84 protein-coding genes, 4 tRNA genes and 1 pseudogene (1 of these 89 running past the window's edge) are annotated in these 115,343 nt (G+C 60.3%); 42 read left to right on the forward strand and 47 right to left on the reverse strand.

Annotated features, from left to right (window positions below; translation table 11 throughout):
• Positions 1-260: 260 nt before the first annotated feature.
• From GRAN_RS21590 to GRAN_RS21605, 4 genes are all read right to left on the reverse strand, one after another.
• On the reverse strand, positions 261-737 hold the full coding sequence (locus GRAN_RS21590; protein WP_128915156.1) for a lytic transglycosylase domain-containing protein: 477 nt from the start codon (positions 735-737) through the stop codon (positions 261-263).
• On the reverse strand, positions 734-1,735 hold the full coding sequence (locus GRAN_RS21595; protein WP_128915157.1) for an AAA family ATPase: 1,002 nt from the start codon (positions 1,733-1,735) through the stop codon (positions 734-736). The genes GRAN_RS21590 and GRAN_RS21595 overlap by 4 nt, the downstream gene beginning before the upstream one ends.
• A 272-nt stretch (positions 1,736-2,007) precedes the next feature.
• A complete protein-coding gene (locus GRAN_RS21600) occupies positions 2,008-2,244 on the reverse strand; it encodes a helix-turn-helix domain-containing protein (protein WP_161571096.1) in 237 nt (78 codons plus the stop codon).
• A gap of 172 nt (positions 2,245-2,416) precedes the next feature.
• Positions 2,417-3,703, reverse strand: a complete 1,287-nt coding sequence (locus tag GRAN_RS21605; RefSeq protein WP_128915159.1) for a tyrosine-type recombinase/integrase — start codon at positions 3,701-3,703, stop codon at positions 2,417-2,419.
• Positions 3,704-3,969: 266 nt separating this feature from the next.
• Here GRAN_RS21605 and GRAN_RS21610 point away from each other — a divergent pair, with 266 nt between their 5' ends.
• From GRAN_RS21610 to GRAN_RS21635, 6 genes are all read left to right on the forward strand, one after another.
• Positions 3,970-4,515 (forward strand): CDP-alcohol phosphatidyltransferase family protein, encoded by a 546-nt coding sequence (locus GRAN_RS21610; RefSeq protein ID WP_241655071.1) that lies wholly within the window; start codon positions 3,970-3,972, stop codon positions 4,513-4,515.
• 164 nt (positions 4,516-4,679) lie between these two features.
• The gene (locus tag GRAN_RS21615) at positions 4,680-5,147 is read left to right on the forward strand and encodes an RrF2 family transcriptional regulator (RefSeq protein ID WP_128915161.1); all 468 of its coding nucleotides are present in this window, start codon (positions 4,680-4,682) and stop codon (positions 5,145-5,147) included.
• Between the two features lie 157 nt (positions 5,148-5,304).
• Positions 5,305-6,582 carry an IscS subfamily cysteine desulfurase gene (locus GRAN_RS21620; protein WP_277751247.1) on the forward strand — a complete coding sequence of 426 codons (1,278 nt, stop codon included), beginning with the start codon at positions 5,305-5,307 and terminating at the stop codon, positions 6,580-6,582.
• A gap of 34 nt (positions 6,583-6,616) precedes the next feature.
• A complete protein-coding gene (locus GRAN_RS21625; RefSeq protein WP_128915163.1) occupies positions 6,617-6,853 on the forward strand; it encodes a hypothetical protein in 237 nt (78 codons plus the stop codon).
• Between the two features lie 71 nt (positions 6,854-6,924).
• A complete protein-coding gene (gene iscU, locus GRAN_RS21630; RefSeq protein ID WP_128915164.1) occupies positions 6,925-7,350 on the forward strand; it encodes a Fe-S cluster assembly scaffold IscU in 426 nt (141 codons plus the stop codon).
• Positions 7,351-7,420: 70 nt separating this feature from the next.
• Positions 7,421-7,915, forward strand: a complete 495-nt coding sequence (locus GRAN_RS21635) for a HesB/IscA family protein (RefSeq protein WP_128915165.1) — start codon at positions 7,421-7,423, stop codon at positions 7,913-7,915.
• Here the strand turns inward: GRAN_RS21635 and GRAN_RS21640 are convergent.
• Positions 7,912-8,706, reverse strand: a complete 795-nt coding sequence (locus GRAN_RS21640; protein ID WP_128915166.1) for a DUF72 domain-containing protein — start codon at positions 8,704-8,706, stop codon at positions 7,912-7,914. The genes GRAN_RS21635 and GRAN_RS21640 overlap by 4 nt on opposite strands.
• Before the next feature lie 38 nt (positions 8,707-8,744).
• Here GRAN_RS21640 and hscB point away from each other — a divergent pair, with 38 nt between their 5' ends.
• From hscB to argH, 3 genes are all read left to right on the forward strand, one after another.
• Positions 8,745-9,356, forward strand: a complete 612-nt coding sequence (gene hscB, locus GRAN_RS21645) for a Fe-S protein assembly co-chaperone HscB (RefSeq protein ID WP_128915167.1) — start codon at positions 8,745-8,747, stop codon at positions 9,354-9,356.
• A 466-nt stretch (positions 9,357-9,822) separates the two neighbouring features.
• Entirely contained in the window at positions 9,823-12,780 is a 2,958-nt protein-coding gene (locus GRAN_RS21650; protein WP_161571097.1) for a TonB-dependent receptor, read from the forward strand.
• Between the two features lies 1 nt (position 12,781).
• The gene (argH, locus tag GRAN_RS21655) at positions 12,782-14,284 is read left to right on the forward strand and encodes an argininosuccinate lyase (protein WP_128915169.1); all 1,503 of its coding nucleotides are present in this window, start codon (positions 12,782-12,784) and stop codon (positions 14,282-14,284) included.
• 218 nt (positions 14,285-14,502) lie between these two features.
• Here the strand turns inward: argH and GRAN_RS21660 are convergent, their stop codons facing one another.
• Positions 14,503-14,991 (reverse strand): DinB family protein, encoded by a 489-nt coding sequence (locus GRAN_RS21660; protein ID WP_128915170.1) that lies wholly within the window; start codon positions 14,989-14,991, stop codon positions 14,503-14,505.
• Positions 14,992-15,119: 128 nt separating this feature from the next.
• A complete protein-coding gene (locus tag GRAN_RS21665) occupies positions 15,120-15,536 on the reverse strand; it encodes a VOC family protein (protein ID WP_128915171.1) in 417 nt (138 codons plus the stop codon).
• Positions 15,537-15,673: 137 nt separating this feature from the next.
• Here GRAN_RS21665 and hscA point away from each other — a divergent pair, with 137 nt between their 5' ends.
• The 4 genes from hscA to iscX all read left to right on the forward strand — a co-directional run bounded on the left by hscA (position 15,674) and on the right by iscX (position 18,986).
• Positions 15,674-17,644, forward strand: a complete 1,971-nt coding sequence (gene hscA / locus GRAN_RS21670) for a Fe-S protein assembly chaperone HscA (RefSeq protein WP_128915172.1) — start codon at positions 15,674-15,676, stop codon at positions 17,642-17,644.
• A gap of 26 nt (positions 17,645-17,670) precedes the next feature.
• Positions 17,671-18,102 (forward strand): 2Fe-2S iron-sulfur cluster-binding protein, encoded by a 432-nt coding sequence (locus GRAN_RS21675; RefSeq protein WP_128915173.1) that lies wholly within the window; start codon positions 17,671-17,673, stop codon positions 18,100-18,102.
• 70 nt (positions 18,103-18,172) lie between these two features.
• Complete coding sequence (locus GRAN_RS21680) at positions 18,173-18,673, forward strand: DUF4142 domain-containing protein (RefSeq protein ID WP_128915174.1); 501 nt, start codon at positions 18,173-18,175, stop codon at positions 18,671-18,673.
• 91 nt (positions 18,674-18,764) lie between these two features.
• Entirely contained in the window at positions 18,765-18,986 is a 222-nt protein-coding gene (gene iscX / locus GRAN_RS21685; protein ID WP_128915175.1) for a Fe-S cluster assembly protein IscX, read from the forward strand.
• 70 nt (positions 18,987-19,056) lie between these two features.
• On the opposite strand, the gene glgP is transcribed toward iscX, so the two are convergent.
• The 3 genes from glgP to GRAN_RS21700 all read right to left on the reverse strand — a co-directional run bounded on the left by glgP (position 19,057) and on the right by GRAN_RS21700 (position 23,185).
• Complete coding sequence (glgP, locus tag GRAN_RS21690; RefSeq protein ID WP_128915176.1) at positions 19,057-20,901, reverse strand: alpha-glucan family phosphorylase; 1,845 nt, start codon at positions 20,899-20,901, stop codon at positions 19,057-19,059.
• A 274-nt stretch (positions 20,902-21,175) separates the two neighbouring features.
• Positions 21,176-21,475: a hypothetical protein gene (locus tag GRAN_RS21695; protein WP_128915177.1), complete on the reverse strand. Its 300-nt coding sequence runs from the start codon at positions 21,473-21,475 to the stop codon at positions 21,176-21,178.
• Positions 21,476-21,514: 39 nt separating this feature from the next.
• Positions 21,515-23,185: an adenosine deaminase family protein gene (locus tag GRAN_RS21700; RefSeq protein ID WP_241655072.1), complete on the reverse strand. Its 1,671-nt coding sequence runs from the start codon at positions 23,183-23,185 to the stop codon at positions 21,515-21,517.
• Between the two features lie 123 nt (positions 23,186-23,308).
• Between GRAN_RS21700 and GRAN_RS21705 the strand changes: the two genes are divergently transcribed.
• Entirely contained in the window at positions 23,309-24,901 is a 1,593-nt protein-coding gene (locus GRAN_RS21705; protein WP_128915178.1) for a lipid II flippase MurJ, read from the forward strand.
• Positions 24,902-24,907: 6 nt separating this feature from the next.
• Here the strand turns inward: GRAN_RS21705 and GRAN_RS21710 are convergent, their stop codons facing one another.
• Positions 24,908-26,233 carry an ABC transporter permease gene (locus tag GRAN_RS21710; RefSeq protein WP_128915179.1) on the reverse strand — a complete coding sequence of 442 codons (1,326 nt, stop codon included), beginning with the start codon at positions 26,231-26,233 and terminating at the stop codon, positions 24,908-24,910.
• Between the two features lie 170 nt (positions 26,234-26,403).
• Between GRAN_RS21710 and GRAN_RS21715 the strand changes: the two genes are divergently transcribed.
• Positions 26,404-27,765 carry an APC family permease gene (locus GRAN_RS21715; protein WP_128915180.1) on the forward strand — a complete coding sequence of 454 codons (1,362 nt, stop codon included), beginning with the start codon at positions 26,404-26,406 and terminating at the stop codon, positions 27,763-27,765.
• Between the two features lies 1 nt (position 27,766).
• On the opposite strand, the gene GRAN_RS21720 is transcribed toward GRAN_RS21715, so the two are convergent.
• From GRAN_RS21720 to GRAN_RS21730, 3 genes are all read right to left on the reverse strand, one after another.
• The gene (locus GRAN_RS21720; protein ID WP_128915181.1) at positions 27,767-28,705 is read right to left on the reverse strand and encodes a GGDEF domain-containing response regulator; all 939 of its coding nucleotides are present in this window, start codon (positions 28,703-28,705) and stop codon (positions 27,767-27,769) included.
• Positions 28,702-31,854, reverse strand: a complete 3,153-nt coding sequence (locus GRAN_RS21725) for a response regulator (protein ID WP_128915182.1) — start codon at positions 31,852-31,854, stop codon at positions 28,702-28,704. Before GRAN_RS21725 ends, GRAN_RS21720 begins: the two co-directional genes overlap by 4 nt.
• Positions 31,855-32,194: 340 nt before the next feature.
• Positions 32,195-32,923: a hypothetical protein gene (locus GRAN_RS21730; protein WP_128915183.1), complete on the reverse strand. Its 729-nt coding sequence runs from the start codon at positions 32,921-32,923 to the stop codon at positions 32,195-32,197.
• Between the two features lie 212 nt (positions 32,924-33,135).
• Here GRAN_RS21730 and GRAN_RS21735 point away from each other — a divergent pair, with 212 nt between their 5' ends.
• Together GRAN_RS21735 and GRAN_RS21740 are read left to right on the forward strand one after the other, a co-directional pair.
• Complete coding sequence (locus GRAN_RS21735) at positions 33,136-34,449, forward strand: alkaline phosphatase family protein (protein ID WP_241655073.1); 1,314 nt, start codon at positions 33,136-33,138, stop codon at positions 34,447-34,449.
• A gap of 323 nt (positions 34,450-34,772) precedes the next feature.
• Positions 34,773-38,366 (forward strand): outer membrane beta-barrel protein, encoded by a 3,594-nt coding sequence (locus tag GRAN_RS21740; protein WP_128915185.1) that lies wholly within the window; start codon positions 34,773-34,775, stop codon positions 38,364-38,366.
• A gap of 171 nt (positions 38,367-38,537) precedes the next feature.
• Here GRAN_RS21740 and GRAN_RS21745 read toward each other — a convergent pair whose 3' ends face one another.
• Positions 38,538-39,818, reverse strand: coding sequence for a glycoside hydrolase family 27 protein (locus tag GRAN_RS21745; protein ID WP_241655074.1), 1,281 nt, complete (start codon positions 39,816-39,818; stop codon positions 38,538-38,540).
• A 622-nt stretch (positions 39,819-40,440) separates the two neighbouring features.
• Between GRAN_RS21745 and GRAN_RS21750 the strand changes: the two genes are divergently transcribed.
• The 5 genes from GRAN_RS21750 (at position 40,441) to GRAN_RS21770 (ending at position 47,292) form a co-directional block, all read left to right on the forward strand.
• The gene (locus GRAN_RS21750) at positions 40,441-41,367 is read left to right on the forward strand and encodes a tetratricopeptide repeat protein (RefSeq protein WP_128915186.1); all 927 of its coding nucleotides are present in this window, start codon (positions 40,441-40,443) and stop codon (positions 41,365-41,367) included.
• Between the two features lie 137 nt (positions 41,368-41,504).
• The gene (locus GRAN_RS21755; RefSeq protein WP_128915187.1) at positions 41,505-42,665 is read left to right on the forward strand and encodes an acyl-CoA dehydrogenase; all 1,161 of its coding nucleotides are present in this window, start codon (positions 41,505-41,507) and stop codon (positions 42,663-42,665) included.
• A 94-nt stretch (positions 42,666-42,759) separates the two neighbouring features.
• On the forward strand, positions 42,760-44,016 hold the full coding sequence (locus GRAN_RS21760) for an MFS transporter (RefSeq protein WP_128915188.1): 1,257 nt from the start codon (positions 42,760-42,762) through the stop codon (positions 44,014-44,016).
• A 225-nt stretch (positions 44,017-44,241) separates the two neighbouring features.
• On the forward strand, positions 44,242-45,096 hold the full coding sequence (locus tag GRAN_RS21765; RefSeq protein WP_128915189.1) for a hypothetical protein: 855 nt from the start codon (positions 44,242-44,244) through the stop codon (positions 45,094-45,096).
• A 747-nt stretch (positions 45,097-45,843) separates the two neighbouring features.
• Complete coding sequence (locus tag GRAN_RS21770; protein WP_338323465.1) at positions 45,844-47,292, forward strand: FG-GAP repeat domain-containing protein; 1,449 nt, start codon at positions 45,844-45,846, stop codon at positions 47,290-47,292.
• A 198-nt stretch (positions 47,293-47,490) separates the two neighbouring features.
• On the opposite strand, the gene GRAN_RS25935 is transcribed toward GRAN_RS21770, so the two are convergent.
• The 6 genes from GRAN_RS25935 to GRAN_RS21800 form a co-directional block, all read right to left on the reverse strand.
• Positions 47,491-48,540 carry a YXWGXW repeat-containing protein gene (locus GRAN_RS25935; protein WP_241655076.1) on the reverse strand — a complete coding sequence of 350 codons (1,050 nt, stop codon included), beginning with the start codon at positions 48,538-48,540 and terminating at the stop codon, positions 47,491-47,493.
• A gap of 618 nt (positions 48,541-49,158) precedes the next feature.
• Positions 49,159-49,235: transfer RNA gene (locus tag GRAN_RS21780), tRNA-Arg, on the reverse strand.
• A 57-nt stretch (positions 49,236-49,292) separates the two neighbouring features.
• Complete coding sequence (locus GRAN_RS21785; RefSeq protein ID WP_128915191.1) at positions 49,293-49,892, reverse strand: hypothetical protein; 600 nt, start codon at positions 49,890-49,892, stop codon at positions 49,293-49,295.
• Between the two features lie 41 nt (positions 49,893-49,933).
• The gene (locus tag GRAN_RS21790) at positions 49,934-50,995 is read right to left on the reverse strand and encodes a YheT family hydrolase (RefSeq protein ID WP_128915192.1); all 1,062 of its coding nucleotides are present in this window, start codon (positions 50,993-50,995) and stop codon (positions 49,934-49,936) included.
• Complete coding sequence (locus tag GRAN_RS21795) at positions 50,995-51,786, reverse strand: DUF72 domain-containing protein (protein ID WP_128915193.1); 792 nt, start codon at positions 51,784-51,786, stop codon at positions 50,995-50,997. Before GRAN_RS21795 ends, GRAN_RS21790 begins: the two co-directional genes overlap by 1 nt.
• Positions 51,787-51,822: 36 nt before the next feature.
• Positions 51,823-51,897 (reverse strand) — tRNA-His (locus tag GRAN_RS21800).
• A 77-nt stretch (positions 51,898-51,974) separates the two neighbouring features.
• On the opposite strand from GRAN_RS21800, the gene GRAN_RS21805 reads away from it, so the two are divergent.
• Together GRAN_RS21805 and GRAN_RS21810 are read left to right on the forward strand one after the other, a co-directional pair.
• Complete coding sequence (locus tag GRAN_RS21805) at positions 51,975-52,514, forward strand: DUF4112 domain-containing protein (protein ID WP_128915194.1); 540 nt, start codon at positions 51,975-51,977, stop codon at positions 52,512-52,514.
• Positions 52,515-52,552: 38 nt separating this feature from the next.
• Positions 52,553-52,629: transfer RNA gene (locus tag GRAN_RS21810), tRNA-Pro, on the forward strand.
• A 90-nt stretch (positions 52,630-52,719) separates the two neighbouring features.
• Here the strand turns inward: GRAN_RS21810 and GRAN_RS21815 are convergent.
• The 6 genes from GRAN_RS21815 to GRAN_RS21840 all read right to left on the reverse strand — a co-directional run bounded on the left by GRAN_RS21815 (position 52,720) and on the right by GRAN_RS21840 (position 61,949).
• A tRNA-Thr gene (locus GRAN_RS21815) sits at positions 52,720-52,795 on the reverse strand.
• Positions 52,796-52,848: 53 nt separating this feature from the next.
• Positions 52,849-53,991, reverse strand: a complete 1,143-nt coding sequence (locus tag GRAN_RS21820; RefSeq protein WP_128915195.1) for a DUF6599 family protein — start codon at positions 53,989-53,991, stop codon at positions 52,849-52,851.
• A gap of 41 nt (positions 53,992-54,032) precedes the next feature.
• Entirely contained in the window at positions 54,033-56,270 is a 2,238-nt protein-coding gene (locus tag GRAN_RS21825) for an N-acetylmuramoyl-L-alanine amidase (protein ID WP_128915196.1), read from the reverse strand.
• 317 nt (positions 56,271-56,587) lie between these two features.
• The gene (gene alaS / locus GRAN_RS21830) at positions 56,588-59,557 is read right to left on the reverse strand and encodes an alanine--tRNA ligase (RefSeq protein WP_128915197.1); all 2,970 of its coding nucleotides are present in this window, start codon (positions 59,555-59,557) and stop codon (positions 56,588-56,590) included.
• Between the two features lie 120 nt (positions 59,558-59,677).
• Positions 59,678-60,691 (reverse strand): phosphogluconate dehydrogenase (NAD(+)-dependent, decarboxylating), encoded by a 1,014-nt coding sequence (gnd, locus tag GRAN_RS21835; protein ID WP_128915198.1) that lies wholly within the window; start codon positions 60,689-60,691, stop codon positions 59,678-59,680.
• A gap of 205 nt (positions 60,692-60,896) precedes the next feature.
• The gene (locus GRAN_RS21840; RefSeq protein WP_128915199.1) at positions 60,897-61,949 is read right to left on the reverse strand and encodes a type III polyketide synthase; all 1,053 of its coding nucleotides are present in this window, start codon (positions 61,947-61,949) and stop codon (positions 60,897-60,899) included.
• 195 nt (positions 61,950-62,144) lie between these two features.
• On the opposite strand from GRAN_RS21840, the gene GRAN_RS21845 reads away from it, so the two are divergent.
• The 3 genes from GRAN_RS21845 to GRAN_RS21855 are packed head-to-tail and all read left to right on the forward strand — an operon-like array spanning position 62,145 to position 69,381.
• Positions 62,145-65,366, forward strand: a complete 3,222-nt coding sequence (locus GRAN_RS21845; RefSeq protein WP_128915200.1) for an efflux RND transporter permease subunit — start codon at positions 62,145-62,147, stop codon at positions 65,364-65,366.
• Positions 65,366-67,174 (forward strand): efflux RND transporter periplasmic adaptor subunit, encoded by a 1,809-nt coding sequence (locus tag GRAN_RS21850; protein ID WP_128915201.1) that lies wholly within the window; start codon positions 65,366-65,368, stop codon positions 67,172-67,174. The genes GRAN_RS21845 and GRAN_RS21850 overlap by 1 nt, the downstream gene beginning before the upstream one ends.
• The gene (locus GRAN_RS21855; protein WP_241655077.1) at positions 67,171-69,381 is read left to right on the forward strand and encodes a TolC family protein; all 2,211 of its coding nucleotides are present in this window, start codon (positions 67,171-67,173) and stop codon (positions 69,379-69,381) included. The genes GRAN_RS21850 and GRAN_RS21855 overlap by 4 nt, the downstream gene beginning before the upstream one ends.
• Before the next feature lie 21 nt (positions 69,382-69,402).
• Here GRAN_RS21855 and GRAN_RS21860 read toward each other — a convergent pair whose 3' ends face one another.
• Positions 69,403-70,128 (reverse strand): sensor histidine kinase, encoded by a 726-nt coding sequence (locus GRAN_RS21860; RefSeq protein ID WP_128915202.1) that lies wholly within the window; start codon positions 70,126-70,128, stop codon positions 69,403-69,405.
• A gap of 165 nt (positions 70,129-70,293) precedes the next feature.
• Entirely contained in the window at positions 70,294-70,656 is a 363-nt protein-coding gene (locus tag GRAN_RS21865) for a response regulator (protein WP_128915203.1), read from the reverse strand.
• 223 nt (positions 70,657-70,879) lie between these two features.
• Here GRAN_RS21865 and GRAN_RS21870 point away from each other — a divergent pair, with 223 nt between their 5' ends.
• Positions 70,880-73,009: a prolyl oligopeptidase family serine peptidase gene (locus GRAN_RS21870; protein WP_241655078.1), complete on the forward strand. Its 2,130-nt coding sequence runs from the start codon at positions 70,880-70,882 to the stop codon at positions 73,007-73,009.
• Positions 73,010-73,063: 54 nt separating this feature from the next.
• A complete protein-coding gene (locus tag GRAN_RS21875) occupies positions 73,064-75,202 on the forward strand; it encodes a mechanosensitive ion channel family protein (RefSeq protein ID WP_128915204.1) in 2,139 nt (712 codons plus the stop codon).
• On the opposite strand, the gene GRAN_RS21880 is transcribed toward GRAN_RS21875, so the two are convergent.
• Positions 75,199-76,044, reverse strand: a complete 846-nt coding sequence (locus GRAN_RS21880; protein ID WP_161571098.1) for a S1/P1 nuclease — start codon at positions 76,042-76,044, stop codon at positions 75,199-75,201. The genes GRAN_RS21875 and GRAN_RS21880 overlap by 4 nt on opposite strands.
• A gap of 214 nt (positions 76,045-76,258) precedes the next feature.
• On the opposite strand from GRAN_RS21880, the pseudogene GRAN_RS21885 reads away from it, so the two are divergent.
• Both GRAN_RS21885 and GRAN_RS21890 read left to right on the forward strand, forming a co-directional pair.
• Positions 76,259-76,767: pseudogene (locus tag GRAN_RS21885) on the forward strand (histidine phosphatase family protein).
• 13 nt (positions 76,768-76,780) lie between these two features.
• Positions 76,781-77,851, forward strand: a complete 1,071-nt coding sequence (locus tag GRAN_RS21890; RefSeq protein ID WP_128915206.1) for an oxidoreductase — start codon at positions 76,781-76,783, stop codon at positions 77,849-77,851.
• Between the two features lie 12 nt (positions 77,852-77,863).
• Here the strand turns inward: GRAN_RS21890 and GRAN_RS21895 are convergent, their stop codons facing one another.
• From GRAN_RS21895 to zwf, 3 genes are all read right to left on the reverse strand, one after another.
• Positions 77,864-78,667, reverse strand: coding sequence for a HugZ family pyridoxamine 5'-phosphate oxidase (locus GRAN_RS21895; protein WP_128915207.1), 804 nt, complete (start codon positions 78,665-78,667; stop codon positions 77,864-77,866).
• Between the two features lie 49 nt (positions 78,668-78,716).
• Positions 78,717-81,029 carry a beta-glucosidase BglX gene (gene bglX, locus GRAN_RS21900; RefSeq protein WP_128915208.1) on the reverse strand — a complete coding sequence of 771 codons (2,313 nt, stop codon included), beginning with the start codon at positions 81,027-81,029 and terminating at the stop codon, positions 78,717-78,719.
• A 164-nt stretch (positions 81,030-81,193) separates the two neighbouring features.
• Entirely contained in the window at positions 81,194-82,582 is a 1,389-nt protein-coding gene (gene zwf / locus GRAN_RS21905) for a glucose-6-phosphate dehydrogenase (RefSeq protein ID WP_128915209.1), read from the reverse strand.
• A 173-nt stretch (positions 82,583-82,755) separates the two neighbouring features.
• Between zwf and GRAN_RS21910 the strand changes: the two genes are divergently transcribed.
• Positions 82,756-83,247, forward strand: coding sequence for an SET domain-containing protein (locus GRAN_RS21910; protein ID WP_206662828.1), 492 nt, complete (start codon positions 82,756-82,758; stop codon positions 83,245-83,247).
• Between the two features lie 30 nt (positions 83,248-83,277).
• On the opposite strand, the gene GRAN_RS21915 is transcribed toward GRAN_RS21910, so the two are convergent.
• Positions 83,278-83,451 (reverse strand): bacteriocin, encoded by a 174-nt coding sequence (locus GRAN_RS21915; protein WP_161571099.1) that lies wholly within the window; start codon positions 83,449-83,451, stop codon positions 83,278-83,280.
• Positions 83,452-83,942: 491 nt separating this feature from the next.
• Here GRAN_RS21915 and GRAN_RS21920 point away from each other — a divergent pair, with 491 nt between their 5' ends.
• From GRAN_RS21920 to GRAN_RS21935, 5 genes are all read left to right on the forward strand, one after another.
• A complete protein-coding gene (locus GRAN_RS21920; protein WP_128915211.1) occupies positions 83,943-84,071 on the forward strand; it encodes a bacteriocin in 129 nt (42 codons plus the stop codon).
• 107 nt (positions 84,072-84,178) lie between these two features.
• Positions 84,179-84,316: a bacteriocin gene (locus GRAN_RS21925; protein WP_128915212.1), complete on the forward strand. Its 138-nt coding sequence runs from the start codon at positions 84,179-84,181 to the stop codon at positions 84,314-84,316.
• A 106-nt stretch (positions 84,317-84,422) separates the two neighbouring features.
• On the forward strand, positions 84,423-84,584 hold the full coding sequence (locus GRAN_RS25625; RefSeq protein WP_161571100.1) for a hypothetical protein: 162 nt from the start codon (positions 84,423-84,425) through the stop codon (positions 84,582-84,584).
• Between the two features lie 128 nt (positions 84,585-84,712).
• Entirely contained in the window at positions 84,713-85,315 is a 603-nt protein-coding gene (locus GRAN_RS21930) for a redoxin family protein (RefSeq protein WP_128915213.1), read from the forward strand.
• Positions 85,312-87,516, forward strand: coding sequence for a tetratricopeptide repeat protein (locus tag GRAN_RS21935; protein WP_128915214.1), 2,205 nt, complete (start codon positions 85,312-85,314; stop codon positions 87,514-87,516). Before GRAN_RS21930 ends, GRAN_RS21935 begins: the two co-directional genes overlap by 4 nt.
• Here the strand turns inward: GRAN_RS21935 and GRAN_RS21940 are convergent.
• The 6 genes from GRAN_RS21940 to GRAN_RS21965 form a co-directional block, all read right to left on the reverse strand.
• A complete protein-coding gene (locus GRAN_RS21940) occupies positions 87,513-88,655 on the reverse strand; it encodes a GntR family transcriptional regulator (RefSeq protein ID WP_128915215.1) in 1,143 nt (380 codons plus the stop codon). The two genes, GRAN_RS21935 and GRAN_RS21940, sit on opposite strands and share 4 nt — an antisense overlap.
• Positions 88,656-88,789: 134 nt before the next feature.
• Positions 88,790-90,505, reverse strand: a complete 1,716-nt coding sequence (locus GRAN_RS21945; RefSeq protein ID WP_241655079.1) for a CRTAC1 family protein — start codon at positions 90,503-90,505, stop codon at positions 88,790-88,792.
• Positions 90,502-92,382 carry a CRTAC1 family protein gene (locus tag GRAN_RS21950; RefSeq protein ID WP_128915216.1) on the reverse strand — a complete coding sequence of 627 codons (1,881 nt, stop codon included), beginning with the start codon at positions 92,380-92,382 and terminating at the stop codon, positions 90,502-90,504. The genes GRAN_RS21945 and GRAN_RS21950 overlap by 4 nt, the downstream gene beginning before the upstream one ends.
• An 80-nt stretch (positions 92,383-92,462) precedes the next feature.
• The gene (locus GRAN_RS21955; RefSeq protein ID WP_128915217.1) at positions 92,463-94,706 is read right to left on the reverse strand and encodes a CRTAC1 family protein; all 2,244 of its coding nucleotides are present in this window, start codon (positions 94,704-94,706) and stop codon (positions 92,463-92,465) included.
• A complete protein-coding gene (locus tag GRAN_RS21960) occupies positions 94,696-95,745 on the reverse strand; it encodes a tetratricopeptide repeat protein (protein ID WP_241655080.1) in 1,050 nt (349 codons plus the stop codon). Before GRAN_RS21960 ends, GRAN_RS21955 begins: the two co-directional genes overlap by 11 nt.
• A gap of 127 nt (positions 95,746-95,872) precedes the next feature.
• A complete protein-coding gene (locus GRAN_RS21965) occupies positions 95,873-99,493 on the reverse strand; it encodes a TonB-dependent receptor (RefSeq protein ID WP_128915219.1) in 3,621 nt (1,206 codons plus the stop codon).
• 412 nt (positions 99,494-99,905) lie between these two features.
• Between GRAN_RS21965 and GRAN_RS21970 the strand changes: the two genes are divergently transcribed.
• Together GRAN_RS21970 and GRAN_RS21975 are read left to right on the forward strand one after the other, a co-directional pair.
• A complete protein-coding gene (locus tag GRAN_RS21970) occupies positions 99,906-101,726 on the forward strand; it encodes a glycoside hydrolase family 13 protein (RefSeq protein ID WP_128915220.1) in 1,821 nt (606 codons plus the stop codon).
• A 173-nt stretch (positions 101,727-101,899) separates the two neighbouring features.
• Positions 101,900-102,724, forward strand: coding sequence for a class I SAM-dependent methyltransferase (locus tag GRAN_RS21975; RefSeq protein ID WP_128915221.1), 825 nt, complete (start codon positions 101,900-101,902; stop codon positions 102,722-102,724).
• A gap of 5 nt (positions 102,725-102,729) precedes the next feature.
• Here GRAN_RS21975 and GRAN_RS21980 read toward each other — a convergent pair whose 3' ends face one another.
• Positions 102,730-103,452 carry a DUF4197 domain-containing protein gene (locus GRAN_RS21980; RefSeq protein ID WP_128915222.1) on the reverse strand — a complete coding sequence of 241 codons (723 nt, stop codon included), beginning with the start codon at positions 103,450-103,452 and terminating at the stop codon, positions 102,730-102,732.
• Between the two features lie 135 nt (positions 103,453-103,587).
• Between GRAN_RS21980 and GRAN_RS21985 the strand changes: the two genes are divergently transcribed.
• A complete protein-coding gene (locus GRAN_RS21985; protein WP_128915223.1) occupies positions 103,588-104,109 on the forward strand; it encodes a hypothetical protein in 522 nt (173 codons plus the stop codon).
• Between the two features lie 28 nt (positions 104,110-104,137).
• Here the strand turns inward: GRAN_RS21985 and GRAN_RS21990 are convergent, their stop codons facing one another.
• The 4 genes from GRAN_RS21990 to GRAN_RS22005 all read right to left on the reverse strand — a co-directional run bounded on the left by GRAN_RS21990 (position 104,138) and on the right by GRAN_RS22005 (position 111,882).
• Positions 104,138-105,838, reverse strand: a complete 1,701-nt coding sequence (locus GRAN_RS21990; RefSeq protein WP_128915224.1) for a CRTAC1 family protein — start codon at positions 105,836-105,838, stop codon at positions 104,138-104,140.
• A complete protein-coding gene (locus tag GRAN_RS21995) occupies positions 105,813-106,979 on the reverse strand; it encodes a tetratricopeptide repeat protein (RefSeq protein ID WP_161571101.1) in 1,167 nt (388 codons plus the stop codon). The genes GRAN_RS21990 and GRAN_RS21995 overlap by 26 nt, the downstream gene beginning before the upstream one ends.
• Positions 106,980-107,233: 254 nt before the next feature.
• Positions 107,234-110,545: a TonB-dependent receptor gene (locus GRAN_RS22000; protein ID WP_128915226.1), complete on the reverse strand. Its 3,312-nt coding sequence runs from the start codon at positions 110,543-110,545 to the stop codon at positions 107,234-107,236.
• Between the two features lie 209 nt (positions 110,546-110,754).
• The gene (locus GRAN_RS22005; protein WP_241655081.1) at positions 110,755-111,882 is read right to left on the reverse strand and encodes a LacI family DNA-binding transcriptional regulator; all 1,128 of its coding nucleotides are present in this window, start codon (positions 111,880-111,882) and stop codon (positions 110,755-110,757) included.
• 817 nt (positions 111,883-112,699) lie between these two features.
• Between GRAN_RS22005 and GRAN_RS22010 the strand changes: the two genes are divergently transcribed.
• Together GRAN_RS22010 and GRAN_RS25630 are read left to right on the forward strand one after the other, a co-directional pair.
• On the forward strand, positions 112,700-113,011 hold the full coding sequence (locus tag GRAN_RS22010; protein ID WP_128915227.1) for a hypothetical protein: 312 nt from the start codon (positions 112,700-112,702) through the stop codon (positions 113,009-113,011).
• A 187-nt stretch (positions 113,012-113,198) separates the two neighbouring features.
• Positions 113,199-113,348 (forward strand): hypothetical protein, encoded by a 150-nt coding sequence (locus tag GRAN_RS25630; RefSeq protein ID WP_161571102.1) that lies wholly within the window; start codon positions 113,199-113,201, stop codon positions 113,346-113,348.
• A gap of 333 nt (positions 113,349-113,681) precedes the next feature.
• On the opposite strand, the gene GRAN_RS22015 is transcribed toward GRAN_RS25630, so the two are convergent.
• Together GRAN_RS22015 and GRAN_RS22020 are read right to left on the reverse strand one after the other, a co-directional pair.
• On the reverse strand, positions 113,682-113,993 hold the full coding sequence (locus tag GRAN_RS22015) for a hypothetical protein (protein ID WP_128915228.1): 312 nt from the start codon (positions 113,991-113,993) through the stop codon (positions 113,682-113,684).
• 183 nt (positions 113,994-114,176) lie between these two features.
• On the reverse strand, positions 114,177-115,343 hold the 3' portion of the coding sequence (locus tag GRAN_RS22020; RefSeq protein ID WP_128915229.1) for an EAL and HDOD domain-containing protein. The gene runs 108 nt beyond the window's last position; 1,167 of the gene's 1,275 nt are visible here — the last part of the coding sequence; its start codon lies off the right edge, out of view — the gene reads right to left on this strand; it ends in the stop codon at positions 114,177-114,179.

Consider the following 115,343-nt stretch of genomic DNA (forward strand, 5'->3'; position numbering starts at 1 on the left):
CTTGAATGCCGCTGTGTGGTTCCGACGGGGACGTCTGCTCATTCCATCTCCTCTTTCAGGCCATCTTAGGCCACTTCAGACGAGATCCTCCACCTAAGCCCTTGTTCAGTTTCCCCGAGCCACCTCTGATGGAGCGTTGTGATCGATCCCTGTTGAAGGGTGAGCGTGACGACACGACCGGACGGATCCGCATCAGCGGCTGTGGCTCGGAGCGGTAGAAAAAATGCCAGTGGAATAAGCCAAGGAAGCTTCATATTTCGTTATCTCCTTTGAAGTTGATCGGTCAGGTGCTTTCGCCTTTCATATTGCCGTCGCACTGCCTCGACGTAAGCGACGACATCTGGATTGCGATACTCGAGGAGGCGCTTTCCAACCCATCTATCTCCGGCGTAATAGGCAGCGGCGACCAAACGCATCTCTCCGTGGAACTCCCACATCAGCGTTGTAACGTATCGCGTGCCAGCCGCAATGTTTTGCTCCGGATCGAAGGGCTGAGAAGCGCCAAAACGTCGTGCCGTGGCCGGCATCAATTGCATGACTCCCACCGCGCCTTTATTCGATACCGCACGGGGATTCCAGTTTGATTCCACGTCGATGAACGCTCCAATAAGCTCTGGTGGCACACGGTACTGGCGCGCGTAACGACCAACGCATGCTTCCTCGAAGCTCTTTGGGCTTTGTGAGAACGCAACGCTCGGCATGATAAGAAGAACTGCGAGGAGGGCGATATGCTTCACTTCGACACCTTTTGCTGCGTAGCCATCTTCTGAGCAAAGCGGGCACCGTCGTCGAGCAGGCTCTTGAACCCCTCCCGCAACATCAGGTGCCGTCTATCTTTTTCCGTCTTTGCAAGAAACGGCATCAATACATCACGGAGGTCTTCCGTAACTCGGTCGGTTCCGAGGAGTTCCAGTGCGCGAGCGAAGTCGATCATCTCGGAGACGGACGGCGGCTTCTCCAACGAGTAGTTGCGGAAAGACAGAGCGATCCCGGCGATCTCACGATGGAATGAATCGTCAGCCTCAGGCGTACGGCTCGCTATAATCTCGGCCTCTCGCTCCGGCGTCGGGTGTTCTACTCGGACATAGAGACTGCGTCTGCGGATCGGATCGCCAAGTCTTCGCTCCTCGTTGCTGGTGAGAACAACGAATGGGACACTGCGGGCGCGGACGGTTCCAAACTCTGGAATAGAGAGCTCCCAAACGGATAGGATTTCAAGCAACATTGCTTCAAAACCTTCATCTACTTTGTCCAATTCGTCGATCAACAAGACACAAGGGCGTTCACACTCGAGCGCACGCATCAGGGGTCCAGGCCGAAAGAAATTTCGGCCTATGAGGCTTGACTGGACAGACTTCCAATCTTCATGATGCCCTTTAGAAAACTCCATATAGATTCGCTGGAGGCCTGCATCGAAGCTGCCGATCGCCTGAGCTTCCGTGACTCCTCGATAGCATTGCAGCCGCTCTACGTGGGTGCCAGCAGCTGCTGCGACTGATAGGGCAAGTTGCGTTTTGCCCGATCCGGCCGGCCCTTCGAGCAAAAGCGGCTTCTGTAGCTTGCCCGCGAGGAAGACGACCTGAGTCATCACCGGGTCGATAAAGTAGCCGGTGGCGGTGAGTTTTGTTGAGAGATCTGCGAGGGAGTTAAACATCGGCACCCTCCAATTTGTTGTTTCCAAGACTGCCTGCCCGGCCCACTTCATTGATCTCGGTAGGCAGCAGGGGGTGACCATAGCCCTTAAACGATCTGGACCAGATGTCGGCTAGCGTAAACATGCCTGTACCCGCAAGAAGGAATAGAACGAACCTCATCGACGAAACCGGTCCGAAAACGCGCCACAGGATGGGGCCGGAGTGCATGACCACCCCTAAATCGAGAGTGGTCACCACCACCGCGATGGTGAAACTTTTTGGTCGTTGTCCCATAGCAGCCCCCTCAAGGTCGGCCTAGAATGCAATCGCTCAGGGACTCGGTCAAATCCAGAGCGTGGAATGAGGAACCGGTTCAAGCGGGTCGGGAGGAATGATTGAGGTGGACTGCGCCACGTAGCGGATACTGCTTTCGGAGCCATTCCGCGAAATCCTCAGGGTCGAATCGTATTGAGCTCGCAATCCTGAAGGAAGGTATCTGACCATTGGCGGCCATCTTATAAACCTGCTGAATGGAAACCCCGAGGATTGGCGCGACATCGCGCACGCGCAGGGCCTCGTTCTTGCTTTCGACCAGTTGAACCAGCTTCATGACAAGTCCTAGCCTTTCCCGGCAGTACATCTACCGGAAGTCGGTTGATCATGGGACGAGTTCGAAACTCGGTCAAATTGCCGATCGGCGCGCCCGTGGAGTGCTGCAAGAGCAAAAAGAGCGCCGAAGAATTCTTCGGCGCTCTCCAACTGAGCGGAACCAGGTCATGGGTTCAGGCAACGAATGCTGCCAACGCTCCTGCATTCACTTTGGCCAACGCGTCTCGCGACTGGATGCCTTTCAGATACACCATGGTGGACTTGATGCTGCGGTGTCCCATCCAGTTCTGTAGAGTACGAATGTCAATGCCGTCGCGCAGGTGTTGGGTCGCGAAGGTGTGCCGGAATTTGTGCAGGAAGATCCGCTCGCAGTATGGTCCCTGAGCACACTTGAATCCGCGCTCCGAGACGCACTGCCCGCAGTTCAGTTTGGCTCTCCGTGCCACCTTCTTGATGATTTCGAGATGGAGTGTATCTGGCTTCCCGACAGTGTTTGGGAACACCAGATCGGCCGCGCCCGCGCCACGCTCCTCCTTGAGCTGCTGCAGTTGTTCGATCATTGCAGTCGGTAGAGGCACTGCTCTCTCCTCATAGTTCTTCGGATTGAACTTCCAGATTGGCTTGGACGTGACCCGCGCTAGACTGTTTCGGAAGTCGAGATCGTACCAGGATAGGAACCGCGTCTCACGATTCCGGAACCCGGAGGTGAGAAAGAATTTGATCAGGAGCGCCTCGATGGGTGTGGCGACCCGGAGCATGGAGTGGATCTCTTCGGGTTCGTAAACGGGCCGGATGGTCTCGACGTAGTCGGGCCAGTCGCTGGATTCGATCAGCTTCTTGTGTCCGTGGCGCTTGAGAAGGGTGAGCACGGTCACCACCTTGTCGTACACCGAGCGGGCTGCGAGGCCATGGTCGAAACAGTAGCCGATGTATCGGAGGATATCATCCCGGTCGACCTCGTCCACATACGTCTTGGTGAACGAGTTCAGGAAGTAGTTCTGAAGAGCCGGCCGGTAGGTCCGAAAGGTCCGGAGGCTGCGCTGCTTCTTGCAGAACTCAAGATATCGATCGATAGCGACGACCATCGTCAGCCGACCGGGGTCCGGTTGTTCAGCGGCTACCAAACCTGGAGCTGGCGCCGGAGGCGCCGGTCGAATCTGTAGCTTCGGGAGCTCGACCAGGATGCCGGCCTTTCGGGCCTGGAGCTCAATGAACTTGGCGCGAGCGGCAGGAACAGCTTCCTCAAACTTCTCGATTGGCTGTCGGCGTTTCTTGCCGTCCTCGTACCACTCCAGATAGTAGCGGCCTTCCGGATGATGTTCGTCTTTGCCGTTGACTAGGACGTGATCCCGGACGATTTTGCCGTTACGCTCGATGACAGGGGCAAAGGGCCACTTGCCGTCGATCTTGATCATCTTGATGACGTTGACGCGGTCTGCATAGGTTCTTGTTCGAGCCATTATTTGTTCCTCCTTGGGGAGGACAAGTAACGCGAGATGCAGACTCGATCAAATATGGGTTCAGGACATCCAGTAAGTCATCCAGTAAGGCAGATAAACTGTTGAAAACAAAGGATCACTGGGATAGGGTAGCGCTCTAACCAACTGAGCTACGCGCCTGTGCGTTGTCTTAGTCTAAAGCATGGGGCGGGGTAGAGCAAACGTGCGATACCATGGTGAATTGAACCGTGGCCTTTCTCCGACAATTCCGTGCAGCCCCTAACCTCTTGACTCTGCTCAGGTTATTCATCATTCCATACCTGGTCATCGAGATTCTGGCGGGTCAATACCGGTTTGCGTTTGCACTCTTTTTGCTGGCTGGCGTGAGCGACGGGATGGATGGGTTGCTGGCGCGGTGGCTGGAGCAGAGGACGACCCTGGGGCTTTACCTGGATCCAATCGCCGATAAGCTGCTTTTGAGCACGCTTTTCCTGGTTTTGACGCATGTCGGGCTGATTCCTCAGTACGTGACGGTGCTTGTGTTCAGCCGGGATTTTGGAATTCTGCTCATTGCCACGCTGCTGTTTGCGACGGGAACGCTGCGAGATTTCCGGCCGAGTCTGCTGGGAAAGGCCAATACTCTAGTTCAGATTGTGGGATTGACGGTGATTCTGGCGGAAAAAGTCTTCAGGACGGGGTCTCCGGAGCTGGAGATGGTGAGTGTGGGGCTGCTGAAGGGGATCGCGATGCTGGCCCCGGTTTCGGCGGCGCAATATGCATGGATTGTGATTCGGCGTATCAGCGGGCCAGCGCAGGAGAGTGTTGCAGGTTGAAATTGTGTTGAAAACGGTGGACAGGATACGGGCCATTGCGTGGTAAAGCTGGTTGCGTGTGGGTCGGGATCGCCGTACACTATGGAGGCTGGCCGGATAATAACTTTTCTCATCCGGTGCCACTTCAGGATCGTTCTTCCCCTTTGCCTGAGACAGGAGCCGCGATGCTTCGCCTGACGAAAAAAGCCGATTATGGTCTGATGGCGCTCAAGTATCTGGCTGAGCAGTCGGCCAACGGGGCGCAGAGCGCCAAGGACATTGCCGAGGCGTACCACATTCCCCCGCAGTTGCTGGCGAAGATTCTTCAGACGCTCGCGAAGGGTGGGCTGCTGGTTTCGCATGCGGGAACGAACGGCGGTTATTCGCTTTCGCGCCCGGCGACCGAGATCACGGCGTTTGAGGTGATCCGGGCGATCGATGGCCCTCTCTTCATTACAAGCTGCATCACGATTCACGGAACGTGCGACCTGACGAGCCATTGCACCATCAAAGAACCGTTGCGCAAGGTGAACGACTCGATCAAAGACCTGCTGAGCGGGATCAAGATCGACGATTTGATTGAGACGGAGCCGGTTGGACAGATTGGGGCAGGTGCTCCGATGGGCGGCGGTCTTGTTTCGATCGCGCTTTAGGACGGAATTGGCACCGTTCGGGACAAGTTTTAGACCTTTGGATTGACAGGCGTTGCGCTGGCTCTGCCGGTGCTTAGGATCGGGTTTCAGAGACATTAGCTTCAGGGAGTTTTGGATGAGCGAAAAAGAGAACTGCGAGATCAGCAACAACGGCGAGATGAACGAGATGAGCAACACCGGCGTGATCATCACCCAGTCGGCGACGCCGCTACCCGAGGGTGTGTCGCTTCCGCTCTACATGGACAACCATGCGACGACGCAGATGGACCATCGCGTGTTGAATGCCATGCTTCCTTACTTCAGCGTGAAGTTCGGAAACGCGGCGAGCCGCAACCATGCGTTCGGCTGGGAAGCGGAAGAGGCGGTCGAGAAGTCGCGGCAGCAGATTGCGAAGCTGATCGGCGCGACGGCGAAGGAGATCATCTTCACCTCGGGCGCGACGGAGTCGAACAACCTTGCGATCAAGGGCATTGCCGAGATGTACAAGGAGCGCGGCAACCACATCATCACGCAGGCGACCGAGCACAAGGCAGTTCTGGATACGTGCAAGCGGCTGGAGAAGTACGGCTATCGCGTGACGTACCTGCCGGTGCAGGCGGATGGGTTGATCGACATCGAAGACCTGAAGCGGGCGATGGACGACAAGACGATCCTGGTCTCGATCATGTTCGCGAATAACGAGATCGGCGTGGTTCAGCCGATTGCCGAGATCGGCAAACTCTGCCACGAGAAGGGTGTGATCTTCCATACGGACGCCGTGCAGGCAGTCGGCAAGATCCCGGTCGACGTCCAGGCGATGAACATTGACGTGCTTTCGCTGACGGCGCACAAGATCTATGGACCGAAGGGTGTGGGCGCGCTGTATGTTCGCCGCCGTAACCCGCGCGTGCAGATTTCGGCACAGATCGATGGTGGCGGACACGAGCGTGGCATGCGTTCGGGCACGCTGAACGTTCCGGGCATCGTTGGACTGGGCGCGGCGTGCGAGATCTCCGGGCAGGAGATGGAAGCCGAGGCGGCACGTCTGACCGAGCTTCGCGACTACATGCAGGCGAAGTTCGAGAAGGCGCTGGACTATGTTCACGTGAACGGCAACATGGAGCATCACCTTCCCGGCAACCTGAACATGAGCTTTGTGTATGTCGAGGGCGAGAGCCTTCTCATGGGCATCAACGACATCGCGGTTTCGTCGGGGTCGGCCTGCACGTCGGCAACGCTCGAACCGAGCTACGTGCTCAAGGCGCTCGGACTCGGCGATGATGTGGCGCACAGCTCGATCCGGTTTGGGCTTGGCCGCTTCAATACGAAGGCGGAAGTGGACTATGTTTCGGATAAGCTGATCGACGTCGTGCTGAAGCTGCGTGAGCTTAGCCCGCTGTACGAGATGGTGAAAGAAGGGATTGACCTTACCAAGATCGAGTGGGCTGCGCACTAGGAATGATTGAGTTGTGATCGGAAGGGAGTAGAGCATGCATGACCTAGTAGTTGTCGGGGTCCCCCTTACTGTGATTCTTGCCGGGATTCTATTCGGCCGAATGGATATCAGAGAGGTTCGCGGCGAGATTTCTAATTTGCGCGGCGATATGAATCGGCAACATGCCGAGGTGATGGTTCGCTTTGGTCAAATCGATGGTGATCTTCGGCAGTTTTATCACCTGACCGGCAAGCTCGAGGCGCGGATAGATGCGCTCGAAAAGAGAGACTGACCCGGGACACTTTCAACGCGGCGACCGATTCGCCGCTGCGGCATCTAAACTGAAGCATCAGGAGAAACACCATGGCGTATAGCGATAAGGTAGTCGATCATTACGAGAATCCCCGGAACGTGGGTTCTATGGACAAGGGTTCGGACGCAGTGGGCACCGGCCTCGTCGGCGCTCCGGAGTGCGGCGACGTGATGCGTCTGCAGATCCGGGTCAATCCGGAGACGCAGGTGATCGAAGATGCGAAGTTCAAGACCTTCGGCTGCGGTTCGGCCATAGCCTCCTCCTCGCTTGCGACGGAGTGGGTGAAGGGCAAGACGATCGCGGAGGCTCTCACGATTTCGAACACGGACATCGTGAAGGAGCTTGCACTTCCCCCGGTCAAGATTCACTGCTCGGTGCTGGCGGAAGACGCGATCCGTGCGGCAATCGGCGACTGGAAGAAGAAGAACAACGTGGCCGAGACGGCGGATGCCTCGGTTGCGGTTGCAGCGCACTAAAGATTGAAGGCGGGCGTCCGGTTGGTCCCTTGAGGACCACCGGACGCCTTTTGTGTTGGAGGGCGATGAGATGGCGATGGTGAGTTTGCAAACGGCGGCGGAACGCGACGCGGAGCATGCGGCTGCGGCGGCTGGCGAAAAGAAGGATCCGCTTGCGGGGATGACCGTATTAACCGCAGAAGGACAGACGCCGGGGCAGAAGGGCATCCAGGTCACGCTGAAGGCGTTGAAGCGGATTCGGAATGCGATGGCGAAGGAGAACGTGTCGCCGGAGATGGGTGGATTGCGGGTTGGGATTACGGGCGGGGGATGCTCGGGGCTGAGCTACAACATCCGCTTCGACTCCCAGCCGCGCGAGCGGGATCGTGTGTATAGCTTCGATCAGGCTCCGCTTGGCATTGACGACGGCTCGCCGAACATTCGCATCTTCGTCGATCCGAAGAGCTTCATCTATCTGCATGGGATGGTGCTGGATTTCGAAGAGACCATCATGCGGCAGGGGTTCAACTTTATCAATCCGAACTCGACGAAGAGCTGTGGGTGTGGGTCTAGCTTTTCTTCTTAGTTTCGGCTCGGGGAAGTGGTTTGAAAGGGCGTGGCTTCGGCTGCGCCCTTTCTCTTTTTTGGCGTCAGGAGACGTTGCAGGTCGAGAGCGTTTGTGAAGGCATGGCCGAGAGCGGTGTTATCGAAGATGACCCAGACTTCGGTATCAGAAGAAAGCTCGGCGATGCGTTTGGCGAGGGTCGCGAGGTACGCCGGCTCGTAGTTTGAGTAGTAGGTGCGGGGTGAGCCGTGGAGGCGGAAGTAAGCCAGGCCAGACCAGCCTCCTGGGGTTGGTGGTTCTGCGGGATTGGCGTTGGGCTGGCGGGGTGGGTCGGCGGCTACGCGGGCGATGCGATGGTGGGTGAGGAGTTCGTCTGCATCGCGGGTGAACCAGGTGGCGTGGCGCGGTTCGAAGGCTATTTGGCCAAGAAAGCGGTCGCGGAGAGCCTCGAAGAACTCGGCTGCGGGGCAATCTTCGAAGCGGAGACTTGGCGGGAGTTGGACGAGGACGGGGCCGAGTTTTTCGCCAAGGGCGGCTGCCTCCAGGGCGAATGCGTCGAGGGCTCCTGGTGGGACGGTGAGCTTCGCTGTGTGGGTGATGGCTTTCGGGAATTTGACGGAGAAGCGGAAGGTGCCTGGCGTGGAGGCGGCCCAGCGTTGCCACGTCGTGAGGCGGTGGGGCTTGTAGAAGCTGGAATTGATTTCGACACAGTTGAGGACGTGCGCGTAGCGTTCGAGATGCGTGCCGGGAGCCGGGGCACCAGCTGCGTGGTCGCGGGGGATGGTCCAGCCGGCGGTTCCAATGCGGGGCATAGAAGTTCGATGCGGCTGGCGGGACTTAGAATGACGATATGGATTACTTCGAGTTTTTTTCGTTGCCGCGGAAGTTAGTCATCGATGTTCCGGCTCTGGAGAAGCAGTTCTATGTGATGAGCAGGCGCCTGCATCCGGACCGGTTCGCGGCGAAGCCGGTGGAGGAGCAGGAGGCGGCGCTGGCGCAGGCTTCGCTGTTGAACGATGCTTATCGCGCGTTGAAGGATCCGATCGCACGGACGGAGTACCTGCTGAAGCTTGAAGGGGTGGAGCTTGAGGAGCAGTCGCAACGGGCGACGGATGCGGCGAGGGCTTCAGGGACCGCGAAGAAGCAGTTGATTCCTCCGGAGCTGTTGGAGGAGGTCTTCGAGCTGAATATGCAACTGCAGGAGATGCGTATGGCGAAGGAGATGGGAGACGACGAAGATCCCCAGCTTCGCAAGGATCTGCTTGCGGCTCAGATGAACTTCGAAGGGATGCTTGCGGGAATCTCGGATGAACTTGAAGGTTTGTGGAGAGAGTGGGACAGGGCCGTCGACGCGGGAGATCGTTCGGTACTGGATGCGGCGAAGGCGGCGATGGTGGTTCTGCTGAACCGGCGGAGTTATGTGAGGAACTTAGTGCGGGATGTGGGAGAAGCGCTCGGCTAGAAGGCGCTGTGCCTGCTGCCTAAGTGTGTAGCCGGAAAAGCTGGGGTATACTGCAGCCATGCTTCCCGACGCGATTGCAGCTATCAGCCTTCCCTCAAATGCAGGGATTGGTGTGCGCGCAGGCGGCGTGGGTGGGCGTTCAGGGCTGTGTCGAGTAACCGGGAAGCTCCTCGGACGGCGTGAGCTGGCGCAGCTTTTGCCCCGATCGAGTGCCCTCGGGATCCAGGAAAGAAGTTGGCGCAATTTCTCCTAGCCTGTCGGCTGTTGTGGAACGACTGATCTTCTGATCCGTGGCTTCGCTGCTCGTCTGATGCGTGCTGAAGGAAAGCCCAGCTAGAAACTTTAGATATCTTCGATCGTCTTCAGCTCACTTTGCAGGTATTTTCTCGAGGCTTTTCGCAAGCCCCTCCGACGTATCGGTGAAGTATTGCAGATGCTCCCCTATTTCTCTCCTGGAGGCAACACTGTGCACACTTTGATTCGCCGGTTTACATTTTCCGCGACGTTGCTTGGGACGTTCATTCTTTTTGCTGGTGGCAGCACGCCTGGGTTTTCTCAGTCGCAATCGATCAACGGCACGATTCGCGGGATTGTGACAGACGCCTCGGGTGGGTTGATTGCAAATGCAACGATTACGATTACGAATCTCGACACGGGATATCACGTGACGGTGCAGAGCTCGGATGCCGGGGTTTATATCGCGGCCTCGCTGCCGATCGGGACCTATTCGGTGAAGGCGGAGGCGCAGGGGTTCGCGGCGGTGACGCAGAGTGGGATTCACCTGGACGCGGGTACGAGTGCGACGGTGGATGAGAAGCTGAATGCTGGCTCGGTTGCCACCGTTGTCGAGGTGACGAGTGATGCGCCGATCATTGAGCCGGCGCGGTTCGACATGGGGCGGACGATCTCAGTGGAGGAGACGCAGAACCTGCCGTTGACCTCGAGGAATCCTTATAACTTCATCTTGTTTCAGCCTGGGGTGAGTGGGCATCCGAATCCGGAGAACGGGATTCCTCGGACGGTGAACACGAACGGGTTGGTGGATCGAGTGAACTACCAGCTTGACGGGATGGTGGACACTGAAACTGACCGCTATGGGCTACGGCTGTTCGCTATCTCGGACTCGTATGTGCGGGAGGTGCAGACGATCTCTAACTCGGCGGCTCCGGAGTTTGGGAATACGGCTGGGATCGTCTACAACGTCATTTCGAATTCCGGTACGAACAAAGTGCATGGGCAGGCGCAATATATCTGGCGGCCCAAGGCGGCGAGCTCGTGCCCGCTGCTGCAGAACTGCGATCTTACGGCTGTGGGTGGGAAGGTGAAGCCGGACCTGCATGTGGATGATTTTGTCGGCAACCTCGGCGGGCCGGTGGTGAAGGATCGGTTCTTTCTGTTTGGGGCTTATGAGCATTTGAAGAGGGCGAATCCTACTGCGAACACGATCAATGTGGCGACGCAACAGGCTTTGATCGCTACTGGTGTGAGCGCTTCGGATTTCAACACGGCTCCGCAGGTGCAGAGGACGCAGTGGGTGGATGTGCGTGGGGATTTCATCATCAACAAGAAGAACTCGGCGTTTATTCGGTATAACTACTTCCGGAATAACTATCCGTTCAATACAAATGTGGGCGGGACGTTCGCGATCAGTTCGGCTTCGGATTTTCAGGACCGGGCGCATATCATCGGGGCGCAGGTAATTACAACGTTCACCGCCAACCTGCTGAATGAGTTTCGTGGGTCGATCCCTTACCGGAATGAGCACCATGTGCCGGATGCTCTGACAGGGCCAGGGCCGGCGATTTCGATTGCCGCTTCGGGGAGCTTTACGGCGGCTACGTTCGGAGGGCCAGCGGTGAATGGTTCGGGGGATAAGTACCAGGAGAAGATTCCGTCGTTCAACGACAACGTCACGCTGATCCATGGAGCGCATACCTATAAGGTGGGGTTTGGCTTTCAGAAGAACAACGATACGCAACTCGCGGATATCTTTACGCAGTTCAACTTCGCTTCTGTTGCGCAGTACATCAGCGCGAAGAGTGGCGCAACTCCGACGGCGTACTCGAGTGTGCAGGCTTCGATCGGACAGCCGGGTGCGGCGTATCACTCGGTGTTCTTCGACCTGTTCGCGCAGGATACTTGGCAGTTGCGGCGCGACCTGCTGGTGAGCTATGGGCTGCGGTATGACCAGTATCGGGCGCCTACGCCGCCGGCGGGTGAGCCGTTCAGCTACACGCAGAGCTTCCGGACCCCTGAGGCTAACTTCGCTCCTCGACTTGGGATTGCTTACTCGCCGATTCCTACGACCGTGATTCGGTTGAACGCGGGAATCTTCTACGAGTCGACTCCGACGAACACCTGGTATAACCCGCTCTATAACAATGGTGCCGCGGGGACGGGGTCGTTTATTGCTACGGTTTCGGGTGGTGGCGCTTGCTCGCCGAGCTTCCCCAATACACCGCAGACGGTGGCGGCGAATTGCCTTCCGACGCAGAGTATCTATGCGCTGACGCCGCAGTTCAAGAATGAATATGTCTGGAATGCGAACCTGCAGGTGGCTCAGCAGCTCACATCGAATGATCAGTTGACGCTTGGCTACACGATGACGAATGGGCGAAACTTTCAGTTTCTTCGGAATCTCAACCTGATCAATCCGACAAGTTTTCTTGCGGATGGGCGCCCGGTGTTCTCGACCACGGTTTCGGCGGCCACGCGGCTCGATCCGCGGTTCAATAACATCACGCTGATCGATACAGGATCGAATACGAGTTACAACGCGCTGACTGCGACCTATGAGCACAGGCTTTCGGCTGGGCTTACGACGAGTGCCTCTTATACGTGGTCACACTCGATCTCCGATACCCCGGAGGCGAACTCGTATGAGTTCTCGAATGCGATCGAAGACCCGACGAACCGGAAGCGGGATCGGGGGCCGAGCAGCGTGAATCGTCCGAACTCGATGACGATCAGCGCGGTGTATACGCCGAAGACGAAATTTGAAAACAAGTATGTCAACGGGATCTTTACGAATAACAACTTTGCGTTTCTCGGAAACTTTACTTCCGGCGATGAGCAGAATATTACCGTCAGCCCGCATTTGAACAACGACAGCCTTTCGAGCAGTCGTCCTTTGTTTGTCGGACGGAACTCGGTGCGGGCTCCTAAGATCGCGCAGGCCGATCTGCGGTATACGCGGACGTTCGCGACGATCAAGGAACGGTTTTCGCCGAAGCTTCTGATCGAGGGAAATAACATTCTGAATCATACAAATGTGACCTCGATCAATACGACGGCTACTGTTGTCACTGCGGCGAATAGTCCTTTGGGGCCGATTGGCACGGTGACGGCGCAGCCTTCGTTTGCGCCTACGAGCAGTGTGCTTGAGGCGAGGATTCTGCAGTTTGGGTTGAAGATAGACTTCTAGCATGGCTGAAGAAACGAAGGGGTTGAGCGGGTCGAAGACAAAGTCGGTGTTTCCGGCTCCGACGTATCGAACTGCGGTGTTGGCGCGCGTGTTCAAGGATGCGCAGAAGCACTTTGTCGATCCGCTTCTGGCGATCCAGTATGCGCATACGCTGATGCTCGGGCGGCAGGGGATCATGCGGGCTCCGGACGTGGCGGCTTGTCTGCGGGCGCTCGATGCACTCGATCTGGAGGAGATACGCACGGCGAAGTACGACGGTAGCTTTGAGGATTTGTTCTTCTTCATGGAGAGCAGGCTCGCGGCATTGTGTGGCCCCGACAATGCGGGGCGGATGCATACGGCGCGGAGCCGGAACGATATCGACCTGACGATGTACCGGATGGTGCTGCGGGATCTTCTAGCCAGGGTTGTCGGGGAGGTGATTGCGTTGAGGCGGGTATTGGTTGATCTGGCGTGGGAGCATAGGGCGAGCCTGATGCCGGCCTATACGCATAATCAGCCGGCACAGCCTACGACGCTTGGGCACTACCTGATGGCGATGATCGAGTGCCTGGAGCGGGATACGGCTCGGCTGAAGTCGGCCTATGGGCGGGTGAACCAGTGTCCACTGGGAGCGTGTGCGATTACGACGACGGGGTTTCCGATCGATCGAAAGCTTACGGCGGATTTGCTTGGGTTCGACGCGCTGCAGGTGAATTCGTATGGGGCGATCGCGGCTGTCGATTACCTGACGGAGAGTTGTTCGGTTGTGGCTGTCTGCATGCTGAACCTGGGACGGTTTGCGCAGGACCTGCTGCTTTGGAGTACGGCCGAGTTCAACTATCTGAGGTTGAGCGATGGGTACGTGCAGATTTCGAGCATCATGCCGCAGAAGAGGAATCCGGTGCCGCTCGAGCATGTGCGGGTGCTGGCGAGCCGGGCTATGACGCAGGCGCAGGCGGTGCTTGGGAGCCTGCACAATACGCCGTTCGCGGATATGAACGACGCGGAGGATGATCTGCAGCCACTGGTGTATACGGCGTTTGAGGACGCACTGCGAAGTCTCGAACTGCTCAGTGGAGTGCTGGGTGAGGTGGACTGGAATACGGATCGAATGGCCGCCGCGGCTCAGGGTAGTTTCCTGACGGTGACGGAACTGGCGGATACGCTGGTTCGGGAGACTGGGATGAGCTTCCGGGCAGCGCATGAGATTGTGTCGGAGGCGGTGAAGGAGCTGGCTTCAGGGTATGATCCGACGCGGATGGCGGCTGCGGTTGAGAGGCTTTTGCCTGCCGATGCGAACGTGGACGTGGGGGTGTTGCTGAAGGCTCTGGATGCTGGGAATTTTGTGAAGGTGAGGATAGTTCCGGGTGGGCCGGGGATGGAGGCACTGGAGCCGGAGATTTTGCGGGCGAAGAACGCGGTTGCGGGGGATGTGGAGTGGTTAGGCGAGGCTGGGGGGAGATTGGTGAGTGCGCGGGCGAGGATGCGGGCTGGGGTGGATGGGGTGGTGGGTCTGGGTTGAGCCGTGGACTATCCCTGGGAATGAGAGCTTGGTCACAAAGACGAAGCGGTTGGGCCTCTTACGTTCCCACCTCAGCCGACGGTGAGGCTGTCGGCGAAGATGGGGCACCCTCCTTGTCGTGGGCTCGGATAGCAAGGAGCACTAAAACTGCAGACGCAGATTCCCTTCGGAAGGACAACTAGAGGGCAACGGCAAATGCAAGATGAGCCGGGTTGGAGCTATGGCCTGATGAGGGCTTCGAGTTGCTGGAGGTGGTTGATGTCGTGGCCTGCGATGGTTTCGAGGACGTTCTGGAAGGTGATGTCGCCGCGTTCGGGATGGTGGGCGGGACGGGTGCGGTCTTCCGGGGTGATCGTTGTGAGGAGATTGAGATTCCAGGCACGGGCCGCGGTGAAGAGGGCCAGGGCGCTCGGGGTGTCGTAGGCGGCGTAGCGGGTGGACCAGGCGGTTTGGTCGAAGGGCTGGATTGTGTTTGGGGTTTCGGTTGGGGCGGCGAGGATCTGGCGGAGGCGGAAGGAGAAGGCTAGTTCGCAGTCGGCGAGGTGGGCGAGGATTTCGCGGGGGCTCCACTTGCCGGGTGCGTGGGGGGCTTCGAGCTGCTCGGGGGTGAGGGAGCAGGCGAGGGTGTTGAGGCGAGCGGCGGTGGTGGCGAGGATGGGGTCGGGGGACTGGCCGGCGAGCTGGGCAGAGTAGGGGTTCTTTTCCATGGGGCCACGGTATCACGATGGGTGTGACTTCATGGGGAGACGGGGAGGTATGGGTCTCCCACCTTAGCCGAGGGTGAGACTGTCGGCGAAGATGGGGAACCCGCGACCCGGGTCGTGAACAAGAGCAGCTAGGAGGCTGCGGGCCAGGGGTCGTATTCGCCTATTGCCCAGAGGTGGCCCTCGGGATCGCGGATGGTGAAGGCGGCTCCGCCGTAGGACATCTGCTCGAGGGGCTTGACGATGGTGGCTCCGGCGGCTACGGCCTGGGCGAAGAGGGCGGCGGCGTCTTTGACGAGGACGTAGGGGGCCTGGGTTTCGGCGAGGTCGATTTCGTCGGGCTGCTTGACGAGGTGGGCGAACTCGCCCTGACCGCTGTAGGAGCCGATCATGATCATGCCGTCGCCTAGGGTGAGTTCGGCGTGGGCTACGGTGTTGTTCGGGCCTTCGTAGACGGCTTTCTTCTTGAAGCCGAGGGCTGCTTCGAGGAAGGCGATGGCGGCGTGCGCGTCGCGATAGCGGAGGGACGGGATGATGGTGCTTGGCATGGGGCTCCTTTGAGCGAGTCCGCGCTGGCTAACCTGCATCCCATTAGAGCGGCCCGGTTCAGGGGGATTGTAGGACAATAGAAGAGATGATCCAAGGCTGATTTTGTTGGGCCGTGGGCGACGGAAGGTTTCTGATTATGGCGGATGTGCGTGTGGTTGGTATCGACCTGGGGACGACGAACTCCCTGGTTGCGTTTATGCAGGGAGATACGCCGGTGGTGATTCCTGGCGAGGATGGGGAGAGGCTTGTGCCCTCCGTTGTGGCGTGGACGGAGGATGGGGTTGTTGTGGGGAACGCGGCGCGGGGGACGCTGCTGAGCGATGCTTCGAATGCGGTGTACTCGGCGAAGCGGCTGATGGGGCGCGATGTCGAGGACGTGCAGGAGGAGCTGAAGCTGTTTCCTTTCCGGCTGGCGGAGGGGTTGAAGAAGGAAGAGGTGCTGCGGGTGAGCGTCGGGGGACTGATGATGACGCCTCCGGAGATCTCGGCTTATGTGCTGCAGCAGTTGAAGAAGAATGCAGAGCGATTTTTCGGCGGGGTCGTGACGAAGGCGGTGATTACTGTTCCCGCCTACTTTAACGATGCGCAGAGGCAGGCTACGAAGGATGCGGGGCGGATTGCCGGGCTCGAGGTGCTGCGGCTGGTGAATGAGCCTACGGCGGCAGCGCTGGCGTATGGGTTGGATAAGAAAAAGGACGGCGTGATTGCGGTTTACGACTTTGGGGGCGGGACGTTCGATGTCTCGATTCTGAAGCTGCATGAGGGGATCTTCGAGGTGATCGCTACGGGTGGGGATACGCACCTGGGTGGGGATGACATCGACAACCTGTTGATCGCGATTGCTCTGGACGATATTGCCGGGGATCTTGGCGTCGATGTGCGAGGCAACGGGGAAGTGGTGCAGGCGGTTCGCAAGTCCGTGATCGAGGCGAAGATTCTGCTTTCTTCGGAGGAGACGGCGCGGCTGGATATTGCGCTGCCTGAGGGGAAGAGGTATCTGCGGGAGATTACGCGGGGACAGTTCGAGGAGCTTTCGGCAGGGGTGATTGGACGGACGGCGGGTCCGGCGAAGCAGGCTCTGAAGGACGCGGGGTTGTCGGTCGAGCAGATCGATGAGGTGGTGCTGGTTGGGGGATCGACGCGGATTCCGGCGGTACGGAAGCTCGTCGATGAGGTGTTTGGGCTGAGTGCGCGAGGGAAGAAGCCGCATACGGAGCTGAATCCGGATGAGGTGGTGGCGCTGGGAGCGGCGGTGCAGGCGCAGATTCTTGCGGGTGGTTCGAAGGCTACCGAGGATTTGCTTCTGCTGGATGTGACTCCGCTTTCGCTGGGTATCGAGGCGCTTGGTGGGGTGGTTGCGAAGATTATTCAGCGGAACTCCACGATACCGGCGAGCGCTGTCGAGCACTTCACGACCGGTGTTGACGGGCAGACGAATGTCGCGATCCACGTGGTGCAGGGCGAGCGTGAGATGGCGAAGGACTGCCGGTCGCTGGCGCGGTTCGACCTGAAGGGGATTCCGCCGATGGTGGCGGGTCTGCCGCGGATCGAGGTGAAGTTCCTGATCGATGCGAACGGGATTTTGCATGTGTCGGCGCGGGAGCAGAGGAGCGGGCAGGCGGCTGAGGTTGAAGTCAAGCCGACGTATGGGCTGACGGACGAGCAGGTGGAGACGATGATTCTCGACTCGTTCGACTTCGCGGAGCAGGATCTGGAAGAGCGGCAGGTGATCGAGGCGAAGAACGAGGCGGATACGATCCTGACTGCTGTCGAGAAGGGCAAGAAACACGAGGCGTGGCAGATGCTTTCGGCGGACGAGATTGAGAAGATCGAGCAGAAGGCGAAGGAACTGCAGGCGTCGCTGACGGGTGGGGACTTCCGGGTGATCCGGAGGGCTATCGAGGGATTGGATAAGTCGACGACGCGGTTTGCGGAGTTGATGATGGATTCGGCGGTAGGTGGCGCGCTGCAGGGGAAGACGATGGGCGCGGCAGGTGAGAGCATGGGAGCAGGGCCGAGTGCGCCGCATCCGTTTGCGAAGGCTGATTTTGAAGAGACGCCGAAGCCGGTCGATCCTGCTGAAGGCGATGACAAGACGGATAAGTAAGGCAAGTCAGGTTCAGGAGAAGAGCGATGAGTAGTGTTGTGACGGAGAGTGTTGTGGATACATCGAAGCCGGTAGCTGATGGGTTCGTGCGAGTGACGTTTCTGCCTGAGGGCAAGACGGTTGAGTTCAAGTACGACACGATGCCGTATGACGGGCATGGGCTGCCGATGTCGTTTCTTGATGTGGCGGAGAACTATGGGATCTTTCTCGATCATGCTTGTGGCGGGGTGTGTGCTTGCACGACGTGCCATATCCATGTGAAGGAAGGCGCGAAAGGCATCAGTGAAGCGGAGGACCTGGAGCTTGACCGGATGGAGACGGCGGCGGATATCCAGTTGAACTCGCGGCTTGGATGCCAGGCGGTGATCGAGAAGCCGGGGACCTATGTTGTCGAGATTCCGAAGTGGAATCGGAATTATGTGCAGGAAGGCAAGCCTTCCCATGGGCCGGGGGCTTAGCAGGCTTGGTCGTGCATCTTACGGATGGTCTGGGTTGTTCTAGGCCTCGGACCTTAAGGAGTACGACTTGATGAAAGCTTCGTTCGGTGTGGTTTTGGCTGCGGCCCTGGTTTCCGCTTCCGTTGCGTATGCCCAGGGCAGCGCTTCGGATGCGGATAAGGCATTCGTTGGGAAGGTCTCGCAGGGCGGGCGGTACGAGGTCGAGGCGAGCAAGGTTGCGCTGATGAAGGCGCGGGCGCAGGACGTCAAGGATCTCGCCAACTCCGAGGTGCATGACCACGAGCTCGTGAACAAGAAGCTCAAGATGATTTCGGCGACAGAGCACGTGGCGATTGCGCCGGCTTTGAACGCGGAGTTTTCCGGGAAGCTGGAGCATCTGCGTGGGCTCTCAGGGGCTGACTTCGATGCGGCCTATCTGAGCGATATGGCCGAGATCCACGACAAGGACGAGAAGCTGTTCGCGCAGGAAGCGGTGAACGGCGGCGCGGCGGATTACAAGGATTTTGCGGCCGAGACGGATCCGATTGTGAAGAGGCATATCGGGGCGCTGCACGGGACCGATTCCAAGTAGCTCGTCAATTTGCGAAGTGGCCGCGCTGGAGGCTCCGGTGCGGTCGTTTTGTTTTGTGGGTCGGGTAAACTTGAGGTCTGGAGGTAGTTCGATGGCGCGTGAGATCGACTGGACGGACACGGAAGAGATTGGAATTCAGTTGCAGGAGAAGTTTCCGGAGGTTGAGCCGTATTCGGTGCGGTTTACGGATCTGCACAAGTTTGTGACGGGGCTGGATGGGTTTGTGGGGGATCCGGGGAAGTCGAATGAGGGGCTTTTGGAGGCGATTCAGACGGCTTGGAACGAGGAGTATGAGGACGCCAAAGGTCTTTAAGCACACCGGCCCCGGATTCCACCTCTGAAGTCAGGTGAGTAACCCAGGGCCGGTTCGGACAGGTCTGATCTTACGCGGGGGTGAGCACCGACGTCTCGTTTGAGATCGCTTCCCCGAGACCCAACTCCACGTCCGGCAGCGGAGACTGCGGGAAGTAGGCGTTCATGAAGTACTGGCCGAGCATGCGGTGGGTGTTGAAGAAGGTTCCATTCATGGCGATGCAGGACTGCTGCATCCGCGCCCATGCCATTGGCCTCTGGTACAGGGGAGCAATGGAGTTCTCGAGCTTGTCGTAGAGGCTCTGGGCTTCTGCAGCCTCGGTATCGCCATCATCGATCGCCCAGCCGGTGACGTCTTCGGCGCAGCCTTCGATCCACCATCCATCGAGAATGCTGAGGCTTGGTACGCCGTTGAGCGCGGCCTTCATGCCGGATGTGCCTGAGGCTTCGTAGGGGCGGCGGGGAGTGTTTACCCAGACGTCCACGCCCTGCGTGAGCTGTGCGCCAAGCTCCCAGTCGTAGTTCTCGAGATAGATGATCCGGAGAGCGCTTGAGTTGAGCTTCTGGGCTGTCTCGAAGACATCCTTGATGAGACCCTTGCCTGCCGTGTCTGCCGGATGCGCCTTGCCTGCGTAGAGAATTTGCAGGCCGCCGATCTTACGTGCGATCTTGAGGAGCCGCTTTGGGTCCTGCAGGAGAAGGCTGGCGCGCTTGTAGGTGGCGACGCGGCGGGCGAAGCCCAGGGTGAGGACCTTCGGATCGAACTGCTGTCCGGTCCGCTCGGCGACGAGCTTGAATAGCCTCTGCTTGCCGAGGTGGTGACAGTTCGAGATGCGTGCAGGCTCGATTCCGTAGACCGACCGGAAGTACTGGTTGTCGTGACGCCAGGCCGGAATCTCTTTGTCGAGGAGATCCTGCAGGGCCTGCGAGGTCCACGTTGCGGCGTGCACGCCGTTGGTGATCGAGTGGATCGTGTAATCCGGGAACATCTCCTGCGAGACCTTGCCGTGCTGCATCGCGACGCCATTGACGAAGCGCGAGAACTTCAGCGCCAGGTAGGTCATGTTGAGCAGGCCGTTATGCAGGCAGCCGAACCGCTCGATGGTCGCCGAGCGTTCGAGGCCAAGCACCGTTTTCGCCTGGTCCATGCCGAACTGGTCATGGCCCGCCGGAACCGGCGTATGCGTGGTGAAGACGCACTGCTGACGAACTACGTCGGCATCCGCGTCCGTTGCCTCACTCAGCGATTTCTCGCCGATCTGCTCCTGCAGCAGGGCCAGCGTCAAAAAGGCCGCGTGGCCTTCGTTCATGTGGTAGACCATCGGCTTGCAGCCAAGGTCATGGAGAAGCGCCGTGCCGGCGAGCCCGAGCACGGCCTCCTGGCACAGGCGGTAGTAGGTGTCTCCGCCATAGAGATGATCGGTCAACCGGCGATCCCACAGGTCGTTTCCTTCGACATCCGTATCGAGCAGGAAGACCGGGATGACGTGCCCTACGGCTCCGACGACGTCGAAGCGCCATGCCGTCACCTTGATGGGCCGGTTCTGGATCGTCACCGTGACGGTCTTGGCGGCGCTGGGCAGGGTCGTCTCGGGGGTCCAGGCCACGTCGGTCTCGGTCTGCTGGCCGCTGGCATCGAGCATCTGGCGGAAGTAGCCCTTGCGATGCACGAGCGATACCGCGACCATGGGGGCGGCTGTATCTGCGGCTGAGCGCAGCGTGTCTCCGGCGAGCATGCCGAGGCCGCCTGAGTACGTCGGCAAGGCGGGCGAAAGCGCGATCTCCATCGAGTAGTACGCGATTGTCCTGGTCGTCAGATCAGGGCAGGCGGCGTTCTTGTCGATCAGGGGCGTAAACGCCGCCGGGGGTTCTGGAACGGTCGTCGTGGAGGACTGAGGAGTTTTCGCAAGAGTCATAGGGTATTCGCTGATCCTTTACGTGCCAGTTGCCTACGTGCCAGTTGCCGCGCCGTGCTCTGATTGCGAAAGGAGACAACAAAACGGCTCCCGGAGCTTCGCCTGCCCGCACACAGCAGGTCGTCGTCGAATTTCCGAAAAGCCGTCAATGCAACAGATCAAATCGCGGACACGGTCAGTCTACCAACTCCCGCCGCGAAGTCATCCGACCAATTCGGGGAATTTACGTCACTTTGACCACGTGATAAGCCGTGGAAATCCACAAACAGGCCACTTAGCGGTCTGTCGAGATGAATCCAAACTTCATCGCGAACCCCAAGACTCCGGCCAAAACCACTGCGATCGTCGACCACAGACCCGCCGCTTTGATCTGCCTCATCACTACCTCTATCAGGAGAACGAGCGCGTAGAGAAGAAGCATCAGGAGGAGCCCATCCCACAGAAAGCTGCGGGTATGGGTGGCGTCGGAGGCAAGTACCGTCACGACGTTGAACGGATGCAACAGGAAGCTGCCCAGAGCAAACGTCACCAGGAAGAGGAAGAACTGGAGGAACACGGAGAGAAACCTGCGCATCGTCTTGAAGCCCTCCTGATGGAATGTACCGCAGCGCCGTTACGGCAGGTTCGCTTCAAAGACCGCGAACCGGTGCTCCAACTCCCACTCCTGCGCGGCTTTCGGGCTTCCCCTGAGGAAGGCCGTACATGCCGTTGAAAGCTGTTCGGACCCCGGCGATTTCGCTCCCGCGCAGGCCCCATTCACCTTGGTGAAGACATCCGGAGATGCCCACAGGTCTTCTCCCGGGAGGAAGGTGTGCGCGATTCCTGTTCGCGCCATGTTCTTCAGGTCAATATACGAGAGCTTGTAATCGAGCGCCGCGCGCGTGTACTCGTGCGTCAGGTCGATGCGCGAGACGCCCTCGTCGTCAGTCGAAAGCGACACCGGGACGCCGGCCGCACGGTAGGCGGGGAGGGAGTGATAGTTCGAGGTCACGCCGAGGATCACGTCGTTCGAGGTGAGGTTGATCTCGACCATCACGTGCCGGGCGGCCATCTCCTTCAGTAACTCCTCTGGGCGTTCCTCGTACATGACGTCCACACCGTGGCCGATGCGCTCGGCGTGGCCGAGGTCGACGGCCTCGCGGATATGGAAACGGAGGCCCTCGGGAGGGACCATGCCGGGAGCCAGTTCCCCGGCGTGCAGGCTGATATGCACCTTTGGGTAGACGCCGTGCAGGTAGTCCATCCAGACCATCTGGCGGTGGTACTCGCTCATGGCCATGTAGGCGTCCTCGGGCTGCACGTAGTTGATGCCGACGACACGGGGTTCCGCTGACGCGACTTCGAAGCCAAGGACCGTCTGGGCGAAGACCTGCTCGGGCGCAAACGCGCGGAGGACCTGGTAGATCACGCGGATGGTCACGCTGCATCCGGGAGCGGCGTCCGGCTGCCCGCAGTGCTCGCGGCGATCCCGCTCGGCGAACGCCTTCGCGATCTCCTCGCGGTCGGTGGCGATTTCGTCGCGGAGGCCGCCGGCAAGGAGCTTCTCACGCAGTCCGGAAAGTTCCGCCGCACCTGCGGCCCTCTTATCCAGGCTCGGATCGCCCGTGTCCATGTGCGCAGAGTCCCCGCCTGACGTCGAGCCGTCTATCGGGCCCTTCGGCCAGCCGAGCTGGTAGCCGAGCTTGGCCGACTTCGAGAAGGACGGCGTCATCATCACTTCGAGATATTGCTCGTTCTGTGCCGCCGCACGGGTGGCGACTTCGTCGAGCCACTCGCCGTCGTGTCCCTTGCCCATGCCGCCGAAGCGCCCAAAAGTAGCGAAGAATTGATCGTGCCCGGTTATGCCGGGTGTTGGGACATAGCCGCGCATGGAGAAGGAATCCACCAGTGAGTCATACAGTGCCTGGTTCTTGAGCACACTGGACGCGGGCACCCCGGGAGCCGCGCAAACCGCCTGCGAGGGCATGTCGCGTGTGGTGCCGATGTTTGGCACAAAGGCGAGCGTCGTGGGGTTTACGCAGAGCTTGTCGGCTGCGCCGTCTCGCAGGAAGGTTTCGGCGTAGATCGCTCCCGAGAGGTGCATATGCAGGTCGGCGCCCTTTGGCATGCGCTCAAGGAAGGCGTGCATCGTGAGCGCCGTCTGATGGGCTATGTCGAAGGCTTTGGATGCCTTGAACTCACCGGCGGTCTCGGCGCTTTTAGCATGCACCGGACCAGCCGCCCATCCGGACGTTCCCGGCGCCATCACGCCAGCCAACAACACCAAACGAACAACACGAGCCATGACAACCATTCGATCGCCTCAGAATTTAAGAGTCAGAATCTCCAGCATACCCCGGTCTGCGCTGCCGTCGCCGTCGCTGCTCAAGGGACCGCACCCCACGATCTAGAATGAGATCAGCCCCTCATGCCTCCCACCGAAGAACGCAACCCGCCTCAACAAGCTTTGCTCGCACGTCTCGGGGTTCGCACCGCAGGCAAAGGGGTCAGCGCGTATGCGGCGACGCTCCTGCTGATGTCTTCCTCGCTGCTCTCCGGCTTTTTGGGATTGATTCGCACGAGCTATATCAACTCGACGTTTGCGAACCGCACCACAACCGACGCCTATAACGCTGCGTTCCAGTTACCGGACATGATCAGCTACTTCCTGATCGGTGGAGTGGCCAGCATCTCACTCATCACCATCCTCAATCGCTACCGGGCTACCGGCGACGAGGATGGAGCCGACCAGGCTCTGTCGGTTGTGCTCAATGCGATGTTTGCTGTTCTCGCGACGGCTATTGTCATCGCCGAAATCTTCGCACCGCTCTACACCCGCGCATGGTTCCCCGGCTTCGATGCAGCAACCGCCGCCCTCTGCACCCATCTCACCCGCATCATCCTCCCGGGCCAGCTTTTCTTCTTCGCCGGGGGCGTTCTTGGCTCGCGCCTTCTGGTCCGCAAGATCTTTGTCTATCAAGCGCTCACCCCCATCGTTTACAACCTCGGCATTATTGCCGGCGGCGTTCTTCTCTCAAGCCGCCTCGGCATCGACTCGGTTGCGTGGGGTGTGCTCGGGGGCTCGCTTGTTGGTCCCGGCATCCTGAACGCGCTTGGGGCGTTTCGCGGGGGATTCCGCTTTCACCCTGTCCTCGACCTCTTCCACCCTGCATTTCGCGAGTGGCTCAAGATGTCCCTGCCGTTGATGATCGGCGTTTCCGTTGCCATGGCGGACAAGTGGATTCTGGCTCACTACTCCGCCAGCAACCCGGGCGGCATCACGCGCCTCAGCACGGCGAAGATGCTCTTCAACGCGCCGCTCTCGGTGATCGGTATCGCCGCCGGAGCCGCGAGCCAGCCTTTCTTCTCTTCGCTCTTCGCGCAGGGCCGTCTTTATGACTTCAATGGAGCCGTGACGCGCGCAGTCTCCAGGCTGCTTGCCGCGTCTTTTCTTCTCTCTGCGTGGATGATTGCGCTCGCTGATCCAATCGTGGACCTGCTGCGCCGCCGCGCCTTTACCCAAGAGGACGCGCGCTCCACGGCTCACTTCTTCGGCCTATTCGCCATCACACTCTGCTTCTGGGCGTCCCAGGGGATCTACTCCCGCGCGTTCTACGCGGCCGGTAATACTCTCACTCCGGCCATCTCCGGAACCCTTGTCACGATCATCTCTGTGCCTGTTTACGCGCTGTTGTACACGTACTTTGGGCTCGACGGCCTCGCTATCGCCAGCGACATCGCCATCTTCGCCATGACGCTTACTCTTGCGATTCAGCTCCATCGCAAGCGGGTGGTCTCGATCGCGTCGTTAGAGAACGGCGAACTGCTGCGTGCTGCCTTCGCCGCCGTCGTCGCCTATTTTGGAATCACCACCGCGCTACGCTATCTGCCGCACCCCACCACCCATGCCGGGGATATGGGCACAATCCTCGCTGCGACCATCGTGTGGCTGGTCCTGACGCTGGGCGTACTCCTGGCAACTGGCTCCCGTCTGCCGAAGCAGCTCATTACCCGGCGATAAGGCCGATTATTCGTACTTCAGGGTTTCTACGGGGTCGAGGCGGGCGGCACGATTGGCGGGAAGGGTGCCGAAGACGATGCCGACGATGACCGAGGTTCCGAGGGCGATGAGCGCCGACCATAGCTTAACGGGGATCTGAAAGGGCGTGAAGAGCCGGACCGAGATTGGGATTGCAAGGCCGATGAGGGTGCCGACGACGCCTCCGCTGAGCGAGAGGAAGACGGCTTCGGTCAGGAACTGGAGGCGAATTTCCTTGCTGGTCGCGCCGAGCGCCTTGCGAATGCCGATCTCTCGGATGCGGGACTGGACGTTGGCGAGCATGGAGTTCATGATGCCGACGCCGGAGACGATCAGGGTGAGGGCTGCGGCGAGGAGAAGGACGACGGTGAGCATGTCGGCGATCTTGGCCATGCTGGCGAGGAGTTCGGTGAGGGTGACGGCGTTATAGACCGACGTGGCGCGATGGCGGGACCGGATGATCTCGAGGATGCGCTTTGAGGCCGGTACCACCATGGTCGCGTCCTTCATGGTGAAGAAGATCTCCTTGACCGTATCGGTGCCGGTGAAGTAGCGGGCGACGGGGTAGGGGATGAGCAGGGTCTGCTCGCTGATCTCGGATTGGCCGTAGGTGTCGAAACTCTCTTTGAAGACGCCGATGATGGTGAAGGGGATGCCCTGGATACTGATGGTCCTGCCGACGGCGAGGTTGTCGGAGCCGAAGATGGTTTTGGCGAGGGGTTCGACCATGACGCAGACCTTCTGGTGCAGGAGCGTGTCTTGATCGTCGAAGAAACGGCCTGATAAGACGCGAAGGTTTCGGACGATGCGGTACTCGGGGGAGACGCCGAGGATCATCGTGTCCTTGGTGGTGCCTCCGCCGACCGAGATGCTGTGGTGATCCTCGAGCATTGGTGAGGAGGCGATGATGCCGGGAACCTGATCGAGGACGGCGTTCAGGTCTTCACGGGTCATGAAGTCGGGGGTGCTGGTGTTGTCGGGTCCGATGGTGCTGCCGCCACTGTACTGAAGCTCGATCTTGTTGGGACCGATGCTGGTGAGCTGGTCGAGGGCGTACTGCTTGCCGGTAAGGCCAAGGGTGGCGACGAGGATGATCGCGGCCGACCCAATGATCATGCCGAGCATCGTGAGCAGGAAGCGGACCTTGCTGGCCTTGAAGCTGTCGATGGCGAGGCGGAAGACCTCGGAGAACATCATGGTGGAGCGCGCCGAAGCGAGCGTCCGGTCGAAGCTGCTTGGCTGCCGGGAGACTACCTCCGTCGGGGAGGGAGGAGCCGGAATTCTCGCGGGTTGGGCTGGGGTCGTGGTTGCCATGCGCTCTGTGGAAACGGCGTTGCCTTGGGGCTAGCGGTTGTCTAACGGCTATTAGACGCTCTCCGGCACCGGGGCGATGCGGGGATTACACATGTCGTTATCGGGAGTTTATCCCTTTCGCCAAGGGAGGAGAAGCGCCGCGTGGCGCCTGTGCTACCCTCCATGAAACCATGGCTGAACAGGAACGGGAGTTGCCGCGTGTGCTGAACGCGGCGCATGCGACTTCGATCGTCGTCGGGATCATTATCGGCAGCGGGATCTTCCTTGTGCCGCGAGAGATGATGGCCGCGGTCGGCGGTTCGGGCATGGTGTATGCGGTCTGGATCGTGGGTGGGCTGCTGTCGCTGTTTGGGGCGATGACGTATGCGGAGATCGCGGCGGCGAAGCCGATGTATGGCGGCGAGTATGCGTTCCTGCGTGAGGCGTATGGGGACGTGGTGGCGTTTCTCTACATGTGGACCTGGATCACGATCGCAAAACCTGCCTCGATTGCGACCATTGCCGCGGGACTGATGCGGGTGCTCGGCACGTTCGCGATGTTCAGCTTTCTGGGAATGCCGGCGTTTGGTCCGCTGATGTGGAGCCAGGTGTTCGCGATCGGTGCGACGTGGCTGATTACCGGATTGAACATCATTGGGACGAGGAAATCGGGAAACGTGCAGCTTCTGCTGACCTGGCTCAAAGGGTTGCTGATCGTCGTCATTGCAGGGTTCTGTTTCCTGACGGCGGGTGGGCATGGAAGCTGGAGCAACTTCGGGACGACCTTCGCTGGGGCGCGGGGCGGGTTTTCGGGGTTTATGGTGGCGTTGATTGCTGCGCTTTGGGCTTACGACGGGTGGAGCGATGTGACGCAGATGGCCGGGGAGGTGCAGAGGCCGCAGCGGAGTCTGCCAGTGGCGCTGATCGGCGGGGTTGGGATCGTGGGCGGGCTGTACATGCTGACGAATGCCGCGATTCAGTATGTGCTGCCGGCGGCTGCGATTGCGGGGGCGGAGCGCCCGGCGGCGGATGCGATGAGGCTGGTGGCGGGTGGGGCAGGGGCGGCGCTGGTTTCAATCGGGATGGCGGTGAGCATCGGGGCGACGTTCGTGGGGTCCTCGCTGTCGGGGGCGCGGGTGCCATTTGCGGCGGCGCGAGATGGGTTGTTCTTTGAGGGGCTGGCGCATGTGTCGCCGAGGTTCCGGACGCCTTCGAGTGCGCTGATCCTGCAGGCAGTGTTGAGTTCTCTGCTACTGCTGGCGATCGGGAGATTCCAGGCGCTGTTCTCGCTTGCAATTTTCGCAGAGTGGATGTTCTATGCGCTGACGGCCAGCACGATTTTTGTCTTCAGGCGCAGGGATGCGGCGGGAGCGCGGCCCTTTAGCGTGTGGGGATATCCCGTGGTGCCGGTTTTGTTTATCGCCGCGGCGGGGGTGTTGTTGGTGTTCTCGATCATGGACCAGCCGCGGAATTCGCTGTTTGGGATGGCGGTAATCCTGCTTGGGATCCCGGTGCATGCGCTCTATCAGCGGGGGCGGCGGGCAGCCGGGTAGGTTAGCTCGCGACGAGAAGCGTCGGTCCGAAGCCTGTGGCAACGAAGCGGTCGCGTCCCTCTTCCTTGGCACGGTAAAGAGCGGCATCTACCTTCTGGAGGATGTTCTCGACCGTATGAGGTGCGCCTTGCTGGCCGACGTGAAGGGCACCGGCACTGATGGTGACTTGAATGAGACCGACGCTGGTATGAAATGGCTTCGAGCTGACGGCCCTGCAGATGCGGTCGGCGCCGGCCGAGAGTGAGCCCGCACCGCAGCCGTCGAGAAGGAGAAGGAACTCTTCCCCACCGTACCGTCCCACGACATCCGCCTCGCGAACGGCAATCTTCAGGCGGCGGCCGACTTCGCGAAGGATCTCGTCGCCGACCGGGTGACCGTAGGTGTCGTTGATCTTCTTGAAGTGATCGACATCGCAGAGGATGGTGGAGAACTCTTTTTCTGGGCTAGTCAGCTTTGCAACCTCGGCGGCAAGCTGGGCCATGATTGCTCCGCGATCGAAGAGTTCTGTGAGCGAATCGTGGGTAGCCTTGAAGCGCATTTCTTCACGGGCCTCAATAAGGTGGTCTTCGAGGTTGAGGATGCGCTCGCCGGTGGTGAGGCGCGCCTTGAGTTCGAGAGGATTGCAGGGCTTAGTGAGGTAGTCGTCGGCGCCGGCGCCAAGCCCGGTAAGGAGATCTTCCTTGGTGTCCTTGGAGGTGAGCAACACAGTGTAGATATAGGCCCGGCGCGCACAGGCTCGCACGGCGCGGCAGACGGATGGGCCATCGAGTCCGGGCATCATCCAGTCAAGCAGCGCGAGGCGCGGGCCGTCTTCCTGCGTGAGAATCCGGGCGGCCTCGTCGCCGTCGGATGCTGTCAAGACCTCGTAACCACTCTGCATGAGCATGCGGCGCATCATGGTGCGAGACACGGCGTCGTCGTCGGCGATGAGGATTTTCATGAGACGACCTGCTCTCTGCAGACTTCGTCGAGTGCAGTGAGAACGCGCGGCAGTTCCTCGTTCAGCCTGTCGACATCTTCCTGCGCCTGATCCAGGTTGCCGGAGTCTCCGATCTGTTCGAGATCTGCCGCAATCGAAGAGGCATGAATGGCGGATAGATTGGCTAGGGCTCCCTTCAAGGTGTGAGCAGCCCGCTTGAGACCTTCCGCGTCGCCGGCACGGATGCAGGCGCTTACGGCCTGTAGTTGCCGAGGATAGTCGTTGCGAAAGATGTCGGAGAGTTCGGCTATGAATTCAATGTCACCGTCGATGCGTTCGAGGAGTTCGGTGACGTTGACGGACTCATGGCTCGGAGCGCTCTTGGCTTCGGCTGAAGCTGCTTCGGTCTCGGTTGGGGAGGTCTTTCGTGCCATGTATCCGTCGAGCACCTCGTCGAGTTCGACGGGCCGGATCGGCTTGGAGAGATAGCCGTCCATCCTGGCCGCGATGCAGCGTTCGCGGTCTCCTTTCATGACGAGCGCGGTCATGGCGACGATGGGCTGATGTCCCCCCGTGGTCTGCTCGTGCAGGCGGATCTTCATTGTGGCGGTGATGCCGTCCATCTCAGGCATCTGGACGTCCATGAGGACGAGATCGAAGGGTCCACGGACAACGGAGTTGAACGCCTCGCGGCCATTGTCGACGACGGTGACGGTGTGTCCCCGCTTTTCGAGGAGGCGAACCGCCAGCTTCTGGTTGACGGGATTGTCCTCGGCTAGAAGGATATTCAAGGACTTACTCACGGCTTGCTCCGCTCGCATGGATTTCTGCGTGATCATCGCGGAGTGACCGCGTGCCGTGTTACCGCCGAGCGCTCGCACGATGGCCTGGCGTAGCTCCACCTGACGGACAGGTTTTAGGAGGTAGGCGGCAATGCCGAGTTCCTGGCAGCGGGCGGCATCGCCGCGATGACCACCGGAGGAAAGCATCATGACGGTCGTGTTGGCAAGCGAATGCTCGGGACTCTTGATGATCTCCTGAACGACGGTGAACCCGTCCATCTTGGGCATGTGCATGTCGGTGAGAATGAGCCGGTAGTGCTCGCCGGAAGCACAGGCTTTGGCAACAAGGTCGAGAGCCGCAGGGCCATCGGCAGCCGATGTGGGTTCCAGCCCCCAGGTGCGCATGAGGCCTTCGAGAATGCGGCGGTTGGTCTTGTTGTCATCGATGATGAGGACACGAATGCCGGTGAGGATCTCGGAGGTCGCCGTGTCCTCGGGGCTGCGCTCGAACGGCTCTGCCTTGCGGAGGGGGACGGTGAAGTGGAAGTGAGAGCCTTTGCCGAGCTCGCTCTCGATCCAGATGCGTCCTCCCATGATGTCGATGAGGCGGCGGGAGATCGTGAGTCCGAGGCCTGTGCCGCCGTAGACGCGCGTGGTGGAGGTATCCGCCTGGCTAAAGGACTCGAAGATGGTCTCGAGCTTGTGTGGAGCGATGCCGATGCCGGTGTCAGAGACGGTGAAGTGGAGCTGTTCCCCGAGGCCGCTAGTTGTCTCCGTTACGAGGTGGAGGGAGACTTCGCCTTCCGATGTGAACTTGAGGGCGTTTCCGATGAGGTTGGTGGTGATCTGGCGAAGGCGTCCGGGGTCGCCGAAGACCGCTTCGGGAACGTCGGGGTTGATATCGCAGAGGAGCTCGAGGTTCTTCTCGTCGGCGCGGAGGGCGAGGGTCTTGAGGGTTGATTCGAGGCACTCGCGGATGTCGAAGCGGATATCTTCGAGGTCGACCTTGCCGGCTTCGATCTTGGAGAAGTCGAGGATGTCGTTGATGACGGAGAGGAGCGAGTCGGCCGAGAGCTTCACGGTTTCGAGGTACTCGCGCTGCTCGCGGGTGAGTTCGGTTTCGAGCGCGAGGTCGGTCATGCCGATGACGCCGTTGAGCGGAGTGCGGATCTCGTGGCTCATGTTGGCGAGGAACTCGCTCTTGGCGCGGCTTGCGGCCTCGGCGGCCTGGCGGGCCTCTTCCATCTGGCGCTCGGCGGCCTTGCGCTCGGTCACGTCATGGATGAAGGCCGCGAAGAGGTTGTTCTCGCCCATCCGGATGACAGAGAGGGCCATTTCGGCAGGGAAACGGATGCCGGACTTATGACGGGCAATGATTTCGACACGGCCCTGAAGCGGCGCGTCGGCCTTAGCGGCGAGGAGGCTTAGGAGGCTTTCGTTCCCGCTGTTGCCGACCTCGATCATCTCTGTCGCGGCGCGTCCCATGGCTTCTTCTACGGTCCAGCCGAAGGTGGCGCATGCCTGCGCGTTCCAGTCGGTGAGGATGCCGGCGGGACTGATGCCGAGGAAGGCATCGAAGGTGGAGTCGATGATCATGCGATAACGCTCTTCGCTGCCCTCGAGTTCCTTCTCCTGATGGGAGAACTGGCGATCGACAATAGCGGACAGGAAGACGAGGCAGAGGAGCACCACCGTCACGAGGGCGATGCTAACCGCCCCGAGATCGGAGATGTTGATGGCGTGACGGAGGTCGGCCTGGTTGAGCGGCGCAGGAACGAACCTTGCGGCAGCCATGCCGAGGTAGTGCATTACCGGAATAGCAAAGCCCATCAGGAGGGCGCTAAGGCCCTTGCGCCAAGTGAAGAGAAGGGAGACGTGGCGCGACGCGAAGGTAAGACGGAGGGCTACAAACGCAATGACGACAGCCAATACGATGGACGCCCCGACGAGAGGCATGGAGTAGACGCGGGTGGCGGGCATCCGCATGGCGGCCATGCCGATGTAGTGCATGGCAGCGACGCCGCCGCCCATGCTCAGGCTGCCGATGAATGTGGTGGCCAGGCTGAGGGTCTTGCGGCTGACGGAGTAGAGGGCTATCCCGGATGCGGCGATCGCGGCAGTCAGCGAGAGCAGAACGGTCGGCCAGTCATAAAGGACGGGCATCTGCATGCGGAAGGCGAGCATGCCAATGTAGTGCATGGACCAGATGCCGATGCCCATGGCGACGGCACCGCCACCAAGCCAGGCGAGACGGGCGGCACGGGTGCGGCTCAGTGTGACGCGGCCAGCAAGGTCGAGCGCAGCATACGCAGACAGGACAGCAATAAAGACAGAGAGTGCAACAAAGGCCGGGTCGTAAAAGCCCAGCATCGCGGAACCTTCGCTCATAGGAGCCTCAATCGATCAACATGTGCGGTGGTACGCCATGAGATGACCTGAGCGTTTCATGGGCCGCTGGCACGCAGGAATACCACCTTCGTGCGGGAAAGTACCGCGAAAGTCGGCTGCTCCTTAGGGCGAGTAGCGCTCCGAAGGTTCGGGAAGGTCTCGATTGGTTCTGCACTCGGTACTTGGGAACGCTATTTCCGCCAAAATGCGTCTTCCAGGCCACCTGCTGGGGTGCCAGGACAGGCTTCGATTGCCAATTGCCGGCCAGAGCGTTCCCGAAACGACACTACGGTATTTTGTAGGTGCTCATAATGACCGGGTCGCCAGAACGGCGTTGACGCTACTGTCCAGCGGCCGCGGGCAGAAGGATGCGCAGGAGGTGGGCGGGGCTTGCCGGATCGGGAACGATGGTGGCGCCCTGCGCGGGGTTGAGCCAGAAGATCGCCCCAGCCTCGAGCTTTTCCTTCTTCTCGGGGTCGCCAGTGGCCAGGGAAAGCGGCGTGAGGGCAACGAGGAGTGAAGGCGTGGCGGGTACTTTGATCGGGCATGCGGTGTGCCCGGTGCAGATAATGCGCTCGATCTGTAGATCGATGTCGGTGAACTCCAGGGAATCCTGGTTCTCTCCGAGGCTTTGCGGAGCCTTGCCGCGGAATGGTTCCTTCATTGCGAGCGCAGACTGCTTCAGCTCTACTCGCAGGAAGTCCGAGCTTGTGTCTCCCAGGTTTTCGATGCTGTGGCGTTCGGTTTGCGCAGGACTAACCCGAAAGGCCCCCTTGGTGGTGGGGGGACGTGTGACGGAGGCCGCGTTTTCGCCGGCATGATCGATGCGCAGCGGACCTGAGTCGTTCAGGTAGACGAAGACGGTCGCAAAGCTTGTGTGGTCGTGAACGGGGATCTTTTCGTGAGGTCCGTAGTGCACTCGCATGACCTCGATGGACGGGGTGTCGAGGGCGACGGTGTAATTCTTTGGCAGGGTGGCGACAGGATCCTGGGCGTGGACCGTCGCGGATGCGAGGTTGGCAGCAAGGACCACGAGGAAGAGTCTGCTCCCAAAGTGGAAGCCAGGCATGGGTTTTTTGGGGGAGGATAGGGATTGCAGCATATCGGGACCTACCCACGATCATCCGGCATGCCGTTCGTTCGCGCAACCGGAGAATCGCATTTCATCCGCTACTCATTTGGGTTCCGGCCGGTAACGGTATTCTTAGCTTGCGGCCCCTGGGGCTCTTCATTCCTTTCTGGACAGTGTTCTCTATGCGCTTCAATCCTTGTGCCTTATTGATGTTTGCTGCCGCGACGCCTTTGCTTGCAGGTGCCCAGAACGTTCCGGCGCGCGGTCCGATGGTCGTTGTGATCAGCCTCGACGCCTTTGCTGCAGAAAGCCTGCAGGACCCGACGGAGCCTGCGCCGACCCTGCACGCGCTCATGCGTTCGGGCGCTTACGCGCGCTCCATGCAGCCGATCAACCCGACGGTGACCTGGCCGAACCACACGGCGATGATTACCGGCGTCAACGCGTCGCGCCATCATGTGATCGTGAACGGGCTGATCGAGGGGCAACGTGGTGAGGGAGCGCCCAGGGTGAACGCGGATGCGCCGAAGTCGGAGCTCGTCGCGGTCCCGACGGTCTACGATGCGGCGCACGCGGCGGGGATGACGGCGGCCGAAGTGGATTGGGTGGCGATCCATCAGCCCGGAACGATCGACTGGAGCTTCGCCGAGAAGCCGTCGGCTGACAGCCCTATCGTCCAGGACCTTATCCAGGATGGATCGATGACGCGGGCTGATCTCGGGACGTTCTTCAAGCCATCGCAGGCCTGGCGGGACCGTCTGTATACGCTCGCGGCAATTGACATTCTGCGGCGTCATCATCCGAACTTGACCCTGGTCCATCTGCTTGCGCTCGATGGGATCGAGCACAAGACGGGGTACGGAAATGATGCCGGGCACAATACGATTGCGTTTCTCGACGACCGCGTGAAGGACATTGTGGATGCGGTGCGGGACGCGGGCGATCTGGATCGCACGACCTTTCTGATCGTCTCGGACCACGGACAGCAGAGCGTGCATCATTTGCTGCATCCAAACGCTCTCCTTGTCGAACATGGGTTGCAGGGGGGAAATGCGGCAGCGAGCGCGGGTGGCGCGACGATGTGCATGGCGGATGGCGGGTTCGCGCTTATCTACCAGCAGCACGCCACCCCGGATTCGATTGCTGCGTTGAAGGCTCTCTTCGCTGGGCAGCCAGGGGTGCGGTCGGCCCTTACCCCGCAGGAGGCCGCGGCGGATGGCTGGCCGGTTCCGTCGCAGACGACGCAGGCGCCGGATCTTCTGCTTTACGCAGCGAATGATTTTGCCTTCGCAGGCGGTACTACTGGCGCATTCGTCACGGAGACCAAGGAGACTGGGCAGCATGGGTACCCGAACTCCGAACCCTTGATGCAGGCCATCTTTATCGCGTCGGGACGTGGGATTAAACCCGTCGGACAGATCCCGCCATTCCCCAACGTCGACGTCGCTTCGACGATTGCGCGGCTGCTTGGGGTTCATCTTGGTGGAGTGGATGGGCATCCGCTCGATGCCATTTTGAAATAGGGCAGGTCGCCCCCTGCTGGCGACTCGCTTTACAAAAAACTCTGGAGCTGCGGGAAGCTGCGTTCCAAGTCTTGAAGGTCATTCGGTAGTTCCCATTGAGATTTCGCCACAGCTTTCAGCTCGCTATGGAATTTCATAGTGCAGTAACGCGTCCGTAATGTTTTCTAGGATCGGTCCGAAATCCGGTAGTTTGGACCTGATTGATTCGAAAGGCCTAGTTTTCGGGGTGTGGGTGGCCTCTGGATTGCAAGACGGCGGGACAGGTCCGTCCTCTTGAGCCAGATTTCTTCTGGCTCCTGATTTCCTTTCTTCTAGGAGTTCGAATGAACCTTCGCAGGTTATGTCTTGGTCTGTGTCTTCTCCCAACCTTTATGGTGGGACCGGCTCTTCTCGAAGGAACTGCATGGGCCCAGGAGACGACAGGTTCGCTCCAAGGCACCGTGAAAGATGCAACCGGGGCCGTCGTTTCCCACGCCTCCGTGATTGCAAGCACCCCGACGCTGGTCGGCGTAAAGAGTACGCAAACAGATGGAAGAGGGTACTTTCACTTTTCGAACCTGCCTCCCGGCTCCTACCTGGTAACGGTCGAGGCGAAGGGTTTTGCTACTCTCAAGCAGTCGAACCTCCTGATCGAGGTCGGCCACTCTCCTTCGCTGGATCTGACTCTCTCGATCGGTTCGGATCTGACGATTGTGGATGTGTCGTCGGATAACAGCCCACAGATCGATGTCACGAGCGTGACGACCCAGACAAATTTGACCGCGGATGTACTGAACTACGTGCCACGCGGCAACTCGTATCAGTCGGTGATCCAGTTTGCGCCGTCGGCCCGCAACGAACCCTTGATGGGAAACAACACGACGAACGGCAGCGGAAGTGTTTCGCCGGGCAACGGAAGCAACGGCAATACCTACGGCTATTCGATCGGCGGTGGATCGGATTCCGAAAACTCGTACCTGGTGGAAGGGCAAGAGACCGCGAACCTGATCGGTGGTTACTCGCATACCAACGTGCCGTTCGACTTTATCGATCAGGTGCAGGTCAAGACGTCAGGAGTCGCGGCTGAGTATGGTGGCGCGCTTGGTGGCGTAGTGAACGTCGTGATGAAGAAGGGTACCGAGCATTATCACGGCTCTGTCTTCACCTACTTCAATGCCTCTGGTCTTAATGCGGGGCCGAATGCCCAGCCGCGATATGATCCGGTGGGCACGCTGCCTGATGCCCTCGCGAGCGGCGCTCAACTGGATCAGCCATACCAGAGCTTCCAGCCTGTGAAACCAAAGACGAGCGAGGTTTACCCAGGCTTTACGCTTGGCGGCCCTCTGCTTCCGTTCTCCGCACGCTTCAAGGACAAGATCTTCGGGTTTGTCGCCTTCAACCCGGACCTGGTTCGGACGGAGATCAAGGTCAACTACGGCTCGACAAATGGGGGAATCGTTCCGTTCAGCACGAACCAGAACACGTACTACACAACGGCGCGCGTCGATGCACAGGCGACCAAGAAGATCCGCGTCTTCGGTTCGTGGCTCTACCAACTACAGCGCGAGAATGGCCAGAACCTGCCGAACCAGGATTCAACCCAAGGCTACTTCAATGCATCGACGGGATGCTTCGGCGCGGCAACATCCGCTTCGAATCCCTGCCAGTCTTCCGGCGTACCCCAGTTCTCGTACGCCCATACTCTTGGTTACACGGCACCGAACATCACCGTCAATACCGGCGCCGACATCACGGTGACACAGAATATCGTGGCGACAACGCACTTCGGCTATTACTTCGAGAATTACCATGATTTCGGCTTCCCGACGACCGGCAATCTACAGTACTTCGAGACGAACGGCACCTCGGCAACCGACACGAACGGAAACGCCATCGCGCCAGGATCGCAGCTTTACCAGTCGACCGGCTATATCAACGCCCCGACTGACCAGAACTTCACACAATACAACGCAAGCAAAGCGATCCAACTGGATCAGGATGTTGCCTGGTACAAAACCGGATGGGCGGGGACGCATAACTTCAAGTTTGGGTACCAGCTCACAAGAAACTCGAACATCCTGGACCAGCACTACAACGCACCCGAAGTGAACGTTTATGTCGGCTCTGGCGGCCCGGCGACGTATCAGCCTTCGAGTCCCACCGGAAATGCGACCTGTCAGGATCCAACTAAGAACTTAGTCATGATCGGTACTGGTTGCCAAGGCCAGTATGGATACGTCTCAATCGAGGATTTTGGCACGAGTGGCCACGCCATCAGCTATGACCATGGATTGTATGCCCAGGACTCCTGGCAGGTCGGACATGGCATAACGCTTGACTTTGGTGTCCGGTTCGACAAGGAGTATCTGCCGGGCGAAGCCTTGAATGCCACGTCTATCACGGGTGCCAACCTTTCCAAGCCGATCGACTTCGGATGGACGGATAAGTTCGCACCGCGACTCGGCGCGGCGTGGGATGTGTTCCGTGACGGCAAGCTGAAGGTATTCGGCGGATACGGCAAGTTCTACGACACGATGAAGCTGAACCTCGCGATCAGCTCGTTCGGCGGCCAGTACTGGCAGAACTGCTACTTCGGGCTCAACACGCAGGATCTAAGCAGCATCACACCCACCTTTAACAGCAATGCCCGCTACTGCAGCGGCCAGGCTCCAAACAGCACAACAAATTTCTCGGGCGGTAACTCGCCGGCCGGATTGACGTTCATCGAAAGCCAGGACTTCCGTTCCTTCCCGACCACCTGCTCCACCTGCAGCGCGGTACAGGAAGGTGTTGCTCCTGGGCTGAAGCCGTACCAGCAGCATGAGTCGGTTTTCGGCACCGAGTACCAGTTAGCCAAGACGCTTGCGTTGAATGTGACGTACAGCCGACGGCGGCTTGATCGCGTGATTGAGGATGCCTCGCTGGCATCTTCGGTAACGGGTAGCGAGACGTTCGTGGTAGTGAACCCCGGGTATGGTTCGAATGCGACCTATAACGGATTCTGCCAGTTCCTGTACGGGGCTGGGGCTCAGGACTGCACCTCGACTTCGGGCGTGAATCCTCCGAACCAGACCATTCCGGCGGCGCGCAGCTACGACGGAGTCGAGTTCCGGCTGAGCAAGGCGCTTTCGAATCATTGGGCTGGACTCTTCTCTTACACGTATAGCCACTTCCGCGGCAACTACACGGGGTTGACCAGCTCGGATATCGCTGACGGCGGAAACGGTGGACGCAACGCTCCGAACAACAGCCGCTCGTTCGACGAGCCCTACTTCCAGTACAACGCAAATGGCGGATCTTCGAGCGGGGCGCTCCCGACGGATCGTCCGAACACCCTGAAGGGCTATGCGTATTACCAGTTGAAGTATCTTCACAAGCTCAGCTCTGATTTCGGCATCTTCCAGACTCTCTACGAAGGCTCTCCGAACACGAGCTACCTGGACGTGGGCTATAGCGAAAACGCGTTCCCGGTGGACATCTTCAACCGCGGAAAGTGGGCCGATATCGCCCAGGATCCCAATACCGGTGTGATCACGGTTGGAAACACTCGAACCTACCGCAATCCCTGGTACAACCAGACGGACTTCAACTTCACCGAAGGGTATGAGGTGCGGGAGGGTAAGGCGCTGACATTCGCGGCGACATTCACCAACCTCTTGAACGAGCACTCCGTGACCGCTGTCAACGAGCAGATCGATTCGGGCTACTTCGGGAACCAGTACGTGACACCCGGCGGCTATGCGTTTTATAACGGCGCGGCCTTCTACGCTGCGGCGGAGCGGCCGTACAACGTGGCTCAATCCTTGAATGGTGCAACGATCTCGGGGCAACCATCGAATAGCAATGGTTATCCTCTAACAATCAGCAGCGAGTATGGCAAACCGCTTTACTATCAGCACCCTCGGACTATTCGTCTAGCGCTGAGCTTCAGCTTCTAAACCTGAGGGCTACTTAACAAGGCCGGTGTGGGGGACAGTAAACTGCCCGCCACACCGGCCTTCTCACGTTTGGCACCTGACTGCGATTCTGGAGCGGGAGGCGAGCGTTCTGTTCGGAGGCTCGGCAGAGGGCCTGGGGTTGAAATTTGTCAACCGGCACAACAACAAGAGCTACGGCTTCAATTCGAGAAGAGCGCAGCCGTGGGGTGGGAGCGTGACGGTGAACTGTTCGGATCTGCCGGTTGTCCTCTCTGTCCAGAGTTCGCGGCTGCTGTAGCTGCTTCCTGGCAGGTTGTAGAAGGCGTAGGCATGCTTGATCGTCTTCTCCTGATCGCCAAGGTTGAAGAGGGCGAGGTAGCGGACGTTGCCTTTGCCGCTGGAGGTCCAGGCAAGGGCATCGCCTTCTACTGCGGCTTGTCTCTGGTCGTGGCCGAACTGGTTGACGTCAAGGATGTCGCGGTTGGTGAGGAGCTTGGTCGTCCACTCGTCAAGCTTGGTGAGGTTAGCTCCGAGGATCAGGGGAGAGCGAGCCATCGACCAGAGCGTGAGCAAGGTGCGCTGCTCGTCATGGGTGAGTCGCGAGTCGCGGGCTTCGCCCTCGCCGGGGATGGGGCCGAGGTAGCCAAGCGGGAGCATATCCGCGTCGGGCCACGTTTCCGGCTTGGCGTAGGCGGACCAGGCGGCCGCGAGCTCAAACTGTCCGTGTAGGCTGCGGGGGAAGGTCTTGGGATTCTTCCAGTAGTCCCAGAAATCGTCAGAGATCCGCCACATCTGGGCGTAGGGGATGAGTTCCTTGGCGATGCCGGGCGAGGTTGGCCCGGGGGAGAGGCTGAGGATGATGGGGCGGCCGGTCTTCACGATCGCGCGGTGAAGCATGCGGATCTCGGTGGGCTTATAAGGGTGGTCAGAGATGCAGTCGACCTTGAGGTAATCGATGCCCCAGCTTGCATATTGCTGAAGCAGCGAGTCGTACCAGGCCTGGCCGGCTGGAGTGTCGCGAACGCCCCAGTTGGTTGGATCCCAGGGGCAGGCGTCGGCGGTATCGGCTACGTCTTTGGCGGTGAAATGGCTTCCGGCTACGGGAAGGTTGCGATCTACCGACTCGCGTGGAATGCCGCGAACGATGTGGATGCCGAACTTTAGACCTTGCGCATGCACGAAGGCTCCGAGGGCTACGAAGCCAGTGTTCTCGTCGTGGTCGATGGCTGACGGAAAGCGCGACGGCACCGGGATGTAGCGGCCGTTGGCGTCGAGTTCAAACTGGAGCTTTTCGGGGGTGGGCCGGTCCTGCGGGTTCTTGAGGAACCAGCCCTCGTCGATGACGGCGTAGTTCCACCCGAAAGGCTTGAGGGTCTTGGCAAGCACGGCGACGTTTTCGCGGAACTGAGGCTCGGTTATCGTGAGACCGTAGGAGTCCCAGCTATTCCAGCCCATTGGTGGGCGGGCTGCCAAGCTGGAGGAGGAAGTCTGCGCGCTGCAGGGCTGCAGCATAGATGCGACGGTGAGCAAGCAGAGCAGGCGTAGAACGGGAAGGGAATGAACGCCATTTGAATTGCGCAAAGTTAAATCTCCTGTCGTTAGGGCCCAGCATACAAGTCTTCAGGGCAGGGAGAGACGGCAATAAGGCGGAAAGCCTTAGGAACGAGAGGCCACCGGTCTATGCACCAATCGTTCGAGTCCATTGCCCTTAAGGGGAATGGAAAGGACCAACGGTAGGAGAGAACCTTACTTATCACCGGGCCGTTAGAGCTCCGGAATAGAAAGAGGTATGCCATGCATAACCTTCTCATTGTGATTGCTTTCCTTGGAATGCTTTTGGCTCCCTGCATCGTCACTGCGTTCAATGGAGTGGAAAACGAAGAATAAACCCTTCGTGACCCGCTCCTGACGGGTCGCCCCTTTTCGCGGCCCTACGCCAAACCAGGCAGGGCCGCGTCCCATACCTCCCTGAACCATGGTTGGTACACGTTATCCACTGGTTTGTAAGAGACTTGGGCCTTTTCGTCTTGATCCGGACGGCGCTCCCCCGCATACTCCTTCTAGTGTGTGCGTACGCGGTGCCACCCAGACTAACGTGACCCGATACAGTCGCCAAGACGTCCTGAGAATTCTGCACTTGCCGACCCGCCAGCTTCAGGCATGGGAGCGAGTAGGTCTCATCCTTCCCAGACCACTCGATGAACAGTACACCTTCGAGGATCTCTCGCAGATGAGAACTCTGCGCGATCTCCAGGCTGCCACCCGCATTACCGTTAAAAGCATCCGCGCCTCGGTGGAGGCGATGCAGCAAGTGTCCGGAATGACCAACCCTCTGCTCGAAACGAGCATGGTTCACAGCGGGTCCCGGCTCGCCTTTCGCTACGCGGGCGCACTTGTCGATCCGATGACCCGGCAGCTCTCCTTCGACTTTGATTACGAGCCTGATCGCAAATTGCGGGTCGTTCGCACCCGAGGCCAGGCTTCGGCACCCCCGGGGGGATCCGCTGCGTTGCAGGACATGTTCCTGCGCGCGGTGCGGCTTGAAGAAGACATCGCCACGCGGGGTATGGCGATGCAGCTCTACCAGGACATTCTTGCGATCGACCCGCGCCATGCTCCCGCATGCATCAACCTGGGAACGATCTTTTACACGCTTCGCGATTTCGCGATGGCCGAAACGATGTACCGGCGCGCGACGCTTTCGGATCCTGATTACGCGTTGGCATTCTTCGACCTCGGCAACGTGCTCGATGAGTTGCAGCGGCTGCCCGAGGCCATCGATGCGTACCGGCGCGCCGTGATGCTCGTTCCGACATACGCCGATGCTCATTACAACTTGGCGTTGGCCTATGAACGCAGCGGAGAGCGCCGCCGGGCGCTGAGTCATTGGATGATCTATGCTCGCCTCGATCCGTCCGGTCCATGGGCGACGCACGCGAAGGGGCAGGCGAAGAAGATCCTCAGCATGGAACGGCTGTCCATCATTACCCGACACGGGACTCTCGTAGAAGAAACGGCATAGGACAACGACCACGCCTACCGGCCCACACATCGGGGTGCGGTGTGTGGTTTTGCTTGAGTGGACGGGGCGTGCCAGGTAATCGGAGAAGATGCTAGACTCGCGGGCTGAATGAGTATTCATTTTTGAGGACGGCCCGCATGGCAGAGTCGCTAAAAGCCCTCACGCAATTGAGTGAGGAGGAACTTTTCTTCCAGGATACGATTCGCCGCTTTGCTGTCGAAAAGATTGGTCCACTCGTCCGAGGGATGGACGAGGCTCAGAAGCTGGAGCCGGCTTTGATCCAGGAACTCTTCGATCTGGGCCTGATGGCGATCGAGGTGCCCGAGCGATACGGCGGTTCCGGTGGCAGCTTCTTCGATTGCATCCTTGCGATCGAGGCCCTCTCAACGACCGATCCTTCGGTTGCGGTCCTCGTGGATGTGCAGAACACGCTCTGCCTCAACGCTCTCTTGCGCTGGTGCAACGACTTGCAGAAGGCACAGTTTCTCCCTCGACTGGCGAAAGACGCTGTCGGTTCCTACGCGTTGAGCGAGGCGTCCTCTGGGTCGGACGCGTTTGCGCTCCAGACGCGGGCTACCCGGAGTGGAGACAACTACGTGCTCAATGGCCAGAAGCTATGGATCACGAATGCCCTGGAGTCGAGCGTGTTTCTCGTCTTTGCCACGCTCGACGCCTCCCTTGGCTACAAGGGCATTACGGCCTTCCTGGTGGAGAAGGGAGCCTCCGGCTTTACGCTCGGCAGGAAGGAAGAGAAGCTGGGGATTCGCGCGTCCAGCACAGCCGCCTTGCAGTTTGATGAATGCGTCATTCCTGCGGCGAACCTGGTGGGGGAGCCAGGCAAGGGCTACAAGATAGCCATCGAGACCTTGAATGAAGGCCGTATTGGGATTGCGGCGCAGATGGTTGGTCTCGCCCAGGGCGCATGGATGCACGCGGCTAAGTGGGCGAAGGAGCGACGGCAGTTCGGCAAGCCGATCGCCGAGTTCCAGGCGATTCAGTTCCAGCTGGCCGAGATGGCGACGGAGATCGAGGCCGCCAGGCTGCTGGTCTATAACGCCGCCCGTTTGAAGGATGCGGGAGCGGACTTTGCCAAGGAAGCCGCGATGGCGAAGTACTTCTGCTCGCAGGTAGCCGAACGCGTTTCGAGCCAGGCGGTCGAGATCTTTGGAGGATCGGGCTTTGTCCGCGACTACCCGGTCGAAAAACTCTACCGGGATGCCAAGATCGGAAAGATCTACGAAGGGACCTCGTTCATGCAGCTTGCAACGATCGCCAAGCTCACTCTCGGGAAGTTCTAGCCACGCCGCGCTTCCTTGAAGGTATGAAACACAGCGAAATCCGCGAATCTTCCGTCGTGGGAGCCGTTACACTGTTGGCAGGACCTCCTGCCGCATGACGCAGCCAACCACTTCTGCCACAGACTCTCCCGTGCGTCCCGCTCCACTGCCCTTTCTTGGGCTGGCCTGCGCGGTCGGGGTTTCGACGATCTACTATAACCAGCCTCTCCTGATAGAGATGCGGGAGAGCTATCACGCATCGGCTGGCCAAATTGGTTTTGTCACCGTGGCGACCCAGATCGGCTATGCGGTCGGACTTCTTTGCTTCGTCCCGCTAGGTGACGTGCTCGAACGTCGCGCGCTCATGATGAGGATGTATGGAGCGGTTGCGGTGGCGCTGTTGCTCGTCGCGGTAGCTCCGACCGTGATGTGGCTCCTGGTGGCCAGCGTTGTTGCGGGCATGCTGGCTTCGGTCACGCACATTGTTCTTCCGATTGCACCAGATCTCGTCGACCATAGTCAGCGGGGACGGGCTATCGGGATCGTTATGACCGGTCTTCTTCTAGGCATCCTGCTGGCCAGGACGTTCGCAGGTTGGGTGAGCCACGTTACCGGCTGGCGATACGTCTTTGTGATCGCCGCAGTGCTCAATCTCGCCTTCGTGCCGCTGCTCTATCGCTTCATGCCCAGTCTGCCGCCGCGACAGCCACTTCGCTACAGCGAAGCGATGCGGTCGCTCTGGACACTCGTACGCACCCAACCGCTTCTGCGGGAGTCGTGCGTCATCGGAGCCCTGGTCTTCGCGTCCTTTAGCTGCTTCTGGACGACGCTCGTCCTTCTGCTGGACAGCCACTACAGCCTCGGGGCGGGCGTTGCCGGGAGCTTCGGCGTCGTGGGAGCCGCTGGGGCGCTGGTCGCTCCGATCGCAGGGCGTCTCAGCGACAAGCGTGGAACACGTTGGGTCGTGACTGCCGGGATGAGCGTTCTTGCACTCTCCTACGTCTTCCTGTGGGTGGAAGAGAAGATCACTATGTCGACCGCGCTGCACGTTGCTGCCCTCGCCGTGGGAGTCATCGTGCTGGATATGGGGGCGCAAATGACCCAGGTGGCCAATCAGACCAGGATCTTCGGGCTCGTGCCTTCGGCACGGAGCCGCCTGAACACGGTCTACATGACCGTGTATTTCTCGGGTGCGGCGGCAGGGTCGGCACTTTCGACCATCGCGTGGGTCCACTTCAAGTGGAACGGCGTCTGCGCCCAGGCGCTTATCCTGATTGCCGTCGCCGGACTGTTCCACGCCTACGGGAGCCGGACCAAGCACCCCCGCCGGCCTCTCACGAGCGAGACGAGCGACGAGCCCCTGCATGCGTGACGTTGGATAGTAAGGCGATTCGGCGCGGCGATCCGGCTTCGCGATGACAAGCAGTGCGCCGTGCCTGTAGCAGAGTCAGGGAGAGAGCGGCTAGGTGAGCTCGATTTGCACTGTATTTTCATTTGCGAACCTGCATGGAGCGTGCCAGACTATGCCTGCATTTCGACCGACGGTTGAGGTGCTGAAGAGTCCCAAGTCTTATCAGAGCATTCCTGGGAGTTAAACATGTACATACGGGTTCTCGTTGCTGTGGCAGTTATCTTCGCGTGTCTGATGCCGGCTCGTGCCGAAACGACCTACAACCTTATCTTCACTGGTAGCTCGGGAAGCGAGATAGGTTCCGGAACGCTTGTTCTGAACGAGACGCCACCATCCGGGAACTCGACGTTCTATGAAGCAACTGACCCTGAACACGCCGGGTACACCATCACGAGTTTTAGCGCGACCGTAGATAGCTATACTTTCGATCTATCAAATGAATCCGCGCTCACATCGGCTACGTTCAGCAATGGTGCGTTGAAGGACCTCGAATATCAGAGTTTTCCGGGCCCTTCTGTCGGCTCAGGTTTTGAAGTCTTCTTCAGTACTTATGGAAACAACTTCAGCATCGGGAACACTCTTGCGCCGTATCCGAATGACAGCGGTACGTTCACGGCTACCCCCGCTGCCGTACCATTCTGCAAACTGAGCGCCGCCCTTGAGGCGATCGTAGATACTCATAGAACCGACAGCCTCATCCTCGAAGCGACGTTCTCCCCGGGTCCCGGTGGCATCATCGATCCGTCCACCCAGCGGGTCTCGATCGCAGCTGGCACATTCCATGTAACCATTCCGGCCGGGTCCTTTCAAGCGAGCCGCGTTGGCTATCTTTACAAGGGATCGATTGACGGAGTGAGTATTGAATTCGTCCTTCGGGAACTTAGTCCCCCGAGTGCGAATACCTGCTCGACTGACACCTATACCCTCATCGGCACCGCACGCGGAGCCGACCTTAGCCCCCTGACTAATCCGATCACTGTTGCAATCAGCATCGGCGAGAACACAGGAACGGAAAAGGTTGAGGCGCTTCTTCAACCCTGACCCACCAAAAGCTAAAATTTGGCTTTGGTAGAAGAAGAGATGCGCGGAGTTCGCGAGTCCTCCGCGGCCCCTCTGCGGCTGTAAGCTGCGTCTATTAAGGGGGCGACCTCTCTCTTTGCTGCAGATGGCATCTATGAAGAGATGCGGCTAACGAACCAGGGAGAGACGGGTAAATGCTTGAAGGGACCCGACTCGGCGCATTAAGAGCAACAAGTATCGCGTCTGCGAATGCGTTGGTCGCATTCGATCAGGTCTGTTTACAACCTGTACGCCAAGCTGTAGGATGGCAGCCGCCTATGCGATGGGTGCATGCAAGCATCACCCTCGTCTGCACAGGAGGAGCTTCGCTCTGCACTCGCTGCGGGCGTCGCGATTAGCTGAGGTTATCCGATCAACCGAACACGCTCGCAACGAAGCGCGCCGAGGAGTTTCGCCATGTTCGATAGGAAAGGTCCTTCAGAGTTTCTAAGGCTTGGAGTAACAATCGGCGTCTGCATGGTTGTTCCTTTTCCAAGGGCAATGGCTTCAGCCCCTCTTCCGACCAGTACGCTCCTCCTCGTGGAAGCAAACGGAGCCGACGTGACCCGGGTTCCCCGCAAAACAGCAGTCCAGTTAGTGGCTCAGGTCCAGAGTCCTACTGCGGCTCTTACCACCGGGCGGGTGCGCTTTTGCGATGCGTCGCTATCTGTGTGCAACGATCTTCATCAACTAGGAGTTGCCCAACTGACAAGCTCCGGAGCGGCTACTTTGACCATCGTTCCGGGGATTGGGGTGCGATCTTACCGGGCGGAGTTCCTCGGAATAGCAAAGGAGTATCAATCGAGCCTTTCCTCCGCGCAGACTTTGACGGTAACTGGGAAGTTTCCTACGACAACGACGCTTGCCGCGACCGGAAATCCGGGTGACTACACGCTGAATGCAACGGTCGTTGGCAGCGGCTCAACGGCGTCTCTGAGCGGCACCGTAACCTTTACCGACCTCGGTGCGAACAATGAAAGCCTTGGAAGCAGCGCAATCGGCAGCAGCACGCCCGGTCTATCGCTGGCAGTCGCTTCTGGCAGCACAAACCTTCCAGCTCCATCCGCGCTTGGAGATTTCAACGGTGATGGAATTCCTGACCTTGCAGGTGCGGAATCGACGGACAGTATAGCGATCCTACTGGGTGATGGTGCCGGCGGTTTCCTGGCAACCAGAACCAGCATCCCGGTCGGCTACAACGTCGGTCAGTTCGCTGTGGGAGATTTCAACGGCGATGGCTTCCAGGATATTGCAGCGGTCAGTTACACCGACGCAAAGTTAGTTATTGTTCTAGGGAAGGGCGATGGGACCTTTCAATCACCCATGGTATTGCCCGGTGCGCTCTATGCAAACACGATTGTCGTCGGCGACTTCAACCGAGACGGTATTGCAGACCTGGCAACGACGAACAACGGTGTCAGCGCGGTGACGCTTTATATCGGTCGTGGTGACGGAACTTTTAACAAGAAGTCCACGCCCCTTGCTGGCGCCTCTGTGAACATGGCGCTCGCTGACTTTAATGGTGATGGTATCGAGGATATTGCGGCGATCGAGGCCAGTTCAGTCGAGGTTCTGTTGGGTAATGCGAATGGGACGTTTACCAGTGCCTCAAACACCGCAGTCGGCGCCGATCCATTTCAGGTGATTGCAGGCGACTTCAACAACGACGGAGTGCCCGATCTCGCAACAGTCAGTCCAACTGAATACTCCGTGTCTATTCTTCTTGGACAGGGGAGCGGTGCATTTACAGCATCTCCCGACATTGCATTCGACTCCAGTACGCAGCCATATGCCATCGCCTTGACGGACTTGAATCAGGACGAAATTGAAGATATTGCTGTCGCGACGGCATCCAGCGTCGAAGGTCAAGCCTATGCGAGCGTCTTGTTCGGAACCGGGCAAGGGACATTCGTTTCGACAGACCTTCCGATTCCCGGCCGCATCTTTGAGGGCGCGTCTGAGTACTTCATTTTGAGCGCCGATATGAATGGCGACGGTAACCCAGATCTGATTCTTGGACCGGGCGTGCTGCTCGATAAGGTAACAGAGACGGCACAAGCATCGCTGAGCGGGGTTTCTATTAGCGGCTCAGGAACGCACTCTGTTCAAGCGGCAAGCGCATTGTCGTCCCCGTATAACTCAAGCACCTCGGGAACCCTTGGACTACAGGCGCAATAGTGCTGAGGAGCCATGCTCCCTGCGGGCTACATGACATTGTGTTTGAGTCTAGGCGAACCGGTTCGCATTCCAATCGTCACGAGGCGTGATAGCCGGGTGATGCGGAACCTAGTCTTCTGAAGGTTTTAGAAATCTGATTTGGACTGGCCGGGATCAAATGTTCTCAGCCAGTCCGCATCATTTTGGAGCGCGAGGCATCTACGCCTCTGGTTTGCGTTCTGGTGGGGTCTCCTTCGGAGGGGCGGGATGCGGAGCCGTCTTAGGGGCTGGCGGCCTAGGTGCAGCTTTTGGAGCGGGCTTTGATACTGGAGCAGTTTGGGGCCGTGGAGCCGGTTCAGTTCCTGGGCGTGGGGACTGCTCTGCAGGTCTTGCTCCTGGGAGTGGCTTTACAGGTGTTGCTTGGCCTGGCCGGGTAGCAGGAGCTTGGGCCGGTTTAGCCTCTGGGGCCGGGTGAACTGCAGCGGGAGGGTTGGAGGTCTTGGCCGCAGGCTGGGGCGAGCCGGTCTTTGGTCCCGCAGTCGCTGGACGGGACGGCGCGGCTACGTACGGTTTCACGCCCGGCGCGGCTTTGGCTGCAACCGCACTGTGCTGTAACTCCGCCACGCTCGCGACGGGCTTGGCAACGGCTGCGTGAGCAGGAACTCCGTGATTTGCGGAGGCGAAGTTCGACTTATCTTGCTTGGCCACCTGCTCATGCTGCTGCTGGGAGGCGGTGGGTTGGATGTGCGGCAGCGAAGCAAAGGCTTGCTGCTGCTGGGTTGGCCTCGCGGTCACTCCATTTGGTCCGCCGTTGAAGCTCGTGTGATTGTTGTTGACGATGGTGGTGTTGTTGATCACGGTTGTGTTGACATAGGTGTTGCGAATGACAGTGGTGTTTACGCTGACTGCGGCTGTGTTGTACGCAAAGTTTCCACCTCGCCATTCGCCTCCGGCGAAGCCTCCTCCGCCATAGCCGAAGCCATAGTTGACACCCCCATAGAAGCCGACCTGGGTTCCCCAATAACCATTGTGAAAGGCGTAATTCCCGTCGTCGCCATAGCCCCAGTAGCCTGGGGTCCAAAGGTACCCGGGTTGCGGTGCCTGCACCCAGGTTCCGGGAACCCAATAGTAGTCCCCGATACCATCCCAGGCCCAGTAGCCGGGCGTCCACATGTAGTTTGGTTGAGGACAAGGAGGTTGGACGTAGACAGGCAACGCGGGCGGACCGATGTTGATGCTGATACCGATGGAAAATTGTGCGAAAGACATCGCAGGCGTTGCGGCAAGGGATCCCCCCAGGAGGGCTAATCTGAATAGCTGTTTGCGTAGAGTTTTCATATAAAGCTTCCTATCTTCCACATTGTTTGGGTATCTTTTGGATCCGGCTCCTGCAATCTGGCTGACCAGACAAAATCAAATATTATCCGCGCCCCGGATAGCGGCACGGCGAGTCTACCGGGAGAGACTGGAGGTCTTTTTCGAATGAAACTAGCCGCATCGAGGTGACCAGTCAGCTTGTCTCCGCTTATTGGTTGAGTCCAAGAATCTCCATGCCCGCAAGCCAAGCAACCTTTTCGTTCAACAGAGAATCTAGACGAAAAGCACCACAGGTTTGAGACTCACCGCACGGATAGTGGTGGGTCTCTTTTTTTCCCGCTTGCTCTTCGTCTTTAGATAGAACCCGTTACCGCTGAAGAGTTGCTGCGGCTCGTGCGAGGTCTTTCGTATTTCTTTTGCAGTCTGGAAGGGGCATGGGGCGATGCTTTCGAGTCGACTGAGCTGCCCGGGTTCATCTGCTGTCGCCAATGACTCGAGCTGCTCAACCCATTTCTTATGGAGGCCGTCAGGATGTCCCCGTACTGACCGGGACGTCAAGGGACCATAAAATGGTAGGCGAGGCAGGGATCGAACCTGCAACCCCCAGCTTAGAAGGCTGGTGCTCTATCCGATTGAGCTACTCGCCCGTACAGGCTTGCACTCGTGATTGTAGCGGCTCCGGACCGGCCGGAACAGCGTTCTTGCTATCCGGCGGTTAGATCGCGGCTCCGCAGAAGCGACACGATCGCTTCGAGGGCCGCCGCCCAGTGTTCTGTCGCTGTGTCCAGATCGGGCCCGAGTGCGCGGACGTAGATGCTTACCGAAAACCCTTCCTGCGGCCCGGATAGATCCACGAAGGCTGGACGCACAATGCAATCGAGTGCGGCATAGGGATGATCGAGGGGAGCCGCGAGTCGCGTGAGACGGTGCAGTTGCTGACCCTGCTGATGAAACGATGCGAAGATTGTCCGCTCGCGCCATAACAGGTCGATGTAACTTCCAAACCCGGCGCGTGTCTCGACGGCATCGAGGGCGGGAAGATCGAGGTTTAGTTGCAGGTGTTCAAGTTCCTCGGCTTCTAAAGCCCACACATCGGATTTTGCCGAGAAGACGGGCGAGCGCGGCGCGTTGAGCGCACGCAGTGCCTGCATCAGCGCGGGGTACTGCTCCGCTTCGGGAAGATGGTCAAAGTCATAGGGATTTTGTCGCAGATCCACAAAGGCCGCGCTCCCGTCCGGATCCTGCCAGGGCACTACAAGGACAGGGTCGTCGGCGGTACATTCAGCGGACCATTCGGCAAGCATCTCTCGATTATCGCAGGATGTGTCCGTCCGCGGACATAGCGCTAGCGCACGATGCTGTGCAGGAATCGAAGCAGCGTGGTCTCGGCCCAGTATCCGTCGTCGCCCGCAGAGGGATCGGGCTCAGCCAGAAATGCGCAATGGCCGCCATGCTGCGGCTCGACCATGAGGATGTGCGGGTTTGCGGTGATCTTCCGTCGCGTCTCGGGCGTGATGTGGACGAAGGGATCGTCGTCCGCGTGCAGGATGAGTGTGGGAATGGCAATACGGTCGACGACGCGAGCTGCTGCCGCACGGAAATAATAATCATTTGCCCCGGAGAAACCTGAGTAGAAGGCTGTCACCTTATCGTCGAATTCCCTAAGCGACGATAGACCTTCAGCCTTCGCGGGATCGAACGCCTTGGGAAACAAGACGGCCTTCTTCCGAAACCGCCGCGTCAGAGCTTTCAGGAAGCGTCTCTCGTACAACCGGTTTGTTGGGCGATGGAGCATGTCGGCCGACGGCCCGAGGTCGACAGCCGGGGACACTCCCACAGAGGCTCGCAACTGCTTTGGACCCTCTGATCCAAGCTCTCCTACGAGCTTGAGCACCAGGTTTCCACCCATGGAATAACCGACGAGCGCGATATGCTCGAGCCTCTCCCGGCTAAGAAAAAAGTGCATCACAGCCCGCACATCGCCTGAGAGTCCAGAGTGGTAGAGCGTGGGCGACAGATGCTCGGTTCCTCCGCAGTTCCGCATGTTCATGCGAATTACGTTCATCCCCGCAGCCCAGAGCTTGTTGGCGTTTCCGACGACATATTGCGAGTTCGAAGAGCCCTCAAGACCATGAAGCAGGATGACCGTCAGGCGATCCGCTCGCACCTCCGAAGGCTGCCAGTGGCAGTGACAGAGGACCTGGGTCGCAATTTGCGAGGCGCTTCCAGGCGCGACCTCTACGAGCTGTGCTTCAGGCGCAGGTAGCCGGTCTTCGCGCGGCAGGAAATTTCCGACAATCGTTTGCAGGTGACCGTTGCTCAAGAATCGGCGAGGCGCGAACGGCCGGACGGAGAAGGGTGCGGAATCTTCGACGGAACGTGTTGCGGTACTGTCGCTCGCCTGCATCAGTGAGTCGTATCCATCTCTGCCGCCGCCTTGAGAAAAGTAGTGGCGTTCCACGCGCCGGACGGGTCATCCTCGTGTTTGAAATAGGCGTAGACTTCGCGTGTCTTTGCGAGGTCGCTGAGCTTTTGGGCGAACGCTTCGACCTCAGCCTCCGAGTAGCCACCGGTTCGTCTCAGACGGAAGCATGCGAGGCCGTCGGCGGGATGCACTTCGGGCGAGGCGAGATCGTCGCTCTCCGCGACGCACAGGGCCGCTTTGCTTGCGTGCAGCCGTTCGTAGACGGAATCGACGAACCACGATTCGTGCCGAAACTCGAACGCAATCGATGGCCTGCCTGCAGCCTGCAGGATCGGGATGTTCAGGAAGGCTTCCAGACGATCGAGGTCCATCTTGAGGTTGGGAGGGAGTTGGAAGAGTAGGAGTCCAAGCTTTCCAGCTTGTCTGACTGGCTCGAGCACGCGGATGAACTGTTCCACTGCCGCATCACACTTTTGCAGTCGGCTGAAGTGCGTGATCTGCTGGGGCGCCTTGAAGCTGAAGCGGAAGTTCGCGGGCGTCGCGGCAAGCCAGCCCTCGAGCATGGTCGCCGTCGGGAACGCACGGAAGGTGTAATTCACTTCAACGGAGTTCAACCGCGAGGCGTAGAAGGGAAGGAACCGCTTGGCCGCGAGACCGGCTGGATAGAATCCCGGCTTCCACGTGGGATAAGCCCAGCCCGAGGTTCCGGCGAAGACATTGGTTGGAGAGGGAGCCAGCGGAAGCGGCTCGTCTATCTTGGTCTTCGGGGCCATGGCTCGATCTATTCAGTTGATGGAGGAAGGAATTTTTGGGGCGGCTAGTGGGTTTCGAACCCACGACATCCGCTGCCACAGAGCGGCGTTCTGCCACTGAACTATAGCCGCCACAATAGTCAAATTATAGCATTCCGCCTCCGCGAAGCGCATCGTATGGGTAGATGCAGGCGATAAAGAGGCTGTCAATGGACACAACCGTCAAACCTGAAATCCTGTCTCCGCGTAGCCGGCGTGGCGGGAGTATCGCCAGCGATGAACACCTCGACCTGCTTTCGCACCTTCTCGACGACTATTTTCGGGTTCCGGGTACGAGCATCCGGTTCGGCCTGGATGGCATTGTCGGCTTCATCCCCGGCATTGGCGATATCCTGGGCGGCCTTGCATCGTGCATTATCATCATCGCCGCATGGCTCCGTGGCGTCTCTTACGTCACGATCACGCGGATGGTGATGAATGTCGGTATCGAGTCGCTGGTAGGAGCCGTGCCGGTGCTTGGGAATCTCTTCGACATCGGCTGGAAGGCGAATCGGCGAAATTATGCGCTACTGACAGGCAGCCTCCAGAGCCCCCGAGCGCAGAGGCAGAAGAGTTGGCTCTTCCTCGCCGCGCTTTGCCTCACATTGGCGCTTCTCCTATCCATTCCGACCGTATTTCTAGGCTGGCTTCTCGTCCATCTTTTCAGCGCGTTTGGAAGGGATCTGCATCAGTTCACGCCAAGTCGCTGAGCCACATTGCGAGCTGGTGAGCTAAAATGAATCTGAGTCGGGGCGTAGCGCAGCCTGGTAGCGCATCTGCTTTGGGAGCAGAGGGTCGGGAGTTCGAATCTCTCCGCCCCGACCATTTCATCTACCGACATTTGAGATCAACGAAAAGGGGGACTGCCTGAAGCGCAGTCCCCCCTTTTCTTGTTCTAGAAACGACCCGATCTCGTGGAGCCGATGAGCGGAGTTGAACCGCTGACCTACTGATTACGAATCAGTTGCTCTACCAACTGAGCTACATCGGCCTGCCTTATGCATTCTATCGGCTATCCGGGCTTCGCGCAAAGAATGCTGGCGACTAGTGGGGTGTTTCGCCGCTCTGCAGGCTCGCGTTCGGCTTGCCACTGAGATCGATGCGGAGGAACTCCGGTTCGCTCGCCGCGGGCTTGCCCATGAGGACCCGAATGCCTGCACGCCCGAATCCGAGGAAGAATCCAAGGAGGATCGCCGCGAGGGCCCCGACTCCGCAGAAGACCAGGATGCTGGTGAGGAGGCTCGCGGTCTTGGTGACCTCGGCGTGGAACTCGGCAGGCTTCTCCTTGTTCCAGGTGAGTTCGTTGCGGAGGTGGATGTTGTCGACGAGCGCCTGGGCCTCCGTCGGGGTAAAGCCGCCCGTGGCGAGCATGAGCATCGGCCCTTCGCGGCGGATGGTCGCTACGCCGGTAGAGACGGGATTCGCCTTGAAGTATGCCTCGATGGCTCGGCCCTCGTCGCCTGCGATGGTCGGGGTGGGGTAGAGGAGGATGGTTAGAATCCCTTTGGCGTGGATGCGGGTCTGGTACTCGGCGGTGACCGACTCGCCTGCCTTGTCGAAGGCCAGAATATTCGCCGGGAGGACGCCGCCCATCGCGGTATAGGCGGCAGGACCAAGCGCGTAGCGGGGCGTGCCTGTTATCAGGCCCTTCTCGGGAAGGTAGGTCGGGAGCAGAGGTGGCTGCGCTGCTGGGCCTGCGACCTTCGGCAGGTGAGCGATGAGTTCGTTGAGGAGGTCGGCGGTTTTCGCGGGGGGAGTGGTGAACTTGGCGACAACGAGGTTGACGCCGCTCTGGAAGACGATGCCTTCGGGAGTCGTGAGGGCGTCGTCGCCGATGTGTTTGGTAGGCGTAGCGCCCTGGCGACGGTTGTACGAGAGGGCAGCGGTGGCGCCGCTGTTGTCGATGAACTGATAGGCGGTGATGGTGCCTTTGCCGCTTCCGGAGCTGTAGTCGGAGTGCTCGTAGCGCTTGATGCCGTCTTCCTTCAGTACGGCAGCATCCGGGAGCGTCGGGAGCGCTCCAAGGCCGTCACCTACCTCAGCCGGCGTGGTCTTGGTGAAGTCGCCAAGCGTGCTAGGGAGAAGAGGAGCGGGCGGCTCAACCAATTTGGACTGCGTGATGGCCGGGATGGACATGGCGAGCAGCAGAATTGTGGGGAAAAAGCGGGATTTCGTCGCGGAAACCATACACGGGTCAGACTACCACTTAGGGGTTGTGGTGAGCCGCGCTAGTTGCTGGCAGCGCGCTCGAGCGGCGTGTGGGGGTCGCCCAGGCCGGCTTCGTAGCGGGCGACTCCTTTGTAAAGGCTCTCGGCTACGCGCTCGCGGTAGTCGGGACGCCGAAGCTGCTCGGCATCGCGATCGTTGGTGACGAAGGAGATCTCGGCGAGGATCGACGGCATGTTTGCACCGATGAGGACTACGAACGGAGCCTTCTTAACGCCGCGGTTCTTGAGGCCTTCGTTGCCGTTGGCGAGGCCACCATAAAGGGACTGCTCGACATCGGAGGCGAACTCACGGGATTCATCGATCTTGTCCTTGAGGGTGATCTTCTTCACCAGGTCGGAGAGTTGGTGAATGGACTGGCCAGAGACAGCGTTTTCGCGGGCTGCGACCTGGAGGGCGTCGGTGGAACTCGTGAAGTTCAGGTAGTAAGTCTCGACGCCGCGCGCCGTCGGGTCGGGAGACGAGTTGGCGTGGATCGAAAGGAAGAGGTCGGCCTGGGCCTTGTTGGCGATGGCGGTGCGTGTTTCGAGCGGGATGAAGGTGTCGTCGGAGCGGGTATAGATGATCTCCGCGCCGAGGCGTTCGTGGAGGAGCTTGCCGAGGCGAAGCGCTACGTCGAGGACCACGTCTTTTTCCTGGATACCACCAACTCCGAGGGTTCCGGAGTCATGGCCACCGTGGCCGGCGTCGATGACGATACGGCCAATCTTGAGGCCAAGGGCGCGGACGAGAGAGGTTTCACCGTTCGCGGTAGGGACGGCAGCGCGGGCGGGAGTGGCGGGCTCGGTGATGGTGTCCGGGAGGTGAGATTTGGTGCGCTTGCGGGGGAGGGTGGGGGTGGTGAGCGAGGCGATCTCGGTTGGCTTATCCGGCTCGGTGACCGTGGCGGCGATGGGGCGTGAGGTGGGCTTGTTGGTGGCGTCAACCTTGCCAGGCTGATCGCTGAGGGAGGCGACCTCGAGGGTGCTGGCGGGGGACTTGACCGCCAGGGTGTTGGGGACGGGCTTGTCGAGGGTGACCTTCTGGGTCTGGGCTACACGCGGACTCGGCACCTGGCTCGGCGCGGGTTTCGGGGATTCTGCCGTGGCGGGCGGGCGGATGTCGTTGACGGAGCCGTCGTTGGCGACCTGCTGCGGGGCGCGGCCGTGGATGTCGATGATGAGGCGGTAGGGGTTGGGAAGGAGGAAGGCGGAGTATTCCGTCACGTCGCTGACGTCGAGAACGACGCGTGTGGTGTCGGGTGTGGACTGGGCGGCTCGGATCTTCTTGAGAAAGCCGTCATCAGTGACGGCGAAGCTCTTATTAGCCAGCTCAGGCGAGAGATGAGTGCCGTGGAGGTCGAAGAAAAGGCGGTCGGGGTGGGGCACCCGGGCGGCTTCGTAGGTGACGTCGTCGCCGAGGTCGATGGCTACGCGGGTATAGGTGGGGGTGGACCAGTGGCGGATGCCGGTGACCTGGGCGGCATGGGGCTTGCGGGTGGGCTGGGGGGCGTGGGAGACGGGGAGTGCTACGGGCAGGTCGGTGGCGACGGGCTGGGCGGTGTTGGGTACGGTGTCGCGGGCCGGGGTAAGCTGGGCGGTGGTCGCCATGGGAGGCAGGCCGGAGTGGCGTGGGGTTGTGGCCACGGGAGACTCGGCTGGCGGTGGTTCGGGGGTGGGTTCGGGCTGGACTACGGGGCGGGCGTGCGGTGGGGCGGTGAGGGAGGCGATCGCGGCTCGGGCGGGTTCGGCCTGCTCGCTGTGGGGGTGGGTGTGGAGGAGGAACTGGTAGCGCTCGCGGGCGGCCCTGGGGTTGGCGAGGTCGTCCTGGTAGACCTGTCCCTGAGCGAGGATGGCCATGGGGATGAGGATGTTGGTTGGGTACTGGGTGATGAGGAAGTCGTACTGTCCGATGGCGGCCTGGGAGGATCTGGGGTCATGCAGGGTGCGGCCCTGATCGGCGAGGAGTTCGGCTACGGCGAAGACGCTGGCGGGCGCGTGGATGTCGCGCGGGGAGTCGTGGTACACGGTGCGGAAGGCGTCGAGGGTTCGGGTGTAGTCGAGCTTGGCACGGGAGGCTGCGGGGATGGCTTCGAGCCGGTCGCGGGATTGCTGGGCATGTTCCCAGGGTGTCTGGGTCGCGGCGCGTGGAGGCGTGGTGCGGACAATGGCGACGGCACTCGGAACGCCAGAAGCGCAGGTGCAGAGAGCCAGGACGCAGAGGGCGCAGCGTAGTACTCGGTTTGTGCGGACGTTCCCCATCGCAAGCTCAAGTTTATTGAGGGTGAGTGTGGAGGGGCGTGAATTGTGGGCGGCGGTACTCGTGGCGATAACACCGGTTCGGCGGGCCTGGACCTTGACCCCCTCCCGGGGTTTGGTCCTAAAGTCTTCGAAGGAAAAGGGTTAGTGGGGGACTTGGATGCGGGGGCGGCACTTTTGTTTTGGTGGGAAAAGGTGGCTGATCGGGAATCTGCGGGGTGACGGCGACGGCAAGTGCAGACGCAGATTCCCTTTCGGGAATGACAACCAGAACGGCAACAGCAGCGGCAAATGCAAGGGCAACGGCGATGAGGCTGGTGTTATCCGAGGAGGGTGGAGACTACCTCGGGGGATTTGGTGAGGGTGGCGTCGAGCGCGGCGGTGTCGGCGCCTCCGGCTTCGGCGAGGTCAGGGCGGCCCCCGCCTTTGCCGCCTACCATCGGGGCCAGTGTCGAGACGATCTTGCCGGCCTGGATGCGGGTGGTGAGGTCCTTGGTGACGCCGACGATGAGGGAGACGCGGTCTTCTGCCGTCGAGCCGAGGACGACGATGCCGGAGCCTAGCTTCGTGCGGAGGGTGTCGACGAGGGTGCGCATCTGGCCCTTGTCGAGGCCGTTGACGCGCCGGGTGAGGACCTTGATGCCCTTGACCTCGACGGCGGATTCGGCGGCGTCGGCTACCGAGCTGCTGGCGGCTTTCATGCGGGCCTGATCGAGTTCGCGGCGGAGTTTTTTCAGTTCTTCCTCGGCGGAGGCGATGCGGTTGCGAAGGGCCTCGGCCGGGGAGTCGGAGTTTCCGGCGAAGTGGTTGGCAATGCGGGCGACCTCGAAGTCGCGGCGGAACTCGTGAAGCGAGCCGGTTCCGGAGATGGCTTCGAGACGGCGAACGCCGGACGAGACGCTGGACTCGCCGACGAGCTTGATGAGACCGATTTCGCCGGTGGCGCGGGTGTGGGTGCCACCGCAGAGTTCGGTCGAGAAGTCGCCGATGCGGACGACGCGGACGCGCTCGCCGTACTTTTCGCCGAAGAGGGCCATCGCGCCAAGTTCCTTGACGGCGACGTCGATGGGGACGTCGACGAGGGTTTCGACGTGGGCGTTGGCGAGGACCTGGCGGTTGACGATGTCTTCGATCTCCTGCATCTCGGGCTCGGAGACGCCAGTGAAGTGGGAGAAGTCGAAGCGGAGGCGGTTCTGGTTGACGAGGGAGCCGGCCTGCTTGACGTGCTTGCCCAATACTTCGCGGAGCGCAGCGTGTAGAAGATGGGTGCCAGTGTGGTTGCGTTCGGTGGCGGTGCGGTTCTCGTGGTTGACAGCGGTGTCGACCTCGTCGCCGACGGTGATGGCCTGGAGGGCGAGGACCTTGTGGGCGAAGACTCCCTGCACGGGCTTTGTCGCGCCCCGGACTTCGGCTACGGGCGTGTGGTGGTCGGATGCGTAGAGGATGCCGATGTCGCCCTGCTGGCCTCCGGAGTCGGCGTAGAAGGCGGTGGCGTCGAGGATGACCTCGCCCTCTTCTTCGGGAAGGAGGGTCTGGACGCCGACGCCGTCCTTGACGAGGGCGAGGACGCGGGCCCCGTCGACGCGGAGGGCGGAGTAGCCTTCGAATTCGGTCTTCTGGAGGTCCTGGTAGAGGGGATTGGCGGATTTCTGCGAGCCGCCCTTCCAGGAGGCTCGGGCGCGGGCTTGCTCTTCTTCTTTGGCGAGTTCGAAGCCGGGTTCATCAAAGATCAACCCAGCATCTCTGATCGCATCGGCTATATAGTCCTTGGGAATACCGTATGTCTCGTAGAGGGAAAACGCGGCCGAACCACTAACCACGGCTCTTGGCATGTGAACTTCGGGTATTACGAGGTAATAACTCTCATAGACCGCCGCAACATCCTGGGGATTTTCTCTGGAAAGTTGGTCGAAGGACTTTCTGTCCTTGAAATTGGCCTGCTGGATACTCGCTGTCTTGTACGCGTCGATGAGAGCGTTTGATCGGTTTCCTTGTTCAATGTCCGCTAACCACCGTTGCTGCGACTGGGAGATGAGGTCGTCCACACGCAGTGACCCGCTCGCCATCACTCTTGCAAACTGCTCTTCTTCCGCTAGAACGATCTTTGCGATACGACCGATGGATTCGACTAGTTCCGGATAGGCAGTCTGCATCTCGTCGCGGACGGCGTAGACCATCTCGTGCATGAAGGGCTTTTCCTGGCCCAGCAGGCGACCGTGACGGATGCCTCGGCGGAGGATCTTGCGGAGGACGTAGCCTCGGCCTTCGTTCGCGGGTTGGACGCCGTCCGAGATGAGGAAGGTGGCGGCGCGGGCGTGGTCGGCGATGATGCGGAGGCTGGCGAAGCCCTTGGCGTCGGAGACGGCGGCTTCGATGAGGGTCGGGCTGTTTGGGGATCCCACCTTAGCCGACGATACGACTGTCGGCGAAGGTGGGGCACCCAGGTCATTGGATATGGCTGTGAAGTTGGTGAGTTCGGCGGCGCGGGCGATCAGGGGGGTGAAGAGGTCGGTCTGGTAGTTCGAGAGGACGCCTTGCAGGACGCAGGCTACGCGCTCCAGGCCCATGCCGGTGTCGATCGATGGCTCCGGGAGCGGCGTGAGGTGGGGGCCTTCGGGGGTGACGGTGCGGTCGAACTGCATGAAGACGAGGTTCCAGATCTCGACGTAGCGCTGGTCGTCGTGGGGGAAGGGCTTGTCCTCTCCGGTTTCAGATGCTTCGACGCCGAGATCGTAGAAGATCTCCGAGCATGGGCCGCAGGGACCGGTCTCGCCCATCTGCCAGAAGTTGTCCTTGCCGGGCATCTCGAAGATGCGGTTCTTGGGGACGCCGGTTTCGATCCAGAGACGTTCTGCTTCGTCGTCGCGCGAGACCTGCTGGTCGCCCTCGAAGATGGTGACGTAGAGGCGGTTCTTGTCGATGCCGAACCAGTCGGGCGAGGTGAGGAGTTCCCAGGCGTAGGCGATGGCTTCGCGTTTGAAGTAGTCGCCGAAGCTGAAGTTGCCGAGCATCTCGAAGAAGGTGTGGTGGCGGCGGGTGAAGCCGACGTTTTCGAGGTCGTTGTGCTTGCCTCCGGCGCGGACGCACTTCTGGCTGGTCGCGGCGCGGGAGTAGTCGCGGCGTTCGGCTCCGAGGAAGACGTCCTTGAACTGGTTCATGCCGGCGTTGGTGAAGAGCAGCGTCGGGTCGTTCTGGGGGACGAGCGAGGAGGAGTGCACGCGGCGGTGCTGCTTGCCCTCGAAGAAGCGCAGGAAGTCTTCACGGATCTGAGTGCCGGAACGGTAGTTCATCTGGGTAGTTTACAGGGGTTATCGATGTGGCTGGGGTCATCGCGGCGGATGGCGGGCGAAAGAAAAGCCCCGGCTGCCTGCGTGAGGCGGCCGGGGCGTTGTCTCTGTATTGCCTTGTGGCTACTTGCCTTCTTTATGTCCGCCGAACTGGAAGCGCATGGCGGAGAGGAGCTTGTTGGCGTAGGTGGCTTCGCCGCGCGAGGAAAAGCGCGAGAAGACGGATGCGCTGAGGACATCGACGGGAACGCCCTCGTCGATGGCGGCGAGGAGGGTCCAACGGCCTTCGCCGGAGTCGGAGACGCGTCCGCCATAATCGGCGAGGTCGGGCGACTCAAGCAGAGCGATGGCGGTGAGGTCGAGGAGCCAGGAGGAGACGACGCTGCCGCGACGCCAGACCTCGGCAACCTCCGGGAGGGGAATATCGTACATGTAGTGTTCGGGATTGCGGAGAGGCGTAGTCTCGGCGTCGATCTTGCCGCCTTCCTTCTTGCCGATGTTGGCGGCGTGGAGGATGTTGAAGCCCTCGGCGTAGGCGGCCATCATGCCGTACTCGATGCCGTTGTGAACCATCTTGACGAAGTGGCCTGCGCCGACGGGGCCGCAGTGAAGATAGCCCTCTTCGGCGGTTCCCTTGCCTGCGGGGCGGCCGGCGGTGGTTTCGATATCTCCCTTGCCGGGGGCGAGGGATTTGAAGATGGGATCGAGGTAGGTGACGGCCTTGTCGGAGCCGCCGATCATGAGGCAGTAGCCGCGTTCCGCGCCCCACACGCCGCCGCTGGTACCGACGTCGACGTATTCGATTCCGGATGGTGCGAGCTCAGCGGAGCGGCGAAGGTCGTCGATGTAGTAGGAGTTGCCGCCGTCGATGACGATGTCGCCCTCGGAAAGGAGGGTCTTGAGGAGCTGAACTTCTTTCTCGACGATGGCGGCGGGGACCATGAGCCAGATGGCGCGGGGTGCCTGGAGCTTGCTGACCATGTCTTCGATGGAGGAGGTCTTGGTGGACCCACCCTGGACCGACTTATCCATCGCGGCTTCGCTCATGTCGAAAACAACACAGTCGTGGCCGGCTTTCTGAAGCCGTGTGACCATCGACGCGCCCATCCGTCCCAACCCTACCATTCCAATTTGCATACTTTCCTTTCGCGGCGCGTGGATCTTGCAGCTCCCATCGCGGCTGTCTTCCCTTGGATGTCGAATTATCTATGCTGGCGTTTCAAAACGCCAACCATTCTTTTGTAAATAACACAAAGGCGGACGCCACTGTTCCGCGAACACGGCGGGAGGGCTGCGGGGTGACGGCTGGAATTGCAAAGTCCCGGCGATTTGGGCTGATGGCCTACCAGCGGAGAAGGACGAGTTCGAGGCAGAAGCCGGGGCCCATGGCGGCGAGAATGCTGTAGGAGCCGGGCGCGCCGGGGTGCTGGGTGAGGTACTGCTCGAGCACGGTGAGGACGGAGGCGGCGGAGAGATTGCCGTGCTCGCGGAGGCTCTTCCAGCTTGGTGCGAGGGCGTCCTTATCGAGGGACAGGGCGGTCTCGACGGCTTCGAGGACCTTGGGGCCGCCGGAGTGGAAGATCCAGGAGGCGATGTCGGGCTGGGTGAGTTGGTTTTCGGCGAGGAAGGTGTCGACGTCGGCGTGGAGGTTTTCGAGAACGACCTTGGGGACATCGGGGGAGAGGACGATCTTGAAGCCGAGGTCGCCGATGTCCCAGCCCATGACGTGTTCGGTGTGGCGGTAGAAGGTGGAACGGGTGGCGAGGACGCGGGGGCCGCTTGGGTTGGGTGTTTCGTCACCGGAGAGGAGGACGGCGGCGGCTCCGTCGGCAAAGAGGCCGGTGGAGATGAGGTTGGCGATGGACTGGTCGTCGTCCTGCCAGGTGAGGGAGCAGAGCTCGACGGAGAGCAGGAGGACGTGCTCGCGGGGGAAGGCGCGGAGGTAGTCGGTGGCGCGGGCGATGCCGGCGGCCCCGGCGACACAGCCGAGGCCGAAGATGGGGGTGCGCTTGATGCTCGGGGGGAAGGGAAGCTGGTTGATGAGGCGGGCGTCGATGGTGGGGCTGGCGATGCCGGTGACGGAGGTGAAGAAGATGGCGGAGACATCCGCGGGGGTGAGGCCGGTGGGGGCGAGGGCGGCTTCGATGGCCTGGCGGCCGAGGGTGACGGCGTGGTCGATCCAGGCGTTGTTGGTCTGGCCGAAGCCGCGCAGGGTGGGGTAGTGGCCGAGGGGGAAGACGAAGGCGCGGTGGTCGACGCCGCAGTTGGCGTGGAGCCGGGTGAGGAGGCGGGGTTCGGGGAGGCGGTCTTGCCAGCGTTGGCGGAGGGCTTCGGCGATCTCGGTCTGGGAGTAGCGGTACGGGGGGAAGGCGGTGCCGACAGATGTGATGTGCATTTGGCTCTGCGAGGAGGGTAACGCGCGGCTGCGGGGGCTTTGTCAGGGAAGCGTCATTTGATTTGTGTGTGGTGAAGGTTTTCCGGGCACGATGGGGTGAGGAAACGGAGGGTGGGAACTTAAGGCGTCCTTCAGGTGGGTTTGAGCGTCTGAGTAACAGAGTCAAAGACCGTCATCTGAAGGTTCAGAGGGAACATGTGGATTGTCGTACTGGCGCTGCGGCGTCCTTACACGTTTGTGGTCTTGTCTCTGTTGATCCTTCTGCTTGGGATTGGGTCGGCGATCGAAGCACCGAAGGATATCTTTCCGGCGATTAATATTCCAGTCGTTACGATCGTCTGGACGTACACGGGGCTGACGCCGAATGAGATGGAGGGCCGCGTTATCTCGGTGTGCGAGCGCGCACTGACGACGACAGTCAACGACATCGAGCACCAGGAGTCGGAGAGCTACCAGGGTGTTGCGGTCATCAAGGTGTTCTTTCAGCCGACCGTGAAAGTGGATCTGGCGATGAGCCAGATAACGGCAATTGTGCAGACGGTGCTGCGCGTGTTGCCTCCAGGGATTACGCCTCCGGCGATCCTGAAATACGACGCGTCGACAGTTCCGATTGTGCAGTTGGCGCTGGGTGGGAACGGGCTGACGGAAGCAGATCTGTACGATCTTGGACTGAGCTTCATTCGGCCACGCCTTTCGAATGTGCAGGGTGCGTCGATTCCCCTGCCTTACGGCGGCAAGGTAAGGCAGGTGATGGTCGATACCGACCCGAACCTGATGTTCGCGCATCACCTTGCGGCGACGGATGTATCGACGGCGGTGGCGCAGCAGAACCTGATTTTGCCTGCGGGTACGGCGCGGTTGGGTGATCGGGAGTTTGTCGTCAGGCTGAACAGCAGTACGTCGACGATCTCGGCATTGAACGATTTGCCGGTGAGGGCTTCAAACGGAGCGGTCGTTTACCTCAAGGATGTGGCGCAGGTACACCAGGGATTCGCGATCCAGACAAACGTGGTGCGGCAGGATGGGAAGCGCGGGGCTCTGCTCACGGTTCTAAAGAACGGTGAGACCAGCACGCTCGATATCGTGAAAGGAATCAAGGAGGCAATTCCGAAAGTGAAGGCTGGGCTGCCTCCGGCTTTGACGATTACTCCTCTCTTCGATCAGTCGACCTTCGTGCGGAGTTCGATTTACGAGGTGGTTCGCGAGGCGACTATTGCCGCCGGGCTGACTGGCCTGATGATCCTGCTTTTTCTGGGCAGCTGGCGCAGCACGTTGATCGTGTGCACATCGATCCCGCTGTCGATCGCAACGTCACTGATCATCCTGACGGCGTTTGGCGAGACGATCAACGTGATGACCCTAGGCGGGCTTGCTCTTGCGGTCGGCATCCTGGTCGACGATGCGACGGTCGAGATCGAGAACACGCACCGGAATATGTCGGAGAAGAAACCGCTGGTGCGGGCGATTCTGGACTCGGCCCAGCAGGTGGCGGCCCCGGCGTTTGTCTCGACGCTATCTATCTGTATTGTGTTCCTTCCCGTGTTGCTTTTGAGCGGCGCGGCAAAGTACCTCTTTACCCCGCTGGCGATGGCTGTGGCTTTCGCCATGATGGCGTCCTACTTCCTCTCGCGCACGCTTGTGCCGACGATGATGCATTTCCTGCTTCCGGCCGAGATCTTCCTCTACCAGGATGAAGGCGCGGCAGAGAAGGAAGAGAAGACGAACTGGGTCTGGCGCTGGCACTCGAAGTTCGACCGGCAGTTCGAGAAGATGCGCCATCACTATAAGGACACGCTGGAGTGGTGCCTGCTGAACCCGGTGATCACGCTGACGCTCTTCACCGTGTTCGTCGTGTGCAGCCTGCCGCTTGTGTTCATGATCGGAGAGGATTTCTTTCCGTACGTCGATTCCGGCCAGATGCGTCTGCATGTGAACCCACCGCAGGGCCTGCGTATCGAGGATGCGGAGCTTTACTTCGCAAAGGTCGATAAAGAGATCCGGGCGGTCATTCCGACCGATGAGGTCGAGCTTCTGCTGGACAACATTGGTCTTCCGAATAGCGGTATCAACCTTGCGTTCGGAAGCAGCGCGACGATCTCGAACTCCGATGGAGAGATCCTGATCGCGCTCAAACCCGGCAAGCGGGACACGACGAAGTACATGCGGCTTCTGCGCGAGGACCTGGCAAAGAAGTTTCCGGACGGGGAGTTCTTTTTTACGCCGGCCAACATCACGAACCAGATCCTCGATTTCGGTCTGCCCGCGCCGATCGATCTGCAGGTAGTTGGACGAGACAAGGGAAACTATGAGCTGGCGGTAAAGATGGCGAAGCAGATCGCTGCGATCCCAGGCGCCGTCGATGTGCATGTGCATCAGCAGGTTACTTATCCCACGATGCAGGTGAACGTGGATCGATCGAAGGCGCGGCAGCTTGGGTTAAGCCAGAATGACGTCGCACAGAGCATGCTCATCTCGCTTTCGGGTACAGGGCAGACGGCTCCAAATGAATGGCTTAACACGGCAAATGGCGTGAACTATCAAGTGGTCGTACAGACGCCGAACTATCGCGTGGACACGTTGCAAGCACTTGCGCGAACTCCGGTGACCTCGCCCAATGGGAACTCGAGCCAGTTGCTTGGGAATCTTGCAACGTTCCGCCGGGATGCTTCTCCCATCATCATCGATCACTACAACATTCAGCCGGTGTTTGACGTGTACGCGGACGTCGACAACCGGGATCTCGGCTCGGTCTCGACTGCGATCAACAAGATCATGGCCGAGCAGAAGAAGACGCTTCCGGTCGGCGTGACGATGGAGCTTCGCGGCGAAGTGAAGACGATGAACGATTCGTTTCTACGGCTCGGGATCGGCATCATCTTCGCGATTGCGCTGGTCTATCTGCTGATGGCCGTGAACTTCCAGTCTTGGCTCGATCCGCTCATCATCCTCATGGCGATTCCGGGTGCGTTCTGCGGAATTCTGTGGATGCTCTTCGCGACCCAGACGACGTTCAACGTGCCATCGCTGATGGGAACCATCATGACCATCGGCGTGGCAACGGCGAACAGCATCCTGATGGTGGTCTTTGCGAACGACGAACGCATCGCGGGCAGGGATCAGTTCGAAGCCGCGCTGAATGCAGGTTTCACGCGCCTTAGGCCGGTGTGTATGACGGCGCTGGCGATGATCATCGGCATGTTGCCCATGGCGCTCGCGCTGGGCGAAGGCGGCGAGCAGAACGCTCCGCTTGGACGTGCCGTTATCGGCGGATTGCTCCTGGCCACGGTGGGTACGTTGTTCATCGTTCCGGTGATCTATTCGCTGATGAAGAAGAATGCTCCGGCGGACTTCGACAAAGAGATTGATGAAGCAGAAAAGCAGCAACAGGAAGCGGAACACCAGGAGCAGCCCGCGTAATGGATGAGTCAGGGTTCGAGCAAAGGGAACGAGAACGGCGGGCGCGGGAACAGCAGAGGCTTGGCGATCGGTTTACACGCGAGTCGTCGCCTGAAGATCGCGGGCTTGGCGAGGAGTATGCGCAGTCGAATGCGATCGACGGGCCGCGCATTGGCGATACGTTCGCCGACCCTCGTTATGCGGAGGAGACAAAGCTCGGCAACTCGTTCGCGGATCCCAACTCGATCGACGATGGCAAGCTGGGTAAGTCGTTCGAAGAGACGAACTCGAGCCGGAAGAAGAAGCACGATCTTCATGTGAAGGAAAAGCTCACGCCGAAGGGGACCCGTAAGTTTCTCTACTGGTTCGTCCTTGGTGTCGTGGTGCTGTTCGCGGCGATCTTCATCCTCAGCATCATTCCGAGGCTCAGCCGTGACAAGGAGAACAACAAACGCGCGCAGCAGCAGAAGGATGCCGTTCCGGCCATTGAAGTCGTGACGGTGAAGCGATCGCAGGGTGGCAGCGGTCTTGTTGTTCCAGGTACGACGACGCCGCTGGTTCAGGCATTCGTCTATGCGCGGGCGAATGGCTATCTCAAGACACGCCTGGTCGACATCGGCGACCATGTGCGACGGGGGCAGTTGCTTGCCGTGATCGATGCCCCTGACCTCGATCAGCAGGTGGACCAGGCGCGGCAACAGTTGCGCCAGGCTGAGGCACAAGTCGGACAACAGAGGACGCAGCTTGCGCTGAACAAGGTGACGTGGGATCGCTGGCGCGTGCTGGTGGCGAAGGGTGTGTTTGCGCGGCAAGATGGGGATCAGCGCGAGGCGGACTATCTGGCGCAACAGGCCAACGTGGCCGCTGCCGAGAGGAATGTTCAGGCTTACCAGGCAAACCTGCAGCGTGTCATCGCGCTGCAATCGTATGAGCAGGTGCGGTCGCCGTTCGATGGCGTGATTACGGCGAGGAACGTAGATGTTGGTTCGCTTATCTCGGCGGCTGGAACGTCCAGCGGCGCGGCTTCTCCCTCGGTCGCCGGCGCGAGTGCGGGGCAGCAGAACGCGGCGTTGACGAACTCGGCTGGCGCGAGCGGAAGTTCCGCTACCTCGGCGACCCCGACTGGCGGAGGCGATACGGGTGGGCAGCCAGGAGCATTATTCTCCATCGCGCAGGTGCAGCGGTTGAGGATTCTTGTGTCGGTCCCCGATTCCTATGCCGGAGGGATCAAGGTCGGGCAGCATGCGGCGATCCACTTCCAGCAGTATGCGACGGCACAGTTCGATGGCAACGTGACTCGCACGGCGGACTCGATCGATCAGAACACGCGTACCTTGCTGACTGAGGTGCAGGTGGACAATCGGGATGGACGTCTGATGGCCGGGATGTATGCCGTTGTGACCTTCGACACGGCGGGTGGACCTGGGCCATTGATGGTTCCGGGCGATGCGATCGTGATTCGTGAGAACCAGACGATGGTGGCGACGATTGCGAACGACAAGGTGTCAATGCGCCCGGTCGATATCGGGCGGGACTTCGGGCCGTCGGTTGAGGTCGTGGCCGGGCTGCGCGAAGGCGATGTCATCGCGACGAACGTGACGGACGAGGTTTCCGAGGGTGCGAAGGTGCAGACGAAGCCCTCGCCCATGGAGCAGCAGAACCAGAGCAAGGGACCGCCTCCGACGGTCCCTCCGGGTGGGCCGAGCCAATATGGCGACCAGTCGATCTCGGACCAGAATCTGCAGGGTCAGGCGAACCAGAAGCAGGGGCAGCAGAAAGGCCAACAGAAGGGCGGCGACAAGAAGAGCGGCTCGGGGAGTAAGCCTTGATCGGGCGGCGTTATCTGGGAGTGCGTTGGGGCCTTGGACTGGTGTGCGGATTACCGCTGGCGATGGGTCTGATGGCGCTTGGGCAGGCGGGGACGTCGACCGGTACGGCGGGTGGGGGCGCGGCGACGAACTCGCAGGTGCCGGGGGCGGGCGTTCCAGCCGATAACGGTGGGCCGGGTGGCATCGGGCTCGTTGGCGGGCCGCAGACTCCCGGGGCTCCGAAGGTCCCGGATGCTCCTGATGTTCCGCCGGTCGAGGGAGCCGTGCCGAATCCGCAGGCCGAGGCTCCCGTCGTTGGGCAGGAGGCAGCGGAGACGAGTTCAACGGAGCGGTCGCGGGCGACGGGGCTTGGGTTTGAGTTCTTTGGGCTGCTTGGGCCTTATCGGCGGCCGAAGGTGCCGGAGTTGTTTCCCGGGACAGGCGCTCGGCTGATGAGCCTGGTGCGGGATGGGAAGCTGTATCTCTCGCTGCACGATGCGATCTCGCTGGCGATTGAAAACAACCTCGATGTAGAGGTCGAACGATACAACCTGCAGCTTGCGGATGATGACCTGCTGCGGGCGAAAGGTGGCGGCAATCTGCGCGGGATCGACTATACGGTGCAGGCCCCGCCGAATGGCGTGGGTGGGCCGGGGAGTCCGCTGCTGAATACGGGAGCAACGAATCCAAATCCGACCGTGCCGACCGTGACGGATCTGACCTCGTTGAACTCGACGACGCAATCGACGCTGAACTATGGCGAGGGTGGGACGAGCACGACGTATGCTACCGGGCCTGCGGTGCCGTTGTTCGATCCGAATCTGATTCTTACTGGCGGGTATCTGCGGCGGTCGAATACGGTGACACTCACCGGGACGACGGGGACCGCGACGGGAACGACAGGGACCAGCGGAACGGCTTCCGGAACGACGACCGAGGCGGCGCCGCTTCACTATATCGCGGCGAACCTTTCCTATATCCAGGGCTTCAGTACGGGGCTTCAACTGCAGGCGACGGGAAATAACGACTCGCAGGTGATCTATTCGACGCAATCGGAGAACAATCCGTTCTACTCACCGAGCACGTCGGTGACGCTGACGCAGCCTTTGCTGCGCGGGCGCGGGCGTGCGGTGAATTTGCGGTATGTGAAGGTCGCGAACCTCGATCGGCGGGTGTCGCGGCTTTTGTTCGATCAACAGGTGCAGCAGACGGTGTATGGGATATCGCGGCTCTACTTCGATCTCGTGAGCCTGGGTGAGAACGTTGCGGTAAAGCAGGAGGCGCTGCGGGCGGCGGAGAAGCTGCGGAAGGATGACGCGGACCAGGTGATCGAGGGAACACTTGCGCCGATCGAGTTGACGCGGGCGGCGGCTCTCGTGAGCTCAAGCGAGTTCGACCTGGTGCAGGCGCAGGGGCTTTATCGACAGCAGGAGGTTATCCTGCGGAACCAGATGATCCGGACGGAGTCGCCGGTGTTTGCGGCCTCGTTCAGCGAGATTGTGCCGACCGACCACATCACGGTTCCGGACCTCATGGAGACGCTTCCGGTGACGGATCTGATTCAGCAGGGGCTTTCCCGGCGGCCGGACCTGGCTCAGGCGGAGGAGCAGATCAAGGCAGGCCGGGTGAATGTGCAGGCGTCGCGGAATGAGGCTTTGCCGCAGTTGAACGTGTATGCGAATGCGCAGACGCGGGGCAGCTCGGAGGTCGCGTATGAGCAGCTTGGGTCGCCTGGCACGGGGGCTCCGACGATTCCGCAGAACCTTGAGCTGGGTGGGCTGCGGACCTCGACGATCTACCAGGCGGGCGTGCAATTGACGCTCCCGCTGCGGAACCGGATCGCGCAGTCGGATGCGGCGCGAGACACGGTGCAGTTGCGCCAGGTGCAGGCGCGAACGGCGAAACTGAGTGAATCGATCCGGCAGGATATCGAGAACGCGGTGATCGCGCTCGAGACGGCGCATGCGGCTTACAACGCAGCGCGCAACAGCACCGGGTACCAGGAGCAATTTCTGCAGACGGAGATCGACAAGCTGACGGTGGGCGCTTCGACGAACCTGCTTGTGATCCAGGATGAGACGTACCTCGCGCAGGCCCGGTCGACCGAGATCGCGGCGCGGAGTAACTGGAAGAAGGCTCAGATCGAATTACAGCGGGCGCTTGGGACGCTGCTTGAGAATAACCAGATTCGTCTTGACGACGCGGTGCACGGGACTTTGCCGCAGTAGAGGCTGAGTCCTGGTAGGCGCTCAGGCCGGGAGGCAGATCCTGAAAGTTGATCCGCTCTTGCCGGGGATTACGCTGCTGCGGAGCCTGATGGTTCCCTTGTGATTCTCGATGATCCTCTTCGAAGAGGCGAGACCGAGACCGGTACCCGCATCCCCTTTGGTGGTGAAGTGGGGATCGAATATGCTCTGCCGGTGCTCTTCGGCGATGCCGTGGCCATTGTCGGCTATGACAAGGTGAACCTTGCCGTGGCATTTATGCAGACGGAGATTGAGTGTCCCCTCCTCGGGTAGAGCATCGAGCGCATTGACGATGAGGTTCGAGATAACCCGGAGCATCTCGCCCGAGTGCACTTCGGCCATGAGGTTCTCGGGAAGACTCTTCACCAAGTGAATCCTGCGAGAGTCGATCGTCCGCTGATGAATGCGAAGGGCTGCCTCAGCGAGGCGGACGAGATCGCTTGACCTGGGCACTGACGATGGCTTGGATAGGCTGAGCGTCTGGCGGGCGAACTGGCCCAGGATGGCGATCTGCTCTTCCGCGAGCAGCATGTACTTGCGTACGCGCGCAGGATCGTCCGCCTCTTGCAACGCGAGATAGGTGAGATGGCTCAGCGCCTCAAGGGGATTACGAATATCATGCAATAACTCGAGAGCGAGCTGCCCCGCAATCGCATGCTCGTCCCCAGGTTGAAGTGGTCCCACCATCTTAAGGTTCGATTGTGAGTTGGAGCGTCCGGTTGTCTCCATCGCTCCCTCCGCCTCTCGAAACTCTGGAGAGAACACCGTAAGGGTGCTTCATGGAGGAGGGATCGCCTCCAAATTAACCAGGATCACCCAAGTTTGGATGCGGGATGCGCTCGTAAGTCGCCTAGCAAACATAAATTTCCTGACGGGCGGTTCGCGGGCTCCCTGCTAAACCTCGGTTTCTCCCAGAAGACGTTTGACCGTAGCAACGAGGACCCTGGGCCCATCGAAGGCATCGATAGTGGCGGTCTCTTCGTGGCCGGGCAGTTCGCCCAGGCCTCCGCTGAGAACGAGCATCTTGCGGGACGGACAGGCGGCACGCGTTGCGTCCAACGCTTCTTTCCGCTGTTCCGGCAGAAGCGAATGACATAGGATGGTCAGGTCCGGCGGCTCTGCCTTGAACACGCTCATCGTCTCCGCGAAGTCTGCCGTACCTTGCACCCGAAATCCGGCGCCTTCGAGGACCCAGCAACGTGTTTCAAGAAGGCTAAGATCGCGCCCGTATACGAGGATGAATGCTTGCTTCGCCATATCGGGCTCCAATCCGGACAGGGAATCCACTTGCCCTGAACCATTCTGCCTAGGAAAGAACACACTGTCTCCCATAATGTTTCCGCTATGTCATCCATGCGACGCAAAAAACGTGCAACTACGGTGTGATTGCCAAAGGCGGATTCGAATTCACGCTCTCGACACAGATATGAACTCATGAACCGAATACTGAAGCAACGATTTCCGTCGATTGGAGACCATCTTGACTCACAAACGCTTTCGGATCACGACCGCCACCTTGCTTGGAACGGCCATTGTTGTGATGACTCCGACCCTCATGCGGTCGCAGACATCGACGGAGCAGCCCGACAAATACCAGTGGCTGGAGGACGTTTCCGGAGAGCGTTCGATGTCGTGGGTGAAGGCGGAAAACGAGCGTACGTCGAAGGTGCTCGAGGCAGACCCGCGATTCGCCGGGCTCCAGGCGGATGCGTTGAAGGTGCTGGAATCTCCTGACCGGCTTGCCATGCCTGACTTCCGTGAAGGGACGATCTACAACACGTGGCAGGACGCGCAGCACATCCGCGGGATTCTACGGAAGACGACTCTCGAGGATTACAAATCCGGGCAGCCGCACTGGCAGACCGTGATCGACTACGACGCGCTGGCCAAGGCCGACAACGAGAAGTGGGTGCAGAAGGGGCTCAACTGCCTCTATCCGGGGGCCGGTCTGTGCATGGTGGCGCTTTCGGCTGGCGGGGAGGATGCGGAGACGCTTCGTGAGTTCGATTTGAAGACCGGAAAGTTTGTTCCCGGAGGCTTCGTTCTGCCGAAGTCGAAGCAGGGGGTGAGCTGGATCGACAAGGACACGCTGCTCGTCGATCGGGACTGGGGTCCAGGAACGATGACGAAATCGGGCTACCCGTTCGTAGTCAAGCGATGGAAACGGGGGCAGCCGCTCGATAAGGCGACGGAGGTCTATCGCGGGACCGAGTCGGACGTGAGCGCAGGCGCCTTTGTGCTGCACGATGACCAAGGCAACCAGGTAACGATACTTCGGCGCGGGGTGAATTTTTTTGAAAGCGAAGTCTCACTGCTGACGCCGGACGGCGCGAAGCCGCTCGCGCTCCCGAAGAAGAGCGACATCGACGGAATGTTGGACGGGCAGATCATCGTGACGCTCAATGAGGATTGGAAGCCCGAGGGAATGATGCACGGCTTCCCCCAGGGAGCGATTGTATCGCTCGATCTTGCGGCCGTTCGCAAGGATTCGCTTCATCTGAAGCCGACTGTCGTCTTCGAACCGACGTCGGAGGAATTCGCCCAGGACGTCTCGACCACGCGCAACCATCTCCTTCTGACGACACTCGAGCATGTCCAGGGAAGGGCGTACTGCTACACGTGGGGCAAGGGCGGATGGACCCGCACGAAGCTCGCCGTCCCTGACAACCAGACCGTTGAGGTCGTGACGACCGACACGTCGGACGACAAGTTCTTTCTTGAGTTGACGGGCTTTTTGACCCCTTCGTCGCTCGAGCTTGGCGATGCGGCTACTGGTGAGCTCGCAATTGTCAAGACGCTCCCGCCGCAGTTCGACGGATCGAAGGACGTCGTCGAACAGCTTGAGGCGACTTCAAAGGACGGGACGAAGGTGCCGTACTTTGTCGTGCGGCGAAAGGATCTCAAGTACGACGGCTCCAATCCCACCCAATTGACGGCATATGGCGGCTTCCAGGTCTCGAATACGCCGTACTACTCCGGCGTGCTTGGCAAGCTTTGGCTGGAACGCGGCGGCATCTTTGTACTCGCGAACATCCGCGGCGGCGGCGAGTTTGGCCCGGCGTGGCACGAGGCCGGGCTGAAGACGCATCGGCAGAGAATCTATGACGATTTTGCGGCGGTGGCGGAAGACCTGATTGCCCGGAAGATCACTTCGCCACGCCGTCTAGGCATCGTGGGCGGATCGAACGGCGGCTTGCTGATGGGAGTCGAGATGACCCAGCGTCCGGATCTTTGGAATGCGATCGTGATCCAGGTCCCGCTGCTCGATATGCTCCGCTTCGAGCAGATCGCGGCCGGGGCGTCGTGGGTGGGTGAGTACGGGTCGGTGGGGAACCCGGAAGAGCGGCGCTTCCTTGCCTCGATCTCGCCTTATCACCAACTCAAGCCGGATGTGACCTATCCTGAGCCGCTGATCTTTACGACCACCAAGGATGATCGAGTCGGGCCCGTACACGCCCGCAAGTTCGCGGCCCGCATGGAGGAGTTTCACAAGCCGTTCTTCTACGAGGAGATCATCGAGGGCGGTCACGGTGCCGGAGCGGACCTGAAAGAGCAGGCGGAGACGCGGGCCGTGCAGTATATCTACCTGACGCGGAAGCTGATGGACTGAGATCTGGCGTGAGCCGAAGGCCGACCGGGGAGCATCCATCTTAAAATGGATGCAATGACCAAGGCGCGCCCGCTTCTCTCTTGCCGGTTTCACCGTACGTCGTTTCGAGCACGAAAGATCCTGACGCTTCTGCTGCTCGCGGGCTCCGTGACTTCGTTCGCCGGGCAGCAACCCGGTCCGTTGGCGGCGCAACCATCTGCTTCGACGACGCAGCCTGCCTCCGCGACGAAGACTGCCGCGGCTCCGGTGTCGGTGGTTTCGGCACAGGCGCCCGCCTCGGCTCCGCTGACGGGGCTCGCGCTCGCGCCTATCGCCGGACTGAATCCCGACGACCGCAGCAAGGATATTCTCGCGCATCTCAGCACCGTCATCCGGTACTACCGGATGGCCGTCTCGCCGATTCAGAAAGTCGGTGAGCCGAGTGACGCGCTCTATCGCGACCAGGCGGCGACCCAGGCCGCGCAGGTAGCCGATTATGCCTTCGATTCCGCCAAGGCCGAGGCGCTTCTGCTCGATGCCTACCAGAAGAAGCGCAGCGCGTCTCAAGACGCAGCGGTTCCCCAGCAGGGTGAGGCGCAGCGGCTTCAAACGACGAAACAGACGGTCACCACTCGCATCGCCGATCTCAAGACGCTCGCTGCCAGTCTCGATCAGCAGATTGCGGCGGCGAAGCCAAAGGATGTGGCTGCCCTGACGCATCAGCGCGACGATGTCGAGGGTGCGCTCGAGCTCTCGAACGCGATGTCCGACGCGCTCGGAAAGATCGTCGGCATGTCCGACGCGCAGGGTAAGACGGGGCTCGCGGGCGATATCGATCGCCTGCAGCGTTCGGCTCCGGAGCTTGCGGCGGCGAAGGGGAAGTCGGTTGCGCCGCCTCTCGCCAGTCTCGATATTCAACGGTCATCGGGTGTGACGAGTGAAGCAGTTGCGCTGTTCCAACTGCTCTCGACGCGGCACGCGATCGACCAGTGGATTCAGGAGACGCAGGACCTGCACAACGAAACGCTTGCCCTGCGGACGCCTCTAACGAACATCCTGCGCAGCACGCTGCAGATGGGCGATACGCTCTCGCAGCAGGTGCAGGGCTTGCAGGCGGCCGTGGTCCCCGACACCCAGCCTGCGGCGACACCGGCTCCGCCCTCTGCCCCGGGCACGCCCGCAGCGCCGGTTACCTCCGCGGCCATTCGCAAGAGCTTCGACCAGGTGACAGCGACCTTCAAGGCGCTCTCCAATGCGGCTGTTCCGCTGAGCCAGGAGATCATCCTCCTCGAGCAGAGCCGGGCGAACCTGCTTGCGTGGCGCGCTGCGGTGAACGACGAGTATCACGAAGTGCTGCGTGCTCTGCTGTTGCGGCTTCTGACGATTGCGCTTGTGCTCGGTGTCGTCTTCATCCTGGGTGAGGTGTGGAAGCGAGCCACGGTTCGCTATGTCCGCGATCCGCGCCGGCGCAGGCAGATCATGTCGTTACGCAGGCTCGTCGTTGGCTTTCTCACTGGGCTGGTGATTATCTTCGGCTTCGTCACGCAGTTTAATTCGTTGACGACTTTTGCTGGATTCATCACTGCGGGTCTCGCGGTCGGGCTCCAGACCATCCTGCTTTCGGTAGCTGCTTACTTCTTTATTGTTGGCCGCTATGGCGTCCGAGTTGGTGATCGCATCTCGGTCGCCGGGGTGTCAGGCGACGTGATCGATGTGGGCCTGGTGCGCTTCTACATCATGGAGCTTGCGGGCACGGGCACGGACCTGCATCCCACGGGGCGGGTCGCCGTCTTCTCGAACTCAGTCCTTTTCCAGGCGGGCACTCCGCTCTACAAGCAACTGCCGGGAACGGAGTACGCGTGGCACGAGCTCACCGTGAAGCTTTCGCTTACCTCAGACTACAACGGTGCGTCGGAGGACCTATTGAAGGCGGTCAAGGCGGTCTACGAAGGCTATCGACCGCAGATCGAGGCACAGCACAAGGAGATGGAGGCGTGGATGGACTCGACCGTGGACGCCCCCGTGATCGAATCGCGACTACAGCTTATTAGCGGAGGGCTTCAGTTCTCCGCGCGTTTTCCAGTCGAGATTCGCAACGCCTCCCGCGTGGATGAACAGGTGACCGAGTCCGTGCTCAAACTGATGGACAACGATGCGCGCGTGAAGGCGGCGGTCACCGAAACGCCTGCGATCAAAGCCGCTGTGCAGGGCTAGCGTGGTACTTTCTCGACTGGGGCCTTGGCGAAAGCTGCATTGATCAGCGCGGCGAGGCGAAGACCACCCTGCTCCAGGCGCTGATCAACTGTCGCGATATTCCGTGCGTAGTACGCTTCGTCGATGTTCGTTCCCGCCGCCACAAGGGCCGCCCTGCCAAGGTCGCGCGACTCCATGGCCCAGTCCACCGAGGTGCCGGTTCCGGCGGTCATCTTCTTCGCCGCGATCCCCGTCTCGAGAACTTTGAGGTAGGCGCTGTCATCCAGACCACGCCGCTCGATAAGCTTCTCGTCCCAGACCTCGTGCAGGTTGCACTTGTAGTCGCCGCAGTCCGGTGAGCCGAAGACGGTGACCGGGATGTCATTGCCTCCGTGGCCAACTCCGAGGGCGTGGAACGGCTGGTGCAGATCGCCAACGATATGCACAAGGAACTTCAGCGCGATGGCACGGTCGGCTCGATCAAGCGATGGGTTGGCAATCCGTTCGGCGTTGTACGGAATGCGTTCGACCGCGCAGTCGCGCCAGTGGTCGCGCGTGCTCCCGCGTGTGACACCGGGCTGGAGGAGGCAATCGCGATCGCGGTCATAGCCTGCCGCATCGGGAGGAATGTTGATGAAGTGCCAGTAGAAGGTCTGGAAGTTGCCATCAAGGTACGCATCGGCCCAGGAGGAGACGTCGGCGAGGCTCTCGTGGCCGAGTAACTCCTGCACGCTCGCATGCGCCTCCGGCGTGAGGTGGTCGAAGGCGATCTCCGCGACCAGGCGATGTCCCTGCGGACCCCATGCGTGTAAGGACAAAGGAGCAAGCAGAAAGAGGCAAACGGCAGCAACCAGGCGCTTCATGCGGAGACCTCGACAACTGGAATCTACCATGGGTCGCGGCGTTATTTTGTGAGAGCGAATTGGGTCCTTCGGCCCAGGCTGCCTGCGATGATACCCTCGCCTGAGGTCGCTGAGGTCAAAGGTGGAGCCCGAATCCAACCCGTCTCGTATCACCTTCATCAGCCATGCGGCGACCGGTGCCTCGCGGGCTGCGTCGTTTCCGCTCGATGAGTCGGTGCTGCCGAAGGAGTACGAAGAAATCTCCTCCCTAAGCTGGGCCGCGCCTCATGCACGGTATGTCCTCTGTGGTCCCGAGCAGCGTACGCGGCAGACTGCCGAGGCTCTGAACCTCTCGGCCGAAGTCGATCTTGAACTTCGCGATTGCGACTATGGCAACTGGTGCGGGTACGACTCGAAGCAATTCAGGAGGAGGATCCTGAAGGTCTGCTGGAGTGGCTGATGGATGTCCACACCGCCCCGCATGGAGGCGAGTCGTTCGTCGAGCTGATCGGGCGCGTCGGGCAATGGATCGCCGATCAGCAGGACGCGGGACACATCGTCGCGATCACTCATCCAGCCATTATTCGCGCGGCTCTCGTGCACACGCTCAGCGCACCACCGCAGTCCTTCTGGCGCATCGACATTGCACCGCTTACGCTCACCGACCTGCGCTTCAATGGCATGTCCTGGACGCTGCGTTCGGCGGGTTCGCCGCTCCCGCTTACCGGATCGCGGATACCATAATACTGAGGACTTCATGAGCGGAAGCAAAGAGGCAGTACGGGTCGGACTCATCGGCTATGGATACGCAGGCAAGACCTTCCACGCACCAAACATCCGCGCGGTGCCGAACCTGCCGCTGACTGTCGTCGGATCGAGCAAACGCGACGTTCTCGCGGTCGATATCCCCGAGGCCATTGTCTGCGCGCCGGAAGAGGTGCCGACGCACCCTGATGTCGATCTCGTGGTGATTGCCACGCCGAACGACAGCCACTTCCCCCTTGCCGCTGCCGCCATGCGCGCGGGGAAGGATGTCGTCATCGATAAGCCGTTCACAGTCACGCTTGCCGAGGCGCGCGAACTGCAGAAGATCGCCGTCGACACTGGACGCCTGCTCTCGGTCTTCCACAATCGCCGCTGGGACAGCGAGATTCTCGCGACCAAGGCCGTGCTTGAGTCGGGTGCCCTTGGGCAGGTGACTCACTACGAGTGCCACATGGACCGCTACCGGCCCAACGTGCGCAAGCGCTGGCGCGAAGATCCCGGTCCCGGCGCAGGCTTGTGGTTCGATCTCGGTCCGCACCTTATCGACGCGGCGCTCTATCTCTTCGGCCTGCCGCATTCGGTCAGCGCTACCATCCGCACGATGCGTCCAGGTGGACTGACTGACGACTACGCGCATGTTCAGCTCTTCTACGACAAGATGAACGTCATCCTCAACGCCACGATCGTCGCCGCGAAGGGCGGTCCACGCTCCGTCGTTCACGGCATGGCTGGAACCTGGATGAAGTATGGACTCGACGTGCAGGAGGCGCAGCTCGTCTCCGGCATGCCGCCGACCGACCCGCGCTTCGGCGTCGACCCCGACCCCGGCCTGCTCTTCGACGGAGCCACCGGCACACGCACCGAGATCTCCGCGCCGCCCTCGAACCAGAGCCTCTACTACGCGAGCATTCGCGACGCGATCCTGTCTGGCCATCCCGCGGAGATTCCGGCCCGTGATGCGGTCGCTGTGATGGCGATCCTCGAAACCACCTTCAAATCAGCCGCTGAAGGCCGCGTCCTCCCGCTGTCACTGACGCAGGAAGAACGCGCAGCCTGGAGCTAGGAGGCAGGCAGGCTACTCCTTGCCGCCCTCGATCAGCCGGATCATCTCGACCAGCACCTTGCGCGTCTCCTGGGCGTTCGCAACCTCGCGCAGGAAGTTGATTCGCGCGCCCTTCATGCCGTCGGCTGTCTTAAGACGCAGGTTGAAGCCGAGACGGTCGACTGCCGTCATCGCCGCTTCGGTTGCCTCGATCTGGGCATGCGCCTGCGCCAGCTTGATCATCGCGTCCACATGATCTGCGTTCATGTGCGAGAGAATGCCCGGAGCTGCCTGCGCCAGCGGGTCGGGCGCGGCGTCGACGTAGTCCTGCGCGCCAACCCATCCCATGACACCGAAGCCGCCGACGTAGTAGAGGTCCAGCGGCTCGAGCCGGAAGAAGCTGAAGTCCGCGAAGTCGACCCAGTAGCGGCTCTTCTCATGCCGCGCCAGGTAGCTCTCCCTCACCTCGGCGAGGTCGCCCGAGGGCACAGGCTCGGCTTGCCCGATCAGCGTCGCCCGCGCTGCTCCGAGAACATCGCCATCCTCTGCCTTCTGCTCCACGAAAAGGCTGCACCTCGGGTCGGCTTTCAGGTTCTGCGTATGCATGGCCATGTTGCTGATGAGGAAGGTCGGCCTTCCGGCGGCATCGAGCCCGAACGGCATCAGCGACCCAAACGGAAAGCCCGGATGTTTACGCGACACGGTCGAAAGCGTGGCGACCGAAGTGATCGAGAAGAGCGTGCGGACACGCTCGGCGTGGCTCGGTTCAGGAGTCTGCGGCAGCGCGGGGCCGGTGTAGGCGTGCTGACGGGGTGCGGCGGTATCGGTCGACGACATGGGCAATCTCCGTCTCCAGACTAGCCCACCACACCCCTTCCCAGGCTTGCTATGGCTCGAGCGTGAACTCCGAGTGCATCTCCGCCTGCGATGACGTTCCGATCCACAGATCGAATGCACCCGCCTCAAGCACCGGTATCCGCTTCGCCGGGCTCCAGAAGCCAAGCTGCTCCGCCTTGAGCGTCAGGGTGACGGTCTTCGTCTCGTTCGGGCCAAGCTGAACCCGCCGGAAGCCCTTCAACTCGCGCACCGGCCGTGACGCACTTCCCGCTCGTTGATGCGTGTAAAGCTGCACCACCTCGTCGCCGGCAGTGGCTGAGGTGTTCTGCACGTCCACCGAAACCGTCACCTCGCCCGTCTTCTTGAGCGAGGTCGACGACATCTTCATGTTGCCAAGCGTGAAGGTCGAGTAGCTCAGCCCATACCCAAACGGATACAGTGGTGCGCTTGATCCATCCCAGTACCGCGTCTCGGGATCACGGGGGATCTGCGTCAGATTATCGCCATAGTAGATTGGCACCTGGCCTACGTTGCGAGGCCAACTCACGGGCAGCTTACCTCCCGGGTTCGCCGCGCCTGAGAGCAGGTCGGCAACCGCGTTCCCGCCTTCCGTGCCGGGATACCAGACGTCAAGGATTGCAGGAACATGCGCCGAAGCCCAGGTGATGTCGAGCGGCCGCGCGTTCAGCAGCACAAGCACGATCGGCTTGCCCGTCGCGACGGCTGCTTCGAGTAGCTCCTGCTGCTTGCCCGGCAGCGTCAGCGATGACCGAGAGGCCCGCTCGCCGCTCATCGTCTGCGCTTCGCCGAGCACAAGAACGGTCATCTCCGAGTCTTTCACCATCGCGATCGCCTTATCGAACTCCGCCTTTTTCGCCTCGTCGGTCGTCAGCACGGGCTTGGGGTCGGGGAACTGGTCGTCGAAGATCGAGGGCTGGTCGCGGAAGATCTCGACACCCGTCGTCGAGCGGATATTCGTCCCGTTGCCAAACTTGTTCTTGATCCCCTCGAGCACCGTAACGGTATCGGCGGGGTGACCTGCGAGGCTCCAAGAGCCCATCGTGTCCGCCTTCGCATTCGCAAGCGGCCCGATCACTGCGATTGAAGCCGGAGCCTTGGTCAGAGGCAGAAGCCCGCCCTCGTTACGCAGCAGAACCGCCGTCTGGGTCGCGGCCTTGCGCGTGGCCGCACGCTGCGCCGCCGAGATGTTCTCTATCTTCGCGGTGTCGACGTATGGATTCTTGAATAGCCCAAGGCGGTACTTCGCGACAAGAATGTCTCGCACCGCGTCGTCGATCGTCGATTCCTTCACCGTCCCCTGCTTCACGGCGGCGGCGAGGTTGTCGCGGAAGGTGTGGCTGGTCATCTCCATGTCGACTCCCGCGTTCACCGCCCGCGTGGCCGCGTCGCGGTCGTCCGCGCTGAAGCCATGCACGGTCAGGCTCTTCACGGAGTCCCAGTCACTGACGACGAAGCCTTTGAAGCCCCATTGCTCCCGCAGCACGTCGTGCAGAAGAAACTTATTTCCCGTTGCCGGAACTGAGTTCAGGTCCATGTAGGCCGACATGAGCGAGCCCGCACCCGCGTCGACCGCCGCCTTGAACGGTGGAAGGTAGACATTCCAAAGCTGGTCATCCGAAATGTTCGACGAGTCGTAGTCGCGTCCGCCAACCGCCGCGCCATAGCCCGCGAAGTGCTTCACGCAGGCGAGGATATGGTCCGGCCCGAGATCTCCCTGGAAGCCGCGCACCTGCGCCTCCGCCATGCGCGAACCCAAGTACGGGTCTTCGCCCGCGCCCTCCATAATGCGTCCCCAACGCGGGTCGCGGGCGATATCCACCATGGGCGCGAAGGTCCAGCGTACTCCGTCAGAGCTGGCCTCACGCGCCGCCATCCTCTGCGCGGTCTCGGCGACCGAGGGTTCCCATGAAGCGGCCATCGCGATGGGAACTGGATAGATGGTCCGGAAGCCATGAATGACGTCGAACCCGACGATCAGCGGGATATGCAGCCGCGATTCGTCGACCGCGATCTTCTGCAGCCGGTTGATCTCGGTCGCGTCCGTGATGAAGAGCAGCGAGCCGATTTGGCCCTTGCGGATGCCGTCGTCGACGGCTTTCTTGTCGGGCGTGTTCATGGCGGTCTGGCTCATCTGCCCGATCTTCTCTTCGAGGGTCATCTTCTTCAGAAGATCGTTGGCGAACCGGAGGGCCTCAGGATTAACGTTTGTCTTCGGATTGCTGGAAACGGCCGCCTGGGCGAGCGTGCGCGACGCCAACGGAACTGCGGCCAGAGACAAAGAAAGACCCGCAACGACTGCGAGACGGAGATGGCTGCGGGTGAATCCACGGGACGAACGCATGATCGAAACTTCTCCTCAACATGGGGTAGCGACTTGCCGGCCAGGGCGACAGGAATTCGGAAAGCAGAGACGCAGGAAATCTACAGCCATGCCAGCTTACTGCGAACGCAGCACTTTCGGCACGTCGGCTCGAAACAAAGACTTCAATCGTTGGCCCTGCCCTCCTACCCCTCAGGCGTCAACGCAACCGGCTCGTCCCAACCGCCCGGCGGAACGACCGTTGGCGCAGTCTCAGATGGACCCCACGTATGCGGCTCATAGACGTACACCGGCGTTGTCTCTTTCAGCACGGGGTCGACAATCCGCCAGGCCTCTTCCACGTAGTCCTGCCGCGCGAAGAGCGTAGCATCGCCCGCCATCGCGTCGCTCAGGACACGCTCGTAGGCTTCCATCGTGTCGGGGCCGGGGTGCCGGCTCGCCACAAGCTCGACTGCCTCGCGCGGGCCGCCTTCCTTCTCCGATGCGGCCGAGACGGACATCCCGACCGTCATGTCCGGGCTGATTCGGAATCGCATGTAGTTCTGCGGGACATCAGGCTCGGAGATATTTGTATGCGGCGGGCGGATGAAGCGCGCCATCACCTCGGTGCATGTGCTCGGCAGGTTCTTGCCCGACCGGATGTAGAAGGGAACACCCTCCCAGCGCCACGAGTGGATCCACAGGCGCATCGCCGCAAAGGTCTCGGTCTGCGAGTCAGGCGCGACACCCTTCTCGTCCAGGTAACCACGAAATTGTCCGCGCACCAGGTCTTTCGAGAGAATAGACGGGATTGCCTTCAGCACCTTCACCTTCTCGTCCCGCTGCGATTCGCTGTCGTTTCGTGCCGGTGGTTCCATGGCTAAGTTGCACATGATCTGGAAGATGTGATTCTGAATCACGTCGCGGATGGTGCCGGTCTGGTCATAGAAGGCTCCGCGACCCTGCACGCCGAAGTCCTCCGCCATGGTGATCTGTACGCTCTCGATGTAGTTGCGATTCCAAAGCGGCTCAAGAAACGAGTTCGAGAATCGGAACGACACCATGTTGTGGACAGGGGCCTTCGCGAGATAGTGATCGATCCGGAAGATGGACGACTCCGGAAACGCCGACAGCAGAATCCGGTTGAGTTCCTGCGCCGAGGCCAGGTCATGCCCGAACGGCTTCTCCACGATCATCCGGGCATCCGTTGCGCATCCCGACTTCACGAGTTGCTCGACCACCTTCTCGAACAGCGCCGGAGGAATGGCCAGGTAATGGGCTGGCCGCTTCGCCTCGCCCATCGCCTGCTTCACCGCGGTAAAGGTCGCCGGGTCGGCGTAGTCGCCGTCGACGTAATGCAGCAGACCTTCCAGCTTCTCCCACGCCCCCTGGTCGAGACCGCCATGCTTTTCGAGGCTGTCTTTCGCGCGATCCTTGAACTGGTCGAGCCCCCATCCTGCCTTCGCAACCCCGATGACGGGCACGTTCAGCGTCCCTCGCTTGATCATCGACTGCAGCGCCGGAAAGATCTTCTTGTACGCAAGATCCCCGGTTGCCCCGAAGAACACAAGAACGTCGGAATGTGGCTGGCTCAAAAAGGCATCTCCTCGGCACCCGCTCGGCAGGTATCCACCCTCGATTCTACGCCCGTGCCAGGGCCCCAATTATCAATTGGCGGTGAGGACCCGAACGCTTGTTTCGAATTTTCAGGTGGACTTGCTCTGGCTGCTGCGATCTTCGGCGGCTCACGACGTACTAACATCTTTCAATGGCTAAGACCCGGGTTCGCGGCGGCTCCGAGATGCCTGACGACAGAGAACCCCGGATCGATCCGCGATTCGCAAGCTACAGACTGATCGTTCGCCCTTCGAGGATCCATCGCTTCGGCCTCTTCGCGGCAGAAGACATTCCGGCGCGGCGCAAAGTGATCGAGTACGCCGGCGAAAGAATCGGGCGCGAAGAGACGATCCGGCGTCTTGGTGACCAGGCGAAGCTGATGTACCTCTTCACTCTCGACAAGAAGGACTGGAGCGTAACCATCGACGGTTCCGTCGGAGGCAGCGGTGCCGAGTACATCAATCACTCCTGCGACCCTAATATCCGAGCCTGGGTCTTCAAAGGTCATCTTCTTTACATGGCCCGTCGGGCCATTCGCGAGGGCGATGAACTCACCATCGACTATAAGTTTCCGAAGGCGTCCATGGCTGTGCCCTGCTTCTGCGGTTCTGCGCAGTGCCGAGGTGAGATAAACCTCAAGTAGGAAGACCGCTGCTGCTATCACCGGGCGGAACTAGGCGCTCTTCGGAGCCGGACCAGGACCGCCCGGGCCTAGACGCCCGATATTACTGGTTCCACCTGAGCCGCCCGTTACCTGCTCTAGGTCTTTATCGGTGAGTTCATCCGCGGAGGGTGTTTTCGACGGATCGCTCTGCTCGCCTGGATGGTTTTCGGTGTATTCCGGCATGTCAGCTCCTCGCATTGGCGCGTCCTCGTATCGGAAGCGCACGCAAAATGTTACGCCAATTCCGTCAGGTCGCGTTCTCGTTCATGTCCGTGGACTAGAATCGTCTCGCTTTCGGGGAACGGCTTTCTCGGATGCGAAACACAACTCACTCCAATCTACCGGTGGCTAACGCGCGTAGGTAGAAGTGAGAGCGGCAAGCAGTCGAAACGAAACGGCCTCCTGCGAAAACCGCAGCGCCGGACGAAACGAAACGCCACTCGAACGCACCATCGAAGAGACGTCGCGGTCAAACCCGTCCGAGGCGTATTGCTCCACTAGCCAAATCTCTCGCGGTCATTACAATCGCGAACGATCCGTCCGGTCGAATACTGGCGTTCGCAGACCTCATTGACGACGCCCTGTTTCTACCCAACCGTTCCTCAACATGCTTCCAGCAGCCACGAACGGTGGAAGTCATCCTCACCTCGAACCCAGGATCCAGGAGAAGATTCATGTCGCAGATCAGCGAAGACCCCAAGAAGCCTATTCCAGAGGAACTCAACGAGAAGGAACTCGAGACGGTTTCGGGTGGCATCAACCCCCAGCCCCTTCCTCCGCATCATCCTCCGTCAGACGACTAGTCAGGCGGATAAAGCCCAAGCTCGAAGGCAGGTTGGCTCCCTCTGAAAGGTTCAAGAGTCGGCCCGCGCGGCCCCGGCAACACAAGACACGATCCAAGGAGAACACCATGTCACAGCACATCAGCGAAGAGCCCAAGAAGCCCGTCACCAGCACGCCCAAGGATGAACTGAACGAAAACGAACTCGAAACCGTCTCCGGCGGCATCAATCCCCAGCCCCTTCCGCCGTTCCACAAGGAAGACTAAGCCTCGATACGATAGTCGCCCCAGGATGGGTCTGCTCTTTCCGGGAGCAGGCCCACTCAGACCAATTGCCCCGCCGCAATGCCGATAGGTAAAAAAGGAGAACACCATGTCGAATCTCATCAATGAGACCCCGCAGGAAGAGACCAAGAAGCCCGCAGCCGGCGCTGATGCCGACGAGCTGAAGGATGAGGAGTTGGAGAATGTGTCAGGTGGTCGCCCTATCTCCCTCAACCCGCAGCCTCTGCCTCCGTATGATGGCGGCTTCTAGTCTGGTCTTTTCTCGCGCTGCATCGTGGTGGCTCCGGGCATGAGAGCCACCCGGCGAGAAGCACCTCGGAAGCCCCTCCTGGTCCACCGCACGCGCCTCACAGCCGATCCTTCTTCGGACGGACTAAAATGGCCGCGATGCTTCATCGACTGACACTCGTACTGCTCGTCGTCGCCGCCACGGTGTCGTATGCGCAACACCCGGCAGCTTACGGCCGCGCTCTCGATGGCAACGCCGTAACGGATCTCGCCAGACCGAGTACCAAGGCAGTCGTCCTCTTCTTCGTCGCCTCGGAATGTCCCATCTCAAACCGCACCTTCCCCGAGATGAAGCGCGTCCGCGAAGCGTTTGTTACTGCGGACGTCCGCTTCTGGTTCGTATACCCGAACGCCGACGAAACGCCTGAAGCTGTCCGCGCCCACCAGGCAAGCTTCGACCCGGGAGGAGAAGTCCTTCTCGATCCCGACGGCAGACTCACCCATCTGACTGGAGCCACGACGACGCCTGAGGTCGCGGTGCTCCTTCCGAACGGCTCTTCGTGGAAACCCGTCTACGTCGGCCGCATCGACGACCGCTACGTCCGCCTTGGCATTGAGCGCCCGCAGGCCACGGAGCACTTTGCGGAACGTATCCTTCGCGAGGTTCTCGACGGCAAGCCTGTTGAACGTGCCACCGGCTCTCCCGTAGGCTGTAGCATCATGAGCGCATCCTTCGGCAGGGGTATGCGGTGAAGCACAACGCCATCCGTAGAACGCTCGGCGTAGCATCTGCGCTTGCCGTCGGATTCCTCGGACTGACGAAAGACAAGTCGCGCAACGTGCATGCTGCCACGGACGTCACATGGCGGCGCCAGATCGCACCGATCGTCTACAAGAACTGCACAAGTTGCCACCACGAAGGCGGCTCCGGCCCATTCGCGTTGTCGAGTTACAACGGCGCAAAGCGCTGGGGCAAGCTCATGCAGACCGTCACCACAAGCCGCTACATGCCGCCGTGGCTTCCGTCGCTCGAAGGCGTGCATCTTCAGGGCGATCGCAGGCTCTCCGACGAAGACATCGCGCTCATCGCCGCATGGGTCAGCAGCGGCATGCCGGAGGGTGCAGGACCAGAGCCGGCCGCGCCGGTTTTCGAGAAAGAGTGGGCTCTCGGCAAACCCGACCTCATCCTCGAGATGCCCGCCAGCATGACCGTGCCGGCGTCCGGAACCGACCTCTTCGAGAACTTTGTCCTGCCCGTCTCGCTCGACCGAACACGCTGGGTCCGAGCCATGGAGATCAAGCCCGGCTCGCCCCGCGTCACGCACCACGCCAACGTCATCCTCGACCGCACCGCCTCCATCCGTCGTGCACACCCGTCCGACTGGCAGAAGGGTATTCCCGGCATGGACATCCTCGTCGACTCCGGCGACAAGTTCGATCCCGACAGCCACTTCCTCTTCTGGAAGCCCGACTCTACTGCCCTTATTGAACCCGAGGGCATGCCCTGGCGTCTCGACCCAGGCACCGACCTTGTCCTCAACATGCATCTCAAGCCCACTGGAAAAGAGGAGTCCGTCCGCGCGAGCATTGGCCTCTACTTCACCGACAAGCCAGCGACGGCGCAACCCATGCTTTTGCAACTCGAGAACGACGCCGCCCTCGACATCCCTGCAGGCGACCAAGCCTTCATCGTCGAAGACAAGCTCAAGCTCCCCGTCGCCGTCGATGTTCTCGGCATCTACCCCCATGCGCACTATCTCGGCAAGCGCATGGAAGCATGGGCGACGACGCCTAGCGGCGAGCGCCGTTCTATCCTGCTCATCAAGGATTGGGACATTGATCGGCAATCCGTCTATCGACTATCCACGCCGCTAACTCTGCCGAAGGGTGCCGTGGTCCACATGCGCTACACCTTCGATAACTCCACCGCAAATATCCGCAACCCGAATTCGCCGCCCATCCGAGTTCATGCGGGCAATCGATCGGTAGATGAGATGGCTCACTTCTGGCTTCAGGTCCTACCCCATCCCACGCAGAAGGAAACTGACCCACGCCTGGCCCTCGAACGCGCGTGGATGGAGAACCGCCTTAGCAAGAGCCCGAACGACGAACTCGCTGAATATAACCTCGCCGCGCTCACGATGCAGGAGGGCAACCCGCAGCGAGCGGCGCAACTCTATCGCCAAGTCCTCAACCAGCGCCCCGATGACCCTCGAACCATGACCTCCCTCGGCTCCGCTCTCGCACTGGCAGGCGACATACCCGGAGCCCAAAGCCAGTACCGCGCGGCCATGGCGAAGGATCCCAGCTACACCGATGCGGCCTTTGACCTCGCCTCCCTCGATCTGAGCCACAATGATCTGGACGAAGCCCAGCACACCTTTCGCCAACTCACCATCGGCCACCCGGACGATCTCGACGCCCATGCCGGCCTAGGCAGCACGCTCCTCGCAGGCGGCGATGCTGCCGGAGCAAAGCAGGAGTTCGCGAAGGTCCTCACATCCGCGCCCGACAACTTCGAAGCCCTCTACGGCTCAGCCCAGATCGCCCTCCAGGCGAGCGATCTTCCCACAGCCGAAGACCTGCTCATCCGCGCCCTCGCCGTCCGCGATGACGCCGATGCCCATCGCTCCTTGGCCCTCGCCTACGCGGGCAGCGGCACCCTCGGCAAGGCTGTCATCGAGCTCGAAGCATGGAAGCGTCTCGCACCAAACGATGTCGAAGCGTATCGCGCCCTTGCGCAGGTCTATCAGCAACTTGGAAAGCTTCCTGAAGCACTGATGGAGCAGAAGGCCGTAGTTCGTATGACCACCAGCACTGCAAGCGACTGGAACGATCTCGGTGTTATGGAAGCGCAAGCTGGCGACAAGGTCTCCGCACGCCGCGACCTGGAACATGCGCTCTCGCTCGAGCCCGGGAACGAAGTCGCCATGAAGAATCTTCGACGGCTTTAGCTAGCGGTCGTCCGATCGCTCGACGCCCGCACCACGAGATCGCAGCGCACCAGCACATCGCGCACCGGATGATGCGGCCGCTCCAGCCGGTCGAGCATGGTCGACATTGCTATCGCGCCAATTTCGCCGCAGTCCTGCCGCAGCGTCGTCAGGGGAACAGGCAGAAACTTCGCATAAGTCACATCATCCACGCCGACGATCTTGATGCGACCAGGTATCTCCACGCCAAGCGAGATCAACGTCCTCATCAGACGGGCCGCGGTGATGTCGTTCGCACACACAATCCCATCCGGATTTACTCGATCCAGCATCGCTCGCACAAAGCCCGTGTCTTCGAAGTCGCCCAGGACAACCTCACCAAACCCGTTGCCTTCGGTCCGCAACGCGCTGAAGTAGCCGGCAATCCTCGCGTCCACCGTCGGAGCCGAGTTGTGCCGCGCCGCAAATATGATCCGCGTCGCGCCGGCCTGAAGCAGGTGGCGCGTCAGCAGATGCCCAGCCCGATGATTATCGATGCCGACAAGGTCGAACGCACCCCGGTCCGGATAACGTTCGACGCCGCGATCGAGCAGCACGACAGGAATTCCCGAGTTGGCGAGCATGGTCGCGATGCGCCCATTCGTCGCATCCCGGGTAAGCGAGAACTCTGTGGGCGCGAAGAACACGCCCGCGACCTTCTGCTTGATGTACTGCGCGCATAACTGCTCGGCGGCCTTCTCGCGGCTGCTCTCATTGCTAGCCGTGTGCCCCCAGGAAAGCGAGTGCGACTTTGCGACCGGCGAACGCATCATCCCCTGGCAGATCGGCTCAAAGATTTCTGTCGTACCAAGGTCTGGAATCAGCAGACCGAACTGCATGGATGGGCCATGCGGGCTTTCGTTGACGTAGGTGCCGGAGCCCGGCCGGCGAATGACAAGCTTGTCGCGCTGCAAGGTTTGAAAGGCCTTCGCCACCGTGATACGCGAAGCCTGAAATCGCTCACAAAGCAGGGCCTCGCTCGGCAGCCGATCCCCGGGCTTGTAGACACCCGATTCGATCTCGCCCAGTAACTCTTCGTAGATGGTTTGATATCTCGGCGACTCGGTGGGGCTTGAGGCCGATCCACTGGAGGAGCCTTTCTTCTTCTTATCGCCACGCATCAGATTGCCTCATGTGGAACGCACTTCTCTGCAGGCTCATCTCGAAAGCATGTGAGGCCACAAGAATACGTCGTCCATTGTACCCTCGTGTCGCGGTACGAACCGGCCACGCGGAGTACCGTAACTCGCAACGTTCAAGGGCGCGCAGTGCCTTTCCCTTCGGTAATTTCAAGCATGCGATCGACACTGTCAATGGCAAACTCTTCCTGCTCGCCGTTCGGCCAACGCACAAGCACCTTGCTCAGTTTCGTCTCGGCACCAAGCCCGAAATGAAGCCGCAGGTCGCTGCTGCTGTTGTAACTCGAACCACTCCTTACCTCATCGACCCAGCTTCTTTTTGCACCATGTACTACGACCCGCGCCCCGATTGCTGAGCGGTTCGACTTCGTGCCAATCAGCCGCAAGCCAAGCCAGTGGTTTTGATTTCTTGCCTCGTTTACCAACAGCATCGGACGATCGCTCAGGTTATTGACAACCGCCTCAAGCCGCCCATCATTCCACAGGTCCGACACCGCGAGACCGCGCCCCGAAAGCGGCTCCGTCAGACCCGGCCCTGCGCTCTTCGACTCATCACGAAACTTCCCATTGCCGAGATTCCAGTAAAGAAAACGCGGCTCCCGATAGGTCGCTCCAAGCTTTGCTGAATCGACCTCCGGATAGACATGCCCGTTCACGACGAGCAGGTCCGGATAACCATCGTTATCGACATCGGCAAACATCGCCCCCCACCCGAGCGCATCCGAGTTAATGCCAAGCCCAGCTGGAAACGTCTCATCCGTAAACGTTCCATCGCCATTGCTCTTGTACAGCGTCGATGTGTCGTCAGAGAAGTTTGTCTTGAATAAGTCGACATGACCGTCGCCGTTATAGTCCGCCGCCGTCGCTCCCATGCCAGCCTGCTCGCGTCCATCCTCGTTGAACGCCGCCCCAACATCCGCGGCCACATCGGTGAAGGTGCCATCCTTGTTATTGCGATAAAGGATGGATGGCGTTGAATCACAAGCCATGTAGATATCCGGCCACCCATCCTCGTTGAAATCGATCGTCGTCACCGAAAAGCAGTAATGCCCCGCCGTCTTCTCAATCCCGCTGGTCGCGCTCACGTCCTTGAAGTGCCCATCGCCTTCGTTATGAAAGAGAAGATTCGGTGCACTTGGGAGCCCACGCGGCCCGCACATCACCGGTGTGCCCTTCCAGATGCATCCAGCCTGCTGGCCCGGCATCGGCGTCTTCGCCAGGTCGAAGTGCACGTAGTTCGCGACGGCTATATCCAACCGCCCGTCTCGGTCATAATCGACGAACGCGCATCCCGTCCCCCACTCCTTACCGGTCCCGGCGACGCCAGCCTGATCCGACACGTCGCGAAAGGTCCCATTGCCTTGATTGTGGAAGAGCCTGTTCTTGCCATAGCCCGTCACATACAGATCATCGAAGCCATCGTTGTCGTAGTCCCCGACACAAGCCCCTTGTCCCCATCCCGAAGACACCAGGCCCGCCTTCACCGTTACGTCGGTAAAGCTCCCGTCGTGATTGTTATGCAGAAGATGATTCGTCGCCGAACCTACGCTCGCCGCGCCAAGATCTCTGCCGTTGACGAGAAAGATATCCGGCCAGCCGTCGCGGTCATAGTCGATGATTGCCACGCCCGAGCCCGTAGCCTCGACGATGTACTTCTTGTTCTCCTCGCTCCCATTCACATTGCGAACGGTGAGCCCGGCCTTCGAAGCGACATCGACAAACCAGGCCGGGGTTGGATGTTCCGCGCTCGCGGGATAGACCTTCTGCTGCTGACCATGCGTTTCCACAAGCATGAAGCAGCAAGCTAGCCACACCGCAAGCCAACGAGTCACAGGCCAGCCTTCGCAGCCGAACCCATCGCGACCTGCTTCAGAATCTTCCCACCCTCTTCAATCACATACAGCTTGTTCGGCGGAAGATCCCGAAGCACGTCCTTCGTTCCCGACGGCCACACAATCTCAACCTCGTCCACGGTGGTCGCCTTATCCAGTCCGAAGTGAACCCTCAGGTCGTTCTGCGAATAGTAACTTCCCCCGCTGCGAACCTCTTCAATCTGCCGCATCGGCTGCTTGCCCTGTCCCGACTCCGCATCCTCAGCCGTCCGCGCGGTCACGGTAATGCGCGCCCCCACGCCCGTGCGGTTGCTTTTCTTTCCAACCAACCGAATTTTCAACCAGTTCCGCATGATCGTCGAATCGCACCGGAGCAACTGCGGCACTGAGTTCACGCAGTTCACCACGACATCCATATCGCCATCGTTATCGAAGTCCCCGAACGCGCATCCACGCGCCGCGACCGCAGCCGTCATGCCGCTCCCCGCCTGGTTCGTCACCTCTTCGAACTGCCCCGTGCGCAGGTTGCGATACACATACTTATGCTCGGCATAAGGAGAATCCAAATGTGAGTTATCGACCTCCGGGTACACATGGCCATTCGAGATGAAGATATCCAGCCACCCATCATTATCGAGATCGACAAAGCCGACGCCCCATCCGAGATAGCGCGTGTTGATCCCAAGCCCCGAGAGATAGGTGTGATCCTCAAACGTTCCATCGCCAAGGTTCTGATACAGCGAATCTGTATCTCCCGCGAAGTTAGTCTTGACGATGTCTAGCTGCCCATCGCGATTGAAGTCCCCAACGGAAACACCCATGCCAGCCTGTGGCTTGCCATCCGGCGAGTAAGCAATGCCCGTTTCGATCGCAAGATCCTTGAACGTCCCGTCCTTCTGATTCTGGTAGTAAGTGGCTGCCGTCGAGTCGTTCGCAACGTAGATATCCGGCCACCCATCATTGTCGAGATCCGCAACCGAAACACTCAGCCCGTACGTTCCGATCGTGTCCCACATTCCCGCCTTCTTGGAGACATCCGTGAAGGTTCCATCGCCATTGTTGTGATACAGAATGTTCTTTCCACCATCCAGCCCCGGAGGTCCGCAGGCCACCTGGATGCCCTTATACGCACACCCCGCCGCCTCTGGCAGAGGAGCTGTCTTGATATCGAAGTCGATGTAGTTCGCGACAAATAGATCAAGATGGCCATCGCGGTCGTAGTCAAGAAATGCGCAGCCCGAGTTCCAGCGCGTCTTCGATTGTGCCAGGCCAGCCTTCACCGTTACATCCGTGAACGTCCCATCGCCGTGGTTCTTATAAAGAATGTTCTGCCCGTAGTAACTCACGAACAGATCGTTCCACCCATCGTTGTCATAGTCCCCAACGCAGCAACCCTGTCCCCACCCCGACCGCGTCATCCCGCTCTTCGCCGTTACATCCGTAAACGTGCCATCGCGATTGTTCTTGAACAACCGGCTGATCGGTTCCTGCCCCTTCGGAAAGCCTTCGAGCCTCGTTCCATTGACGAGAAAAAGATCAAGCCAGTCATCGTGGTCGTAGTCATAGAACGCGACGCCACATCCCGTCGTCTCCAGCAGGTAGCGATTCTTATGCTCGCCGCCGTATATCGTCTTCGCGGTCAGCCCACTCTCTTTCGCCACGTCGACGAAGCTGTACCCAAGCGGAGTGCCCTTCACAGGGGAGGGAATCGTACTCGGGGCAGGTCGCGCCTTCGCCTCGAACACTGGCCTCGATCCGATCTGCCCTTTCGGCGCAGCTTCCTGAGCCGGAACCGCAAGCTTCAGCACATCCTCAAGCGAGAGTACAAGTGCAGTCCGCGAAAGCGATCGAATGAAGCCGCGTCGTGTCCAGATCAAGAAATCTCCACCTTCTCTACCGCTGTCTCAGCGCACAAGTATAAAGAGTGCCAGCATACGTCATCAACAGGACGGCTGGCTCAGTGCAGCACAACCGGCACAAGCTTCCCGCTGCCTTCGCGCATCCGGTACGTCCTGTCCGCCTGCACCCCGCGTATGCGCTCGACGATACCTGTCACTGGCCACGTCACCGCAATCTCCTCCACGCGATCCGCAGTGCCAATCCCGACGTGCTGCCGGAGCGGATTGCCTCCAAAGCTCGACCCATACCCCACCGTCCGGTAGATATGCCTGGCCCCACTCCCACTCTTCACAGTCACGTCAATGCGCGCACCGAAGGCCGCCCGGTTCGTCTTTACCCCCTCGAGCATCACCGTCACCCAGTGGTTCCCGTTCCCGGGATTCTGATAGAGCGCGCTTTGATAGCTATCCCCCGTCTGAGCCCCACCCATCTCCTCAAACACATCTTCGAGCCCCACATTTCGAAGATCCGCAAAGACAATCCCATGCCCTTTCTGCAGATGCCCAAAGCCGCCCGCCGTGGTTACGTCCTCGAACCTCTGCCCACCCGCATTGCGAAACATCCGGTTCGGCAACAGCGCCTGGTACGTTGAGTCGCCCGTCCCCAGGTATACATCGAGCCACCCGTCGTTATCGAGATCTCCGAAGTTCGCCCCCATCGGCAGAATCGCCCGATTCATATGCATTGCCGCCGTTACGTCCTTGAACGTCCCATCATGCATGTTGCGGTACAACTTCGGGAACTCGGCATGGTTCGGTAGACCTATTTCGAACGCGCCAACATCCGCCGTCCCGGCAGTCGAGTAGCCCGCGACGAACAGGTCCGGCCATCCGTCGTTGTCATAGTCGAAAAACCACGTTGCAAAGCTGTTGCTCTGCAACGCAACACCAGCCATGGCCGTCACGTCAGTGAACTTCCCCTTGCCATCGTTGCGAAAGAGACGATTCTTCCCATACATCACCGACACATATAAGTCTGGCCGCCCATCGTTATTGAAGTCCCCCCAAGCCACCCCCTTGACGAACCCCAAATCCGCCAACCCACTCGCCCCGCCTACCTCGGTAAACGTCCCATCCCGGTTATTCCGAAACAACTGCGACGGGTGCGGATCGCTCGCCGTCGACTCATGCCCCACCATCACATCGAGCCACCCATCCCCATCGAAGTCCGCCCAGGCCGCCGTCTGCGTCGGATGCATCGAGAGCAGCCCCGCCTCCTCCGTCACATCGTCGAACGTCCCATCCCCATTGTTCCGCAGCAACGACATGGGATAGCATCCCTGCTTACCCCACCATCCGCCACGCAACACAAGCACATCCGGCTTGCCATCGTTGTTGTAGTCCGTCAGAACGATGTTCAACCCACCGGTCTCCCCGATCAAACCGGCCCGCCGCGTCACGTCCCGAAACGTCCCGTCACCGTTGTTATGGAACAGGTGCATCTGGTCCAATGGCCCAGACGATGTCACCATCACATCGAGCCACCCATCCCCGTCGAAGTCCTCAACGACGACTCCGCCGGCATGCGAAGTAATATCGATTCCCGCACCTGCCGCAACCTCCGCAAACTCCGGCAGCGCTGCATCTGACTTGAACCGCGCCGGTGGGATGACCCATTTCGCCGGGACATCCTGCGGATACTTCCCAAGCTGCATATAGGCGATGTTTAGCAGCCACTGAGCCTCGGTATCCTTCGCATCGCGCTCCAGCAGCGCCGTCAACTCCCGCACCGCACCCTGCGCGCCCCGCGGCATCTGATGAACGGCGCTCGCCCGCAGAGGAAACACGCAGGCGCCCTGCCCATGCATGTGTGCGCAGTTCTCCTGCTCGCCAAGCCGCAAATACGCCGTCGCGAGCCACCGCCCAAGCTCCTTTGCGTTCTCTGCCGGGATCATCTCGTTCGCAGCCGTCCACCGCCGGCGAACCTCTTCAAGCTGGCGCACAGCCCCTTCGTTGTCCCCCGCACCAAGCATCTCCCGGGCAAGCTGCTGGCGGACGACGGAGTCCTCACGCAACGCGAGCTTCTGCGTCCGCAGCATCTCCGAGTAGTACCGTACACGCTCCCCGGGCTTGCTCGGATCGAGCTTCCAATCCGTCGCCGCAAAAACACTCCGCAGCCTCTCGGCCATGCGCTTCGTGCTGGCACTCTGGTAGACCGGGTCCGTGTCAGCGCCCTTCGCCGGAAGTGACACCGACCCGATCATCGGAGCCGGCATCGCCATCTCCTGCGCACCGGCCCGCTCACCAGCGAACAACTTCATCGCGACAAGACAGACAAGCAGGCTGTGGAGCTTAGTTCGCATTCTCAATCTTCGGTTCGCTCGCGCTCTGGAGCCTCTGCGCCGTCGCCGTCTCCCGGCTCGCGTCGTCCTTGCGTCCCATCGTCCGATAGGCCTGTCCAAGCAGGCTGTGCGAGATGTAGTTCCCGGGATCCATCTGCACTGCGTGCTCGAGATACGTCGCCGCCCCAAGCGCATCTCCGCGCTTCAACATCGTCTTGCCCAGCAGAATGTACGGACCCGTCGCATTCGGCTCCAGCAAGAGCGCCTCCTGCAAGCTGTGCTGCGCCTCCTCGTACCGCGCCGCGCGACTATACGCATCGCCAAGCCGGTCATAGACAGAGCCCTCCAGCGGATTGCTCGTACGCTCCTTCTCAAACTCTGCAATGGCCTCGTCGAGATGATTTCCGGCAAGCGCGATCTCGCCGAGCAGCGCGTGCGCCAGGGGAAGGGAAGGCTGCAGATCCAGCGCCTTCTTTGCAAAGCCTTGCGCCAGCGGAAGATACTCACGCCTCAGAAGCATCCTTGCCGCCAATAGGTAAGCAGGAGCCCCATCCGGCGTAAACCCATACTGCATCGCGAATGCACGCCGCGCATCGTCGTATCGACGCGCATCGATGTAGCACAGCGCAAGCACGTAGTTCGGATCCGCCTTCGTCCCGGAGTTCATCGTTCGCGATGCTTCGAGCAGAGGAATCGCATCCGCCGGACGCCCAAGCCGGAACAGCGTCATCCCGCGCATCTGCGTCGACTCGACATCCGTCCCATCTTCCTTGAGCGCGATCCCGAAGGCAGCATCCGCCGCCTGTAGATGCCCAAGCGCATACTGCGCCAGCCCCTCCATCCTGCTCAGCCCATGTGGCGCTGGCTGCTTTGTGCGCAACTCGGCGATCTGGGTCAATGCATCCTGCGGATGGCCTGAATCGATCGTCTTCCGCAGACTCTGCAGTACCTCAGCCGTGCTCCCTCCAGCATCAACCTTCGCAGACGGGGTCGTCGTCTGCCCGCTCAGCACCAGGCCGGAGCAACCCACGGCAAGTGCTGCTACGCACAACCAACCCAACCCGAATCTCTTTTCGTTCCTGTCCATGTTCTTACCCGGCCCGCTCGTTCATTCGAAACGCATGCACTCCCAAAGTCAAAAAAAGGGAGGAGCCTCTTGGGCTCCTCCCACAAACTGCTGCAACTTGTTAGAACTGCACGCGAGCCGAGAACTGCATCTGCCGTGGATTCGATCCATTCGGATACGGCCCGCCGGTGATCGCGCCGCCCTGATCGATGTTGCCGTTGGGGCTGGCGAAGTTGATGTGGTTGAAGGCGTTGAATCCATCTGCCCGCAGTTGGAAGGTGACCTTCTCGCGAATCAGGAAGTTCTTCTGAATCGAAAGATCGCCGTTGAAGAAGCGCGGTCCAAACTCCGAGTTGCGGCCAGTGTTGCCAATCTGGTCCAGCCCGGGAATAAAGAACGGCGTGCTTCCGTTGGTGAGGTTGACCTTGTCATAGTAGGAAAGCCCGTTTGGACCGCCCGGGAAGCCCGTGACGTGCCGCTTGAACGAGTCCTTCTGGCCGGAGACATAGCATGGTGCGCTCCCCGGCAGGTTCGCGCTGCAGGTGGAGTAGTTGAGCGTGAACGGCAGACCGCTCGAGTATGTGATGACCGGATTGATCTCGATGCCGCCAACGATTGTGTTGACGATCCTGTTCGCATTTCCGAAGAGCAGCTTGCCTTTACCCATCGGTAGCTGGAACAACCCGTACACGATCACCTGCTGCTGACGCAGAGCGCCATCGCGACCGCGAACCGCCGGACGGCTCCAGGTGGAGTAACCCGTCGCCTCGCTGATCGCCTGCTGCCACGCATAGTTGGCGTTCAGCGAAATGCCATGAGCCATGGTCTTGGTGATCGTTGCCTGCAGTGCGTTGTAGTGTGAGTCGAGGTCGTTGCCGTAGTACTGGATGCCGTTCGTCCAGCCGCATCCGCCGTTTGGAGCATTCACGCCTCCGGCCGCCGTATACGCCGCATCCGAGCAGGCCGCCAGTTTGCCGCCGTAGTACCGCTGCAGGTAGATCGAGTTCCCAGTCGCCGTCTGACCCGGTCCCGGAAGCGCGTTTCCTGCCGCCGGATCGTAATGGAGGGTTTGACCGTTCACGCTGTACTGCGCGGGAAGCGTGATCGCCGCCTCGTTCGGGTTCGTCTGCTGCCCGGACTGATCGCCCAGGGTGTGTGTTCCTTTGTTCGCGACATACGCCATCGTGAACGACAGTGTCGGCGAGAGCGACTGCTGGACCGACAGGTTCCAAGCATCCAGGGTAGGCAGGCGGAGGGTCGTCGGCCGCGAGTGCGAGTTCACTAGGTTGCCGGGGTTTGGAAGAAGGCCATTCGATGGAACGGCAACCGGCGTTGGTGCCGGAGGACCGTTCTGCAGCAGGAACGCCGAACCCTGGTTGCCGACCTGCGTCACCTGTTGAGCGGCCAGCACGGGAAGGTTCTGCGTTGCCGCATGACCGAAGATCGACCCGAACACGCCGATATCGAAGCTGCGCCCGTAGCCCGCACGAATCACCGTCTGTGGCGTCACCTGGTAGGCAACACCGATGCGTGGGTTATAGGTGTTGGTCGAGCGCTGGTAGTTCATGTTGCTTCCCACGCTGCCGATACCCGCAACCTGCAGATAGCCGGTGGCGAGGTTCAGCAACGAGCCGTTGCCCGGCCCGTTGATGCTCTCGGGGAAGTACATCTCGTACCGCAGGCCGAGGTTCATGGTCAGCTTCTGGCTTACGCGCCATGTGTCCTGTGCGTAAAAGAAGTCGCGTTTCTGGAACTCCTTCGCGTTCGTCGAGGTGCTCACGAACCGAAGGAAGTTTGTCACCTTGCCCGTTACGAACGTCGCGAAGCCAAGTCCGCTCTGGCCGGTCGCCCCGGGAAGTGCTGTCGGCCCGGAGTTGAACTGGAGTTCGCCGGTGCGATCGTCGTCGCTCGGGACGCGCAGGTTGCGCGCATACCGAAGGTCGGCGCCGAACTTGATCGAGTGATTGCCGATCGTCTTGGTCCAGTTGTTTGCAAGCTGGAACTGGTCCTCGCGTTCTGCAAGAGGGCAGTTACAGCGGTTGATGTTCAAGCCGGCTCCATACTGCGATCCCGTGTCCTGGCTCGGCAGAGAGCCAAAGCTCGTGCCCACATCTTGAATACGGAAGCCTGGAGATCCGCTTGTGAAGCTGTTCGATGTGTTCACGCCAGGGATTCCAAGCGCCGTGCCGGCCGCGGTGCCCTGGTCATACTTCGACGTCTTGATGTTGTAGCGGAAGTAACCAAGCCGGATATCCGTCACCAGCTTCGAATTCACCGCGACATCGACACCCGCCGCGGCACTGTCGTTCGCGCCCTGCGAGGTTCCACCATAGCCGCCGAGACCGAAGCCCGCACCGCCCGCGTCGCCGAACATGACTGCGCCCGTAAGTGTATCGGTAAAGCGACTGAACCGGCCGAAGGCATGGATACGCTCGCTGAACTGGTAGTCTCCGCGAACATCCCACTGGTTGCTGTTGAACAGACCGTTACCGCTCTTCGAATAGTTCTGCACCAGTCCGGGGAAGGTGCCGGTGTTGTTGTTCGGAGCGAAAGGCTGAAGCGACTTCAGCACCGCGAGCGCCGGGGCCGAAAGGTCCGACGCGGGGATGACGTTATTCGCATAGGGCGTGGTGGTGTAGGTGCCATCCGCGTTAAGAGTGTTCTTGTAGACAAGTTGGCCGCCACCGGCAAGTGCGGTCGCGTACTCACTGAAGTCGCAACCCCCACCTCCAAGGCAAGAGTTGATCAGTTTTTGCGTCGGAACCGTCTGCGTGTTCGCCGTACCAACCTTTTGCCGGACGCCTTGGTAGTCGCCGAAAAAGAATGCCTTGTCCTTCAGGATCGGCCCACCCACCGAGCCGCCGAACTGGCTCTTGATCGCGCCCGGGACGCCCGTCGCGGCTGGCTGGTTGAACGGATCGCGCGCCAGGTTGTAGCTGCTCTCACGATAGTCGAACGCCGAACCGTGGAAGCTGTTCGAACCCGACTTCGTCTGCGCCGTGATCACAGAGGAAACCGCTTTGCCGAACTCAGCGTCGAAGTTCTGCGTCGTAATCTTCGTCTCCGAAAGCGAATCCGAGTTCGGGTTGATCACGATGATGCCCAGGATCGGATCCTGGTTATCGGTTCCGTCCAGTTGGAACGCCACACCCGCGAACGCCTGTCCATCGACTTCGATCTGCTTGGATCCCTGCGGGTTTTCGCTCGGCGCATGGCTCCAGCCAAGCTGCTGCGCACCGGGAAGAAGAAGCTGCAGGTTCGTAAAGTTACGATCCGGAATGGGCAGGTCGACGATCTCCTGCGAGCTGAACGTCGTCGAAACGTCCGCGCGATCCGTCTTCAACTGCGGAATCGAATCGGCGCTCACGTTCACCACCTGATCCGAGCCGCCGATCTCCAGCACTGCTTCCACCTTGCGCGATGTATCCGCCTGGACGAGCACACCCTGCGCCTGGTAGCCCTTGAAGCCAGCCGAAGCAATCTTGATGTCATACGTGTCCGGGATAAGGTGATCCACGGTAAACTCGCCGCTACCGTTCGACGTCACGTTGTTTGAGGTTCCCTTTGCCGTATCCGTCACCGTGATCGTAGCGTTCGGGATTACGGCGCCTGTCGAATCGGTCACGGTTCCAAAGATGGAGCCGTAGACTGCTTGGGCCATCGCTCTTGGTGCGCTCGCCAGCGACGCAAGCATCACGCCCAGGCAGACCGCTAATTTGAACTTGCTGAACTGCTCCCTCATACAACCTCCTAAGTACCTGCGCCGCTGTTGTGCGGCCGTTCCCAACCCGTCGCCGTCAGCCTCTCTCGCGGAGACCTGGCTGGCAACGAATGACCCTGTAGTGCCCGCTCTCATCCTTTTGGTGGAGAACGTCGTAAACCCATTGGCGATTTCGTCGAGAACCTTACTGAACGGAAGCGGACACTGTCAAGCCACTTTGTTGGTACGCGGAGACCCCAGCTGTTATAACAATTGGTCCGACCGCGTTACCGCGCTGAGAAAACGTTTATTATCCGCATTTACAGATTTCCATCTTGGGAAATTACCAAATAACGTAGCCGGAATTGCACTGTAACTTATCTGAAATGACATGGCAATTAAGCCTTTTCGTCAGGAGTGCTATAGTTTCCCGAATGGTTTTGGAGGCCGGTTTATGCCCAAGTTGTTTCCCGAGGCAAAGTCATCACTACGCCGCACACGGGCCCGTCTTACCGTTCTCGCCGGTGTCTTCGCCCTGTCGACCGCGCTTCTAAGCACTGCGTTCGCCGCCGCCCAGACCGCAGCCAGCCCCGCCTCTGATATCTGGTGGAAGCACGCCGTCGTCTATGAGATCTACCCCCGCTCCTTCCAGGACTCCAACGGCGACGGCATCGGCGATCTCAACGGCATCACCCAGCGCATGGACTATCTCCAGAATTTGGGCATCGACGCCATCTGGATCTCCCCCATGTACCCCTCGCCCCAGGTTGACTTCGGCTACGACATCTCCAATTACGAGGCTGTCGACCCCCAGTACGGCACCCTCGCCGACTTCGACAAGCTCCTCGCCACCGGCAAGCAGCACAACATCCGCGTCATCCTCGACATGGTCATGAACCACACCTCGGACAAGCACCAGTGGTTCGTCGACGCCGCCAGCTCCCGCACCAACCCCAAGCACAACTGGTACGTCTGGAACGACGGCATCCCCGCCGACTCGCCCGGCGTCGGAGCCTTCCAGAAGAAGTACGAGCACGAAGGCAAAGTCCCACCCAATAACTGGACCTCGACCTTCGGCGGCTCCGCGTGGGAGTGGGTCCCCGCCGTTCACCAGTTCTATTACCACTACTTCTATATCCAGCAGCCCGACCTCAACTGGCGCAACCCCGCCGTCGAGAAGGCCATGTTCGACACCATGCGCTTCTGGCTCGACCGCGGCGTCGCCGGCTTTCGTCTCGACGCCATCCCCACCCTCTTTGAAGACACCCAGCTCCGCAACGCTCCCGACAAGGGTGGCATCAACGCCCAGGGCGATCCCAACCTCTCCGACGAGTACCAGAGCAATCTCCCCGAAGTCCACGGCGTCATCCGCCGCATGCGGGCCATGACCCAGGCCTACCCGGGCAACCGCGTCCTCATCGGCGAAACCTACCTCCCCAACACCGCCGAGCTGGACCTCTGGTACGGCGGAGCGAAGAAGGACGAGCTCAACCTCCCCATGGACATGCTCATGGGCTTCACCAACAAGTTCGACGCCACCGACTTCCGCAACCACATCACCGAGGCCGAGACCCAGCTCCACGGCTCGCTCCCCCTCTTCGTCTTCGACAACCACGACAACATCCGCTCCATCGACCGCTTCGGCGACGGCACCCACAATCCCCAGATCGCCCGCCTCCTCGCCGGAATGCTCTTTACCAGCCACGCCGCCGTCCTCACCTACTACGGCGAAGAGCTGGGCATGCCCACCACCACGCCCACCCGCAAAGAGGACGTCAAGGACCCCATCGGCATCACCGGTTGGCCCAAGGAAAAGGGCCGCGACGGCGAGCGCACCCCCATGCAGTGGGACGACTCACCCCAGGCCGGCTTCAGCACGAACGCGAGCACCTGGCTCCCCATCCCGCCGAGCTACAAGACCATCAACGTCAAGTCCGAGATGGCCGACCCCAACTCCGAGCTAGCCTGGTTCCACAAACTCATCGAGCTCCGCCGCACCCTCCCCGCCCTGCATGACGGAGGCGTCACGATGCTCGACAAGTCCAACACCAACGTTCTCTCGTGGGTCCGCACCTTGCCTGGCCATCCGTCGGTAGTAAGTGCCTTCAACTTCAGCGCCCAACCCCAGACCATCACCCTCGACCTGACCGGCACCCCCGCCAAGGGCACGCAAGTCAAGACCCTACTGAGCGATGCCCCCGCCCTTCAGTCCACCACCACCCTGAAAGACATCACCCTCCCGCCCTACTCCACCTGGATCGCGACCGTCGAGTAGCCTCCTCCTCATCGCTTTTGCCGAACCACGAAAAACGTCCGGGTGCCCCATCCTCACCGACGGCACCATCGTCGGTGAGGGTGGGAACGTAAACCGCCCGACCGCCGTTGCCTTGCTCTCCCTTGTACAGTTGTCGAAGACCAACCACCACCCAACCCACAACAAGGACGGCCATGGAACCCAACGCCCCATCCCTGCAGCAAATCAAAGATTCCATGCGCGCCACCTGGATGGCTGGCGACTTCGGCGTTGTGGCCAAAACCATCTCCGGCAACGCCGAAGAGTTCATCAGCCGCCTCACCGTTCCGCCCGGCACCCGCGTCCTCGACGTAGCCTGCGGCACCGGAAACCTCGCCATCCCGCTCGCCCGCGCAGGAGCCATCGTCACCGGCGTCGACATCGCCGCCAACCTCCTCGTCCAGGCCCGGGACCGCGCCGCAGCCGAAGGTCTGTCCGTCACCTTCGACGAGGGCGACGCCGAGCAGCTCCCCTATCCCGACGCCTCCTTCGACGCCGTCGTCACCATGTTCGGAGCCATGTTCGCCCCGCGCCCCGAAGTCGTCGCCTCGGAACTCGCCCGCGTCCTCAAGCCCGGGGGGCTCCTCGCGATGGCAAACTGGAACCCCGCCAGCTTTTCCGGATTAATGTTCAAGGTAGGCGGCAAACATACTCCGCACCCTCCCACTATCCCTCCACCCGTCCTCTGGGGAGACGGAACCACGGTCCGCCAGCGTCTGGCCCCATACTTCACCGGCATCGAGACCGAGCTCATCCCGATCGACTTCGATCTTCCCACAAGCCCTGCCGGCGCCGTCGCATTCTTCCGCACCTACTTTGGTCCAACGCACATGGCCTACAAGCGTCTCGACGAAGTCGGCCAGCAAGCCCTCACCGCCGACCTCGAAGCCCTCTGGACCAACGCCAACGTCTCCCAGGATCCTGCCAACCACACGCTCATCCGCAACGAGTACCTGCAAGTCACCGCAACCCGAAGCTGATTCCTCTACTTGCCTCCGAACACCTGCTTCAACAGGGCGGTCGACCGTGCCGCGGGGTTCGTCCGGATCTGCTTTTCCTGCTCTCCCAGCATGTAGAACAGTCCATCGAGCGCCTTGCTCACCACGTAGCTGTCAATATCGAACTTCCCGCTGTTCATGAACGGCAACTGCGGAGCCTGTCCCGCCAGCGCCTGGTACTGCTGCGTCACGCCGTTCTCCTTCATCGCCGCCTCTACATGCGGCCTGAAGGCGGTCGTCAGCTCGGCCGACGTCTTCGACTTGAAGTAGTCGGTGATCGAAGTATCGCCTCCATTCAGCAGCTTCCGCGCATCGTCGATCGTCATCTCCCGCACCGCACCCGCGAAGATCTTCTCCGCCTCAGGCGCCGCCGACTCCGCGGCATGGTTCATGCTGGCGACGAAGTCGTCGATCTTCGGCCCCTGTCCCGCCGCGCGCAACCCCTTCTCCACCGGCCGAAGGCTCTGCGGAAGCAGGATCTTGATCGCCTGGTTATCGAGATAGCCACCCGGCTGCGCCACCAGCTTCACTGCCTTCTGCGTCCCTACGGAAAGCGCATCTTTGAGACCGGAAGCGATCTGCGTATCCGGCAAACCCGCACCGGCGCTTGAACCGCCGAAGCCTGGAAGTTTGGGAAGCTGCGCCCCGGCAACCACGGGGGCAAAAGCTAAACAGCAGATGAGGGCGAGACGTGCTGCGCGGTGTGACATGGGGTTGGCTCCTGACCAGCTAACGGTAGCACGGGAACGCACTCCGCTGTGACCAGCGAAACCTCCGGCACTCGACCTGCAGGGGATCCCCCCAACCTTGCCACCGTGCCGCCCATTCCGTACCATTAGCCAACCATGCCCATCCGCTTCGCCAGGCTAGCCTTAATCCTCTTCGTCTCCATCCTTCCCGCCTTCGCCCAATCCCCCCTCACCCTCCTCAGCCGCGACCAGGCCTCCGCCATCCTCCCCCCAACCGTCTTCTATCGCGGCAAATCCGCTCCCATCCAGGGCCGCAACTCCGCCGGCATCAAGTTCCTCGGAGACCGTCTCGTCCTCGCCACCCTCGTCGATACCTCCGGGTACAGCACCGCCGTACAGGAAAACTACCAGGCCTACCTCATCACCGAGAATCCTCTGAAGATCGGCGATCAGACCTTGAAGCCCGGAGCCTACGGCGTCGGCATGATCGCCAACAACCAGTTCATCGTCCTCGACCTCGGAGCCCACGAACTCTTCAAGACTGCCTCCACCCGCGACACCGCCCTGCCGCGCCCCAACCCCCTCCAGATCCTCCCCGACCCATCGTCCCAGGGAAGCGCACGCCTCTACCTGGGCCGAAACTACGTTACCCTGACCCCCGACCTGACCGGCCACTAATTCTTCGGCCGAGCTTCCCCAAGGCCTTTTACTTAGCCCGCGTATAAACAACCGGGCTAAGCTCTCCACCCTGCTTCAACTTATAGAACTTATCGCCTGCGACACCACGAAACTGCTGCGTCCCCCCACCCGGCCACGAGACCTCAACGACCTCCGCCACCTTAGCCGCGCCAAGCCCAAAGTGCAGCCGCAGATCGCTCTGCGAAAGATAACTCCCGCCCGACCGAACCTCCTGCATCTGCGTCACCCCACCCACCGTCACCTTCACCCGAGCATTCAAGGCCAGCCGATTCTTCGGAGCCCCCTCCAACTGCAAGCTCATCCAGTGGTGCGCCTGATCCGGCCGTGAAGACAAAATCGTAGGCCCCCCGGTCAAATTCTCCACCACCAGATCCAAAGCCCCCCGGTTGAACAAATCCCCGACCGCCATCCCCCGGCTCACCCGCCCCACGCCCAGCGCAGCCTCCGCAGTCTCTTTGAACTTCCCATCCCGAGTATTCCGAAACAGCACCCCCGGCTCCCGGTAATGAATTCCCAGCTTCGCGTCATCCACCTGTGGATACACATGCCCATTCACCAGCACCAGATCCAGCCACCCAGAGTTATCGAGATCGACAAACGCATCCCCCCACCCCACATACCGCTCCGTCCCCCGAGCCACCCCGACAGCATGCGACACATCAGTAAAGTTCATCCCGCCTTCATTTCGATACAGCGCCAAGTACTCATCGCTGAAGTGGCTGACCGCCACGCTCATCCGCCCCTTATTCTCGAAGTCCCCGACGGCAACGCCCATATTCGCCTGCTCGAGCCCATCCTCGCTGAACGCCACCCCCGCGTCCTGCCCAATCTCCTTGAACCGCCCCCCACCCTCATTCTTGTAGAGATAGTTCGTCTCCCCATCGTTCGCGACAAACAGATCGATCTTCCCGTCGTTATCAAAGTCCGTCCAGACCGCCCCCATCCCAAAATAATGCTTCTTGTCATCCACCCCCGCCGAAGCCCCCACCTCCGTAAACGTCCCATCCCCATTGTTGTGATACAGAGAGTCCCCCGACCCCTTCAGCCCCCGCGGCCCGCACTGTACCGCAATCTCGTGATACTGGCACGTCTTCACCGACCCGAACTTCGGCAGATCATTCAAGTCCAGATCCACATAATGCGGCACAAACAGATCCGGAAACCCATCCCCGTCATAGTCCCCGAACGTCACCCCGGTCGCCCATCCCACATCCTTGGCCAACCCCGACTTAGCCGTCACATCCGTGAACGTCCCATCGCCGTTATTGCGATACAGCACCACTCCACCAAAGCAGCTCACCAGTAGATCCTGACGCCCGCTGTTCGTCACATCCGCCACCGCCGCGCCCATCGCCCAGCACGGAGTAGCCACCCCCGCCTTCTCCGTCACATCCGTAAACGTCCCATCATGGTTATTCCGATAGAGCGCCCCCCGCGCCTTTTTCCCCGCCAGCGCCATCGCCACATTCGGAGCATTGGTCAAGTAGATATCCAGCCACCCGTCCCCGTCGTAGTCGATCAGCGCCACCCCACCGCTCATCGACTCGACAATGTATCTCTGCTCCGGGCTCGAAAGATGTTCGAAGTGAATGCCCGTCGAAGCCGTCACATCCTCGAGCCTCGGCGTCCCCTGCGCCCCACCTTTATCAGCCACCAGACACAGCGCCACCAGCGAGGCGAGCCTAACGACCCATCTTGCTCCCGGCATCGTCCCCCGCCCCATGCGGCGACTGAATCCGCATCGCCCCATACACCTCACGCATTCCATCCTTGATTCCTTTGTATTTCTGATACTCCGCCAGCTCCCGCTTCGCATCCTCCGGCCTGTGCATCTTCCGGTAAAGCGCGCTCAGCCGAAAGTGCGCCAGCATGTTGGACGGGTCCGCTTCAAGAACGTGCAGCAAGTACGGCAGCGCCTTCTCATTCTCATTCTTCTCGCTGTAAGCCCGAGCCAGCCCGATCGCCGCATCCGCATTCCCGGGCTGCTCCTTTAGGGCCTGCTCATACAGCCCAGCCGCCCCATCCAGGTCACCCCGATCCGCCCGGATATCTCCAAGCCGCACAGTCGCCTGCACCTCGTGCGGATTCCGTTGAAGCGCCGCCTCATACTCCTTCTCCGCCGCCGCCTTATCCGCCTCGTTATCCGAGCCGTGCAGCGCCTCGGCCAACTCAAAGTGAACCCCAGGCAAACTCGGATCCTTCGCGATCGCCCTGCGAAAGGCCGCGATAGCTCCCGGCAGGTCCCGAATCCGTTCCAACTCATGCGCGATCGCCTGCTGCATCTGCGCCGACTGCGGAGCCGCCAGCGACAAACTCAGCAGCGACTCACCCGCCAGATCACTATGGATCCGATATGACACATACAGCAACTCCGCGTCCGTCGGAGCCGCCTCCAACAGCTTCGCCGCGGTCGCCGCCGCCGCCCCAAGATCCTGCTGCGCCGTCTCCACCTCGATCAGCGTCAGCCCAACCTCTTTCCGAAAGGCAGCATCCGTCAGCCCTCCAACCACGGCCGACAGATCCCCTCGCGCCCCATCCAGCTTCCCAAGCTGGTACTCGCACAATCCAAGCAGCGCCTGGATCCGAGTCAGGTCTGGCTTCATCTGCACCGCAGCGCGCAGATGCTCCTCCGCCTCGGCGTATCTCCCCTGAAAATAAAGCAGAACCCCGAGGTTAGCGCGGGCCTCCACATTCTCAGGCTGGGCCGCCACCAGCGCCGCAAACTCCGGGATCGCCTTCACCGGGTCCTTCGCCTTCAAAAACTCATTCGCCCGCCGCGCATGGTCCTGCGGAGATACAGGAGCACCCGCCGCCGACTGCGCCAACGCATTGCCCAAACCAGACGACATCAGCAAAAGCAAAACACCCGAGAGCACACATCGTGAACGTAGAACCATGAGAACCGTAAAAGACCTTCAAGTGCGAGATACAGACTACGGATGCGTCAGGAACGCCCGTCGTGTTAAGGGCACGCCTTCAGGCGAGCCACCCATGCGGCAAGAGGCAAAGTGGCTTCAGCCGCCAATGCACACTTCCAACCCGCCACCCATCTTAAAAGGATAAGGGCGACGACGGCCGCAAAGCCACCGTCGCCCCGAGGTTATCAGAACGAGAAGCGTCCGCCCAGTTGCAGGTTTCTGCCGTTGTTCTGCGTCGACGTGATCGTGCCGGCAGCACCCGTCCCAAGCGACGTTCCGGGGTTGCTGAAGTTGGCATGGTTGAGTGCATTGGTCGCATCCACACGAAGCTGGAACTTGTACCGCTCCGCCCACAGGTTGAACGTCTTACCTGCAGAAAGGTCGAAGTTCTCAAGCCCAGGCCCGTAGATACTGTTTCTCTGCATATTGCCGAAGGTACCGTTCGTCGGGATCGAGAATCCTGCTCCCGCAACCTGGTTCGTCGCCGTGCTGTACGCCGGGTTGAACCACTGGGCCAGCGTCTTCGCACCGCGCGTGCTGCCTACGATGTTCGGATACAGGTTGCCCGACGTGTAAGACTGACCCAATGTGCTCGGCACCGTCACCGTGATCGGGTTACCCGTCTGCAGCGCATAGGTGGACGAGACATTCCAACCGCCCACGATCTCATCCTGGAACTTGCTCTTGTTCAGGAACATCTTTCCCGATCCGAACGGCAGGAGGAAGATCGCATTTCCCTTGAACGCGTGTCGGGTATCAAAGTTCGATGGCCCATAGTTCGTGGAAGGATCGTAAGCGTTCTGGTAGGTCTGCGTACCACCACGGCTGCCCCACGCCGACGAGTCGAACTCGCTCAGGAATTTCGACCAGACGTAGCTGCTCGAAATCGAGAACGTGTTCGTCAGGCGCTTGCTGAAGGTAAGCTGCAGTGAGTTATAGTTCGCCGTCGCATTGTTCGTACTCCCCGTGACGTTGTTGTACTGCGTGAACGGCCGGAACTGCTGATCGACCACCGCCATCTTGCCCACAGGCACCTGGTTGATATCGACGTTGTAGTTCAGGTTCATCGACTTGCTGCCGACATAGGCGATCGTCGCAGCCATATTCGCACCGATCTGCTTCTCGATCGTGCCGTTGTACTGCTGGATCTTTGCGACCGGGGTGTTCTGCTGGTTATACGAAACACCCTGCCCATTGAACGCGGAGTTCGTCGTGCCGGCAGGAATATAGAGGAACTGCGGATTCGTTCCAGACAGGGAGCCAAGAACTTTCAGACCGTTCGTCGTATCACTCAAAGATCCCTGCGAGCCAAACGCCGATCCTTCGCCGCTTCCGTAGGTATCGAGGCTCCAGAGATACGCATACAAGCCGTATCCGCCGCGAACGACGAGGTCCGGGCGAACCTGGTACGCGAAACCAACACGCGGCAGGAAGGTGGTGTAGACATTGTTCTGCAACTGGTGGCGCCCATGATCGCCATTCGCCGCATACCACATCGCACCCGGAGTGTTGGTCAGCGCATTCGTGATGAGCGGGTCGAACGTTCTCTGGTTGTTCTTTGCATCCTTCCAGCCTTCCATGATCTGATACCGCAGACCAAGATTGATCGTCAGGTTCGACTTGATCTTCCAGTCATCCTGCACGAACATCTGCGGAGCCTTCTGCCGGCCCGCGAACTCAGGCGTCACGCCCGCCGACCAGTTCTGGATATCACCCAGAAGGAAGTCAGCATACGCATTGCCCGAAGAAGCAACCTGCCCCTTCTGCACGCAGTACGTGCACTGCGAGTATGTGCCGGTAAAGCCGGTCGTCGCACCGTTTACATTGCCCCAGGCCGTCGAGTTGTCCTCGAAAACCAGGTACTCCCCGCCGAAGTGCAGCACATGGTTTCCACGGATTAACGTCACGATGTCCGAAGGATCGAAGTTATGCTCCTTGTACACCGCCGTCGTACCCGCGCTCAGTCCCTGGTAGCTGCTGATGTTCACCGTCGGGAAAATATCGGCGTGCGAAAACTGGAGACCAAGTGCCGCCGGAATGCCCTTGCCCGCGGTCTGCGTCGCGAAGAAGTTCAACTGGTTCGTGTAACCCATGCGCAGTTCGTTGATGAACGTCGGGCTGATGTTCCACACGTCGGTGATCTGTGAGTTGTAGCTGTCGACGTCGCCCACATAGCAGTTGATCGGGCATCCGAGCGAGCCAGGATAAAACGCCGGGTTATCACGCTTCGTCACCGATGCCGTCAAACGGTTGGTCGGAGAGAACTGGTAGTCGAACCGGCCAAAGTACTTCTTGAACGGCTGCGATCCACGGATGTTGTAGTAGTAGTTGTTGCTTGTAATCCCCGTCTTCGGATCCACGGTTCCCGCCACGTTTGGCGCCGGATAGTAAGCCTGCGCTTTCGCCGCGACCGGATCGATATTCGTGATCTTGTTGTTCGCGAACTGCGTGCGGTTGAGATACGTCTTGCCATCCGTCCCTGTCGCCTGCGTCGTTGTCGTGGGATCGTAGATCGGCGAAAGCCCCGTGAAGTCGCCATTGCGCATCGCGGCGGTCGGAACCGTGTTGAACCCGACCGAAGCGCTCAGGTTGATCACCTGGTCGTAGTTGAAATAAAAGAACGCCTTGTCCTTCAGCACCGGCCCGCTCACCGATCCGCCGAAGTTATGAAACCGCGTGTAAGGCGCCGACTTCTGAAAGTAGCTGCGCGCATTCAGATAATCGTTCTGCGCATACTCATACAACGACCCATGCCACTGGTTCGATCCGCCCTTGCTGATCTGGTTGAACACCGCACCGCCGATGCCATACTGCGCCGAGAACGCCGACGTGCTGATCTGCACCTCCTGCAGCGTCTCGAACACCGAAACGTCCGCGTTACCCGAGTGCGACAACGCCGACGAAGCACCGTCATTCAGCACCGCGTTGTAAGGAAGGTTCCCGTTTACCGAGAGCGCCTGCCCCGTCGCGCCATACTGGCTCGTGCCCGTAGCGCCCGGAATCAGTTTCACGAAGTTCTGCCAGTCCTGACCCTGGTTCGGAAGGTTCTGCATCTCCTTCGCCACCAGCGTCGTCGACTGCTCGCCCGTCTCCGTCTTGATCAGCGGAACGTCGGTGTTGACCACGATCTCCTGCGTCACCCCGCCCGTCTTCATCGCCGCGTCGATCTGAATCGTGCCCACATTCAGCGTCACCGACGACCGGATGAACTGGCTGAAGCCTTCCTTAGTAAACGTAACTTTGTAAGTGCCCGTGACAATCGGCCCAGAGTCGTACAGGCCCGCCGAGTTGGTCGTGAGCTCCTTCGTGACGCCCTTCTCAATATCGAGAATGGTCACTTTGACATCCGGTATCACCGCGCCGGTCGCGTCCGTCGCCGTGCCGCGGATATCACCGGAGTTTGTGTTTTGCGCCCTTGCAGCCGGGCCTGCCAGTGAAAAGGCGAGCGCGGCCAACGTCAGAAATGCCAGCAATAAGCGTGTAGTGTCTCTCTTCATACTGCCTCCGAAGTGCTTCAAGACCGCAGGTGGTCTAACCAAGTCAAACGCTTGTCTAGAAGAGTATCCTGAGGTCGGGCACCATTCAATCCCTCAGCGGCAAACACTGTCAAGCCTTTTTTCTCGGAAATAGTCCGAATTACTCTTTTTCTTTGAACAAGATACGAGGAAACGTTATCTTTGCCTGCTTAATCGCGACCGGCCTCAGGTCAGCGCAACGCGCGTCTCCGCGCTTTTCGCCCACCCCCACCCACCACCTCGCTCACCGGTCCGGTCGACTCCCGCGCGATCAGCTCAGGCTCCACCTGCATCAGATCCTCCGTCGGCATCCCTGCAAGCTTCGCCAGCAACGTTTGCGCCGCGATCTCTCCCATCTTCTGCAGCGGCTGACGGATCGTCGTCAAACTCGGAACGTGGTACGCCGCCGACTGCACATCGTCATACCCGATCACCGACACATCCTCAGGAATCCGCAGCCCCGCATCGCTCAGCGCCCGGATCACCCCCATCGCGCTCACGTCGTTGAAGCACACCACCGCCGTAAACCGTGTTCCCGCCTCCAGGATCTTCTTGATCCCCGGATACCCAATCTCCGGCGAGTGCGAGTCCTGCTCCAGCCGGATCACCCGTTCCTCATCCACCGATAGTCCAAGCGTCTCCGCAACCGCGAGCGTGGCCGCCCATCGGACCTCTGTATCCGCGCTGAACGGCTGTCCACGCATGTAAACGATATCCCGGTGCCCTAGATCGTACAGATGCCCAAGCGCCAGCCTCGCTCCCAGGGCGCTATCAAGAATCACATTCGACACTCCTGGCAGCTCCGAGCGTCCCGCCACCAGCACCGTCGGCAGCATGGGGCTCTCCTCCAGGTGGGTATCGATTGCCAGGATTCCCTCCACTCCGCGCGCCTCCAGCAACTCCGGATACGCGCGCACCAGTTCCGACCGATGCCGGTGGTGAACCGTGAAGTAGAAGTACCCCTCCCGGATCAGCAACTCGCCCGCCCCGCTGATCACCTGCGAGTGATACCCCTCGCCCAGCTCCGGCAGCATGATCCCGATCGTGTTGACCCGTTTTCCCTGCAGCTTCCGCGCGATCAGACTCGGCTGGTAGTTGAACTCCCGTGCCGCCGCCCGCACCCGTTCCCGCGTTGCCTCCGGAATCGACCGTCCCGGAACGTTATTCAGCACCAGGGAAATTGTCGACGGGCTCAGCCCAAGATGCGCCGCCAGCATCTTCAGGTTCGGTCGCAGCGCTCCACCCGAGGGAGTTGTCGTCTCGCCGGTCTCCGGCGAGCCAGTCTTCAAAGATGCGTGGGAAGGGGGCGTTTTGGCCATGAAAGAAAGTATCAAGAGTCGAGCATCGAGAGCTCTCTCAACGCCGCTTCGCCTGAGTGTACCCGAACATCAGCCGAACGCTCTTGGCGATGCAATCGAGGAACCAACCCAGTAGCGCCAGCCTCGCCGCCCGCGGAGACTTCGTCCCTTCCCCGTCCGATCTCTTATTCTGTTCAGCCAGTCAAAACGCAGCGGAGCTCGCGTCGAAAAATTTGCTTATTTTGCTTATGTCGTACAGCGTAAGGAGGGAGAACCGTCGAGTTCGCCATCATCTCTGGCCCTTGCGGCGGCCCCCAGGCCGACGCCGTGACCCGTCTGCAAGTGCCCGAACCGAAGGCCACCCATTAGCCGCCTGCGACGGTTAGTTCGCTCGTCGGAATTGCGCTGCGCGCCGCATAGCTTCAGGATTGCAGACGTGTTTCTGCTCAGGGGCCTTTAGATCCGTCTCCTGATAGGAGCTCGTAACGGTCGTGAAACAGCGGGCGCAGATAGAGTCCATCTGCCCGTCCGGATGAGTCCGATGGACATATCGTGCAGGGTCGTTCATGAGGCGGAGTGTACGCCTCTATGTGCTCCATCACACAAAGAAAGGATTCCCTTGATTTATGCCCATTTAGGCTAATTTCTGGCCCGCTTTATAAGTAGCCGACCTTACTTTGCAACACGGCAAGCGCTCGCGTCCTCCCGAGCCTTGCATTCCCGGAATGGATTGATTTTCGCGTTCCTGAAGGCTCGCAACGTCTGCATTTACCAAAATAGGCCGGTACACCTGCCGCGCCGTGAGGCGGTAAGGCCGATCTATGAAAAGATTACGTGCATGAAGCACTCTGCGTGGGTCCTCGGCGGCATCCTGTTGCTCCTCGGAGGCTGCCGGAAAGCGGACAATCTGCAGGTCACGCTCTCTCCTGGGTACACGGGGAAAGTTGATATCTCCTGTGCCTCGACATCCAGTACAGTAGCCAATATCACCGTAGATCCCCAGGGCCGCGCAATCGATGCCGTCTGTCCGCGACATCCCGCCGAACTGATCGTCCTGCGCGATGCGAAACGAATCGAGCTGGACGGTCCACCCGATTGGCTCGCGACTGGCGACGGTATTCCGGTCGCCATCCGGTTTTCTCTTCACTGACGTCTGGAACGAAGAACCCGGGCGGCCGAGGTCGTGGGTAGGTGGGAGCCAGAGCCGAACAATGCACGGCGTCTGACAGGAGCGTATCGTCCGCAATTTGGAACATACAGATGAGAGGGACGGGTGGCTTGGGGTCGGAAGCCCAAGCCGCAGCTAAACCGAACAGGCGTAGCATTCCCGCATCGACATGAGCCACAAGTTCCGCATCTTGCAGTGCGACCGCGTCGATGGTGGCATTGCCATCACGTTTGGAGACGGCTGCACCTGCCTGTTCACTCCTGATCTGCTCCGAGCTCACCTCGAGGAAGCTGAGGAGATTACGGAAAAAGTCCCGTAGGGCATGCCGCAATCTGACACGGACGCATGGAGGGTGGCATCACCCCTTGACAAGCGCTGTATAATAGGGTTAGAGAAAAGCAAGGCCCGGCAGCTCGCCGGGCCTTCTTGTTTAACCCAGGCCTACCGTTGGCAAGTCCGACCGTAGGCCTTTTCATTTGAAGACTTTAGGACTTATTACGGGTCAGGGGGACCCGTCGCCATGCAGACAAAAATCAAGCCAGCAAAGCGGTACCACTGCTGCCATATCTTCACTGATGGACACCGTTGCGGAAGTCCGGCGCTCAAACACGAAATATTTTGTTACTACCACCACACCACGCGGAAACCCATCTCAAAGGCCGAAGCGCAGCACCGCCTCGAACACGGGGATGAGATCCGCGACCGCCACGCCACCTTCGATCTCCCCATTCTTGAGGACCGTAGCGCTATCCAGCATTCCATCGGCGAGGTTCTCCGCCGCATCGCCAGCCGCGGCATCGACCCGCGCCGCGCCGGCCTTCTCCTCTACGGTCTCCAGATCGCCTCGCTCAATCTCCCGCGCCAGGCTCCCGTCGAGCCCGAAGATCCCGCCGAGATGGTCGAAGAGATCCTGCACCACCCCACCCTCGGAGACATCGCACCCCAAACGGAAATCGCGGGACACCGCGGGCCTTTCACTGACTTTCTCGAAGAGATGGACGAGCGCGCAGAAGCGCAGGAGAGGCAGCCGCGCCTTCCATTCCCTGACCTTTCCTACATGCAGGCGGTAGCCTCAACGTGTCAGGAACTCGACACCGCACGCGAGGCACCCGGAGTCCTCGACCTCCGCGCGGCCGCCTGCGAGCCCTTACTGAACTCTCTTCCGGTCCGGAATCGCAGCCTCTTCCGCCCAGCGAAGCGACTCTTCATACAGATGCGTCAGCCTGTCTTCACTGATACGCAGCGGCTTGCTCTGCTCGATGCACGCGTTCCAATCCGCCTCTTCGTAGCTCTCGAGCAGAAGCATCGCAGCCGAAACCCGGTTGACCTTCCCGCCGAGCGCTTCCTTGACCTCAGCGCGAAGTGGAAGTGTCTTGATGGAGTCCTGCAGCGGCATAGCCAGTACGGTGCTCATCAGGGAAAGAAGCCCGAACAGGTACTGTTCCTGCGCATTCTCACCCGTATACGGGCTCATCAACTCAAGGAACCTCGCACGATGCAGGACACGGATCAGAAGCTCATCCGGATGCTGCCTGCACGTCTCCACCGCGATCGCATTGAGCACCAGCTTCCGGAACTGATCTTCCCCAACCAGCATCAACGCACTCTGCACCGACTGCACCGGCTGCGCCAGCCCGAACGCGGCCGAGTTCACAAGCCGCAGCAACTGGTAGCAGATCGTCACCTCGGACTTCACCAGCGTGGCCAGTTGCAGGAAGTCGACCTCCTTCTGACTCAACGCCGAAAACAGGCGGAAGTAGTTATTTCCAGAGGCAGGAGCCTTCACCGCCGAGAACACCGTGGGATGGCAGAAGAAGTATCCCTGAAAAAGATCGAAACCCTCGTCGCCGGCCCGCTCGAACTCTTCCTCCGTCTCTACCTTCTCCGCGATAAGGATTGCATTTGTTCCTCGAACATAGGAAAGAATCTCCTGCCGTTCTTTCTGCCCCGACAGGCGGAAGTCCACCTTCACATAATCGGTGAGCTCGACGAGCTTTTCCATGTTGGGTCCGATCGTGAAATCGTCCAGCGCGATCTGGTAACCCATATCCTTGATGTTGCGGCAGGCGTCGATCACCTCGGAGTCCGGAGCAATCGTCTCCAGAACCTCAAGTACCGTCGTCTTGGGCAGGAGCGTCACCAGCCCTTCGACCAGGGATTCGCGTGTGCAATTGATGAACCCGCGCTTCCCCCGCGTCAGCCCCTCAAAACCATAGAGGACGCCTTCAAAGATCATCTTGCGCGTCGCGGCATCGGAGTCGCCCGTGAATCGGTTCTCCCATCCCGACCGCGCCAGAAGCTCGTATCCGAAGAC

Source organism: Granulicella sibirica (assembly GCF_004115155.1).
GTDB classification, from domain to species: domain Bacteria; phylum Acidobacteriota; class Terriglobia; order Terriglobales; family Acidobacteriaceae; genus Edaphobacter; species Edaphobacter sibiricus.

What these genes read in the sequence shown, in the direction of transcription:
- GRAN_RS21760 (WP_128915188.1), top strand. Translation starts at nt 42,760, where the DNA reads ATGACGCAGCCAACCACTTCTGCCACAGACTCTCCCGTGCGTCCCGCT.
- GRAN_RS25630 (WP_161571102.1), top strand. Translation starts at nt 113,199, where the DNA reads ATGAGCCACAAGTTCCGCATCTTGCAGTGCGACCGCGTCGATGGTGGC.
- GRAN_RS21740 (WP_128915185.1), top strand. Translation starts at nt 34,773, where the DNA reads ATGAACCTTCGCAGGTTATGTCTTGGTCTGTGTCTTCTCCCAACCTTT.
- GRAN_RS21925 (WP_128915212.1), top strand. Translation starts at nt 84,179, where the DNA reads ATGTCACAGCACATCAGCGAAGAGCCCAAGAAGCCCGTCACCAGCACG.
- GRAN_RS22005 (WP_241655081.1), bottom strand. Translation starts at nt 111,882, where the DNA reads ATGGCCAAAACGCCCCCTTCCCACGCATCTTTGAAGACTGGCTCGCCG.
- GRAN_RS21625 (WP_128915163.1), top strand. Translation starts at nt 6,617, where the DNA reads ATGCATGACCTAGTAGTTGTCGGGGTCCCCCTTACTGTGATTCTTGCC.
- GRAN_RS21875 (WP_128915204.1), top strand. Translation starts at nt 73,064, where the DNA reads ATGACCAAGGCGCGCCCGCTTCTCTCTTGCCGGTTTCACCGTACGTCG.
- GRAN_RS21895 (WP_128915207.1), bottom strand. Translation starts at nt 78,667, where the DNA reads ATGTCGTCGACCGATACCGCCGCACCCCGTCAGCACGCCTACACCGGC.
- GRAN_RS21990 (WP_128915224.1), bottom strand. Translation starts at nt 105,838, where the DNA reads ATGCCGGGAGCAAGATGGGTCGTTAGGCTCGCCTCGCTGGTGGCGCTG.
- GRAN_RS21980 (WP_128915222.1), bottom strand. Translation starts at nt 103,452, where the DNA reads ATGTCACACCGCGCAGCACGTCTCGCCCTCATCTGCTGTTTAGCTTTT.
- glgP (WP_128915176.1), bottom strand. Translation starts at nt 20,901, where the DNA reads ATGACTCTTGCGAAAACTCCTCAGTCCTCCACGACGACCGTTCCAGAA.
- GRAN_RS22010 (WP_128915227.1), top strand. Translation starts at nt 112,700, where the DNA reads ATGAAGCACTCTGCGTGGGTCCTCGGCGGCATCCTGTTGCTCCTCGGA.
- GRAN_RS21695 (WP_128915177.1), bottom strand. Translation starts at nt 21,475, where the DNA reads ATGCGCAGGTTTCTCTCCGTGTTCCTCCAGTTCTTCCTCTTCCTGGTG.
- iscU (WP_128915164.1), top strand. Translation starts at nt 6,925, where the DNA reads ATGGCGTATAGCGATAAGGTAGTCGATCATTACGAGAATCCCCGGAAC.
- GRAN_RS21940 (WP_128915215.1), bottom strand. Translation starts at nt 88,655, where the DNA reads ATGCGTGGCGATAAGAAGAAGAAAGGCTCCTCCAGTGGATCGGCCTCA.
- gnd (WP_128915198.1), bottom strand. Translation starts at nt 60,691, where the DNA reads ATGCAAATTGGAATGGTAGGGTTGGGACGGATGGGCGCGTCGATGGTC.
- bglX (WP_128915208.1), bottom strand. Translation starts at nt 81,029, where the DNA reads ATGCGTTCGTCCCGTGGATTCACCCGCAGCCATCTCCGTCTCGCAGTC.
- GRAN_RS21840 (WP_128915199.1), bottom strand. Translation starts at nt 61,949, where the DNA reads ATGCACATCACATCTGTCGGCACCGCCTTCCCCCCGTACCGCTACTCC.
- iscX (WP_128915175.1), top strand. Translation starts at nt 18,765, where the DNA reads ATGGCGCGTGAGATCGACTGGACGGACACGGAAGAGATTGGAATTCAG.
- GRAN_RS21860 (WP_128915202.1), bottom strand. Translation starts at nt 70,128, where the DNA reads ATGGAGACAACCGGACGCTCCAACTCACAATCGAACCTTAAGATGGTG.
- hscA (WP_128915172.1), top strand. Translation starts at nt 15,674, where the DNA reads ATGGCGGATGTGCGTGTGGTTGGTATCGACCTGGGGACGACGAACTCC.
- GRAN_RS25935 (WP_241655076.1), bottom strand. Translation starts at nt 48,540, where the DNA reads ATGTCTTTCGCACAATTTTCCATCGGTATCAGCATCAACATCGGTCCG.
- GRAN_RS21700 (WP_241655072.1), bottom strand. Translation starts at nt 23,185, where the DNA reads ATGGCTCGTGTTGTTCGTTTGGTGTTGTTGGCTGGCGTGATGGCGCCG.
- GRAN_RS21710 (WP_128915179.1), bottom strand. Translation starts at nt 26,233, where the DNA reads ATGGCAACCACGACCCCAGCCCAACCCGCGAGAATTCCGGCTCCTCCC.
- GRAN_RS21955 (WP_128915217.1), bottom strand. Translation starts at nt 94,706, where the DNA reads ATGCGAACTAAGCTCCACAGCCTGCTTGTCTGTCTTGTCGCGATGAAG.
- GRAN_RS21975 (WP_128915221.1), top strand. Translation starts at nt 101,900, where the DNA reads ATGGAACCCAACGCCCCATCCCTGCAGCAAATCAAAGATTCCATGCGC.
- GRAN_RS21930 (WP_128915213.1), top strand. Translation starts at nt 84,713, where the DNA reads ATGGCCGCGATGCTTCATCGACTGACACTCGTACTGCTCGTCGTCGCC.
- GRAN_RS21725 (WP_128915182.1), bottom strand. Translation starts at nt 31,854, where the DNA reads ATGAGCGAAGGTTCCGCGATGCTGGGCTTTTACGACCCGGCCTTTGTT.
- argH (WP_128915169.1), top strand. Translation starts at nt 12,782, where the DNA reads ATGGCTGAAGAAACGAAGGGGTTGAGCGGGTCGAAGACAAAGTCGGTG.
- GRAN_RS21790 (WP_128915192.1), bottom strand. Translation starts at nt 50,995, where the DNA reads ATGCAGGCGAGCGACAGTACCGCAACACGTTCCGTCGAAGATTCCGCA.
- GRAN_RS21675 (WP_128915173.1), top strand. Translation starts at nt 17,671, where the DNA reads ATGAGTAGTGTTGTGACGGAGAGTGTTGTGGATACATCGAAGCCGGTA.
- GRAN_RS21985 (WP_128915223.1), top strand. Translation starts at nt 103,588, where the DNA reads ATGCCCATCCGCTTCGCCAGGCTAGCCTTAATCCTCTTCGTCTCCATC.
- GRAN_RS21915 (WP_161571099.1), bottom strand. Translation starts at nt 83,451, where the DNA reads ATGCCGGAATACACCGAAAACCATCCAGGCGAGCAGAGCGATCCGTCG.
- alaS (WP_128915197.1), bottom strand. Translation starts at nt 59,557, where the DNA reads ATGAACTACCGTTCCGGCACTCAGATCCGTGAAGACTTCCTGCGCTTC.
- GRAN_RS21970 (WP_128915220.1), top strand. Translation starts at nt 99,906, where the DNA reads ATGCCCAAGTTGTTTCCCGAGGCAAAGTCATCACTACGCCGCACACGG.
- GRAN_RS21635 (WP_128915165.1), top strand. Translation starts at nt 7,421, where the DNA reads ATGGCGATGGTGAGTTTGCAAACGGCGGCGGAACGCGACGCGGAGCAT.
- GRAN_RS21715 (WP_128915180.1), top strand. Translation starts at nt 26,404, where the DNA reads ATGGCTGAACAGGAACGGGAGTTGCCGCGTGTGCTGAACGCGGCGCAT.
- GRAN_RS21850 (WP_128915201.1), top strand. Translation starts at nt 65,366, where the DNA reads ATGGATGAGTCAGGGTTCGAGCAAAGGGAACGAGAACGGCGGGCGCGG.
- GRAN_RS21805 (WP_128915194.1), top strand. Translation starts at nt 51,975, where the DNA reads ATGGACACAACCGTCAAACCTGAAATCCTGTCTCCGCGTAGCCGGCGT.
- GRAN_RS21615 (WP_128915161.1), top strand. Translation starts at nt 4,680, where the DNA reads ATGCTTCGCCTGACGAAAAAAGCCGATTATGGTCTGATGGCGCTCAAG.
- GRAN_RS21765 (WP_128915189.1), top strand. Translation starts at nt 44,242, where the DNA reads ATGTACATACGGGTTCTCGTTGCTGTGGCAGTTATCTTCGCGTGTCTG.
- GRAN_RS21820 (WP_128915195.1), bottom strand. Translation starts at nt 53,991, where the DNA reads ATGGTTTCCGCGACGAAATCCCGCTTTTTCCCCACAATTCTGCTGCTC.
- GRAN_RS21605 (WP_128915159.1), bottom strand. Translation starts at nt 3,703, where the DNA reads ATGGCTCGAACAAGAACCTATGCAGACCGCGTCAACGTCATCAAGATG.
- GRAN_RS21845 (WP_128915200.1), top strand. Translation starts at nt 62,145, where the DNA reads ATGTGGATTGTCGTACTGGCGCTGCGGCGTCCTTACACGTTTGTGGTC.
- GRAN_RS22000 (WP_128915226.1), bottom strand. Translation starts at nt 110,545, where the DNA reads ATGAAGAGAGACACTACACGCTTATTGCTGGCATTTCTGACGTTGGCC.
- GRAN_RS21705 (WP_128915178.1), top strand. Translation starts at nt 23,309, where the DNA reads ATGCCTCCCACCGAAGAACGCAACCCGCCTCAACAAGCTTTGCTCGCA.
- GRAN_RS21880 (WP_161571098.1), bottom strand. Translation starts at nt 76,044, where the DNA reads ATGAAGCGCCTGGTTGCTGCCGTTTGCCTCTTTCTGCTTGCTCCTTTG.
- GRAN_RS21965 (WP_128915219.1), bottom strand. Translation starts at nt 99,493, where the DNA reads ATGAGGGAGCAGTTCAGCAAGTTCAAATTAGCGGTCTGCCTGGGCGTG.
- GRAN_RS21890 (WP_128915206.1), top strand. Translation starts at nt 76,781, where the DNA reads ATGAGCGGAAGCAAAGAGGCAGTACGGGTCGGACTCATCGGCTATGGA.
- hscB (WP_128915167.1), top strand. Translation starts at nt 8,745, where the DNA reads ATGGATTACTTCGAGTTTTTTTCGTTGCCGCGGAAGTTAGTCATCGAT.
- GRAN_RS21620 (WP_277751247.1), top strand. Translation starts at nt 5,305, where the DNA reads ATGAACGAGATGAGCAACACCGGCGTGATCATCACCCAGTCGGCGACG.
- GRAN_RS21755 (WP_128915187.1), top strand. Translation starts at nt 41,505, where the DNA reads ATGGCAGAGTCGCTAAAAGCCCTCACGCAATTGAGTGAGGAGGAACTT.
- GRAN_RS21865 (WP_128915203.1), bottom strand. Translation starts at nt 70,656, where the DNA reads ATGGCGAAGCAAGCATTCATCCTCGTATACGGGCGCGATCTTAGCCTT.
- GRAN_RS21600 (WP_161571096.1), bottom strand. Translation starts at nt 2,244, where the DNA reads ATGAAGCTGGTTCAACTGGTCGAAAGCAAGAACGAGGCCCTGCGCGTG.
- GRAN_RS21785 (WP_128915191.1), bottom strand. Translation starts at nt 49,892, where the DNA reads ATGCTTGCCGAATGGTCCGCTGAATGTACCGCCGACGACCCTGTCCTT.
- GRAN_RS21720 (WP_128915181.1), bottom strand. Translation starts at nt 28,705, where the DNA reads ATGAAAATCCTCATCGCCGACGACGACGCCGTGTCTCGCACCATGATG.
- GRAN_RS21640 (WP_128915166.1), bottom strand. Translation starts at nt 8,706, where the DNA reads ATGCCCCGCATTGGAACCGCCGGCTGGACCATCCCCCGCGACCACGCA.
- GRAN_RS21825 (WP_128915196.1), bottom strand. Translation starts at nt 56,270, where the DNA reads ATGGGGAACGTCCGCACAAACCGAGTACTACGCTGCGCCCTCTGCGTC.
- GRAN_RS21995 (WP_161571101.1), bottom strand. Translation starts at nt 106,979, where the DNA reads ATGTCGTCTGGTTTGGGCAATGCGTTGGCGCAGTCGGCGGCGGGTGCT.
- GRAN_RS21795 (WP_128915193.1), bottom strand. Translation starts at nt 51,786, where the DNA reads ATGGCCCCGAAGACCAAGATAGACGAGCCGCTTCCGCTGGCTCCCTCT.
- GRAN_RS21920 (WP_128915211.1), top strand. Translation starts at nt 83,943, where the DNA reads ATGTCGCAGATCAGCGAAGACCCCAAGAAGCCTATTCCAGAGGAACTC.
- GRAN_RS21910 (WP_206662828.1), top strand. Translation starts at nt 82,756, where the DNA reads ATGGCTAAGACCCGGGTTCGCGGCGGCTCCGAGATGCCTGACGACAGA.
- GRAN_RS21660 (WP_128915170.1), bottom strand. Translation starts at nt 14,991, where the DNA reads ATGGAAAAGAACCCCTACTCTGCCCAGCTCGCCGGCCAGTCCCCCGAC.
- GRAN_RS21735 (WP_241655073.1), top strand. Translation starts at nt 33,136, where the DNA reads ATGTTTGCTGCCGCGACGCCTTTGCTTGCAGGTGCCCAGAACGTTCCG.
- GRAN_RS21665 (WP_128915171.1), bottom strand. Translation starts at nt 15,536, where the DNA reads ATGCCAAGCACCATCATCCCGTCCCTCCGCTATCGCGACGCGCACGCC.
- GRAN_RS21730 (WP_128915183.1), bottom strand. Translation starts at nt 32,923, where the DNA reads ATGCCTGGCTTCCACTTTGGGAGCAGACTCTTCCTCGTGGTCCTTGCT.
- GRAN_RS21595 (WP_128915157.1), bottom strand. Translation starts at nt 1,735, where the DNA reads ATGGTCACCCCCTGCTGCCTACCGAGATCAATGAAGTGGGCCGGGCAG.
- GRAN_RS21680 (WP_128915174.1), top strand. Translation starts at nt 18,173, where the DNA reads ATGAAAGCTTCGTTCGGTGTGGTTTTGGCTGCGGCCCTGGTTTCCGCT.
- GRAN_RS25625 (WP_161571100.1), top strand. Translation starts at nt 84,423, where the DNA reads ATGTCGAATCTCATCAATGAGACCCCGCAGGAAGAGACCAAGAAGCCC.